This window comes from Microbispora rosea, assembly GCF_044460045.1.
Taxonomy (GTDB): domain Bacteria; phylum Actinomycetota; class Actinomycetes; order Streptosporangiales; family Streptosporangiaceae; genus Microbispora; species Microbispora rosea.
This window is the reverse complement of the sequence record NZ_JBITJO010000003.1, coordinates 575,172-662,807: the sequence shown is the minus strand read 5'-3', so window position 1 is coordinate 662,807 and position 87,636 is coordinate 575,172. Positions and strand designations below refer to the sequence as shown.

The following is an 87,636-nucleotide window of genomic DNA, read 5'->3' as shown; positions in this document are numbered from 1 at the left end:
GCGCGCACGCCTCCCGGCGTGGGGTGGTGGTGGGGCGGCGGCTGGGGGCGCCGGCCCCAGGCCGCCCGCGGGCCCCCGCCACGACCGGTCTGCGCGGGTATCGCCCTGCCCAACGCCGCTCCGGCTCTTCCGCGTATGGGGACGGCGTCTATCGTTCCCCCCATGAAGGTCTGTTCGATCGCCGCTCCGGCCACGGCGGAGGAGGCGGAGGCGATCCAGGACGCCCTGCGGCCCCGGCTGGACCTGACCGGCCCCGGTCCCCGTGACCCCGCCCTGGTCGCGGGGGTGGACGTGGCCTACGCCGACGACCTGCTGGCCGCCGCGGTCGTGGTGCTCGACGGGACGACTCTGGACGTGGTCGAGCAGGTGACGGTGCGGGGACGGCCCGCCTTCGACTACGTGCCCGGCCTGCTCGCCTTCCGCGAACTGCCCAGCCTCGTCGAGGCGCTGGAGCGGCTCACCGTCACACCCGACCTGATCGTCTGCGACGGGTACGGCCTGGCGCATCCCCGGCGGTTCGGCCTCGCCTGCCACCTCGGGGTGCTCACCGGCCTGCCCACGATCGGCGTCGGCAAGACGGCCTTCGTCGGCTCCTTCGAGCCGCCCGGCCGGGAACGCGGCTCGTGGAGCGAACTGCTTCTGGACGGCCGGGTGGCCGGCCGGGTGTTGCGTACCCGGGACGGTGTGAAGCCGGTCTTCGTCTCCGTCGGCCACCGCGTCGACCTGGAGACCGCCTGCCACGACGTGCTGGCCCTGACCCCGCGTCACCGGCTCCCCGAGACGACGCGCGCCGCCGACCGGCTGTCGCGTACGGCGCTGAAGGCCGCCCTGGCCGCCTCCACCTGACTACGGCGACGCGTCCCCGCACGTGATCAGGAGGCGCCTTCGGCCAGGTGGCGCTCGACGGTCGCGACCTTGGCGTCGAGCCTGTCCTGCCCGGCGCGGGCGTCGGCCTTGAGCACCAGGCTGACGCGGGAGCAGCGGGCCTCGACGGCGGCGACCGCGTCCTTGACGACGGCGAGCACCTCGTCCCACGTCTCCCCCTCGACGGTGGTGAACATGGCGTCGGTGCGGTTGGGCAGCCCGGACGCGCGGACCACGCGCACCGCCTCCGCCACCATCTCGCCGACGTCCTCACCGGCGCCGATCGGCGTGACGCTGAACGCGACGAGAACCGACATGAAACCTCCTCGAAGATCGCATCCCCGGGCCACGCTAACACCCGCCGCCGGGCGGCGGCGGGTGCGGGTGGTTCACGCCCGAGTGGTGCGCTCACCCGGCCTGTGGCCTGCGGCCGCGCGGGCGTGCGCGCCGGTGAGGAGAGCGCTCACCCGCGCGGCGGTGCCGTCGCCGGGGTTGAGCACGCAGATCCACGACTGGGCGGCGTACACGGGGTGCGGCAGGATCCGGTCCGGCACCCGGTAGTCCAGCGCGTCGTGGCGGTCGGCGTGCGCGGCCGGCGGATAACCGAGCAGCTCCTCGAACACGGCGCGGCCGACCCCGATGTTGACCCGGAAGACGCCGGGCCGGTTCAGGTCGGAGGCGGTGTCGAACCCCTCGTAATCCTTCACGACGATCGTGGCGAAGGGCATCTTCCGGTTGGCCGGCTCGTCGTCGGGGTCGTAGTAGAAGAAGGTGTCTCCCCATGCCGCCCGCGGCGCGCCGTTGTCCTCCGCGGCGGTGAAGGCGGCGACACCCGGCAGGCCGGTCACGAATTCGATGACGTCGTTCTCGGTCACACGAGGTCCTTTTCTCGCTGGATTTCCTCCTTCAAGTTTCTCATTCAAGTCCTTAGTGAGACTTTTCTAGAGATTTCGTCGACGATCGCTCGTCAACCCTCAACTCGCGGGTGAAGGCCTCCGCGCTCCGGTCCGGGGAGGCCGCACCACCGCCACGGGGCAGTGCGCGTGGTGCAGGACCGCCCGGCTCACCGAGCCGAGCACCGCCGCGCCGACGGCGCCGCGCCCTCGCGACCCCACGACGAGCAGGTCGGCCTTCTCTCCCGCCTCGACCAGCGCGGTGACCGGATGCGCGCAGACGGCCCGCATCTCCGCGGCGACGTCGGGATACCGGTCCCGGTGGGTCCGCAGCGCGCCCGCCGCGCAGTCCTCGTGGGCCTTGCGCACCTCGTCGACGTCGTAGGTGATCTCCGGCGCGAAGGGGTGCACCGGAAGCTGCCAGGCGTACACGGCGAGCAGGCGGCAGTCGCGCAGCCGCGCCTCCTCGAACGCGTAGGTCAGGGCGGCGCCGGCCTCCGCGGAGCCGTCGACGCCGACGACGACCAGCCCGTGGGACGCCGGCACTCCGGCACGCACCACGACGACGGGGGCGTCGACCTGACCGGCGACGTGCATGCCGACCGAGCCGAGCAGCATGCCGGTGAACCCGCCGTGCCCCCTGCTGCCGATCACGATCTCCGCCGCGTTCCCGGCCTCCTGCCGCAGCACCCGGGACGGGTCGCCCTCGATCATGGCGGTGGTCACGCGTACGACCGGGTGGATCTCCCGCACGGCCTGTTCCGCCTCCTCCAGGATGCGGCGGCCGGCCCGGTCGAGCTGGTCCTCGATCGGGACGGGATAGCGCGCGATCTCGTACGGCAGGCGGTCCACCGCGTGGACGATCCGCAGCGGCAGGCCCTTGCGCGCCGCGTCGCCGGCGGCCCATTCCACCGCGGCGGCCGCGGCACGGGATCCGTCGGTGCCCACGATGACGGGTTCGGTCATGGCTCCTCCTTCTGCTCCTGCCCCTATCCGACCGCCTTGGCCTCGTCCGGGGCAGGGCCGCTGGTCCCCGCCCGGCGGGACCTTTCTCCTCCCCCACGGCACACACCGGGGCACACCCCGGGGCAGGACACCCGGGGCGGACCCTGCGCGGACCCTGGGCGGATATGGAGCGGCCGGCTCGCGTGGCGACGAGGCGCGCGAGCCGGCCGGAGGTCGGGAACGGGTGGTGAGGGGCGGGATCAGGAGCAGGTGAACCCGCTCGCCCCCGGCGAGGAGGGACCGGACCCCTGGAAGCCGAAGCTTGCCGACGCGCCGGGCGCCAGGTTCTGCGCCCACGAGGGCGCCTTGGCCGTCCAGCGGCTGCCACTGGAGGTCACGGTCGCGCTCCAGCCGCTGACGAGGCTCACACCGGACGGCATGTCCCAGGTGACCGTCCAGTTCGGCCAGGCCGCCGCGCCGGTGTTCTTGACCGTGACGTTCGCCGTGAACCCGCCCTGCCAGGAGCTGGCCACCTGGTAGGTCACCTGGCAGTTCCCCGGGTTCGCCGACGGCGACGGGCTGGGGCTGGGACTGGGGCTGGGACTGCGGCTGGGCGAGGGCGACGCCGAGGGGGACGCGGACGGGGACACGGAAGGAGACGACGAGGGCGAGGCGGAGGGCGACACGGACGGCGACGGCGACGGCGAGCCGCTGGGCGTGGTCGTGGTGTAGCTCGCCGCGGTGTAGTCCGCGCCGCACTGCGATCCGCAGGACGCGGGCAGGGCGAAGCTGTAGACCCGGCCGCCGTTCACCAGCGCGTCGGACGCGTCGCGCACCCGGATCTGGAACTGCGTCGATCCCTGGGTGACCCCGCCGATGATGTACGACTGGCCCATGTCGGAGTTCATCTGGGCCTGCTTCCAGGCGCCGTCGGCGTAGTACTCCACCCCGTGGATGCCGTTGGGCAGGTGGGAGACGGCGATCGCGGGCCACCACGCCTGCGCGCCCTTCATGAACCCGATCCTGATGTCGCCGCTGTAGCCGGGCGCCGGGACGAACGACCAGGTCATGTGGCGGTTGTTCCAGTGGTTCGGGTACATGTCCCCGACCGGCGACCCGTTCTTGACGAACCTGTTCAGCGACGGCTTCGACAGGTCCAGGTGATACCGGTCGTCGCGGCACCAGCCGTTGGAGTCGCCGCAGCTGTCCGCGACGATCATGGTGAGCGTCGCGCCGTTGTAGGCGTCGGAGACCCACGACCCGTTGCGGCAGAACGCCTGGCCGGGCGCCCCGTCGTTGACGCCGGTGCAGTAGTCGGAGACGGTCACCTTCACATACCGGCCGCAGTTGAGGCCGTTGTTCCACAGCCCGGCCTTGGACGCGTTCGCGCCGGTGAGCGGCCGGGGGTAGAAGGAGTAGTCGCCGGGCGTGTCGTACACGTTGAGCGCGACGAAGTCCTGCGAGTCCAGCTCCGACTGCGGCAGGCCGCAGCCGCCGTACGGCGAGCCGAGGCCGTCGAAGTAGGTGGCGCTGCCGGTCACCGGCGCGGGCGGGTCGTCGACCGCGCCCGCCGGTGTCGCGGCGGGCCAGGCGGTGAGCAGCACCGCGGCGACGGCGGCCGCCCAGATGCGGCGTCGGACGGAGGTTGCGCGGCCGGTCATCGGGCTCCCTGCGCTCACGGTAGGGCTAGGAACGCCGAGATCGTGGCGCGGGGCGGCGGCCAGGTCAAGGCGCCGACGCCGGCCATCCCGGTGAGCTGGGCGATCCTCGGTGAAGGCCTGTAACTTTCATCACCATCCCAAACCAGAGACGTGCATAAGCCGACTTTCGGGGCAGAGGACACGAAATCACTCATCGGCCTGGGGGAGCGGCTACATGACAGACCTCGCACGCGGCATGGCGGTCGGCGTCGAAGAGGAGTTCCATGTCGTGGACCTGGGGACCCGGCGACTCGTCCCGCGCGCCGGCCTGCTCCTCCAGCAGTTGCCACCGGACCGGTTCACCCAGGAGTTGCACCGCTCGGTCGTGGAGGCCAACACCCGCCCGTGCACCAGTCTGGAGGACCTCTCCCGCCAGCTGACCGGGCTGCGGGCCGACGCGGTCGCCGCGGCGGACGGGCTCGGTCTGGGCATCGTCGCCGCGGGGACGGTCCCATTGGTCGATCCCGAGACGATGAAGATCTCCCCCGATCCGCGCTACGAGCAGATGCTGGCCGACTACCAGGCGCTCGCCCGCGAGCAGCTCATCTGCGGCACACAGGTGCACGCCGAGGTGCGCGACCGCGACCTCGCGGTGGCCGTCACGCACCGGCTGGCTCCCTGGCTGCCGCCGCTGCTCGCTTTGAGCTGCAGCTCGCCGTACTGGATGGGGGCCGACACCGGCTACGCGAGCTTCCGGTCGATGGTGTGGCAGCGCTGGCCCACCGCGGGACCGGCGGCGCGGTTCGAGTCGGCCGAGGAGTACGACGCGATGGTGGACGAGCTCATCCGGTCGGGGGTCATCAGCGACCCCGGCATGCTCTACTTCGACGTCCGGCCGTCGGCGCACGTGCCGACCGTCGAGCTGCGGGTGTGCGACGCCTGTCCGCGCGTGGACGACATCGTGCTCATCGCCGGGCTGTTCCGCGCGCTCGTCAGCCGCGAGCTCGACGCCCTCGCCGCAGGCGGGCCGCGCTCCGCGGCCGAGGAGTCGGTGCGTACGGAGCTGGTGCGGGCCGCCTCCTGGCGGGCGGCCCGCTCGGGGCTGGACGGCGAGCTGGTCGATCCAGTCGAGGGGGTGCCGCGGCCGGCCCGCACGGTCGTCGGCCGGATGGTGGAGGGGCTCCGGCCGCAGCTGGAGGAGTCCGGCGACTGGGCCCTCGTCTCGTCGCTGGCGTCCCGCGCGCTGGCGGACGGCGGATCGGCGGCCCGGCAACGGGAGGCGTTCCGGCGCGGCGGCCGCCTGACCGACGTGGTGGACGTGCTGCTGGCCGAGACGAGATCCCCGGCCGGGACGAGATCCCTTGCTGACACGAGATACGGGGACCGGCGGCTCGCGGCGGCGGGGAGATAGGACATGTGCGGACTGACCGGCGAGATCCGGTTCGACGGGCGACGCGCCGACATCGGCGCGGTGGGCCGGATGACCGACGCGATGCACGATCGCGGCCCGGACGGGTCGGGCCTGTGGGCGCGGGGCCCGGTCGCCCTGGGCCACCGGCGCCTGAAGATCATCGACCTGTCGGACAAGGCGGCCCAGCCGATGGCGGACGACTCCCTCGGCCTGGCCGCGGTCTTCAACGGCTGCCTCTACAACTACCGTGAGCTGCGCGAGGAGCTGCGGGCCGAGGGATACCGCTTCTTCTCCGGCTCCGACACCGAGGTCCTGGTCAAGGCGTTCCACCGCTGGGGGCCCGACTGCGTGCACCGCTTCGCGGGGATGTTCGCCTTCGCCGTCTTCGAACCGGCGACGGGACGGCTGACACTCGCCCGCGACCGGCTCGGCATCAAGCCGATGTACGTCTGGCAAGACGGGCGGCGGCTGCGCTTCGCCTCCACCCTGCCCGCGCTGCTGGCCGGTGGCGGGGTGAGCACCGACATCGACCCCGTCGCACTGCACCACTACATGACCTTCCACTCGCTGGTGCCCGGCGAGCGCACCATCCTCGCCGGTGTGCGCAAGCTGCCTCCGGCGACCGTACGCACGGTCGAGGCCGACGGGACCTCCCATGACACGGTCTACTGGGAGCCGCCCTTCACCCGCCTGCCGCGATACGAGGGGATGGACGCGCACGACTGGCGCGAGGCCGTGCTCGACCGGCTGCGCGCCGCCGTACGCAAGCGCATGGTCGCGGACGTGCCCGTGGGCGTGCTGCTGTCGGGCGGGCTGGACTCCAGCGTCATCGTGGCCCTGCTCGCCGAGGAGGGCCAGCGGGACCTGTCGACGTTCAGCATCGGGTTCCCCGCGGCCGGCGGGGACGCCGGGGACGAGTTCCGCTATTCCGACCTGGTCGCCGAGCGCTTCGGCACCGACCACCACCGCATCCTCATCGAGGACTCCCGCCTGCTTTCGGGTCTGCCGGAGGCGGTGCGGGCCATGAGCGAGCCCATGGTCAGCCACGACTGCGTCGCCTTCCATCTGCTGTCGAGTGAGGTGGCCAGGCACGTCAAGGTCGTGCAGTCGGGGCAGGGCGCCGACGAGGTGTTCGCCGGATACCGCTGGTTCCCGCCGCTGGCCGCCGTGCCGCGCGAGGAGGCCTTCGCGACGTACGCCCGGGAGTTCTTCGACCGGCCGCACGAGGACCTCGCCGGCATCGTCGCGCCCGACCATCTGATCGACCAGGACGTGAGCACCGACGTCATACGCCGCCACCTCGACCGGCCGGGAGCCGAGACTGCGCTCGACGCGGTGCTGCGCCTGGAGACCCGGCTGATGCTCGCCGACGACCCGGTCAAGCGCGTGGACAACATGACCATGGCCCACGGTCTAGAGGCCCGCACGCCGTTCCTCGACCACGAGCTGGTCGAGCTCGCGGCGGCGTGCCCGCCGGAGCTGAAGCTCGCCGGGGGCGGCAAGGGCATCCTGAAGGAGGCCTCCCGGGCGCTGCTGCCGCGCGAGGTCGTGGACCGGCCCAAGGGCTACTTCCCGGTGCCCGCGATCCGGCACATCGACGGGCCGTTCCTCGATATGGTGCGCGACGCGCTCACCGCGCCCGCCGCGCGCTCCCGCGGCCTGTTCGACAAGGCGTACGTCGAGGAGCTGCTGGAGAACCGGGAGGCCCACCGCACCACGACGGGGGTCAACGTGCTGTGGCAGCTCGGACTGCTCGAGATGTGGCTGCAAGCGCAAGGAATCTGATGGCGGAGCACCTCCTCGGCGCTGGGTCCGGCGCAGGGTTCCCCGGCGCACGGTTCCCCGGCGCCGGGTTTCTCGACGTGTGGGGCTGCTGGACGCCGGCCCCGGCGCCGGACCGGCGCGCCGTCGCGTACGTCAGCGACAGGGACGGCACGCCGCGGGTCTGGGTCCAGCCGGTGGGACCGGGCGGGCGGGCACGGGTCGTCGACACCGGGCCCGAACCCGTCGCCGACGTGAGCTGGTCGCCTGCCGGGGACCGGCTGGCCGTGCTCGTGGCACCCGGCGGCGGCGAGCACACGCAGGTCTGGACGGTCCTCACCGACGGCGGCGACCTGCGCCCGCTGGCCGCGCCCGAGGGCGGGTCGGCGTGGTTCGTCGACTGGACCGGCCGGGGCGACCTGCTCCTGGTGGCCGAGGTCTCGCCGGCCGGTTCGACCGAGGCCCTGCTGGTCGACGCGGCCACCGGGAGCCAGGAGACGGTCGCCGCCGGGCCGCTCCTGCACCCGGAGGCGGTCAGCCGCGACCACGCGAGGGTGCTGCTGCGGCACGGTCCGCGCGGCGTCCGGCGGATGTACGTCACGGACCTGTCCCCGGGCGGCGGACACCTCCCCGGGGGTGACACAGGCCCGCCCGGGAGCGTCACGGACCTGTCCCGAGGCGGTGCGGGCCCGTCCGGGGGCGTCGCCGAGCGGTCGCTGCTCGCCGGCCTGCCCGGGTCGACCGAGCAGGGCAGGCTCTCCCCCGACGGCGGAACCGCCTACCTGCTGAGCGACGCGGGCCGGGACCGCGCCGCGCTGGTCGCCGTACCGCTCGACGGGCCCATCGGCGGGCCGGTCGCGGTGGCCGAGCGGCGGGACGCCGAACTGGACCGCTTCGCGCTCAGCGTGGACGGCCGTCGCCTCGTGCTGGTGTGGAACGCGGCCGGACGCTCGGAACTGGAGGTGCTGGAGGCGGGCGGTGGACCCGGCGGTGGCCCCGATGACGCCGGACGCGCCGGCTCCGCTCCCACGCACACCGGACGCGGGGACGCGCAGGCCGCCGCGGGCCCCGGGGGCCCGAATCCGGGCGACGCCGCGAGCGCCGGAGGCGAAGTCGGGGGCGGAAGTGGCGGCGCGGCGACCGTGTTCTGCGCAGGACCGGGCGCAGGACTGGGCGCAGGACTGGACACGGGGCTGAGCGCGGGGCCGGGCGGCGGCTCCGGGTGGGCGCGACGCCCGCTCCCTGCTCCGCCCGGTGAGGTGGTCTCCTCGATCAGGCTCTCGGCGGACGGCCGGACGGCCGCCCTCGCCGTCGAGGGACCGGCCCAGCCGTCGCACGTCGTGCTGTGCGACCTCGACACGGGCCGATACCTGCCGGTCGCCGGAACCGGGCGACTCGCCGGGGCCGTGGACGCCGAACTCGTGCGCCTCCCGGCCCGCGACGGGCTGGAGCTCAGCGGATGGCTCTACCGGCCGCCCGGCGCCCTGGGCCCGGCGCCGTACGCGGTCTTCCTGCACGGCGGGCCAGAAGACCAGGAGCGACCGGCGTTCACCCCGCTGTACCAGTGCCTGGTGGCCGCCGGCATCGGCGTGTTCGCGCCGAACGTGCGCGGCTCCGCCGGGTTCGGCCGGGCCTTCCGCGACGCCGACAACCACGCGCTGCGTTTCCGCGCGGTCGACGACGTGGCCGACTGCGCCGCCTTCCTGGTGCGGGCGGGGCTGGCCGACACCGCCCGTCTCGCATGCCTGGGCTGGTCGTACGGCGGCTACCTGACGCTGGCCGCGCTCGTCACCTATCCGCGGCTCTTCCGCGCCGGGGTGGACGTGTGCGGGATGGCGGACTTCGCCACCTTCTACGAGCGTACGGAGCCGTGGATCGCGGCGGCCGCCGTGAGCGAGTACGGCCATCCGGAGACCGACCGCGACCTGCTGCACGCCCTGTCGCCCCTGCACGCCTTCGACCGCCTGGCCGCTCCCCTGCTCGTGGTGCACGGCGCGCGGGACACCAACGTCCCGGTGTACGAGGCCCAGCAGGTCGTGCGCGCGGCCCGGGCCCGGGGCGTGCCCTGCGAACTGCTGCTGTTCGAGGACGAGGGGCACGAGATCCGGCGGCGGGCCAACCGGGTCGCGTTCGTGCGGCGGGTGACCGAGTGGCTCGGACCACGCCTGACCGGCGTGTCCTCCGGGTGACTCCCGCCGCGGCTCTCAGCGCGACTCGTGCAGCCGCGCCAGGTCGCTCTCCATCTTGGCCATGACCAGCTGGTACCCCTCCCAGCCGTACATCCGGAGCAACTCGGACTTCATGCGGAGCGTCTCCTCCTGCACCGCCTCTGGACCCTGGCGGCGTAGAGCGTCGAGCGCGAGACGCGCCTGCCGCTCTCGGTCGGGGGCTCCGGCGAGATCCTCGCGTCTCATCTCAGGAGTAGGCATGGGGCTCTGCCCTCCGGGTCTGGACGAACGGTGCCTACACCTGACGCGCCTCGGCGGCTCTAGGTTGACCGCCGCGAGAAAAACTTCACAACAAGCGTGTACCGGCGGGTAGATGTGACCGGTCCCCCGGCGTCCCGTCAGGGCGCCTCGCCGCCGGGGACCTCGACCGCGATCTCTCCGCCCAGCCGGTGCCCCCCGCCGAGCACGAGGTTGTCGCCGCTCCAGAACCTCCCGGGGTCATACCAGTTGGGCCGGCGGCCGGCGGGCAGCAGGCCCATCGCCTCGTAGGTCACGGCGACGACCTCGGCGCAGTAGGCCGTCTCCAGCGCACGATCGGGCGCGGTGTCCCCGGCGCCGTCGCCCGCACCCTCCCGTGCGCCCTCCCACGTGCCGTCGCCCGTGCTGTCTCGCGTGGCGTCTCGCGCGCCGCCTCGCGTTTCGTCTCGCGCCGCGCGGCGCAGCGAGGGCAGCCGCCCGCGCACCCAGCGCCCGGCCAGGCGGGCCGTGGACGGGAACGGCGTGCCGTCCAGCCGCGCGATCGTCCGCAGGACGGCGTCCTCCATCTCCCTGGTCGTGGACGGTTCCAGCTGCCGCAGCCAGGCGCGCTGGCCATACCTGGCCGCCCAGACGCAGACCGCGTCACGCATGTCGTGCAACTGGACGCCGCGCTGATGCGTGCCCGACCACATGTCGGGCAGCGACCGGCCGAGCTCGGCGTGCCACATGAGCGGCGGCAGGTCCTCGATGACGACGGCCATGCCGACATGGTTCACCGGGCTGTTGGTGGTGACCTGGATGGCGCGGTCCGGCGCACTGCGTCCGCGGAACACCCAGACGTCGCCAGTGCGGGCCAGTTCGAGCGCCTTGTCGAGACTTATCCGCGTAGGAGCCACGGCAGTAGCCTAGGCACATGCGCTGGTGGAAGATACTCGGTCTGGCGGCCTTCGCGGGCGTCGCGGCGACCGGTGTGGTGATCGCCCGGGCCGAGCGCCGGCGGCGTGCGTACACGCCGGAGGAGATCCGGGAGCGCCTGCGGGCCCGGCACGCCGAGGCGGTCGCCTCGGCGGAGCCGCCAGGGATCGCCGCTCAGCCGCCGCGGTAGGCGTCGACGCCGAGCTTGACCGCGACCGCGAGACCGCAGAGGGCCGCGGCGAGGCGCAGCGTCTGGCCGGGCAGGCGGCGCGCGACCGCGGGGCCGAGCCAGCCGCCCACGAGGAACCCCACGGCCAGCGGGCCCACCGCCGCCCAGTCGACCGGGCCGAGGACGGCGAACCAGACGGCGGCGACGGCGTTGGCGAGCGCCGAGACGACGTTCTTGACCGCGTTGACGCCCACCGCCGGCCTGTCGAGCGCCGCCGCGAGCACGGCGAACATGATGATCCCGCCGGCGGCGCCGAAGTAGCCCGTGTAGACGGCGACGCAGAAGACGCCCGCGCGCAGCCCCAGGCCGCTGTCCCCGCCGAGGCTCACCCGCCCGGGACGCGGCGGACGCAGCAACAGCAGCAGCGAGGCGCCCGCGACCAGCACCGGGGCGACCATCTCGAACGTCCGCGGCGGCGTCACCAGCAGCAGCCCGGCGCCGGCCGCGCCGCCCAGCCCGGCGGCGAGTCCGAGGCGGCCGACGAGACGTGCCTGGCCTGCCAGCTCGGGCCTCGACCCGGCCGCCGCTCCCACGCCGGTGAACAGCAGCGCGACCGTGTTGGTGACGTTCGCGGCCAGCGGCGGCAGACCGAAGGCCAGCAGCGCGGGGTACGACACGATCGAGGCCAGGCTCACTACCGTGCTGACCACTCCGGCGACCAGGCCGATCCCGGCCAGCCCCAGCACGTCCACAAGCACAAGGGCACCCAACCATATGGGTTCAGTACGACCGCTACCGGCCTCCTCCTCCCGGCGCCCCGGCGGCGCGACTCGCCTGTCAGGACGCGGGAAAGCGCAGCACCCAGCGGCGCTGCCAGGGTGTCTCCACGGCCCGTGGGTGGTATTCGGCCCGGGCCCAGGCGACGGCCCGGTCGGCGGGCAGTCCCGACAGCACGGCCAGGCACGCGATCACGGTGCCGGTGCGCCCGACTCCCCCGCCGCAGGCGACCTCGACCCGGCGACCGGCCCGCGCGTGCGCGTGCAGCGCCCGGATGCGGCCGATCGCGTGCTCCCGGTCGCGGGGCAGGAGGAAGTCGGGCCAGTCGATCCACTCGTGCGGCCAGGTGAGGGCGTGGTCGTGCTTGTGCCTGAGCCGCCGGCTGCCCAGATAGAGGCCGTGGTCGGGCAGGGCGCCCGGCGGCATTGCGCGTCTCAGCCCGCGGCCCCGCACCCAAGGGCCGTCGGGAAGCCGGATGGCACCAGGAAGATCATCGATGGGCATGCCTCATCTTGCCCTCCGCCGCGCGGCCCCGGCAGCGGATTTTCGGGCTCATCCGGACGCGAGGCCGAACTCGTCCCGCAGGATGGAGAACAGGAGCTGGTCGTGCCAGCGCCCGCCCCGCCACTGGGCACGCCGGACCACGCCCTCCAGCCGGAACCCGATCTTCTCCAGGCACCGGATCTCGGCCGTGTTCTCCGGGTCGGTGGTCGCCTGGACGCGTTCCACCCGCGTGTGCGTGAACAAGTAGCGGACGAGCTCCCGCTGGGTCCGGGTCCCGACTCCCCTGCCCCGCCAGTCCGGCAGCAGGCCGACGGCGATCTCCCAGCACAGCGACGTGTCACGGCGGCCCCAGCGCCGTTCCAGCCACTCGACCCGCCCCGCCAGCTCGCCGTCCACCGTGACGGAGAGCATGTTGTCGGCTCCGGCCAGGAGCCCGCGGGTGCGCAGCGCCTCCCGCAGCGCGATGGTCGGCGTGAATCCGAACCACTGGTGCGGGGTCGCGCCGCTCTCGCTCTGGAAGGCCGAGTCGAAGGCGTCCAGGTCGGCTTCCGTCACGGGGCGAAGGGCCAGGTGGTCGGGCATCGCGGTCGGTCTTCCTCACGTGTCGTTCGAGTGATGGCGGCCTCGCGCCGGGCGGCAGGACGTTCCCCTCGCCCGCTCCGGCGGCGTGGACGTGGCCCGAATCATCGCATTCCGGCCCGTGACCACCGCCGCCCGGCCGCCCTCGCAGGACCGGAGAGCGCTCTCCACCTCGTGCTATAAATGCCTGCATGAGCACCGATCTCCCGCACACGTCGGGAGCCCCCACGCTGGAGGACGTGGCCCGTGTGGCGGGAGTGTCCCGGGCGACCGTCTCGCGCGTGATCAACGGTATCCGCAACGTCGCGCCGGACATCCAGGAGGCGGTGCACCGCGCCATCGAGACCACCGGCTACGTGCCGAACCGGGCCGCCCGCTCCCTCGTCACCCGCCGCACGGGAGCGGTCGCGCTGGTCGTGTCGGGCGCGGGCGACGCGGAGGGCGGCGAGCCGTTCGAGTCCCGCGTCTTCGCCGACCCGTTCTTCGGCCGGGTCGCCAGCGGCGTGGTGGGATACCTGCGGCCGCAGGGCATCCACCCGGTGCTGATGCTGGCGGACTCGGCGCAGACCCGCGACGACGTCGTGTCCTTCCTCCGGCAGGGCAGCGCCGACGGCGCCCTGGTCGTCTCGACGCACGGCGAGGACCCGCTGCCGAAACTGCTGGTGGACGCCGGGCTGCCCGCCGTGCTGTGGGCGCGGCCCGCCCGGCCGATCCCGATCAGCTACGTCGACCTCGCCCACCGGGCCGGCGCGGCGCTGGCGGCCGACCACCTGGTGGCGCGCGGCTGCCGCCGGGTGGCCACCATCAGCGGCCCCTTCGACGTGCCCGCCGCGCAGGACCGGTTGTCGGGGTTCCAGGAGGCCATGGCCGGGCACGGCCACCCGTACGTGCCGGCCGTGGAGGGGGACTTCATGCCCGCGAGCGGGGAGGCGGGCATGCACCGGCTCATCAAGGAACACCCGGACATCGACGGCGTCTTCGCCGCCAACGACCTCATGGCGCAGGGCGCGCTGCTCGCGCTGCGCGACCTCGGGCGCCGGGTGCCCGACGACGTCGCGGTGATCGGGTTCGACGACAGCGCCGCGGTCACCTGCCGCCCGCCGCTGACGACCGTGCGCCAGCCGATGGAGGACATGGCCGCCGAGATGGCCCGCCTGCTGCTCGCGCAGGTCGCGGACCCGGACTTCCGGGTCACCTCGGTCATCGTGCAGCCGACGCTGGTGGTCCGCGAGTCGGCCTGACGGACCACCGGCGCCGCGTCTTTCACGCCACGCGCAGCCCCTTGCTCGCCTTGATGATCTCGGCGTAGCGGTGTCCGCTCGACTTCACGGTCCGCGCCTGGGTCTCGTAGTCGACGTGCACCAGGCCGAACCGCTTGTCGTATCCGTACGCCCACTCGAAGTTGTCCAGCAGCGACCACGCGAAGTAGCCCGCCACCGGCGCCCCCTGTTCGATGGCCCGGCCGCAGGCCGCGATGTGGTCCTCCAGGTAGGCCAGGCGCTCCGGGTCGTCCACGGTCCCGTCGGGGCCGACCGTGTCGCGCCAGGCGGACCCGCTCTCGGTGACGTACAGACGGGGCGCGGCGTACTCCCGGGCGAGGCGCACCAGCAGGCGCTCCAGACCGCCCGCGTCGGCCTCCCAGCCCATGGCCGTGGTCGTCGCCCCCGGCACCTCCAGCTGCCGCGCGTACGGCACCGGCCCCTCGGGGTCGGCCGCGACCAACTGCCGGAAGTAGTAGTTGACGCCCAGGTAGTCGAGCGGGGCGGCGATCGTCTCCAGGTCGCCGGTCCGGATCGGCAGGTCGACGCCGTACACCGCGAGCATGTCCTCGGGGTAGCCGCGGCCGGTGACCGGGTCGAGCCACCAGCGGTTGACGTGCCCGTCGAGGCGCCGCGCGGCGGCGTGGTCCTCCTCGCTGTCGCTCGCGGGGTCGATCGGGCTGAGGTTGTTGACGATCCCGATCGACGGCGTGAGCCGCGCCGCGGCCCGTACGGCCTGCACCGCGAGGCCGTGCCCGAGGTGGAGGTGGTAGGAGGTGCGGACGGCCGCCTCCAGGTCTCGCAGGCCGGGGGCCATGGAGCCCTCCAGGTGCCCGTGCCAGGAGCAGCACAGCGGCTCGTTGATCGTCGTCCAGTCGGCGACGCGGTCACCGAGCCGTTCGGCCACGACGGCGGCGTAGTCGGCGAAGCGCTGCGCGGTGTCGCGCTCGGGCCACCCGCCGCGGTCCTGCAACGCCTGCGGCAGGTCCCAGTGGTAGAGGGTCGCGAACGGCCGGATGCCGGCGTCGAGCAGGGCATCCACGAGGCGGTCGTAGAAGGCGAGCCCGCGCGGGTTGACCGCTCCCGTGCCGTCGGGCACCACGCGGGGCCAGGCCACCGAGAAGCGGTAGGCGTCCACGCCGAGTCGTTCGAGCAGGCCGACGTCCTCGCGCCACCGGTGGTAGTGGTCGCAGGCCACGTCTCCGGTGTCGCCGCCGTCGATCGCCCCGGGCACCGCGCAGAAGGTGTCCCAGATCGAGGGCAGCCTGCCGTCCTCGAGGGCCGCGCCCTCGATCTGGTAGGCCGAGGTGGCGACGCCCCAGACGAAATCGGTGAAAGCGGTTACATCGGGGACATGGCCGCGCTGCGGCTCCATTCGCTGGTTCTCCTTGGTTCGACGGTGGTGGTGAAGGTGGTCGAGCTGAAGGTGGCCGAGGTGAGCGTTCACTTCACGGCGCCGGCGGTGAGCCCCTGCACGAGGTAGCGCTGCAGCAGCAGGAACCCGGCCACCACGGGGACACTGACGACCAGGGAGGCCGCCATGATCTGGTTCCAGTAGACGTCGTTCTCGGTGGCGTACCCCTGGAGGCCGACGGCGAGGGTGCGGCTCGACTCGTCGGTCATGACCGAGGCGAACAGCACCTCCCCCCACGCCGTCATGAACGCGTAGATCGCGACGGCCACGATACCGGGGGTGGCGGCGGGAAGGACGACCCGCAGCAGCGCCCCGATCGGGCCGCTGCCGTCCACCTGGGCGGCCTCGTCCAGTGCCGTCGGGATCGAGTCGAAATATCCGGCGAGCATCCAGATCGAGAACGGCAGCGAGAAGGTCAGATAGGTGATGATCAGCCCGGTGCGGCTGGCGTACAGCTCGACCCCGAGCGCGGTCCCGAGGTTCACGTAGATCATGAACAGGGGAAGCAGGAAGAGGATGCCGGGGAACATCTGCGTCGACAGCACGGTGACCGAGAAGATCCGGCGCCCGGGGAAGCGGAAGCGGCTGATCGCGTACGCGGCGAAGATCGCGATGAGGACCGACACCAGCGCGGCCACCGACGCCACGATCAGGCTGTTGGCGAAGTAACGCGCCAGCGGGACCGTCCGCCACATGTCGGCGAACGGCCGGAGCGTGATCGTCGTGGGGATCCAGTGGAAGTCCCCCTGCACGTCCTGCAGCGGCTTGATCGCCGAGGTCAGCATCACGTACAGCGGGGTCAGGGTGAACAGGCCGAGCAGGCCGAGGCCGGCCCACCGCGCCCACGGCAGCCAGCGGGGGTCACGCATCGCTCCTCCTCCGGGACGTCGCCACCAGATACACGGCGGTCACCACCAGCAGGAACAGCAGGAGCAGCACCGACATGGCCGAGCCCGAGCCGAAGTTCCAGGTGACGAACGAGCTCTGGTAGATGTGGATCGAGATCAGGTCCGCGTCCTGCGGCGCCGACTTGCCGAACAGCACGTACGGCGTGTTGAAGTCGTTGAACGTCCACAGGAACAGCACCAGGACGAGCACCTGGTTGACGGGGCGCAGCATGGGCAGCGTCACCGCGCGCAGCCGCCGGCCCCAGCCCGCGCCGTCGATCGCGGCCGCCTCGTACAGGTCGCCGGGGATGTTCTGCAGCCCGGCCATCAGCACGAGGAAGGCGAACGGCCACGACCGCCACACGCAGACCACGATGAGGGACCAGAAGCTGTTGGACCCGATCAGCCAGAACGGCCGCTCGCCGAACAGGTGCAACTGGTCCACCAGCACGTGGTTGACGAGCCCCGAGTCGCGCTGGAGCAGGAAGCTCCAGGTGATCACCCCGGCGTAGACCGGCAGTGCGTACGGCACGAGGAACAGCGCGCGCAGCACGGCCCGGCCCCGGAACGAGCCCTGCATGAGCACCGCGCCGCAGATGCCGAACAGCCACGACAGCCCGACGGTGAGCACGGTGAACACGACCGTGACGAGGAACGAGTGCAGCAGCGAGCGGCCGACCGCACTGTCGAAGTCGACGGCGACGGTGTAGTTGTCCAGCCCCGCGAAGGGCGCGGCCGACCAGTTGCGCAGGAAGAACTGGGTGAGCTTCAGGAAGCTCATCCCGATGCCGATCAGCATCGGCACCAGGTGGACGAGCAGTTCGAGCAGCACGGCCGGAAGGATCAGCAGGTAGGGCAGGGCGGCCCGGCGCAACCGCACCGGGACCCGGTCCGCGAGCCCCCGCCTCCGATCGCTCCGAGACACGGGGCCGATCGGAGACACAGGGCCGATCGGAGACACGGGGCCGATCGGAGACACAGGGCCGATCGGAGACACAGGGTCGCCTGGAGGCGGAGGCTCTTCCGGAGACGAGGGCATTTCAGGAGGCGTGGGCGTTTCCGGAGGCGTGGGACCGTGTCCCGCTCCGGGCCGGGACGCGGCGGGCATCGCCGTCGGATCCGGTGCGGGGCGGGGGGAACGCCTGCCGCCCGATGCCGTCCTGGTGCGCCCCGCAGGGGCATCGGTCAGGGCTTGGCCGTCGTCTGCCCCGGCCACCTCGGCCGGGGACAGCGAGAAGCCGTCCTCTTCAGGGGACGGAGGAGTCACGGACTTCCTCTCGATGTCGAGGTCTGCGTCAGGGCGCCGGGCGGAGCCTCCGCCCGGCGCGGGCTCACCGGGCCGCTCAGCCGCCCATCTGCTGGTTGGCCTCGGTCAGCTTGGCCTTGACGGCCTCCTCCGTGGCCGGCTTGCCGCTCGCGACGTCGGCGAACAGCTGGTTCATCGCGTTGCCCACGAGCGTCTCGAACTGGCTCTCCTGCGCCACCTGCGGCAGCGGCGCGGCCGTGGTGGAGAGGATCTGCTGGAACGTCTTGATCGTCTCGCTCTCGAACGCGGGGTCGTCGTAGGCGTCCGTGACGGTCGGCAGCGAGCCGTACGCCTTGTTGAGGTTCTGCTGGGCCTGCTTTGACGTCATGAACTGGACGAACTTCAGCGCCCCGTCCTTGTTGGCGGCCGTCTTGAACACGGCGAGGTTGATGCCGGCGACCATCGCGTTGACCTGCTTGCCGCCCTGCGACGGATCGGGCAGCGGGATCGGGGCCAGGCCGTAGTCGTCCTCGCTCCAGCCGGCCTGCTTGAGCTGCGTGGCGATCGACTGCCACATCAGCATCCCGGCCTTGCCGGAGACGAAGTCCTGCACCGCCTCGGTGCCGTTGGCATACTCGGCGTTGCTCGGGTTGACGATCTTGTGGACGGCCATCAGGTCGAGGTACTGCTTGATGGCCGCGACCTCCTGGTCGGAGTCGAAGCGCGGCTTGCCGGAGGCGTCGAACAGATCCGCGCCGTGCTGCTGGCCGAAGATGAAGGCGTGGTGGGCGTTCTCGCTGACGCTCGCGCCCTCCACCGCGAGCCCCCACTTGCCGTCCTTGGTCAGCTTCTTGCCGTCCGCGATCAGCTCGTCCCAGGTCGCCGGCGGCTTGTCGATGCCGGCCTCCTTGAACATCTTCTTGTTGTAGAAGAGGCCGTAGGTCATGCCGTAGATCGGTACGGCGGTGGGCGGCTGGCCGGGGGCGCCGGTCGCGGCGAGGCTGGGGCCGAGGAAGCGCTCCTTGCCTCCGAGCGTCTTGAGCAGGGCGTCGTCCCACGGCACGAACGCCCCGGTCGCCTGCAGCGAGGCCGACCAGGTGTTGCCGATGTTGACGACGTCCGGGCCCTTGCCCGACGTGGTCGCGGCGAGGATCCGGTTGAGCAGGTCGGCCCACGGGACGACCTCCAGGTTCACCTTGATCCCCGTCTCCTTGGTGAACCTGTCCAGCTCGGGCTTGAGCACCTCCTTGTCGTTCTCCAGGCTGGTGCCCTGGTTGGACGCCCAGTAGGTGATCGTCTGGGCCGCGCTTCCACCGGCCGAGCCGGCCGTGGACGACGAGTCGTCGGTGCCGCAGGCCGTCGCGGCGAGCACGAGGGCTCCGGCGACGGCGAAGAGATATGGCTTGCGTCTGCGCACGGGTGTTGTCCTCACTCTTGCGGTGCGACCGCCCGCCCGTGCGGGCGGCGGCCTGGGGGGTGAACGGTCCTTCTCGCCGGTGAAGGCGCGGTGCTGTGACGGGGCGGTGCTGTGACGACGCGTCCTGTCGCAGCGCGGCGCGGACGGCCCCCAGCCGCGGGAGTCGTCCCAGGTGACGGTGCCCGCCACGCGAGCACGGGCTCTCCGCACCGCCGCCGGTTTGGAGAGCGCTCTCCACGGAGGAGAGTGTCGCGGAAGGCGGAGAGTGTCAAGGGGCGGCCCTCCCCCACCCCCGCACGGCCGGCCGGCCCGATTCTGTTTCACCGGTATGACCTGCGGGTTTCCAGCGCGTCGAGAACTCGCCTTGACAGGGCGACTCTCCGGGTCCACGCTCTGGGAAAGCGCTCTCCTGCCCGCTTTCCACATCTCCGCCGAAGAGAGGCCGCCGTTTCTCCACCGCCCGCCGGGCACGTTCCCGGCTCTCCCCGCCGGCCGGCGGCGCATCGCCCCCGCCCGGCCGCGCAGGCCCGTACGCAGGGCTTTTGACGCTTCGGTGAGCGACTCCCCTACCGAGACGCGAACATACGCCGGGGGAAAGCGAACTGCCGCAAAGCGCACACCAGGCATCCACACAGCAGGGAAAGACCCCCACGCGGACGGGGGACCGGCGTGACCGCCTCACCGCCGTACCCCGACGGCACCGGATATCGGGCCGGTGGCGAAACGCGCGACGACGCCGGGCCCGTTCACGCGAAACCGCCGCAGACGCCGAGTGCGCGACATTTACAATACAGATCTGCACTGTATTGTAAGTGGCATGGTTGAAGCGGAACCAGAGCGGCCTCCGGGACGTCCGCGCAGCGCGGACATCGACGCGGCCGTCCTCACCGCGGCCGTGGACCTGCTGATCGAGCGCGGGGTCGACGCCGTCACGATCGAGCAGGTCGCCCGCCGCGCGGGGGTGACCCGGGCGACGGTGTACCGGCGGTTCCCGGACAAGATCCGGCTGCTCGTCGCCGCGCTCGGCGCGGGCCAGGACGCGTCGCCTCCGCCGCCGGAGCCGGTCGACATCGAGCAGATGCTCGCCATATGGGCCCGCCACCTGGCCCTGCCCCGGCTGCGAAAGCTCACCCGCCGGCTGATGACCTCGCTCCACGACCACCCCGCGCTGCGGGAGGCGTACTGGAACGCGAGCATCCGGCGGCGCGAGGAGGCGATCCGCGCCAGCCTGGAGCACGCGCGCGATCACGGGAGGTTCCCGCCCTCCGCCGACCTCGGCGTCATCCAGACGATTCTCACCGGCGCGGTCGGCACGCACCTCACCACCCAGCCCGACACCAGCAGCGAGGACGAGATCCGCGACTTCCTGCTGGCCGTGCTCCACCAGACCGGTTACCGCGGAGGCGAGCGACCGGCGTGACCACCGGGAGGACCGGATGCGGAAGATCCCCGTCGACTTCACGGGAGTGCGCGTCACCGCGCTTCTGGAGCTCTACCTGCGCTGGCTCGACAGCCGGGACCGGCACCCGATCCTCGGCGACGAGTGGGCCCGGCAGGCGATCGACCGGCTGGACTTCGACTTCGCCCAGTTCACGTCGCTCGGCATCGGACGCTTCGCGGTCGGAGTGCGCTCACGGATGATGGACGACTGGGTCAGGGACTTCCTCGGCCGCGCGTCCGGCGCGGTCGTCCTCGACATCGGCTGCGGGTTCGACAGCCGTGTCCGGCGCGTCGACCCGGCAGAAGGCCACCATTGGTACGACGTGGACTTCCCCGACATCGTCGAGATCGCGGGCCGGCTGTACCCCCCGCGTCCCGGTCACACCGCCGTCGGCGCGTCCGTCACCGAGCCCGGCTGGCTCGATTCGATCCCCCGGGACAGGCCCGCGATCGTGGTCGCCGACGGCCTGCTGAACTTCCTCCCCGAACCCGACGTACGCCGGATCCTCACCCAGATCGTCGAGCACTTCCCCAGCGGGGAGATCGTCTTCAACATCACCTCCCCCGTGGTCAGGAAGCAGCGCGAGAGACGACCCGTGCCGGTCTTCGTGAAGTTCGGGATCAGCGAACAGTGGTTTCCCGGCGACCCGCGCGACGTCGAGGGATTCCATCGCAGGCTTCACCTCGCGGAGGTCGGCAGCCCGGGCGACGGCTCCCTGCTCAGCCGCTCCCCGCTGTACTACCGGCTGCTGGTGGCCCTGATCGGCCTGGTCCCCGCGTGGCGGAACGCCGGGTGGATCCTGCGTTACCGCTTCTGACACGGCGCCGTACGTCCGGATCGGGCACAGGGTTACGATCAAGAACAAGGACGGATCAAGGGGGAGCGGCGATGGCGCGAGGGACCAGGTCGTGAGGGCCGCCCGGCTGCACAAGGTGGGCGACATCCGGCTGTCCGAGGAGCCTCGCCCCGTTCCCGGGCCCGGAGAGAGCCTTGTCCGGGTCACCGCCGTCGGTCTGTGCGGCTCCGACCTGCACTGGTACTCCGAGGGAGGCATCGGCGACGCGGTGCTGGACGATCCACTCGTCGTGGGGCACGAGATCGCCGGAGTGATCGAAGGCGGCCCGCGGCACGGCACGCGGGTCGCGGTCGACCCCGCCATCCCCTGCGGCCGGTGCGGGGTCTGCGCGACGGGATACGGCAACCTGTGCCCGGACGTCCGCTTCGCCGGGCACGGCACGCTCGACGGCGGCCTGCGCGAGTACCTCGCCTGGCCCGACGACCTGCTGCACCCGCTGCCCGACGCGCTCTCCGACAACGACGGGGCCATGCTCGAACCGCTCGGTGTGGCGATCCACGCCGTTGACCTGGGACACCTGGGGCTCGGGGCGCCCGTGGCCGTCGTCGGCTGCGGGCCGATCGGGCTGCTGGTGATCCAGCTCGCCCGGCTCGCCGGCGCCTCGGCGGTGGTCGCCGTCGATCCCCTGCCGCACCGCCGCGCCGCCGCCCTGCGGCTCGGCGCCGACCACGCCCTGTCCCCGGAGGAGGCGGGACCGGCCGCGTGGACCGGCATCGACGGGCTCGACGGCCTCGGCGTACGGGTGGCCTTCGAGGTGGCGGGCGACGACGACGCGGTGCGCATGGCCATGACCGCGGCCCGGCCCGGCGGCCGGGTCGTGCTGGCCGGCATCCCCGACGAGGACCGCACGTCGTTCCCCGCGTCGCTGGCCCGGCGCAAGGGCCTCACGCTCGCGCTGGTCCGGCGGATGAACCTCACCTATCCCCGGGCGATCCGCCTCGTCGAGAACGGGTCGGTGGACGTGTCGTCGCTGGTCACCGACCGCTTCCCGCTTGCGGCGACGGCGGACGCCTTCGCCGCCGCCGTGTCCCGGCGCGGGCTCAAGGTCGTGGTCGAACCGCAGAGCTGACGGGCCGGCCCCGGCCGGTGCGATCTCATCGGCTGACGAACTGGTCGTACCCGAGCTTGGCGACCAGGGCGGCCACCACGCACAGCAGGACGACGCGGACGAATCCCGTTCCCCGGTTGAGCGCCATCCGTGCGCCGATCTGCGCTCCGGTGATGTTGCAGACGGCCATGGCCAGGCCGAGCGCCCACACCACGTGGCCCTGCGCGGCGAAGACGACGAGCGCCCCGAGGTTGGTGCCGGTGTTGACGACCTTCGCGGTGGCGGAGGCGTGGACGAAGTCCATCCCGAGGATCGAGGTGAACGCGATGAGCAGGAACGTGCCGGTGCCCGGCCCCACGATGCCGTCGTAGTAGGCGATGCCGACGCCCGCGACCGCGACCCCCGTCATCACCCGCGCACGCGTACGCAGATGCGGGTGGGGCAGCCGGCCGAACCCCGGCCGCAGAGTCACGAACGCCCCCACGCCCAGCAGCACGACCATCACCAGCGGCTTCAGCACGTCCGCGTCGAGCAGCGCCGCCGAGGCGGCGCCGAGGCCGGCGAAGGCGACCGCGAGCGCCGCGGCCGGCACGGCCACCGCCCGGTCGAGCTTCGTCTTGCTCGCGTAGGTGACGGCGGCCGAGCCCGTCCCGAAGATCGCGGCGGACTTGTTCGTCGCCAGCGCCTGGACCGGTGTGAGACCGGCCAGCAGCAGCACCGGAAGCTGAAGCAGCCCTCCCCCGCCGACGACGGCGTCCACCCATCCGGCGGCCACGGCGGCGAGCAGCAGGAGCACCACCTGTCCGGCACCCATGTGATTGCGTCCCCCTTTGTACCCTTTTGACCCTGACCCGACGAGCGAGCCTAGCGGGCGGTGGGCAGCCCGGCGTTGGCCAGGATCGCCTCTACGGGCACCGTCGTGCTCTCGGCGGCGGTCAAGCCCGAGGCGGCGAGGTGGGCGTCGACGATCCGCAGCCCGACGGGGTAGCCAGCGTGGTCGGGCAGGCCGACGGGCGGCTGCCCCATCAGCTCCGCCGTGGCGTCCCCGTGCACGTACGCCGTGAAGTTGTGCATGCCGGTCAGGTTCACGGCCTCGGTGATCGTGGCGTACGCGCTGTCGAGCGCGGGCCCCTCCAGGGAGGTGCTCCAGGGCCCGAGCCCCTCCGGTCCGTACAGCTCGCGGACGAACGCCTCGGCGAGCCCCTCGGAGACGATCTGCTCGCCGAGGGTGACGGCGGCGGGGTCCCAGACGACGTTCGAATACCTGATGTTGTGGTTGAGCTCGTGGACGGCGCAGTGCCCGAGGCGGCCGAGGTTCTCCTCGGTGGGCCAGACGAGAAGGTAGACCAGGCCCTTGCCGCTCATGCCGAGGTAGCCGTGGTTGCGCCGCACCAGGTGCTCCGCGTCCGGGTCGCCGAGGACGACGTAGACCTGCAGCGTCTCGGGGTGCCGGATGCCGGGAATGGCCTCGCGCTGGTGCTTCCACGCGGCGGTGAGCGCGTCGCGGACCTGCTCCCACACCCCCGCGTCGCGCATCCGCCGCAGCGCGGGCAGGTAGCGCTCGTCGTCCCGGTCGACGCGGAAGCCGGAGCCCTGGTGATGCATGCCGACGACGTCGGCGACCGGCATCCAGGGCACGGCGTCCCACATCGGGCGCAGCATGCGGGTGAGCGCCGCGGGCCGTTCCGCGAGGGGGGCGGCCAGCAGATCGGCCATCGCGGTGGCCGTGTCGTGAACGATGATCTCCATGCCGCCGACGCTAGAAGCTCACGCGACGTGAGGCTCAAGCGACTTTTCCCCCGCGCGGGGGAGGCGGGTCCCGCCCGGCGGGGAGGGCCGGCGAGGACGCGGCCGCGAGCCTGGAGTCATGGAAACGACACACCTTCGCCGCGGGTCTCGGCCCGCGCGCACCGGCGCGCTCGCCACGGCCGCCACCGCGGTGGCCGGTCTCGCGCTGACGGGCGTCGGGGCGAGCGGGATCGCCTTCGACATCGTGGGCGGGATCATGGCGGCGATCGCGGCGGTCACCGGGCAGAGCGGCGTCGTCGACCTGGGCTTCGACTTGCCGATGGCCGCCGCCCGCGCCGCCGCGCTCGCCGTCGGCACGACGCTCCTCGTGACCGCCGTACGACGTCGCCGCCGCGCGCGCGGGGCCTGCGCACGCTGCGGCCGGTCCGAAGGACCCAACGGCGCTCACGCCGAGGGACCCGGCGACGCTCAGGCCGAGGGACCGGACGGCGCTCAGGCCAAGGGACGCGACGACGCGGGCCGCACCTCTCCCGCCGGCGGGGGCCGGGAGACGTGGCAGGCTCGGGGATCATGGCAGAGGCTCAGCGTCCGCGCCGGATACCTCACCGTGCTGCTCGCGGCCGGGTACGGCGCGCTGAAGGTGCAGTGGGGTCTCGGGGGCACGGTCGGCCTCGCCGATCCCCGGCCGTTCGGGGACGTGCGCCTGTGGACGCCGGGACTGGGCGACACCGGGGTGCTCGCACTGATCGGCATGGCGCTCGGGCTCGGTTTCGCCCGGACCTGGCGGCCGCCGCTGCGCATGCCGCGGTGGATGCCGCTGACCGCCGCCTTCGTGGGGAGCGTGATGCTGGTCCCGGTCGGCGTCCTCGGCACGGGACTGCGCGTCGCGGTCGCCCTCGGCCTCGCGAATCCGTCCCTGGAAGGCGTCTCTCCCTGGGTTTTCGACGTCATCTATCCCTGGTTCCTCGCCTGGGGCCTGGCGATGGGGACGGCGGCCGTCGGCTACCACCACCGCACGCGTGGCGTCTGCCGCGCCTGCGGCCGGGGGCGGCCCGCCTTCGTACGGCACGCCCGCAGGGAGGGGGCGGCGGCGCGGGAGGGGGCGGCGACGACGACACTGTGATCAGAGGGACGAACGGTGAGGAGCTGATGTGACGTCGTGGAGCGACCACGCGATCTGGTGGCATGTCTACCCCCTGGGTTTCACCGGCGCCCCGTTGACGGCGGCGCCAGAGGGAGCGCCGGTCCGGCATCGGCTGCGGCGTCTGGAGAGCTGGCTCGACTACGCCGTGAACCTCGGCTGTTCTGGTCTGCAGCTCGGCCCGATCTTCGCGTCCGAGACGCACGGCTATGACACGGTGGATCACTTCCGGATCGATCCCCGGCTCGGGGACGACGACGACTTCGACCACCTGGTGGCGCAGGCGCGGCGGCGCGGGCTGCGGGTGTTGCTCGACGGTGTGTTCAACCACGTGGGCAGGGGGTTTCCGCTCTTCGCGCGGGCGCTCGCGGAAGGGCCGGACTCCCCCGCCGCCCGCTGGTTCCGTCCCGGTGACGGCGCGGGCGGCTTCGCCGTGTTCGAGGGCCACGATCAGCTGGTCGCGCTGAACCACGCGGAGCCCGCCGTCCTCGACCACGTCGTACGGGTGATGGGCCACTGGCTCGACCGTGGCGCGTCCGGCTGGCGGCTCGACGCGGCCTACACGGTGCCGCGCGCCTTCTGGCGGGAGGCCGTCACCCGGGTGCGGCGGCGGCATCCGGACGCCTGGTTCGCCGGCGAGGTGATCCACGGCGACTACACGGCGTACGTGACCGAGGGCGGGCTCGACTCGGTGACGCAGTACGAGCTCTGGAAGGCCATCTGGAGCTCGCTCAACGACGGCAACTTCTTCGAACTCGCCTGGGCGCTCGACCGGCACAACGGGCTGCTGGAGGTGTTCGCGCCGATGACGTTCGTCGGCAACCACGACGTGACGCGCCTGGCCAGCAGGCTGACCGATCCGCGGCACCTGGGGCACGCGCTGGCCGTCCTGTTCACGGTGGGCGGGGTGCCGAGCCTCTACTACGGCGACGAGCAGGCGCTCCCCGGGGTCAAGGAGGAACGCGCCGGGGGCGACGACGCTATCCGGCCCGCCTTCCCCAACGGCCCGGACGGCCTGGCCTCGCACGGCATGCCCGTGTACCGGCTCCACCAGCGGCTGATCGGGCTGCGCCGCCGGCACCCCTGGCTGGTCCGGGCTCGTACGAAGGCCGAGCACGTCGCCAACAGGGCCCTCGCGCTGCGCAGTGAGGGAGCGGCGGAAGAAGTCGTCACACTGCTCAACATCGGCGACGACGCCTATCGCTTCCCGGTGGACGTCTCCCGGCTGACCGTCGCGGACAGCTCTGCCGGGGCGGGCGGCCCGGACGAGGACCCCGCTCTCGTGCCCGCGCACGGCTGGCGGGTGCTTGTCCACAGGCCGTGACCGGACGGCACGGCCCGCGCCGCGACCGCGGGATCATCGAACCGTGAACCGCGTCCTCGCTCCGCTGCTCGACAGGGTCACCTACCGCAGGTGGGCCTGTCTGATCGTCGGCGGGGCGCTGCTCATGCCCTACATGATGGCCGGAGAGGCCGCGACGGCGCTGTGGCGTCCGACATCGGACGCCGGCGATCCGCTGCTGTCGGTGCAACTGCTGATCTTCATCGGGGTGCTCCCCGTGGTGGCCGTGTCAGGGCTGTTCCTGCCCATCCGGGCCTTCGAGGCCGCCGCCGCCCGCACCTTGCTGGGCGTGGCGGTGGAGGCCCCGCTGTCCCCCGTACAGCGGACATGGTCCGAACGCCGCCGGACCGCGGCGTGGTTCACCGTGCATCTCGGGATCGGCGGTCTGGTGAGCGGGATGACCCTGGCCATGGTGCCGTTCGCGGTCTGGCTCGCGGTCCTGCCGCTGGCCGGGGATCACCTCGGGCTGGTGCACCCCGGGCTCCGCGGCGGCTGGGCGACGATGTGGGGGCCGCCCGCAGGGGTGGCGGTCCTCGTCTGCCTGCTCTTCCTCGCTGTCGGCGTCGGCGCGCTGCTCGCCCGCCTGGCCCCCGCGCTCCTCGGGCCGTCCGCCGCCGACCGGCTCGCCCTGGCGCACCGGGCGGCCCACCGGCTGGCCGTCCGCAATCGCCTCGCGAGGGAGCTGCACGACTCGGTGGGCCACGCCCTCAGCGTGGTGACCGTACAGGCCGCCGCCGCGAACCGGGTGCTCGACCGGAACCCCGCCGCCGCCCGGGCCGCGCTGGAGGCGATCGAGACCTCCGCCCGCAACGCGCTGGACGAACTCGACCACGTCATCGGCGTGCTGCGGGAGGGCGCGGGGCGAGCCTCGCCGGAGCCGTCCCTCGGCGGCCTTCCCGCGTTGCTCGACGCCGCCGTCACCGGAGACAGACCGATCGTCCGGCGGCTTGGCGACCTGTCTGGCGTGCCTCCCGTGATCTCCCGGGAGGCCTACCGCGTCGCGCAGGAGGCGTTGACCAACGCGATCCGGCACGGCACGGGCCCGGTCGAGGTGGACGCCGAGGTGCGCGACCGCGTCCTGGAGCTGCGCGTGCGCAACGAGGTCCGTGCGCATCGCCGGCGGAGCATCACCGGATCACGCCGGCGCGACAGGAACGGCGGCGGCGCGGGGCACGGGCTGGACGGCATCCGGGAGCGGGTGACGCTGCTCGGCGGCCGGGTGGACGCGGGCGCCGACGGCGAGACGTGGCTGGTCGAAGTCCGCGTGCCGCTTCCGGGCGCGGACGCCGCCCGTCTCCCGGAAGCACGGGCATGAGCGAGGACTCAGGTGAGAGGCGGACGGGAACATGAGCACGAGCATCAGGGTGCTGCTGGCCGACGACGAGGACCTGATCCGCACCGGCCTGCGGATCATCGTCGAGTCCGAGCCCGGCCTGAGCGTCGTGGGCGAGGCGGCCGACGGCGCCGCGGCGGTGTCACTGGCCCGCTCGCTCAGGCCCGACGTCGTCCTGATGGACGTACGCATGCCCGCGGTGGACGGCATCCAGGCGACGCGGGCCCTCACAGCCGCGCAGGGCGCGCCCAAGGTGGTGGTGGTGACGACGTTCGAGAACGACGACTACGTCTACGAGGCGCTGCTGGCCGGCGCGAGCGGCTTCCTGCTCAAGCGGGCGAGGGCGGACGAGCTCGTCCAGGCGATCCGGGTGGTGGCGGCGGGCGAGTCGCTGCTGTTCCCTGCCGCCATCCGATCGCTGGTCGCGGCCCGCGGCGCCGCCCGCGCCGTCCCCGGCATCGGCCGGCTGACCGCGCGGGAGGGGGATGTGCTGCGGCTGATGGCACGCGGCCTGTCGAACGCGGAGATCGCCGCCGAGCTCGTCGTCGGCACGGAGACCGTCAAGACCCACGTGGGAAACGTCCTGACCAAGCTGGGCGCCCGCGACCGCACGCAGGCGGTGGTCGCCGCCTACGAGTCCGGCTTCGTCTCCCCCCGCTGAGCAAGGCGAACCCGCGTCACCCGCCGGCCAGACGCCACAGCGAGGTGCTTCGCGGCCCGGAGGCGCGCCGGGGTGGGGCAGCTCGATCCAGGCCGAGCCGGGCTTGCCCATAGCGGGGTGGGCACGTCTGCCACTCGGGTTGGGGCGCGATCGTTTTGCCGGCGGAGCGCTCCGCAGCGTCGCATGAGCCGAGCTCCGCTGACCCATACACGTGGAAGCGGCTACCGAGCTTGGAGTACACCGGCGTCGAGAGACGTCGCGAAGGTCTGCACGTAGTCGATGGCTGCCTGCAACGCGTCTTTCAGCGGAGCGATGTCCCGCGCGACCTGGGCGAGGAGCATGCCGCCCTGGAAGGCGGCAAGGAGCAGATTGGCCAGCTGCGTGGGATCCGCCTCAGCGCTGATGCGGCCGAGTCGCTGCATGCGCTCGATTCCATCGCGGAAGATGCCCCTCCACTGGTCGAACGCACTCGCGAGCTCGTCGTGCACGTCGAGGTCCGTCTTGATGATCTCGCTCGCCAGGGAGCCGAGGCTGCAGCCTTCCTGGTAGGCACGCTCGTAGCGGACGTAGAAATCCGCCCACTCCCGAAACGCGTCGAGGTTGTCGAAGCAGGTGAACCGCTCGCCGCGGTGGAACGTGAGAACGCGCTCGGCCTGCCAGGCGATCACGGCCAGGACGAGACTCTCCTTGGTCGGGAAGTAGTGGTTGAGCTGCGATCCGCTGACGCCGGCGGCGCGGCGGAGCTGTTCGTTTTTCGTCGCGTGGACGCCCTTGGCGTAGATGAGCTCCGCGGCGTGCTCCAGGATGCGGGCCCGCGTTGCCTGTCCCTTGTCGGTGAGCTTGTGGGGCTCCCGTGCTCCTGCGGTGGGTTTCATGCTTCAGAGGATACCTAAATTGGGCTTGACAGCCCAGTCTCTGGCAGTGTTCACTCAAGAAGTGGGCTGACAAGCCCAAAAAATCTCAAGCGCATCCCAAGCTGAAGACGACCACTCACCGGAGGCTGATTCGCCATGTCACGACTGAACGTCCCCTCTTCTGACGACGTCCCCGACGGAGTGAAGGGCATCCTCGACAACGTCGGCGCACAGTTCGGCTTCGTCCCGAACATGTTCGCGACTCTCGCGTCGAACCCGACCGTCCTCGACGTCGTCATGACACTGCAGGGCACCTTGAGCCGGGTTCTGGACGCCAAGACGCGGCACACCATCGCGCTCGCCGTGTCGCAGGCGAACGGTTGCGATTACTGCCTGGCGGTGCACACGTACGTATCGTCCGAACTCGGTGGCATGTCGAGCGATGACATCCACTTGGCCCGCGCCGGGAGCTCGATCGATCCCAAGCGCGCCGCGGTCGCCCGTTTCGCTCAGCGGCTGGTGGACAGCCGCGGTCAGGTGAGCGACGCCGACCTGGCGGCCGTGCGAGGTGCGGGATACACCGACCCGCAGATCCTGGCGATCGTCACGGTGGCGGTGCAGGTCCTGCTGACCAACTTCATCAACAACGTCAACCAGACCGACATCGACATCCCCGCCGTCAGCCCGGTCGGTACGCCGTGATGAGCGTTCGGGTCCTCGTCGAGGCGGCGTACTGAGCCGCTCGATCCGTCACTGTCTCCCACGGCACGAACTAGCTCGAATCACGCCGACCACCGCTCCTAACGCACTCATATAAGAAGCAGGCAGATTGACATGAATCTTGACAAGCTCATGAACAAGCACCTCACCAGGTATTTCGACCCCAGCAAGACCATTCCGGAGGAAACCCTTCAGCAGCTGCTGAGGTTCCTGCGCTCCACGCCGTCATCGGTGAACGTACAGCCCAACCACTTCTACGTCCTCGCCACGCCCGAAGGCAAAGAACGGCTCGCGGCCAACCTGGGCGAACGATTCCAGGACAACGCCGAGAAGATCCTGAACGCGTCGCACACCATCATCCTCACCACCCGGGCAGATGTGCCTGACAGCCACCTCGATGCGGTGTTCACGAAGGAGAGGGCCGACGGCCGGTTCCCTGACCCGTCGAAGCAGGAGCTGTGGGAATCGATGACCCGAGACTTCCTCGACCTGCGCAACTACGGCTACAAGGACCTGAACCACTGGATGGAGAAGCAGACCTACATGGCGGTGGGCCTGACCATGATGGCGGCCGCCGAGCTCGGCGTCGAGGCCACGCCGCTGGAAGGGTTCGACCCGGCCAGTGTCGACAAGGCGTTCAAGATCCGCGAGACCGGACACAGCACGACGGTGCTGCTGGCCCTCGGCTACCCCGACCCCGGGAAGGTGTACACCAACCCGATCTCGCGATTCGACGCCGACCGGCTGTTCACCTTCATCTGAAAACCCACGACGCATACGAGGAAGGGGGCAATCTCAATGAAAGCCATTGTGGTAACCGACCAGGCCGCGGGAACGGCAGGGATGACGCTGACGGAGCGGCCCGAGCCGTCCGCAGCGATCAACGATGTCATCGTTCAGATTCACGCATCGGGCTTCGTCCCGACTGAGATGGAGTGGCCATCGACCTGGACCGATCGCGCCGGCCGTGACAGGACACCCTCGATCCCCGGCCACGAGCTGGCCGGAGTGGTCGCCGCCCTCGGCTACGGCACGACGGGGCTGTCGGTCGGGCAGCGGGTGTTCGGCCTCGCCGACTGGCACCGCGACGGCACCCTTGCGGAGTATGTGGCGATCGAAGCACGCAACCTCGCACCGCTGCCCGGCGACGTCGACTTCACAGTCGGCGCGTCCCTGCCGATCTCGGGTCTGACCGCGTGGCAGGGGCTGTTCCAGCACGGCCGTCTTCAGGCCGGCCAGACCGTCCTCGCCCATGGCGCAGCCGGGGCGGTCGGGACGATGGTGACCCAGCTCGCCCGGGAGGCGGGCGCATACGTCATCGGCACCGGACGCGCCGCCGACCGTGAGAAGGCACTCGACTTCGGCGCGCACGAGTTCCTCGCCCTCGAGAACGACGCGCTGGAAGACGTCGGAGGCGTCGATCTGGTCTTCGATGTCATCGGCGGCGACATTCAGAAGCGGTCCGCCGCCCTGATCAAGGCCGGAGGAATGCTGGTGTCCGTCGTCGGTCCGGTCGAGGCGCGGCCCGCTGACGGCCTGGCGGTGGACTTCGTTGTCGAGGCCGATCGTGCCGAACTGGGCGAGATCGTGCAGCGGGTGCGGGACCGGCGGCTGCGGACGAACATCGGTGACGTCGCGAGCTTCGACGATGCCATGGATGCCCTTAACCCGACCACCCGACGCAGTGGAAAGACAGTCATCCGCATACGCCCGTAGGGAGCCGATGGCCGCAGTCCGACTGGCGGGTCATCCGCCGCCGTTCGTGGCGGCCATGCGGAGGACGCCACATTGGCCTTGACCGGGCGGTCAGGGCACTCGGATCGATAGAGGAGTTGATCACCTTGGATGGACAGGAGCTGCAGAAGATCGCGGGCGACTGCACTGTGGGACTGCCCGGCGCCGAGCTGGAGCGTGATTCCGGCCCCGACTGGCACCGCTACAAGGTGCGCGGCAAGGTCTTCATGCTCATGACCGACATGCCAGGGCGCCCCGTCGTGATCCTGAAAGCCGATCCGGACGACGCCGCAGCCCTGCGTGAGCAGTACGCAGACATCACTCCCGGCTATCACATGAACAAGAGGCACTGGATCACGCTGGAAGGCGGGGGCACCATCGACGAGAAGCTGGTGAAGGAGCTCGTGATCGACTCCTACCGTCTCGTGGTCGGCGGGCTTCCCAAGTCCGAGCAGCCCGTGGATCCGCGTACCTACGGCCGCCGCGCCTGAGCACGAGGCCGGCAGGTGGCCGCATGGCCTGAGCCGGCACGGCGGGCAGCACGGCACCGACAAATCTTCCGCGGCTTTTTGGTCGATCGTCACGCCTGCCGGGGGTGCGGGCACTGCGGCAGCGTGGGAACCGGAAATATCCGGCGCGATTCGCCCGCCATGCGGGACGAATCGGTGCGGCCATCAGAGAAGAGGGGGTCGTCGATGGGAGACGGGATCAGGGCGCGGGTGTCGGTCACCGGGCTGGGCGCCACCACGCCGCTGGCCGGGGACGTGGCCGGCACCTGGGCGGGCCTGCTGGAGGGACGGTCCGGCATCCGCCTGATCGAGGAGGACTGGGCCGGGGATCTGCCCGTGCGGATCGCCGGCCGGCTGCCGGTGGACCCCGCCGAGGTGCTGGGCCGGGTGGCGGCGCGGCGGCTCGACCGCTGCCAGCAGGCGGCGCTGGTCGCCGCGCGGGAGGCGTGGGCGGACGCGGGGGCGCCCGGCGTCGAGCCCGAGCGCCTCGCCGTGGTGATCGGCACAGGGGTCGGCGGCGTCCTGACCACGCTGACGCAGAACGAGATCCTCGAAAGGTCCGGGCCGCGCAGGATCTCGCCCTACACGGTGCCGATGCTGATGCCCAACGGACCTGCGGCGGTGGTCAGCATCGAGCTCGGGGCGCGCGGAGGCGCGCATACGCCGGTGAGCGCGTGCGCCACCGGCGCCGAGGCGATCGCGATGGGCCTCGACCTCATCAGGCTCGGACGCGCCGACGTGGTGATCGCGGGCGGTGCGGAGGCGTGCGTGCACCCGCTGACCCTCGCCGGGTTCGCCCAGGCCAAGGCCGTTTCCCCGCGCAACGACGCGCCGCAGGAGGCGTCGCGGCCGTTCGACACGGGACGCGACGGCTTCGTGCTGGGCGAGGGGGCCGCGCTGGTGGTGCTGGAACGCGAGGAGTTCGCCGCCGCCCGCGGCGCCCGGGTCCACGCCGCTCTCGCCGGCGCCGGGGTCACCTCCGACGCCCACCACATCACCGCCGCCGACGCGGCGGGACAGGCGCGCGCGATGCGGCTCGCCCTGGCCGACGCCGGTCTGGACGCGCTCGACGTGGGCTACGTGAACGCCCACGCCACCTCGACCCCCACGGGCGACCTGACCGAGAACGCGTCGATCGCCGAGGCGATCGGCACGCACCCGGCGGTCACCGCGATCAAGTCGATGACCGGTCACCTGTGCGGCGCGGCCGGGTCGCTGGCCGCGATCGCCACCGTCCTCGGCCTTCGCGACGGGATGATCCCCGCGATCCGCAACCTCGACGACCCGGACCCGGAGGTGAAGCTCGACCTGGTGGCCGGCGCGCCGCGCACCGGACGCTGGACGGCCGGGCTGGTGAACTCCTTCGGCTTCGGCGGCCACAACGCGTCCCTGGTGTTCACCAGCGTCTGACGGCCGCGTCAGATGGGGCCGCGGCCGTCGAAGAGGTCGTCCGGCCAGGGGCTCTGGCTGCCGTCCCCGCTGCCGGACGGGCCGGGAGTGGGCTGCTGCGGCTCGGGCGAGGCGGGCTCGGGCGGCGGGGTGGGCACGAACTGCGTGTTCGGCAGCGGCCGGGGCGGCTCCGGCTCGTCCTCGCCGCGGAACAGCATCATCCAGGTGACCAGCAGCAGCGCGAGCACGAGCGTGGCCAGCAGCGTCGAGGCGAGCACGACCGCGCGCCGGGTGGCCACCGGCGGCGGGGGCGGCGCGGGCGGGGCGGGCAGCGCGGGAGTGCGGTCGCCCAGCCAGTAGTGCGCGAAGTCGGGCCCGTGCCGCTGCCCGATCAACGTGCCGGACACGGGGACCGGGTCGAGGAACCGCTCCGCCCCCGGGCCGTTCGGCATGTACGGCACGGCCACCCAGGGCGCGGGGCCGCCCTGCATCGCCAGGACGGGAGGCGTGTCGGGCGGGACCCGGCCGCGCACCCGGTCGACCAGGGAGGCGCCCCACCCGCGTACGCCCGTCCGGCCCTGCGCATCCCTGATCGCGGTGACGAACCGGTCCCTGGCGGCGGCGTCGAGGGCGGCGCCGCTGGACAGGACGGCCACCGACACCACCCGGCCGTCGGGCGCCTGGCCCAGGTAGACGAGCCCGGCCGGGGCCGTCTGCAGACGTGCCTGCAGCGCGAACGGCCCCACGTGGGGCGGGTCGCCGTACTGCAGCGGAGTCACCATCCTCCACATCAAAACACACGGGCACGGCAGGGGGTGTGGCACGCGCCGGGACGGGCAAATGGGAGAGAAATGGATTCTCCAGCCGAGTCACGATTGAATAACGAGCATGACCGTTGCCGATGAACGCAGTGACCCGGAGCCCGGCGAGGGCGTGACAGAGCAGGAGGGCGAAGCCCGGCTGGACGCCCTGCGGGAGTCGCTGGCCGAGGTCCGGCGGGTGATCGTCGGGCAGGAGCACATGGTCGAGCGGCTGCTGGTGGCGCTGCTCGCCCGGGGACACTGCCTGCTCGAAGGCGTCCCGGGGGTCGCCAAGACGCTGGCCGCCTCGACGCTGGCCACCGTCGTGGGCGGCACGTTCGCCCGCATCCAGTTCACCCCCGACCTGGTGCCCAGTGACATCGTCGGCACCCGCGTCTACCACCCCAGCTCCGAGCGGTTCGACGTCGAGCTCGGGCCGGTGTTCGTCAACTTCCTGCTCGCCGACGAGATCAACCGCGCTCCGGCGAAGGTGCAGTCGGCCCTGCTGGAGGTGATGGCCGAGCGGCAGGTGACGCTCGCGGGACGCACCCACCCGCTGCCCCGGCCGTTCATCGTGCTTGCCACACAGAACCCGATCGAGTCGGAGGGCGTCTACCCGCTGCCCGAGGTGCAGCGCGACCGGTTCCTGTTCAAGGTGCGCGTGTCCCACCCGAGCGCGCACGAGGAGCTGGAGATCCTGCAGCGGATGAGCGTGCGGCCGCCCGTGCCCAGGCCGGTGCTCGATCCGGCCACGCTGGTGCGGCTGCAGGACATGGCCGAGGAGATCTCGGTCCACCAGCTCGTGGCCGACTACGTCGTACGGCTGGTCATGGCCACCCGCACCCCGGCGGACTACGGTCTGGCCGACCTGCAGGACACGATCGAGATCGGGGTGAGCCCCCGGGCGACGCTGGGCCTGATCGCCGCCGGGCGGGCCCTGGCCCTGCTGCGCGGGCGCGACTACCTGCTGCCCGACGACGTCCGCGACGTCGCGGTCGACGTCATGTCGCACCGGCTGATGCTCACCTTCGACGCGCTGGCCGACGAGGTGGACCCCGACGACGTCGTACGCCGGGTCCTGCAGGCGGTGCCGCCGCCTCTCGTCGTGTGGAACCAGGGCATGCGATGAGCGGGGCGAACCCCGACCAGGCGCTGCGCCGGCTGGAGCTGACGGTGGTGCGGCGGCTCGACGGGCTGCTGCAGGGCCGCCACCAGGGGCTGATCCCCGGGCCCGGCAGCGAGCAGGGCGACACCCGCGTGTACGTGCCCGGCGAGGACGACGTGCGCCGCATGGACTGGGCGGTGACGGCGCGCACGACCGTGCCGCACGTGCGCGACCTGATCGCGGACCGGGAGCTGGAGACCTGGGCGGTGGCCGACCTGTCGGCCAGCATGGAGTTCGGCACGGCCGACATGTCCAAGCGCGATCTGGTCGTCAGCGCCGTCGGGGCGATCGGGATCCTCGCCGGCCGGGTGGGCGACCGGTTCGGCTCCTACATCCTGTACGGGGACGACGTACACCGCTTCCCGGCCAAGCCGGGCCGGCCCCGGCTGTACGCTCTGCTGCACTCGCTGCTCAGCGCGCCGCCCGCGCAGGGCGCGGTGGATCTCGGGGAGGCTCTGGAGATGATGGCGACGGCGCACCGCAAGCGCGGGCTGCGGGTGATCGTCTCCGACTTCCTCGACTCGCCCGACTCCTGGGAGCCGCCGCTGCGCCGCCTGGCCGCGCGGCACCAGGTGCTCGCCGTGGAGATCATCGATCCCCGCGAGCTGGAACTGCCCGACGTCGGGTTCGTCAACCTCGCCGACCCCGAGACCGGGCGCTCGCGCGGCGTCCACCTGTCCCAGACGCTGAGGGAGCGGTACGCCGAGGCCGCGGCGGAGCAACGGCAGGAGACCCGGGCGGCGCTGCGCCGGGCCGGGGCCGCCCACCTGGTGCTGCGCACCGACCGCGACTGGGTGTTCGACATCGCCGAGTTCGTGCTGCGCCAGCGGCGGGCCTCCCACCTGCTGCGCCGGGCCGCGAACAGGAAGGCGGGCGCATGACCTTCCTCGCCCCCGGGTGGCTCTGGCTGTTCGTCCTGATCGCCACGCTGGTCGCGGCGTACGTCGCGGCGCAGTTCGCGCGCCGCCGCTACACCGTGCGCTTCACGAACCTCGCGCTGCTGTCGCTGGTGGCGCCGGAGCGGCCCACCTGGCGGAGGCACGTGCCCGCCGTGCTGTTCCTCGTCATGATGAGCCTGCTGGTCCTCGGCGCGGCCCGGCCCGCGGGCGAGGTGAGGGTGCCCCGCGACCGCGCCACCATCATGGTCGCCGTGGACGTGTCGCTGTCGATGGAGTCCGCGGACGTCCCGCCCACCCGGCTCGTCGCGGCCAAGCAGGCGGCCCAGCAGTTCGTGAAAGACCTGCCCGAGCGGTTCAACGTCGGCGTGGTGGCCTTCGCCAGATCGGCCGCCGTCGTCATCTCCCCCACCACCGACCACGCGGCCGTGAACACCGCGATCTCCAGCCTGACCACGCGGCCCGGCACGGCGATCGGCGAGGCCGTGTTCAACTCGCTCGACTCGATCAGATCGTTCGACCAGCGGGCGGTCACCGATCCGCCCCCGTCCGCGATCGTGCTGCTGTCGGACGGCGACAACACCTCCGGGCGTTCGGTCAACGATGCCATCGAGGCGTCGGTCGGCGCCAAGGTGCCGGTGTCCACGATCGCGTACGGCACGCCCGACGGCACGGTGTCGATCGACAACCGGGCGGTGCAGGTGCCGGTGAACAAGGCCACACTGAAGTCGTTGTCGGACGGCACCGGGGGCCGGGCGTACACCGCGGAGTCGGGCAGCGAACTGCACGACGTGTACGCGCAGATCGGCACCTCGCTCGGCTACAAGGTCGTGCACCAGGAGATCACCCAGCGGTTCCTCGTCGCGGCGATCGTCGCGGGCCTGCTGGCCGCCGTCGCGGCGATGCTGCTGGGCGCCCGCATCCCCTGACCGCATCCCCTCACCCCATCCCCCGACCGCGCTGTGTTCAGCCCACCGGCGCCTCGCGGGGCAGCTCACCGACCTTGTCCGCCTCCTCCCGCCGAGGAGCCCGGGCGAAGGCCAGCCCGGCCGCCAGGCACGCCACGGGCACGACGGGAAGCACATAACGGTGGTCGAAGTCGAGCACGGCCACCGGCGCGACCAGCAGCGTCACGGCGACCGCCCACGGCAGCGCCGCCTGCCGCCGCGGTCGCCGCAGCGCCCCCGTCAAACCCAGCAGCAGGACGGCGGCCAGCAACGGCCCGCGCAGGTAGGCCGCGTACTGGTAGGCGATCAGCAGGTCAGCGTACGGCCGGACCGAGCGCATGCCCGTGAGATCCGGGTCGTACTCACGTCTCACCTGGTCGGCGAGCGGCTGATCGGCGGGCAGCGGCCAGGTGCCGAGTGCGAAGCCGAACGCGGGGACGGTGCGCGCCGGGTGGGCGACGGGGGTCCAGGCGAACGCGAGCGCGGTGTCCTTCACCACGTCGCGCAGGTAGTCCAGCGGCTGGGCGGCGACGGCGCGCAGCGCGAAGGCGCGTGCCCGGTCGTTGAGCGCGACGTGTCCGCCGGGAAGCCGGTTGAGGGAGGACTCCTTCGCCCACACGTACTCCCCCGCGGCGTCGAGGACGGTCCCGTTCGGACACAGTGGCGCGAGATCCCGAGGAGGGCGGATGACCGCGCAGTCCGCGAAGGTCATCGACCGGGCCCACAACGCCACGCCGTCCGTGCCGCTGACGCCGATCCGGCCGTGGACCCCGCCGTACCACGCCGCGTACGCGGCGACCGGCAGTAACCCGGTCAGGGCGAGCACGGCCGGCCGGCGCCAGGGGACGCGGCGGACGGCAAGCACCAGCAGGACGAGCAGGATCAGTGGCAGCGCGATCGTCCGGGTGAGGGCGGCGCCCGCGAGCAGCAGGCCGGCGGTCGCGGCGGCACGCGCGGACGGCACCGGCCGGCGGACCAGCAGGGCCGTGGCGGTGACGACCAACAGGATGAACAACGTGTCGGACACCACGGCGTGCTCCAGCCGGAGAAACGACGCGTCGAACAGCCCCGGCGCCGAGGCGGCCACGGCGGCCCAGCCGGGCGATCCCCTGCCGCGCAGCGCCGCGTAGACGACCACGCCGGTCGCGAGGCCCATCGCGTGCTGCACGGCGACGACCACCTCGACGCTGTGGAAGGGCAGCAGGGCGCGCAGCAGCAGGGGGTATCCGATCGGGTGGAATCCCTGCTCCGGCTGCAGGTGAACGGCATTGCGCAGGTAGGCGAACGAGTCGTACCAATAGAGCCGGGCCGGCGGGTAGCCGAGCATGGTGACCATCCTGAGCACGGCCGCGGCGACGAGCGCGACCGTGAAGGCCCGGTGGTGTCTCATCCCGGCGAGCACCGGGAGCAGGACACGAGCGTATGCGGCCATGACGAACCCATTCGTTGAGGGGGAGATCCGGCCGGGCGCACACCCGACCGGGGTCTCACGGACGCCGTGGCTTTACGGGCGTTCAGTGCAGAAGGCGTCCCTGGGGCGCGGCTGGGGGTTCGGAGTGGGGTTGACGAGCATGAGCGCCTGTCCGTCGGCGACCATGACCCCCTCGTAGACGTACCAATCGGCGGGAGCGGACGGCCTGGGTCCCTTGGTGGCGTAGGAGGTGAACTCCGCCCGCAGACCGCGTTCCCGCAGCAGGGGCAGGACCTCGGCGACGGTCTTGTTGACGTAATCCACGCAGTGGAACGGCTGGCCCTCCATGTCGATGGCCTCCAGGACGCCGTAGCGCTCCCCGGGCCGCGCGGCGCGGCCGATCAGCACGGTGGCGTGCCCGCGGAAACCGACCGGGATTCGGAAGCCGATCGGGCAGCCCGCCATTCGCACGCACTCGCCCGGCGCCTCGATCGGCCTGATCGCGCTGAAGTCCCGGGTGCCGTCGAAGTAGAGCGCACGTCCCGCAGAGGCCGCCGCCATCGGCACGAGTCGCACGTCCACGTCAAGGCCACGCTGACGCAGTTCCCGCTGGTACGACGCGGGAGCGGCGAACAGGTCCCGCACCATGACGACGTAGTGGTCGCCCTCCCGCCTGATGTCGAGCGCCGCCGCGGCGGGCGTGGGACCGAGGCCGGCCGCCCCGGGCACGAGCCAGCCCACGGCGAGCAGGACGGCGGCGAGCGAGACGATCACGGGCACCAGACGAGGGCTGCGCGCGATGCTCCGGGCGGCGCCGGCGACGGCCCTCGCCACACGCGGCCGGCGGGACGCCGGAGCCGGGCCGGAGACGATCTCCTCCAGCAGTTCCAGGGCGGCCGGCGTCATCCCCGGGCCTGGGTCCGGGGCGATTCGGGCAACGAGCCGGTGCAGGTCATCGCGGTCGCAGGTCATCACGCCTCCCCTCCCGCCAGCGCCGGCATCCGCGCCAAACGCGGGCCACGTCCACCCCCGCGGAGCTCAGCTCCCCGGCGAGACGCTTGCGGGCCCGGTGCAGCCGAAGGCGGGCGGCTCCGCGCGAACAGCCCAGCACCGTGGCGATCTCCGCCGATCCCAGCCCTTCCCAGCTCACCAGCGCCAGCACCTCACGGTCGTCGGGGCCGAGGCGCCGGAACGCCGCGCGTACGGCGTCGAGATCCTCGCGATCCGGTGTCCAATCGTGCTCGCCCCATGGCCGAGCTCCGCGCCGAGCCGCTCCACGAGCGCGCTCCTTCGGGTCGCGGCCCTGCGGCCGTTGGCCAGCACCCGCCGGGCCACGCCGTACAGCCATAATCGCGCCGACGGGCCGGGAGGGACGTCGGCGATGCGGCGCCATGCCGTGGCGAAGGTCTCGGCGAGAGCGTCCGCGGCGTCCTCGGGGGATTCGGTGCGGCGCCGCACATATGCGAGGAGATCCGCGTAATGCGCCATATAGATCTCCTCGAAACGACGCCTCAGGTCCGAGCGGGCCACCGACACTCCTCCTTCACCGCTTTCTCCGTCATCTCGTACGTGTCCGGAAGGCCGGAAGTGTTTCAGCCTGCTCCCTGGTCCTCGCGGGCGCGGAGATCACCGGTCTCCGGCGTTGGTACGTTTGGGCACGTGGCCCATTACTTCGAGGAGAGTCCCCAGGCGGCCAGCCGGCCCGGTTCGGTCGCGCTGGTCCTCCCGGATCTGCACCTGCGGCTGGAGACCGACCGCGGCGTGTTCTCCCCCGAACGCATCGACCCGGGGACGCGGGTGCTGCTGGAGACCGTGCCGCCGCCACCGGCCGAGGGCGACCTGCTCGACCTCGGCTGCGGCTACGGGCCCATCGCGCTGACGATGGCCTCGCGGGCGCCGAAGGCCACGGTGTGGGCCGTCGACGTGAACCGGCGCTCGGTGGAGCTGTGTGCGCGGAACGCCAAGAGCGCCGGCCTTGACAAAGTAAGGTCGGTTCATGCCGACGAGATACCCGAGGACGTCAGGTTCCGGGCCATCTGGTCGAACCCGGCCATCCGGATCGGCAAGACCGCGCTCCACGAGATGCTCACCCGGTGGCTCGACCGGCTCACCCCCGACGGCAGCGCCTACCTGGTCGTGCAGAAGCATCTGGGCTCCGACTCCCTGCAGCGCTGGCTGAGCGACCAGGGCCGGCCCACCTCACGGCTGGCCTCCCGGTCCGCCTACCGGGTGCTGCGGGTCGACGCCCGTCCCGCCGAGATTCAGGAGCGATGACCGCCCGATGAGCACTCCCAACCCGCGCAGGCAGCTCAAGCCGACCGACGTCAAGCGGCTCAACCGCACCTGGCGCCGCAACACCGAGGGCCGTCTCGCGCTGATCCTCGAATCGGTGACCGGGCCCTTCAACATCGGATCGATCTTCCGTACGGCCGCCGCCTTCGGCGCGGAGACGGTCTGGCTGGCCGGCAACGCCACCCCGCCCACCAACCCGAAGGCCCAGAAGACCGCGCTCGGCACCGACCGGCTGCTCGAGTGGCACGAGCCGGTCCCGGTGGCCGAGGCCGTACGCGCCGCGAGGGAAGACGGCTTCCGGGTGGTCGCGGTCGAGCTGACCGGCGATGCCGTTCCCCTGCACGAGGCCAAGCTCGGCGGCGATGTCTGCCTGGTGCTCGGCAGCGAGGACCACGGCTGCTCCCCCGCCTGCCTGGAGGCGGCCGACTCGGTGGCCTACATCCCGCAGGTCGGCAGGGTCGGATCGGTCAACGTGGCGGTCGCCGCGGCCATCGCGATGGCGGAGGCCAGGCGGCAGGAGTGGGCGTCGCCCGCCGGGTAGCCCACGTCCACCCCCGGGAGGCCAAGCAAGCGGCGAGGGCCCGCGGCCCGCGCCGGCCGCGAGCCCTCAGGGGCCGTACGACGGTCAGCCCAGCGTGGGGAGCGGACCGAACAGCCAGTTGCCGCGGCTCTCGGGGTCGGGACTGCGGAAGAACTGCTCGTTGGCCACGTGCAGCTCCTGCCTGCTCAGTGAGCCGTTGCCGTCGAGGTCGAGACGCTCGAACGCGACGGCGGCGTTCGCCTCCGACATGCGGAAGGCGCTCTCGGCCATCCGCAGGTACTCGGTCCGGGTGATCCTGCCGTCTCCGTCGGTGTCCATCAGGTCGTAGAAGGCGTCGGCGACCGGCGCGACATGGGTGTGGTAGCCCGCCTCGGGCTGGGTGACGAACCGACGGAACCCGTCCGTGAACTCCTTCAGCTCGACGCGCTCGTCCCCGTCGGCGTCCATGGGCAGGGTCACCTCGTCCCACAGCCTCGCGTACCGGTCCCGGACCCGCCGCGACTCCGTGGAGCCCGGCGCGAACCCGAACGCGTTCACCAGCCGGTCGGCCGAGGCGGTGTAGTCCATCTTGTCGACGGTCCCGTCGTCGTCCACGTCCAGGAGCGTGAACAGATGGGCCAGCTTGCGCTGCTGCAGGTCGTTGAGCATGCACCCTCCTTGAATTGGTCACCGTGAGCAATCGCGACTTTACCTTCCGCTACCTGTTGTGGGAAGGTGCCGTGGTGCGGGTTCACGTGATCGACGGCGCCAACGGCTTCGTGGCCTCTCATCTCATCGGCACACTGCTGGCCCGGGGCGAGGAGGTGATCGCCCTCGCCCGCGCCTCCGCGGAGGTGGTGCGCCGCCGTGTCGAGGACGCGCTGCGGTGCCTCGGCTTCGACGAGGCCCCGGCGGGCCGCCTCCGGGTGCGCGGGCTGGCGCTGGACGAGCCGGACCTCGGCCTTCCGGTCGCCGAGGTCTTCGCGGAACCCTGCGTCTACTGGCACGTCGCCGCGCTCGTCACCTTCTTCCCCCGCCGGGAGGAGGAGCTCCTGAACGTGAACGTGGCGGGATCGGCCAACGCGCTGTCCACCTACGAGCGGCACGCCCGTCCCGGCTCGCGCTACGTCCACGTCGGGACGGCCTATCAGTGCGGGCTCGACGACACCGAGGGCCCCGTTCCCGAGGACTGGCCGTCGCAGGCTCCGCCGGACCGGTTCCGGAACTTCTACGAATACTCCAAACGCCTAGCGGAGATCGCGCTGGCGCGGTCGCGGTCCGTCCGCGAGGGCACCGCCCTGGTGGCCCGGCTGGGCGTGATGGTCGGGCACTCCGGCACGGGGCGGGCGCTGACCGACTACGGCCTGTACGACTTCCTCCGGGTGATCGCCTTCTTCGCCCGGCGCACGCCCGGTGAACGGGTCCGCCTCCCCTGTCATCCGGAGGCCAACCTCCATCTGACCCCTATCGACACCACGGTCTCCCGGTTGCTCGCGCTCGCCGCCGCCGACCAGCCGCGTCCGGTCTCCCACGTGGTGAACGGAGCCACCGTGCCGGTGCGCGACCTGTTCGGCGTGATCAACGCCCGGTTGCCGATCGAACTGGTTCCCGCCACACCCGAAGAGATCCGCGACAGGCCTTTCGGCCGGTTCGAGGCGCTGGTCAACATGCGGGCCAAGTACACCGCGACCTACTTCCGGCACCGCTACGACTTCGCGTGGCGGAACGCGGTGGCGCCGCCCGCCGTCACTCCCGCGGTCCTCGACCGGCTCGTCTCCTGGTACGTACGGGAGGGGTTGCCCGAATGACCGACTTCGTCACACACATACGGAGCCGCATCAGCGACGACCGTGAGTTCGTCTTCGTGCGCGACGACGGCGGCACGGCCCGGCTCACCTTCGCCGAACTGGACCGGCGGGCGCGCGCCACCGCCGTGTGGCTCGCCGGACGCGGCCTGACCGACCAGCCGGTGCTGCTGCTCTACCCGGCGGGGCTCGACTTCACCGTGGCGTTCCTCGGCTGCCTCTACGCCCGGGTGCCGGCGATCCCCGCCCCCCTGCCGGACGCGGGCGCACCACACGCGAGCCGCGTACGGACACTGATGCGGGACGCGGGCGCGCGGCTGGTCCTGACCGATCCCGGACACGTGTCCGAACTGTCCGATCTTTCGGCCCGAGTGGCCGATCACGCGGTCGCCGATCCGGACGCCTGGACTCCACCGGCCCTCTCCGACGCCACCATCGCCTACCTGCAGTACACCTCCGGCTCGACCAGTGACCCGCGCGGCGTCGAGGTCTCGCACGGCAACCTGCTGCACAACCTGGAGCTGTTCCGGTTGCTGGCGCGGAACACGCCGGTGCGGCGGCTGGCCGGGTGGCTGCCCCACTACCACGACATGGGCCTGGTCGGCCTTCAGCTACAGGCGCTCCACGCGGGCACCGGCCTGGTGTTCATGTCACCCACCGCGTTCGTCGCGCGGCCGGTGCGCTGGCTGGAGCTGATCAGCCGGTACGGCGCGGACTGGACCGTGTCGCCGGACTTCGGATACGCCTGGTGCACGCGAAGGATCACCGACGAGCAACTCGCCGGCCTGGACCTGTCCACACTGACCATGGCCGTCAGCGGAGCCGAGCCGATCCGCGCCGGCACGCTCGCCGAGTTCGAGCGGCGGTTCGCTCCCGCCGGCTTCCGGCCGACCACCTGGAATCCCGGTTACGGCCTGGCCGAGTGCACCCTGATGGTCACCTGCGTGCCGCAGGGGCAGGGCGTGACCGTGCGCCGGTTCGACCCCTCCGCGCTGCAACGGAATCGGGCGGTCCCGGCGCCCGAGGGGACGCCCCTGGTCGCGTGCGGCCCGGTCTCCGGTCTCGATCTGCGTATCGTCGGCCTCGACGGCTCCGGCAACGTCGCCGACGGCGAGATCGGGGAGATCTGGGTGGCGGGCCCCAGCGTCGCCCTCGGCTACCGGGGCCGCCCGGCGGAGACCCGCGCCGTCTTCCTGGCCGACGATTCCGCACCGCACGGCCGCTGGCTGCGCACCGGTGACCTGGGGTTCCTGCTCGACGGCCAGCTCTACGTGACGGGACGGATCAAGGATGTGATCATCGTCAACGGCCGCAACCTCTACCCGCAGGATCTGGAGGAGGCCGCGGCGCGGGCCAACCCGGCCGCGGGGCGCAGCGCCGCCTTCGGCGTCCGGCGCGGCGACGGCCGGGAGCACGTCGTCCTCGTGCAGGAGGTGCGCCGGGGCCAGTCGGGGGCCCTCGGCGAGACGGCCGAGCGGATCATGGATCGGGTGACGCGGGAGTTCGGCATCCCGCTGAGCCTGATGCTGGTGCCTCGTGGCGCGGTGCGGCAGACCACCAGCGGCAAGCTTCGCCGCCGGCACATGCGAGAGCTGTTCCTCGACGGACGCCTCACCCCACTGCACGCCGAACTGGAACCCGCGGTCAACGACCTGCTGGAGACCGTCGCGTGAACGCCGCCTCCGATCCGATGTCCCCCGGTGACCTGCGCCGATGGCTCATCGAGCGGGTGGCCGCCTATCTCGGGCTGCCACCCGCGGAGATCGATCCGACGGTGAAGCTCCGCACGTACGGCCTGGACTCGATCCATTCGCTCAGCCTGTGCGTCGACGTGGAGGAGGCGGTCGGCCTGCTGGTCGAGCCGACCCTGGCCTGGGATCACCCCACGATCGAGGACATCGCCGCCCATCTGGCCGATCTCCTGTCACGAGACCCGACCACGCGGGGGCCGGCGGACACGGAGTGAACCGCGACACGGTGAAGCGGAACTTCCACCCCGAAGATGACAAGGGACTCTTGTGACGCAAATGTTCACCTTGGCGCGCTGACTGTGTGGCCGGAACCCGGCATACTCCTTTCGTGCATCGCCGTTTCGCGTTCCTCGACCACCCCGGACCGCTCGCCTTCGCGCATCGAGGCGGGGCGGCGGAGGCCCGCGAGAACACCATGGCCGCCTTCTCCCGGGCGGTGGAGCTCGGTTACACCTTTCTGGAGACCGACGCGCACGCGACCGCCGACGGCGTCCTGCTCGCGTTCCACGACCACACTCTCGACCGGGTCACCGACCGCACCGGCCGCATCTCGCGGCTGCCCTACCGCGAGGTGCGCGAGGCCAGGATCGGCGGCCGGCACGAGATCCCGCTGCTGGAGGACCTGCTCGGCGCCTGGCCGGACGTGCGGTTCAACATCGACGTCAAGGAGAGCGCCGCGATCGCCCCGCTGGCCCGGGCGATCCACCGCACCCGCGCCTACGACCGCGTGTGCCTGACCTCGTTCTCCGAGGCCCGGCTGGCCCGCGCCCGGCGGGCGATCGACCGGGAGGTCTGCTTCTCGCTCGGCCCGCGCGGCCTGACCGCCCTGCGTACGGCCGCGATGGGAGGCGGGTACGGCAGGCTGCTGTCCGGGCTGGCCCGGGCGGGCGTGCCGTGCGCGCAGGCGCCGATCGGGTTCCGCGGCCTGCGGGTGACCACCCGTGCCCTCGTGCGCACCGCGCACGCGATCGGGATGCAGGTGCACGTGTGGACGGTGAACGACCCGGTGACGATGGCCCATCTGCTCGATCTCGGCGTCGACGGGATCATGACGGACAACATCAGCGGCCTGCGCGACGTGCTCAAGTCACGCGGGCAGTGGCACCCCCGCCCGGCCGTACCGTGACCACGGACCATCCCGTCCGATCAGCCGCACCCCCTGACGCTGCCCCCTGACCTGTCCCTTGTTGCACCCGGGCCCCCGCCGAACCCCGGCCTCCGCCGATCTCCCGGCCCCCGGCGACGCTCCACCCCCATGAGGAGAGACCATGACCGCTCCCCAGGTCGTCCACGAGGAGATCCCCAGCGCACGGCGGCGCGAGCAACGCGGCTGGTACTGGTATGACTGGGCGGACTCGGCGTTCCAGACGACCGTCCTGACCGTCTTCCTCGGGCCGTACCTGACCTCGGTCGCCACTGCCGCGGCGGGCGGCGAGGACGGCTTCGTGGCGTTCCTGGGCCTGGACCTGCGGCCGAAGGCCTACTTCACCACCATGGTGACGATCTCGGTGCTGCTGCAGATCGTGATCATGCCGGTGGTCGGCGCGCTGGCCGACCACACCGGCCGCAAGAAGCAGATCCTGGGGGTCTTCGCCTACCTGGGCGTGGTGGCTACGCTCGGCTTCTACTTCGTGTCCGGTGACGCGTACCTGCTCGGCGGCGCGCTGTTCCTGGTCGCCAACGTGACCTTCGGCGCGGCCCGCGTGGTCTACGACTCCTTCCTGCCGCAGATCGCCGGGACGGAGGAACGCGACACGATCTCCAGCAGGGGCTGGGGCTTCGGCTACCTCGGCGGCGGCCTGCTGCTCGCGCTCAACCTGGTGATCTACCTGTTCGCCGACATCGAGACCGGCCTGGCGGTGCGGATCAGCCTGGCCTCGGCGGGCCTGTGGTGGGGCGCGTTCGCCCTGATCCCGATGCTGCGCCTGCGCAACCGGCGGGTGCCCGTCCATGAGTCGACCGCGGCCCGGGCCGTGGCGGGCAGCATCCGCCAACTCGGCCGTACGATCGCCGACCTGCGCCGCTACCCCCGCACGCTGCTGTTCCTCGCGGCCTACCTGGTCTACAACGACGGCGTGCAGACGGTGATCAGCTTCTCCGCCACGTACGCCGACCAGGAGCTGGGGCTGAGCCAGACGCACCAGATCGGGGCGATCCTCATGGTGCAATTCATCGCCGTCGGCGGCGCGCTCGGGCTCGCGCGGCTCGCGGTGAGATTCGGGACCAAGCGGACCGTCCTGGCCAGCCTGGTGGTGTGGACGATCGTGGTGGGCGTGGCCTACTTCCTGCAGAAAGGCTCGGCCGTCCAGTTCTACGCGATCGCCTTCGCCATCGCGATCGTCATGGGCGGCACCCAGGCGCTGTCGCGCTCGCTGTACTCCCTGGTGATCCCGCCCGGCCGGGAGGCGGAGTACTTCAGCCTCTACCAGATCAGCGACAAGGGGTCGGCGTTCCTCGGCTCGCTGGTGCTCACGCTGGCGCTCCAGCTCACCGACAGCTACCGCACCGCGATCGTCTCGCTGGTGGCGTTCTTCGTCCTCGGATTCGCACTGCTCAGCGTTGTCAACCTTCCCCGAGCCATCCGTGAGGCGGGGAACGAGGTGCCCGACCACATCTGAGACCAGTGGGACGGAAAAAGCGCGATTGGATCAGGTCTCGGCTGGGAATCCACACACGGTATCAGGCGTTGTACGCGGTGGCGAACGAACCCCTCGAAGGCGGGGACCTCAGGAGGCTTAAAGACATGGGCGAGCGTGCACTTCGCGGTACCCGGCTCGGCGCGACCAGCTACGAGAACGACCGCAACACCGATCTGGCCCCGCGTCAGGAGGTGTCCTACACGTGCCCCAAGGGCCATCTCACCACCGTCCCGCTCGCCGTCGAGGCCGAGATTCCCACGACCTGGGAGTGCCGTCACTGCGGCAGCCCGGCGCTGCGGGTGGACGCGGAGCAGCCCCAGCAGAAGAAGGCGAAGCCCCCGCGGACCCACTGGGACATGCTGCTGGAGCGCCGCTCGATCGAGGACCTCGAAGAGGTGCTGAACGAGCGACTGGCCATTCTGCGCGAGCAGCGGCGCAAGAGCGCGTAGGACGCCGACGACGCCCCCGGCGGCCCGGAGATCCATTCGTCCGGGCCGCCGGGGGCGTTCACGTGTCCGCGCTGTTCGGTGCGCGCTGTTGGGTGCGCGCTGTTTGGTGCGGATGCGGGATTCCGGTCCGGACTGCTTGCTCAGCCGGTCGGCGCCGGCGCACGGACGACGGCCATGGGGCACGTCGCATAGTGGAGCATGGCCTGGCAGACCGATCCGAGGATCAGGCCGGTGAACTCGCCGTGCCCCTGGGAGCCGATGACCAGCAGGTCCGCGCCCGCCGACGCCTGCCGCAGCACGTCCACCGGATGTCCCCGGACGACCTCCTCGACGACCTTCACGTCGGCATAGAGCTCGCGCCGCCCGGCGAGTGCCTCCCTGACCATCCGCACCTCGACGCTCTCGTCGTCGAAGTCGTCGGGGAGCGGCGCGAAACCGCCACCCGCCCCCAGCGGGCTGTAGGCGTGCACCACCCGCAGGCCCGTCCCGCGCAACGCCGCCTCGGCGAAGGCGAAGTCGAGCACCTTGCCGCAGGCGGGCGATCCGTCGATGCCCACCACGATCTCCGGGCGCGGCGCGGAGGGCACCTCCCGCACGACGACCACGTCGCACGGGGCGTGACCCGCCACGCCGTACGCGACCGAGCCGAGCAGCAGGCCGCGGAAACCGCCGAGCCCGTGGTTGCCGACCACCAGGAGATCGGCGTCCACGGCCGCCTCGACGAGCGCCGGGCGCGGGTCGCCGGCCAGGATCGCGGTGTCGACCTGCACCCGGGGCGCCTCCACGCGGACCCGCTCGGTGGCGGCGTCGAGGACGGCGGCGGCGCCGTCGCGCATCCACGCCGCGACGTTCGTGTACGGACCCTGCTGCGCGGTCGAGCACGCCCAGGCGGGGATGGCGTTGGCGATGCGCAGGGGGACGCCACGCAGCTCGGCCTCCCGGGCCGCCCAGCAGACGGCCTCCATGCCGGCGCGCGAGCCGTCGACACCCACGACGATCATGACGCCCTCCCCTCGTCCGGTCCTTCCATCACATCGTTCCCCCGCCGGGCCGTGCGAGCGCCGAAGGTCCCGCCGGAACGGGACCTCCGGCCCCCGGCGTCCTCTACGACACCCCCGCTCCTACAACAGGGCGCGCTCCGGGGAGACGGCGGCGCGGGCGGTGAGGTGGTGACGCAGCCGCTCACCCTCGACGTCGAGGTCGGGCAGCGCCCGGTCCAGAGCGCGTGGCAGCCACCAGGCGGCGCGGCCGAGCATGGACATCACGGCGGGGACGAGGGTCATGCGGACCACGAAGGCGTCGACGAGCACACCGACGGCCAGCGCGAAGCCCATCGACTTGATGATCGGGTCGTTCATGAACACGAACCCGCCGAACACCGCCGTCATGATCAGCGCCGCGGCGGTGACGACCCGCGCGTTGTGCCCCATGCCGTTGATCGTCGCCTGGCGGGGCGTGTCGCCGTGCACGTAGTCCTCGCGCATCCGCGAGACCAGGAACACCTCGTAGTCCATGGCCAGGCCGAACAGGATACCGATGAGCAGGATCGGCAGGAAGCTCACCAGCGGGCCGGGCACGTCCACGCCCAGCAGACCGGCCAGGTGGCCCTCCTGGAAGATCGCCACGGTGATGCCGAAGGTCGATCCGACGGTGAGCAGGAAACCCAGCGCCGCCTTGACCGGGACCAGGATCGAGCGGAAGACGAGCATGAGCAGCAGCACCGACAGGCCGACCACCAGCAGCAGGTACACCGGCATGGCGTCGGCGAGCTTGTCGGACACGTCGATGCCCACGGCCGTCGCGCCGGTGACGGCGATCTCGGCGCCGCCGATCCTGGCGACCTTGGCGCGGATGGCGTGGACGGCGTCCTCGGTGGCCGCGGCGGTGGGCCCGGCCTTGGGGATGATGGTCAGCAGCGCGGTGGTGCCCGCGGCGTTGGGCTGTGGCGGAGCCACCGCCAGCACGCCGGGGGTCTGCTGGATCAGCTTGGCGGCCTCACTGGCGGCGGCCGTCGTGGCCGCGCGGTCGGCGGCGGAGACCACGGCGATCAGGCGGGCGTTGAAGCCCTCGCCGAACCCCTCGCTGGTCAGGTCGTACGCCTCGCGGGCCGGGGTGCCGGGGGCGGCGGTGCCGGCGTCGGGCAGGGCCAGCCGCAGGTCCTGGGCCGGCAGTGTGAGCGCACCGAGGCCGAGGACCCCGGCCAGCAGGATCGGCACGCGCAGCCGGGTGACCACCCGTCCCCAGGTGTGGCCGAAGCCCCGGCCGCCCGCGTCGGCGTTCTCGCCGGTGCGCTGCCTGCGGGGCAGCACCCGGGTTCCGGCGTACGACAGGAAGGCGGGCAGCAGCGTGAGGGCGACCAGCACGGCGACGGCCACCGTGCCGGCGGCGGCCAGGCCCATCACGCTCAGGAACGGGATGCCGACCACCGACAGACCGGCGAGCGCGATGACCACGGTGGCCCCGGCGAACACGACCGCCGATCCGGCGGTGCCCACCGCGCGGCCCGCCGCCTCCTCCGGTGCCACGCCCTCGGCCAGGAACTGGCGGTAGCGGGAGGTGATGAACAGCGAGTAGTCGATGCCGACGGCCAGGCCCAGCATCAGCGCCAGCACCGGCGTGACGGAGGTCAGCTCGACGACGCCGCTGAGCGCGAACAGGCCGCCCATGCCGGCCCCCACGCCGATCAGCGCGTTCAGCAGGGTCATGCCGGCGGCCACCAGCGAGCCGAAGGTGACGATCAGCACCACCGCGGCGATGACGACGCCGATCCCTTCGGATCCGCCCACTTCCGGCGCGGCGTTCAGCACCTCCCCGCCGTGCTCGACCCGCAGCCCCGTCACGGAGGAACCGGCCTTCGTGTACGCCTCGCGCTGGGCCTCGGTGACGTCCTTGAGCGCGCTGGCGAACTGCACCTGGACCAGGGCGTAGCGGCCGTCGGCGGAGACGGCGCCGGACTTGAAGGGGTCGAGGGCGGCGACGACGCCGGGGATGCCGGCCGCCTCCTTGATCACGGGCGCGATCGCGGCGGGGTCCAGCTTCCCGCCCTGCGGAGCGGCGACGACGATGGTGCCGGTGGCGCCGCTGGCCTGCGGGAACTCCTTGGCCAGGGCGTCCAGCGCCCGCTGCGACTCGGTGCCGGGCATGGCGAACTTGTCGCCGGTCGGCCCGTGGAAGGCGGCCGCGGCGAGGCCCAGGACCACGAGCAGCAGCAGCCACACGGCGGCCACGAGCCCGCGTCTGCGGAAGGAGAACCGGCCCAGCCGGTACAGCAGGGTTGCCATAGCAGATCTCTTTCTTCGGGAGGTCAGTCGGTCTGCAGGCCGAGCGTCCGCAACGCGCCGCGGGTCAGCTCCGCGCGCAGCGTCTCCTCGGGGAGCGTGAGCTCGCCGGCGCTGGTCAGGATGATCCCCAGCATCGCCATCCAGGCCCAGACCCGGGCCTGAGGGGTGGCCGAGCGGCCGGACAGGGCGACCGTCAGCCGTTCGGTGAGGCCGTCCACGTCCGGCAGTTCCGGCCGGTTGAGCAGCGCGTCGACGTCCTGCAGGAGGATCTTCACCTGCAACCGGAACCGCAGGGACAGGTCGACGAGTCCGGCGACGGCGGCGCGGGCCGCCTCCTCGCCGTCGAGCCCGGCGAGCCGCCCTTCCAGCTCGGCGAACTCCGGCCCGACGGGCGCCAGCAGCTCGGTCAGGATCGCGTCCTTGTTCGTGAAGTGGTAGAGCAAGGACGCCTTGGAGCAGCCCGCGTCCGTGGCGATGTCCTGCAGGGAGGTGCCGCGGAAGCCGTGGGCGGCGAACAGCCGCACGGCCGAGTCCAGGATGTCCGCGCGCATGGTGGTTGCGGAACGTGCCATGCGGACCACCTTAGCTGACCGATCGGCCAGCTTTTGACCGATCGGCCAGTAACCAGGGTGCGCGAGACGCCGCGACCTCTTAGGCTCGGAGCGGTGATCCATCTTGCGTTGGCTAAGTTAGCTTGCTAAGTTAGCTGCATGGAACGGAATCTCAGCCTCAACCTGCACGTGCTCACCGCCCGGCTGGACCGGGCCGCCGACCGGATTCTCCGGGCGGAGCACGACATCTCCTACAGCCGATTCCTGGCCCTGACCCTGGTCGGGGAACTGGGGGCCTCGACACAGCGAACCCTCGCCGAATACCTCGGCGTCACCGAGCCGTCGGTGAGCCGCATGACCGGTGTCCTGGCCGCCGACGGCCTCCTCGATGTCCAGCCCGACCCCGCCGGGGGCAACCGCCGGCGGCTGAGCCTCACCGACGAGGGGAAGCGGCGGGTGGCCTCGATCCGGCAGGAGTTCGAAGACCGGCTGGCCATGGTCGTCGCGGCAAGCGGCGTGCCGTACGCCGAGTACGCCGAGCACACCGCGCGGCTGCTGACCACGTTCGACCGGCTGGAGCGGGAGGCGGGCAAGTGAGCCAGAACACCGATATTTCGCCCTTACACGAGCACACGGCAGTTTCGGCCGACGGCACGGCGATCGGTTACCGGACCCTGGGCGCAGGACCGGACCTGATCATGGTCGGCGGCAACCTGAGCACCTCCGACGACTACCTGCCGCTGGCCCGGCTGCTGGCCGGCTCGTTCACGGTGCACGTCGTCGACCGGCGCGGACGCGGCGCCAGCGGCCCCCAGGGACCGGAGTATTCCCTGGCCAAGGAAGTGGAGGATCTACGCGCCGTCCAGGCCGCGACCGGGGCCCGCCTGGCCTTCGGGCACAGTTATGGCGGGCTTGTCATCCTGGAGACCGCACGCTCCTTCCCGTTGTTCGACCGCATCGCGGTCTACGAGCCGGGAGTGCCCTGCGCCCCCGTCCCCACCGGATGGATGGCCCCGTTCCGGGAGCGGCTGGCCGCGGGCGACCACTACGGCGCGTTCGTCCACTTCATCCAAGGCTCCGGCGGAGCGCCGGCCTTCATGACCAAACTGCCGCACTGGTATCTGCGCACCGTGATGCGCGTGGTGTTGCGCGGGCAGAGATGGGAGCGCATGCGATCCCTGCTGAAGGCGTGCCTGGCCGAACACGAGCAGCTCGCCGCCCAGTACGGCCGGCTCCCCGAGTTCGCCGACGTCACCGCCCCTGTGCTGCTCCTCGTCGGCGGCCGCTCCAAGCCCGATCACCGAGCGGAGTTCGCCATGCTCCGCGACACCCTTCCCGACGCCACTCTCACCACCGTCGAGGGCCTTGATCATCTTTCCCCGACACAACCCAAATCGGGCCCGGTCGTGGTCGCGCGGGCACTGCCGTTCCTCCTGTGACGGTTCGGAGGGAGCGGCCCCCGTTGAGCACGGACTATTTCACCCGCCTCCATGTCTCAGCCCGGCGCCAGTCCGGGAAAACGAGAAGGCCCGGCTGGAAAGGCCGGGCCTCCGCTCGGGCGGACCGTGCCGCCAGATCACCCGCCGGAGATCACACGCGGGAGATCACAGGTCGAGCAGGTCCACCGACACCTGCCAGAGGAGGGTGGCGGCCTCCGGGTCGAGCGCGTACGCCGCGACGCCCCGGCCCTCGCCCGATTCGACGACCTCCGTCTCCTGGTTGTCCTCGAAGGGTTGCGCGGTCTCTTGCCTGGGTCAGCGGGCTTCGAGGGTGCCGTGTGCCTCGATGGAGAGGTCCTGCCAGTCGGACCAGGTCTTGAGCCGGTCGGCGTAGGCCTGCTCGATCAGTGGGTGGAAGCCCTTGCCGAACAGCACCCGCAGCGGCGGGTTCTCGGAGTCGACGAGCTTCAGCAGTGCCTGAGCCGCGGCGGCCGGGTCGCCTGCGGGCATCTTCCCGGTCATCGCCCCGAGGCGCTGACGGAGACCGTCGTAGGCCGGGTCGGGCGCGGCCATGTGGCCGTTGGCCAGCGGGTCGGGGTTCTTGCCGTCGCGGGTGGCGAAGCCGCCGGGCTCGATGATGGTCAGCTTGACGCCGAACTCGGCGACCTCACCGGCGAGCGCCTCGTTCAGGCCCTCCAGAGCCCACTTGGAGGCGTGGTACGCGCCGCCGAGCGGCATCGCGATCACCCCGGCCGCCGAGGAGAGCTGGATGATGTGCCCCGAGCGCTGCTCGCGCAGGTGGGGCAGCGCGGCCTGGACCACCCACACCGCGCCGAACAGGTTGGTTTCGAGCTGGTCGCGCAGTTCCTGTTCGGTGAGTTCCTCGATTGCGCCGACCTGGGCGTAGCCGGCGTTGTTCACGATGACGTCGAGCCGCCCGAAGTGCTCCTTGACGCGCTGCACGCTCTCGAAGACGGCGGCCCTGTCGGTCACGTCCATCTCCATGAGGAGCACCGCGTCCCCATAGGTGTCGGCCAGCGTCTTCAGGCTCGCGGTGTTGCGGGCGGTGGCGGCGACCTTGTCGCCGCGCGCCAGGGCGGCCTCGACGAAGTGGCGGCCCAGGCCGCGGGACGAGCCGGTGACGAACCAGACCTTCTGCATGGTGTGCTCCTTGTTGCTGCGTTCAGCCGTTACAACCCCCTGGACGAGACGGCCGGCGGAGATGTGAGATCGCCCGAGTGTGACCTGCGGCACAACGTCGCGTTTGTCCGGCAGGGTGATATCAATGGGCGGCGTGACCCGCGTCGAGGAGTTCCAGGAACTGAGGCTGCTGCTGTTCGCGATCGCCTATCGCATCCTGGGCAGCGTGAGCGAGGCCGAGGACGCGGTCCAGGAGGCCTGGCTGCGCTACGAAGGCTCCCCGACCCAGGCCGAGTCGCCCAAGGCCTTCCTGTCGGCGACGGTGACGCGGATCTCGATCGACGTGCTGCGCTCGGCCCGCGTCCGGCGCGAGGCGTACGTCGGGCCGTGGTTCCCCGAACCGCTGCTGACCGACCCCTACCAGGACCCGGAGCGGTCGGCGGAGCTGTCCGACTCGTTGTCGATGGCGGCGCTGATCCTGCTGGAGCGGCTCAGCCCGCTCGAACGTGCGGTCTTCGTGCTCCATGAGGTGTTCGCCTTCAGCTACCGGGAGATCGGCCACGCGGTGGAGCGGTCGGAGGCGGCCTGCCGCCAGCTCGCGCTGCAGGCGCGCCGCCACATGGACGCGGGCCGGCCCCGCTTCCAGGCGGATCGCCAGGCGCGCGACCGGCTCGCCGGGCGGTTTTTCCATGCGATGCGGGAGGGGGACGTCGCAGGACTGCAGGAACTGCTGGCCACCGACGTCCAGCTCGTCAACGACGGCGCCGGCAAGATCGGGAGCACGATCCCCCTCTTCGGCGCCGCGAAGGTCGCCCGGGTGCTGTCGGTCACCATCCCGCCGTTCGCCCAAATCGGCGCGGTGCTGGAGGCGCACGAGGTGAACGGCCAGCCGGGCATGATCATCCGCGACCGCGAGAGCCGCGTCTTCAACGTCTGGACGTTCGACATCCTGGACGGACGCATCCAGACCATCCGTTCGATCGTCAACCCCGACAAGCTCGCTCACCTCGGCCCCGTCGCCGACGCCCACGCGGTCATCCGCGAGAAGAAGGAGATCCGCCGCGACCAGCGGACGTCATGACCGGCGGCCCGGCGGCCACAGTGCCCCGGGATCTAACAGTGCCCCGGGATCTAACAGTGCCCCGGGATCTAACAGTGCCCCGGGATCTACAGGTCGAGCAGGTCCGCCGACACCTGCCAGAGGAGGGTGGCGGCCTCCGGGTCGAGCGCGTACGCCGCGACGCCCCGGCCCTCGCCCGATTCGACGACCTCCGCCTCCTGGTTGTCCTCGAAGTAGCGTCCGCTGACGCCCTCGACCAGCGGCGAGGCGGCGAGCAGCACGGAGGTGGCCGCGCCCTGCTCGGTGTTCTTCCACGTCACGCCGGTCGAGCTGCCCAGCGCGCGGCGGCGCTCGATGTAGTCGGGCTCCAGGTGCCGCTGAAGGCCGGTGGGGATGCCGCCGGGCATGAGCGCGTTGACCGTGATGCCGTCGCCGGCCCACCGCCTGCCGGCCTCGACCGCGAACAGCACGTTGGCCGTCTTCGACTGCCCGTACGCCAGCCACGGCTCGTACGGGCGCTCGTTGAAGTGGATGTCGTCGAAGACGACCGGCGAGCGCAGGTGGGCGCTGGAGCTGACCGACACGACGCGGGCGCCGCCGGCCGCCGCGAGCGCCGGGTGGAGGCCCGTGGCCAGCGCGAAGTGACCGAGGTGGTTGGTCGCGAACTGCAGTTCCCAGCCTTCGGGAGTCCGCGTCTCCGGGCAGGCCATCACTCCGGCGTTGTTGACCAGGATGTGCAGCGGCCCCTCCCATCCGGCGACGAACGCCGCGACGGAGGCCCGGTCGGCGAGGTCAAGCGGCGCGACGAGAACGGGCGCGCCCGCGTTGGTGGCGGCGATGTCCTCGGCGGTCCGCTTGCCCGCGTCGAGATCGCGGACCGCGATCGTCACCTCCGCGCCCGCCGCGGCCAGGGCCCGGGCGGTCTCGACGCCGATCCCCGACGCCCCACCGGTCACGATCGCGCGCCGCCCGCGCAGGTCGACGCCTTCCAGGACCTCGGCCGCGGTGGACTGCGCGGTGAACGGCGTGGTGATGCGGGTGGTCTGAGTCATGTTCGTCCCCGTCCCGTACGGCGGCGGCCCCCCGGGAGCCCGGCCGCTACAATCAGGAAAACCGGAGGAACCTCCGGTACGCCTGGAACTCTAATCGGAGGACCCTCCGTTTAGCAACCCACGCCTGTGGAGGAGCCGTGTCCACCCCCGCTCGACCAGCCGCAGCCAAGCCGTTGCGCGCCGACGCCCGGCGCAACCGCGAGCGGCTGCTCGACGTCGCCGTGCGGGCGTTCTCCCAGGACGGGCCGGATGTCACGCTCGACGCGATCGCGAAGGAGGCCGGCGTCGGCATCGGCACGCTATACCGCCACTTCCCCACCCGGGAGGCGCTGATCGAGGCGGCCTACCGCAACGAGCTGGCGAAGCTGTGCGACGCGGCGGCCGAGCTCGCGCACGAGATGCCGCCCGACGTGGCGATGCGCACCTGGATGGACCGTTTCGTCGACTACCTGGCCACCAAACGGGGCATGGCCGACGCGCTCCGCGCCGTGATCGCCTCCGGTGCGAACCCGTACGCGCACAGCCGCGACCGGCTGCTCGGCGCGATCGGCACGCTGCTCGACGCGGGCCGCACGGCCGGGACCCTGCGGCGGGACGTGGCGGCCGAGGACGTGCTCACCGGCGTGAACGGCATCTGCCTCGCCGCCGGCGAGCCCGCGCAGCGCGAGCAGGCCGGGCGTCTGCTCGACCTGCTCATGGACGGTCTACGCCACGCGGCGACCGGGACGACGACCTGAGGCTCCGCCCCGGCGCACCCGCTCACACAGGTCACATAGGGTCACACACGGTGCCAGCGGGCCTCCGCGAAGCAGTAGACGGCGAACAGCACCAGGCCGACGGCGACCACGGCGAGCAGCCACGGACCGGCCGGGGTGTCGGCGAGCGCCTTGAGCGCACCGTCGATGCCGGCCGCCTTGTCGGGGTCGTAGGTGAGGGCGGCCCGGCCGATCAGGACGCCGGCGGCCAGCGCGATGACGCCGCGGGCGATGTAGCCGGCCTTGCCGAGCTTGACGACGACACCGCGAGCCCGGGGCGCGGTCACGTGCATGTCCTTCATGAACTTCTCGGTCCAGCCCTCGTAGATCCAGAAGACGCCGAGGGCGATCACGCCCAGCGCCATCAGGCCGACCAGGAACTGGCCGCCGGGCAGCTCGAACAGCGTCTTGGTGACGTCCTGCGACTGGCTGTCGGACGAGGAGGCGGCCTTGTTGCGCGTGAGCAGCGCCACCATCGAGAACACCAGGGCGGCGTAGACGACGGCCCTCGCCACGGCCTCCACGCGCTCCTTGACCCCGGGCCGGCCCCAAACGGCCTCGGAGACCTGCCAGATCGTCAGTGCGGCCAAGCCGACGGCCATGACCCACAGCAGGGGGTCGCCCAGGGGCGCGTCGCGCACGATCTGGAGCGCGCTACTCTTGTCGGCCTCCCCGCCGCCGCCGAAGGCGATCTGGAGGGCGACCAGGCCGATGATCGCGTACAGGACGCCCCGGGCGGCGAACCCGACCTTGGCGAGCTTCTCCAGGACAGGGTGGTCGGCCGCCCTGCGGGCCGCACCTTCGAGACGGCGGCCGGCCTGATGCGCGGTCGTCATCGCGGCTCCTCTCCTTCGGGGATCGGTCGGCGGATCGGTCCGTCTGCCGGACTGGTCACCTACTGACCCGGACGAGGAGGATCAAACGTCCGCCGGGCTCAGCCGGCCAGGCGCAGGGCCTCCGCCGCGACGGCGTGCCGGAGGTCGCGGATGCCGGGGCGGCCCCGCAGCGGATGCACGTTGTTGGTGAGCACCACGACGGTCAGCCGGCGGGCGGGATCGACGACCAGCGACGTTCCGGTGAAGCCCGAGTGGCCGAACGCGCCCGTGAGCGGCCCCACGATGGCCGGGTCGTCGATGCGCACGCCGAGCCCCTGCCGGAAGGCGGCGCCCGGCACGCCCTGGTCGCGCAGCATCTCGGCGGTCCAGGCGGGAGACAGGACGGGGCCGCCGCCGGTGCGCAGCGCCTCGCCGAAACGCACGAGGTCGGCGGCGGTGGAGAACAGCCCGGCGTGCCCGGCCACGCCGCCCAGCGCGTGAGCCGTCTCGTCGTGCACCTCGCCCCGCACGCAGGTGCCGCGCTTGAATTCGGTGGCGACGGCCCGGCCCGCCTCGACCGGCCCGTACGTCGTGGCGCCGAGCCCGAGCGGGCCGGTGACCCGCTCGCGCACGATCACGTCCAGCGGCGCGCCGCCGGCGGCCTCCGCAACCCGGCCGGCCGTGATCATTCCGACGTCCGAGTAGAGGTGCGTCCCCGGCGGCCCCTGCTCCGGAGTGGACAGCACCAGGTCCCAGCGGGCCTCCTCCGGCTCCTTCTCCACCCGGCGGCTCGCGGGCAGGCCCGCCGAATGCGTCAGCAGGTGCCGCACGGTGATCTCGGGCCGGTGCCCGTAGAACCGGGGCAGCCGGACGGCCACCGGCTCGTCGAGGTCGAGCGCGCCCTCCTGGGCCAGCGAGACCAGCACCACGGCCGTGAACATCTTGGTCAGGGAGGCGATGTCGAAGAGCGCGCCCATCGCCACGGCGGGCCGTTCCGCCAGCAATCCCCCGGACGGGTCGGCGTACCGCATGGCCTCCCCCACGGCGGCCGCGGCCGCCGTGCGCCCGTCCACGGCGATCTCGGCGACCGCCGCCGAGGCGACCTCGGGCACGGCCGCCCGCAGGACGTCTTCGAGCGCGGACACCCCGTCAGGCACTACGTCGGGCACCGCGTTGTCAGGCACCGCGTTGTCAGGCACTGTGCAGCGCCGGGCCGAGCCGGTTGCCGTGCGCCGCGAGCAGCGCCCGCGCGTCGTCGGCGCCCACACCGCGCTCGATCATCACGACGGCCGTCTTCACGTCCCGTCCGGCGCTCTCCAGGACCTCCCGCGCCCGCAGCACCTGCGCGCCGGTGATCTCGGAGACGATGCGGGCCGCCCGGTCGACGAGCTTGGAGTTGCTGGCCACGACGTCGACCATGAAGTTCCCGTACGTGCGGCCCGTCCTGATCATCGTGATCGTGGAGATCATGTTGAGGACCAGCTTCTGGGCCGTGCCGGCCTTCAGCCGGGTCGAGCCGGTGACCACCTCAGGCCCCACGATGACCTCGACGGCGTGGTCGGCGGCCCGCGCGAGCGGGGACCCGGTGTTGCAGGCCAGGCCCACGGTCAGCGCGCCGAGCCGCCGGGCCTGCTCGACCGCCGCGACGACGTACGGCGCGCGCCCGCTGGCGGAGATGCCGACGACGGAGTCGAGCGGGCCGACGTGCTTGTCGCGGATCACGGCGGCGCCCGCCTCGGCGTCGTCCTCGGCGCCCTCGACGGAGCGCACCAGCGCGGCCTCGCCGCCCGCGATGATGCCCTGGACCAGGTCGGGGTGCGTGCCGAAGGTCGGCGGGCACTCGGAGGCGTCGAGCACCGCGAGCCGCCCGGAGGTGCCCGCGCCCACGTAGAGGAGCCTGCCCCCGTCGGTCATCCGCGCCGCGATCGCGTCGATGGCCGCGGAGATCGCCGGGACGGCCCGGCCCACCGCGGCAGGGACGGCGGCGTCGGCCGCGTTCATGAGCCGCGCGATCTCCTCCGTCGGGAGCGTGTCGATCCCGCTGTAGCGGGGATCGCTCTGTTCGGTGGCGAGAGCGGCGAGTGAGTGCGTCATGGTCGTGGTTCCTCGGCTTCGGAGTGCTTATGGATCGCGTGCGTACGGGGCTTGAGCTGCTGGTGAGCGCGCCGAAGGCCGGCTGGGAACGAGTGGGCCTCGTCACCAACCCCACCGGAGTCCTGCCCGATCTGACGGCCGCCGCACCGGCCCTGCTGGCCGCCGGGGTGCCCGTGACCACGGTGTTCAGCCCCGAGCACGGCCTGCGCGGCACGGCCCAGGCGGGCGGCGGCGAGGGCGACACCGTCGACCCGGTCACCGGCCTGCCCGTGCTGGACACCTACCGGCGGACCGGCGGTGACCTGGACGCCCTGGTCGCCTCGTCCGGGGTGGACGCGCTCGTCTTCGACGTGTGCGACGTGGGCGCGCGCTTCTACACCTACGTCTGGACGATGTACGACCTCATGGGTTCGGCGGCCCGGCTCGGGCTGCGGTTCACCGTGCTCGACCGGCCCAACCCGATCGGCGGCGCGGTGGCCGAGGGCCCGGTGCTCGACCCGGCCTACGCGAGCTTCGTCGGCCGCGCCGCCCTGCCCGTACGGCACGGCCTCACGCCGGGCGAGATCGCGCTGTCGGTCAACCGCGCGATCGGCGCCGAGCTGGAGGTCGTGCCGATGGAGGGCTGGCGCAGGCGGTGGCGTTTCGACCGCACCGGGCTGCCCTGGGTGATGCCGTCGGCCAACATGCCGACCCTCGACACCGCCCTGGTCTATCCCGGCACCGGGCTGCTGGAGGGCGTGAACGCCGCCGAGGGCCGTGGCACGACCCGGCCGTTCGAGCTGGTCGGCGCACCGTACGCGGACGGCCGGTTCGCCGCAGCGCTGAACGACCTCGGCCTGCCCGGCGTGCGCTTCCGCGACACGTGGTTCGCCCCGACGTTCGGCAGGCACGCGGGCGTCGCGGTGCGCGGGGCGCAGCTGCACGTGACCGACCAGGAGGCCTTCCTGCCGGTGCTGACGGGCGTGTCCGTCCTGCACGTGCTGCGCGCCCTCTATCCGGGCGACTTCGCCTGCGAGCCGTTCCTCGACCTGCTGTGGGGCTCGGCGTCGCTGCGCGAGCACCTGGAGGCGGGCCGCGACCCCCGGGGGCTGTGCCCCCCGCCGGGCCCGCCCCGAGGCGAACTGCTGTACGGCTGACATCAGTCCAGCGCGCGGCGGTAGAGCCAGAACACCCGCTCGGCGCGGGCGCCCACCGCCCGGGAGTAGAAGCGGAGCGGGCCCACCCAGCCGATCTGCGCGGAGGTCTGCCCCGCGGCGGCCTGCTCGGCGAGGCAGCGGCGCAGCAGCACCCGGCCCACGCCGAGACCGCGGGCGGCCTCGGCCGTGCCCATCGGCCCGAACCACAGCGGACGGGCGCCCCATGCGGCGAAACCGAGAATCTCCCCGTCCCGGAAGGCCCCGTCGCGGTAGGCCCCGTCCCGGAAGGCGTAGTGCAGGCCGGTCGCCTGCTCGGCCTCCCAGGCCCACTTGTCGTTCCACTGCTCGCGGACGAAGGCCGCGACCGCGGCACGCTCCCCCGCGGGCGCGGCCGCGACCGTCACCCCGGCGGCGGCGAGCTTCGCCAGGTCGGCCTCGTGCTCGGCCTCGTCGTAGCGGGCGGGCAGGCCGGCCGTCATGTTCCAGGCCACGCGGTAGCGCTCGTATCCCAGGCTCTCGGCCAGGCAGGCGGCCGGGGTGTAGCGCACGTCGATCCCGGGCCAGGCGTAGCAGGGCGGGTTGCCGGCGAACCTGGCCTCGGCCGCGCCGTGCGCCCGCATCCACTCCTCGGCCGCGCCCACGAGCGCCCGCCCGATCCCCCGGCCCTGGGCGGCGGGATCAACGGCGATCAGGTCGATGTGACCGGCGCCGTCCGCGCCGATCGAGGTGAACACGGCGCCGTCCCGGTCCGGGGTGGCCAGGACCGTCCACGCCCGATCCCCGGGTGGGTCGGCCAGGCGGCGTACGACCAGCGCGGCGTCCTCGGCGTCGGCCCACAGGGCGGCGGCGGCCAGGCGCTCCAGCGTCCCCTCGGCCTCGGCCGGAACGATGTCCGTCACTCGCCCACCCCCACCGGGATCACGCTGCGCCGCCTGGGGTGGAAGCAGGCGTACTCCTGCCCGGCCTCCTGCCCCGCCTCCTCTCCGGCCTCCTCTCCGAGCCCGCCGTCGCGGCCGAGCACGGGCATCTCGTTCTCGCAGCGTTCGGTGCTGAACGGGCAGCGCCGGGCGAACAGGCAGCCGCCGTCGGGCTCGCCCTCCCGCTGCATCTCCCTCGGCACGACCCGCTCGGCGCCGGGCCGTTCCAGGCCGTGCAGCACGGGGATCGCCGACAGCAGCGACTGGGTGTAGGGGTGGACCGGGTCCGCGATGATCTTCTCGGTGGCGCCCCGCTCGACGACCTGGCCGCGGTAGAGCACGTACAGCTCGCCGTCGCCGCCGATGTAGCGGGCGGTCGCGATGTCGTGGGTGATGAACAGCACGCCCACGCCGAGGCGCTCGCGCAGGTCCTTCAGCAGGGCGAGGATGCCCAGGCGCAGCGACACGTCGATCATCGAGACGGCCTCGTCGGCGACGAGCACCTCGGGGTCCATGGTGAGCGCGCGGGCGATCACCACGCGCTGGCGCATGCCGCCCGACAGCTGGTGGGGGTAGCGCGGGAGCACGTAGCCGGGGTCGATGCCGACCATCGCCAGCAGCTCCGCCGCCCGCCCGTCCACCCACGACCGCGGGCGGCCCGTCTGCCGGGCGCGCAGCCGCAGCGGCGCCTCCAGCGTCTGGTGGATGGTCCGGGTGGGGTTCAACGCCGAGTAGGGGTCCTGGTGGATGAGCTGGACGCGGCGGAAGTACGGCTGCCGCCTGCGGTGGCTGAGCGACGACATCGGCACGCCGTCGATGACGATCTCGCCACCGTCGTGGCTCTCCAGCCCGGCGACGATCCGGCCGAGGGTGGTCTTGCCGCTGCCCGACTCGCCGATGAACGAGACGGCGCCGCCATTGGCGATGGAGAAGTCCACACCGCGCAGCGCGGGCACCTCGCGGGCGCCGAGCACGCCGCCGCGCTGCTTGAAGATCTTGGTGATCCCGGTTCCCGTGATCACACGAACTCCTTCCGCTTGACCAGCGTGAGGTGGCGGTCGGCGGCGTGGCAGGCGACCGTGCGGCCGTCCCGGTTGACGGACATGGGCTCGTCGGTCTCGCACACGTCCATGCGCCGCTCGCAGCGCTCGCGGAACACGCAGCCCTGCGTGGGCAGCGTCCCGAGCGTCGGCGGGCGTCCCGGCAGCGCCCTGGCCAGCGACAGGTCGCCGGACAGGCGCGGGATCGCCCTGATCAGGCCCTGGGTGTACGGGTGCCGGGCGTCCCCGAGCACCTCGGTCACCGGGCCGTGCTCGACCACCCGGCCGCCGTACATGACGGCGAGGCTGTCGGCGACCTCGGCGACCGCGCCGACGTCGTGGGTGATCACGAGGGTGGTGAGGGCGCGTTCCTCGTGGACCTCGCGGATGATCCGCAGGATCGTGGCCTGCGTGATCATGTCGAGGGCGGTGGTCGGCTCGTCCAGAACGACGACTTTGGCGTTCAGGACGAGCGCGAGCATGATGCCGACCCGCTGGCGCATGCCGCCGGACAGCTCGTGCTGGTAGGAGTCGAGCACCCGGGCGCCGTCCATGCCCATGCGGGCCAGCAGGTCCTTGGCGTCGCGCACCAGCCCCCGCAGGTCCTCCACGTCGTGGGAGCGGCCGAGGTCGAGCAGCTGCTTGCCGATGGTCTTCAGCGGGTTCAGCGAGTTCTGCGCGGCCTGGAAGACGTAGCCGACCTGGCGGCCGCGGGCGCGGCGCAGGTCCTCGCCCCGCAGCGCCAGCACGTCGCCGAGGCCGTCGATCTCCACGCTGCCCGCCGCGATCCTGCCGGGCGGCTGGACGGCGTTGAGCAGGGAGAGCGCGAGCGTCGACTTGCCCGAGCCCGACTCGCCGACGACGCCGGTGATCGTGCCGGGGGCGAGGGCGAGGTCGACGCCGCGTACGGCGGGCAACTCGCCCGCAGGCGTCTTGTAGACGACCGTGAGGTCCCGGATCCGGACCCCCGGTGCTTCCATGTCATGTGCTGCCATGTCATGTGCGGTCGTGTCAGCGGTCATTGGGGGCTACTCCTCCCGCAGGCGGGGGTTGAAGATCTCGTCCATCGCGTCCACGATCAGCACGATTCCCAGCGTGAGCAACAGGATCGCGATCAGCGGGGCCAGCAGGTACGGCAGCGCGGCGGGGGTGGTGAGCGCCCCGCCGTTGAACACGGCGAGGTTCAGCATCACGCCCCAGTTGTTCGACTCGAACGGCAGCACGCCGAGGAAGAACAGGCCCACCTGGGCGTACACCGCGCCGGTGACGGCGATGAGCATGTTCATCGCGATGTACGGCGCCATGCTCGGCAGCAGTTCGCGGCCGATGATGTGCCGGGTGGGCAGACCGAGTCCGCGGGCCGCCTCGATGAAGCCGCGCTCGCGCAGCGACAGCGTCTGCGACCGCACGGCGCGGGCGATGCCGCCCCAGCCGAGCACCCCGAGCACCAGGCCCATCTCCAGCGGGCTCTCGAACTTCCACACCGTGGACAGCACGAGCAGCAGCGGCAGGCCGGGGATCGCGAGGTTCATGTCGGTCAGCCGCATCAGCAGCATGTCCCACCGGCCGCGGTGGAAGCCGGCGACCAGCCCGATGAGCGTGCCGAGCGCGACCGTGATGACGGCCGTGGCCAGGCCGGTGAGCAGCACGTAACGCGCGCCGGTGACGACCAGCGCGAGCACGTCGGTGCCCTCGAAGTCGGTGCCGAAGGGATGCGCCAGGCTCGGCGGCGCGTACAGCGCGTTGTCGTCGCGAGGCAGCTGGGCGGGGTAGAGCAGCGGCCCGGCCACGCCCATGAGCGCGAACAGGACCACGATGACCACGCCGGCCATGCGGCTGGGCTTGCGCCGCAGCACCCGCCACACCCCGCGCCAGAAGTTGCGCCGCAGCGTCGCCCGCGTGGTCCCGGCCGGCAGGGCCTCGGGGCTGATCGCCCCCTCCGGGTTGACGATGACGGTCATGCCGCGCCTCCGCTCCTGACCCGCGGGTCGATCGCCGTGTACAGCAGGTCGGCGGCGATGTTGGCGACGACGATGCCCACCGTGATCACCAGGAACGTGCCGCCCATCAGCGCGTAGTCGCGGCTGCTGATGCTGTTGACGAGCAGCAGGCCGAGGCCCGGGTAGTTGAAGATCTCCTCGATGAAGATCGAGCCGCCGAACAGCATGCCGATCGACAGGGCGAGGATCGTGAACAGCGGCAGGATCGCGTTGCGGGCCAGATACCGGAACACGAAGCCGCGCCGCAGGCCGCGCAGCTCGGCCGCGAGGATGAAGTCGTCGCCGAGCACGGCGACCACGTTCGACTTCATCGCGAGGATCCACCCGCCGTAACTGGCCAGCGTGTACGTGACGACGGGCAGCACGGCGTGGTGCACCAGCGAGCCGATGTAGCCGGCGTTGAAGCCGGGGACGAACTCGACGTCCACCGGCCCGCCCGACGGCATGATCGGCCACAGCGTGGCGAAGATCGCGGTGAGCAGCAGGCCGATGACGTACACGGGCACGCCGTGCAGCAGCGAGCCGGACAGCGCGAGCGCGTCGCCCAGCTTGCCCGACCGCTTGATCGCGGCGTAGACGCCCATGGTGACGCCGAGCAGGAAGCTCAGCAGCGTGCCGGCGAGGACCGGCAGCACAGTCCACCGGGCCGCGTGCCCGATGAGCGTGGTCACCTCCACGCCGGGCGTGCTGAGCGAACGCCCGAGGTCGAGGTGGAGCAGCGAGCCCATGTAGCCGACGTACTGCTGCCACAGGTTGCCGGTGGGCAGGAAGCCGTACAGGACGGCGGTGGCCCGCTCGGCCTGCTCGGGCGACATGCCCTTCTGGATCAGGCTCTCGTACTGCCCGAGCACGGGGTTGCCGGGGATCTCCCGGATGATGACGAAGCTGATCGTGGCGACGACCCAGATCATCGCCAGGCCGCGGACCAGGTGGCCGCCGATCTTCCTGGCGATGGCGCCCAGCCGGGGACGCCCCGGAACGGCGTGCGTCATGCCTGCCCCTTCTCCGCTTTCCTGATCATCCCGAGCTGCATCCACACGCCGGACGACAGCCGCAGGGACTCGTCGTCGTCGGGCGGGAACGCGGTGTACCGGGACGTGTTCACGAACTGGGTGTTCACGTAGTCCCACAGCTGGACGACCGGAAGCTGCTCGTTGGCGACCGTGGCCAGGACGCCGACGATGCGCTTCTGCTCGTCCTGGGACGCGTAGTTCAGCCTGCTGGTCAGGTCGCCCGGGTCCACCGTGCCGGCGGCGCCCGCGTCGACCTTCTCCGGGCCGCCCATCCAGTTGCCCTCGGTGCCCGGGGCCACGTGGCGCAGCCGGCCGCCGAACATCTGCCAGCCGTTCGCCTGGCCGAACAGCCGCTGGAAGATGTTGTACGGCGAGGGGCCGAGCCCGATCAGCCAGAACCCGAGGTCGTACTTGCCGTCGGCGAGCTCGCCCAGATAGAGCGTGTAGTCGGCCGCCGTGACCACGCTCGCGTCGATGCCGTGGTCCCCGAGCTGGCTGGTGATCGACTTGGCCGCGGCGACCCAGTCGGAGAACGACGCGGGCACGTGGATGCGCACCTTCCACGGGCTGCCGTCGGGCAGGGTCCAGCGGCCGCCCCGCTTGGTCATGCCGGCCGCCTTCAGCTCGGCGTCGGCCTTGCCGGGGTTCACGCGATACTGCTCCAGGCCGTCGAACGCGTCGCCCAGCCAGGCCCGGGCCGCCTTGGCGTGGATGCCCGAGGTGGTGGCGGCGGGCGTGCCGCCCTCCGGAGAGGCGATCCTCGTGACCTGGGCGCGGTCGATCAGGTAGGCCATCGCCCGCCGCACGTGCACATTGTCGTACGGCTTGTGCGACTGGTTGAACGCGAGGGAGACCGCCACGGGCGAGTAGCCCTTGACCACCTTGCTGCCCTTCGCGTCGCGGATCCGGTTCATGACGGCGGTGGGCACGGAGGTGAAGGGGGCGTTGTCCAGCCGGCCGGCGATCAGGTAGTTCCAGATCTGCTCGTTGCCGGTGTAGTTGAGGATCTTCACCTTGTCCGGCGCGATGTTCTGCCGGGCGAAGAAGTAGGGGTTGCGCCTGAGCAGCGCCGCGCCGGGGTTCACCCGCTCCAGCACGAACGGCCCGGCGGACACGTCGTGACCGGGGTCGAACGCGATGACCTTCTCCGCGAGCCCGGTGATCTGGTTCTTCGCCTTCTCGGCCGCCGCGCCCTGGCCGTGCTGGGCGACCTTGAGCGTCTGCCAGAAGTCGGCGGGCAGCAGCTTCCCGAAGACGTGCGCGGGCACGACCACGGTCGACAGCAGGTTGGCGAGGAACGTCGAACTGCGGTTGGCGCCCTGCGTCACCCTGATCGTCTTGGGGTCGACGACCTTGATGTCGGCGGCGGCGCCCGCCGCCTTCGGGTCCAGCGCGTACGCCGTGCCGCCCTGGGTGTAGGCGAGACCGATCGAGACCCGGACATCCTCGCTGGTCACCGGCTTGCCGTCGGACCACCTGGCGTCCGGCTGCAGGTGGATGACGACCTCCGACCGGTCCGGGGACATGCTCCAGCTCCTGGCGATCGCCGGGTAGAACTGGTTGGGATCGGTGGGGTCGTTCTTGGGCCACGCCAGCGCCATGCCGTTGTATCCCGAGAAGACCGATCCGACGGGGTTGAACGGGTTGATCGGCGCGCTCGCGTTGATCTGCTTGCTGCCGTCGATCGTGGTGTACACGCCGCCGCTCTGCTGGGCGGTGTCCGTCGTCCCGGTAGTGCCGCAGGCGGTCACGGTGACGATGGACGCCACCGCCATGATCGCTGCGAGTCGCTTCATGGGCTGCTCCTGGTTCCCGATTGCCTGGACAATACGGGCGCTCGCGGGATGTCGTCAATTTTTTCCACGAGTAGACAAGGCTATGGAGATAATTTTTACCCGAGCCCGCTACCTGCGACAACATCGTCTGCGGGGGGCTCAGACGGCGCCCGTGAGCCGGCGCGCCGCCGCCCGCGCGGAGGCCGTGGAGTTGCCGTGCGTGGCGAGGTACAGCCGCCCGGCGGGCGGCCCCGGGACCCCCGTCTCCACCACGACCGCGTCCGGGCGAGCCCGCAGCGCGTCGTCGAGGAGCCGCAGCATCCAGGCGTGCCGTACGGCGTCGTGGACAGCGATCACGAGGGGGCGCGCCATCTCGCTCAGGTCGGGCAGGCGCCCGTCGTCGTGCACCTCGGCCGTCACCGTTCCGGGGAGTATCTCCTCGATCGCCTGACCGAGTTTCAGCGGGGTCGCGCGGCCGACGGCCTGGCTGGGCCGCGCCGCCAGATGCACCACCAGCGGCGCCTTCGTCAGCGGCGGCGCCTGCTCCGCCGGGGTCGCGCGCAGGGCGGCCGTCGCCGCCGCCAGGCCGAGGCCCTCGTCGGCGTCGCGGGCCGCGGCGGCTCGTGCCTCGGCCTGCGCGTCGTACCACGCGGCCAGGTCCCGCACCCGGCCCGCCGCCTCGGCCAGGCGCTCCTCCGCCAGCCGTCCCTCGCGGACCGCGCGGGTGATCGCGTCGCGCAGCGCGTAGACGCTCTCTCCCCTCGCCGAGGACACCCCGACGCAGATCGCGTCGGCCCCGGCGGCCAGCGCGCGCACCGCGATCTCGCCCGGCTCGTGCAGGGCGGCGACCGCGCGCATCTCGATCGCGTCGGTCACCGCGAGGCCGTCGAACCCCAGCTCCTCGCGCAGCAGGCCGGTCAGCACCGCCCGGCTCAGGGTCGCGGGAAGCTCGTCGACGGCGGGGACGAGCAGGTGACCGCACATCACGGCGCGCACCCCTGCCGCGATGGCGGCCCGGAACGGCGGCAGGTCGCGCCGTTCTATCACCTCGCGGGAGGCCCGTACGGCGGGCAGCGCCAGGTGGGAGTCGGTCACGGTGTCCCCGTGGCCGGGGAAGTGCTTGGCGCAGGCGGCCACTCCCGCGCTTTGCAGTCCCTCGATCCATGCGACGCCGTGACGGCCGACCTCCTCGGGGTCGGAGCCGAAGGAACGCACGCCGATGACGGGGTTGCGGGGGTCGGCGTTGACGTCCACCACGGGCGCGTAGTCGAGGGTGATCCCGGCGGCGGCGACCATCCGGCCGATCTGCCGCGCCACCCGGCGGGTCAGCGACTCGTCACCGGCCACGCCCAGCGCCATGTTGCCCGGCCACGAGCTGCCGGTGGCCGCCTCAAGCCGGGTGACGGCGCCGCCCTCCTCGTCCACGGCGACGACCACGTCCGGCCGCTCTCTGCGCAACTCGGCGACCAGGGCGGCCGTCCCGCCGACCGCATCGGCGTCGCCGGCGGCGTCGCGGACGACGTTACGGGTGACGTCGCGGGCGACGTTACGGGTGATGTTGCGAGCGAACAGGATCACGCCGCCCAGTCCCTCCGCGAGCGCCCGCCGCAGCCACGCGGGCGGCTCGGTGCCCTCGAAACCGGGCTGGAGCACGGCCATCGCCATCCGGTCCAGCTCGCCGCCGATCATGCGACCTCCTGCCCGATCAGCACGCGGTGCGCTTCGGCGGCACGGGGGTCGCCGGGCAGGGCCGCCCGCACCGCGAGCGCGGCGGCCCCCGCCGCGTTGTCCCGGGCGCGCACCAGCACGGCCTGCCTGCCCAGCTCGGCCCGGACCAGATGGGCGAGCTCGGTCGGCTCGGTCAGCAGCGACCCCGCGAGCACCAGCGGCCCCGCACCCATCTGGTCCGGGCCACCCTTCTCCTGTGTCCCCCTCTCACGGGGGCCCTCCCCCGTCACGACCCGCGCCGTACGGCACAGCCTGCGGGCCGCCTCCGCGACGATGCCGCGCGCCACCTCGTCGCCCTCGCGGGCGGCGGCGTCCACCACGGGCGCGAGCGTGCCCAGCCAGGCGGGCCCCGATTCGGCGACCCGCGCGTACACGGCCGCCACCAGGGCCTGGGTGAGCGCGGGCCCGTCGTCGTCGCCGGCCGCCCCCGCTCCCAGGACGGCCTCGGCCACCCTGGCGACCAGCACCGTGGGCGCGCCCCGGCCGTCGATCGCGTTCAGCGCCGCGGCCGCGGCCCTGCGGCCCAGCCACACGCCCGAACCCTCGTCGCCGAGGAGCCAGCCGAGCCCGTCGGCCCGCCGTACGATGCGGCGGTCGCGGACGCGGGCGCCGATCGCGCCGGTGCCCGCCACCAGGACCGCACCGTCCGGCTGGTCGGTGGCGCCGGTGAAGGCGACCAGCACGTCGGCCACCACCGCCGGACGCCCGGCGAGCCCCGCCTCCCGCCAGGCCCGCTCCGCGGACTCCGCGGCGCGGGCGGCTCCGGCGAGGCCGAACACGCCGCCGGCGACGCGCGCGGGGTCGAGGCCCTCCAGCGCGCCGAGCAGCGCGGCGCGCAGGTTGGCGGCCGGGTCGGGGACCGAGATGGCGTTGGCGCCGCCGGCCCGTCCCCGCCCGGCGATCTCCCCCGACTCGGTGGCCACGACGCAGCGCGTGCTGGTGCCTCCCCCGTCCACACCGACGAACAGAGCCCCCACGACCGCTCCTTTGTAGATACCTTCCATCAAGGTATAAGGCGATGGAAATCATCTACAACGTCGCCGGCCGGACGGGGCGCCCGGTTATTTCTTGCTGTCGGTGAGATCGACGAGCGCGGTGGCCGCCCGGAAGAACTTGTTGCGGCCCAGATCTCCCACGGTCTTGATGTGGAAGGCCTTCTTCAGCAGCTCCGCGTCCTCCGCGCTCACCCCGGCCAGCGCGTCCACCGGCGCCTTGATGATCTCATCCAGCGTCTTGTCCTCGTATTCGCGGTCGAGCAGCTTCGCCAGGTCTGCCGATACAGCCATGGTTCCCCCCATCGAACACGCCCCCGATACCTCTTGAAGTGCCCAAACGGCACATTTCCTATGCCGCTGCGATCGCGGAGCTCCCGTAGTCCCACAGGCGGTCCGCCGCGTCCGGATCGAGCGCGTGGGCCGCCACGCCGCCGAGGATCTCGGGGGTGGCGAGCGGGGCCTCCTGGTTGTCCTCGAAGTAGCGGCCGGTCACGCCTTCCACCAGAGGTGAGGCCGCCAGCAGCACCGACGCCGCCGCGCCCTGGGAAAGGGTCTTGAGGTAGGGCTTCGGGATGATCTCACCGTTCTCGTCGATCGCGCCCATCTCGCGCATCGTCGCCTCGTCCATGTGGCGCTGGAGGTTCGTGATGATCCAGCCGGGGTTGAGCGCGTTCGCCGTGATTCCGTCGGCCGCCCACCGGCGGGCGCCCACCGCGAGCAGGACGTCCGCCGTCTTGGACTGCCCGTAGGCCGTCCACGGATGGTACGGCCGGCGCTCGAACTGCGGGTCGTCGAAGTCGAACGGCACGTCGCGATGGGCCCCCGAGCTGACGATGACGATCCGTGCCCGGCCCGCCGCCCGCAGGCTGTCGTACAGCTCCACGGCAAGGGCGAAATGTCCGAGGTAGTTCGTCGCGAGCTGCATCTCCCAGCCTTGCGCGTTGACCTGGCGCACCGGGAGCGCCATGATCCCGGCGTTGGCGACCAGCACGTCGAGCGGGCCGCGCCAGTTCCGTACGAACTCCGCGACCGATGACAGATCGGCCAGGTCGAGCGCGGCCGACCGCACGGATCCGGGCGCGTCGGCGAAGGTCTCGGCGATCCGCGCCCCCGCGGCCGGATCGCGGGTGGCGATGGTGACCTCCGCCCCGGCCGCGGCCAGGACGCGGACGGTTTCGGTGCCGATGCCGGAGGCGCCGCCGGTGACGACCACGCGGCGCCCGGACAGATCCACCCCCTCGATGATCTCGGAGGCGGTGGCGTGGGAGTGGAACGGAGTCGTGAGACGAGTCTGGTCGTTGGTCATGAGGCCACGCTAGGAGACCCGATTAGGACTATCTATAGTAGAAAGTCCGTAGAACTTTATCCGTCGTCCAGCCCACTCGAACCGCCGCGGGGGAACCAATGGATCCGCTCGAAGACGTGCTCGCGCTGCTGGGCACCAGAGCGCACCTGTCCACGGGAATGACGGCGGGCGGCAGCTGGGCGGTGCGCTTCGAGCCGCCGGACGGCGTGAAGTTCAACACCCTCCGGCGCGGCCGGTGCCTCCTGGACGTCGAGGGCCTCACCGCCCCGATCGCTCTGGAGGAGGGCGACTGCTTCCTGCTCACGCACCCCCTCGCCTTCACCCTCTTCAGCGACCCCCACGCCATTCCGGTCGACGCCGGGCCCTTGTGGACGGCCGCGGGGGACGGACTCCCCCATGTCGGCGACGGCGTGGACACGTTCCTCGTCGGCGGCCGCTTCTCGTTCGGCGACCGGGCGCGCGGGCTCCTGCTCGACGGGCTGCCGCCGGTCATCCACGTGCCCGCGGACACCGGCGAGGCGAGTGCGGTGCGGTGGGCCCTCGGTCAGATCGACGCCGAGCTGCGGGGGCGTCCGATCGGCTCGACGCTCGTGGCCGAGCATCTCGCCGTGGTGATGCTCATCCACGTCCTGCGCCTGCATCTCGCCCGCGAGCCCCGCGCGGTGTCGGGGTGGCTCGCCGGTCTCGCCGACCCCGTCGTCGCGGCGGCCCTGCGGTCCGTGCACGCCCGGCCCGCCCACCCGTGGACCGTCGCGGAGCTGGCGCGGGCCGGTGCGGTGTCCCGATCCACCCTCGCCGCACGGTTCAAGGAGACGGTCGGTCTCGGTCCCCTCGACTACCTCACCCGCTGGCGGATCGAGCTCGCCTCCCAGCGCCTGCGCACCGGCGACGACACGCTCGCCACGATCGCCCTCGCCGTCGGCTACGGCTCGGAGAGCGCCCTCAGCACCGCGTTCAAACGGATCACCGGCAGCTCACCGCGCGAGTATCGCCGGCGGCATGCGGGCGCTCCGGCCCTCGAGGCGTCCCCCGGCCCGGCGTCACTGGCCGCCGGTTGAACCGTCGCCGCCGGCGGAGCGATGGCCGCAGCGGCCGCCGGAGCGGTGGCCGGTGCGGTGGCCGGAGCAGCCGTCGGTGCGGTGGCTGGAGCGGTGGCCGGAGCGGCCGTCGATGGGGGCCGGGAAGCAGGACGCCCGCGACACGGTCTGCCGGAATGGGGACCGGGCACCCGGCATGCGATATTGGCTGTGCCATGCCGGTGACATCGCCTCTCCGCCTCGCCCGAGCCGCCGCCTTCACCGCGGTGTGCCTCGGCCTGGGCGTGGTGGCGCACCTGTTCAGCGGCGGCGCGGTCGCCCCCGGCGCGCTGGCGCTGGGCCTGCCGGCGGTCTTCGCCGCCGCGCTGCCCCTGTCCGGCGGGGAACGGACGCTGCGTGCGATCCTCCCCCTGCTCGCGGCCCTGCAGGTCGTGCTGCACGCGCTGTTCACGCTGTCGTCCCCCTCGTCGTCCCCGTCATCGTCCCCGTCCGCCGTGGACCTCATGGCCGGGCATGCCATGCCGGGACATGCCGTGGCGGGGCATGCCATGGCGGGGCACATGCCGAGCCTCGGAATGCTGCTCGGCCATGGCTGGGCGGTGGTGCTGACGGCGCTATGGCTGGCCAGAGGCGAGGCCGCCCTGTGGGCGCTGCTGCGGCGGCTCGCCGTACGGCTCACGCGGATCGCGGCCGATCCGGCGCCGCCGGTGTTCGCGCCGCCTGCGTCGCCGCATCCGGATGAGCCGCGCCTGCCGCGCTTCCTCGCGCCGCGTCACTGCGTCACCCGGCGCGGCCCGCCAAACCTTCTCCAGCCGTCCGCCTGAGACGGCCCTCCTCACTCCGCTCCCTGCGGCGTACGGCCCGGGGAGCGATGTCAGTGATCTTTTCCGGCGGAGCGTGCCCGCGCACGTGCCCGATCTTCGGCGCCTGCGACCGGTCACGCCGTAATGCCCCGCGTCGCAGGGGACGGCCCGCACGGCCTGCCTCGGCACGCCGCGCCTCGTACGCCTGTGCCTCGCACGCCTGCCTTCGCGTGCCTGTCTCGGCACGCCTGTCTCGGCATGCCTGGGGACGCCGCCCGCATGCCCGCGCATGCCCGCCGGACGACCGAGAGAAGGCTTTCGCATGACCATCATGACCGTTAACCGCATGCTTCCGGCGGCGCTGGCCGCCCTCCTGGCCGCAGGGGCCTGTGCCACTGGGTCCGGCACGCCCTCCGGCACGCCCGCCGCCGCTCAGGCCGCCACTCCCGCCGCGGCGCAGGCCCCCGCCTCTGCGGCCACCCCGCTGTCGATCAGCGACCCGTGGGTGAAGACGGCCCGCTCCGGTATGAGCGCCGCCTTCGCCACACTCGTCAACACGACCGGCGAGGAGGTGACCGTCGTCGCGGCGAGCACTCCCGTCTCCCCGTCTGTGGAGCTGCACGAGGTCGTCGGGGACGGTGGCGCCACGACGATGCGTCGCAAGCAGGGCGGGGTCGTGATCCCAGCGGGCGGCCGGCACGTGCTCCAGCCCGGCGGGGACCACATCATGCTCATGAACGTGCGCACGGCCATCGAGCCCGGAGCGGAGGTGCCCTTCACGCTCACCCTGAAGGACGGCAGGACGGTGTCCTTCACCGCGGTGGCCAAGGACTTCGCCGGCGCCAACGAGTCCTACGCTCCTCATGAGTGAGAGCCGATACCCGGCGGGACGGCGGCTGACCCGGCGCGGCCTGCTCGCGGGCGGGGCCGTCGCCGCCGCGGCGGCCTGCGCCCCGGCCTCCGCCGTGCCGGACGTGGCAGGGCACGCATCCGCCGGGCAGACGCCCCTCCCTGGCGGCACCGCCGTCGAACCCTTCCACGGCGTCCACCAGGCCGGCGTCGCAACGTCTCCGCAGACGTTCGCGGTGTTCGCCGGGTTTGACCTGCGGCCCGGAAGCGACCGTACGGCGCTCGCGCGCCTGATGCGGCTGCTCACCGACGACGCGCGGCGGCTCACCCGGGGCGAGCCCGCCCTCGCCGACACCGACGCCGAGCTGGCGCTGCTGCCCGCGCGGCTGACCGTCACCTTCGGGTTCGGCGCTGGGCTGTTCGAGGCGGCGGGGGCCCGACATCTCGCGCCACGGCCGCTGCCGGCGTTCAAGGTCGACGCCCTCCAGCCCCGTTGGAGCGGCGGCGACCTGCTGGTCCAGGTGTGCGCGGACGACCGGGTCACGCTGGCGCACGCGCTGCGCGTGCTCGTCAGGGACATTCGCTCGTTCGCGTCCGTACGGTGGACGCAGCACGGATTCCGCCAGAGCCCGCAGGTGCGCGCGCCGGGCACGACCCAGCGCAACCTGATGGGCCAGCTCGACGGCACGGTCAATCCCCGGCCCGGGTCGGCGGACTTCGACCGGGCCGTGTGGGTGCGCGACGGGTGGTTGCGCGGCGGCACCACACTGGTGCTCCGCCGCATCCGGATGGACCTGGAGAAATGGGACGCCGCGGACCGAGCGGCTAAGGAGTTCAGCGTCGGGCGGCGGCTCAACACCGGTGCACCACTGACCGGCCGGGCCGAGACCGACGAGCCCGACTTCGCCGCGCTCGGCCCGTCGGGCCTGCCGGTGATCTCGGAGTACGCGCACATCCGCCGGGCCCGGGTGGCCGACCCGGGCATGCGCATCCTGCGACGGGCTTACAACTACGAGGACGGCCTCAGCCCCGAGGGGCGGCCGGACGCCGGATTGCTGTTCGCGTCCTACCAGGCCGACGTGGCACGACAGTTCGTCCCGATCCAGCAGCGCCTCGCCGAGGTGGACCTGCTCAACCAGTGGATCACGCCCATCGGGTCGGCTGTCTTCGCCATACCGCCCGGGTGTGCGCCAGACGGCTGGATCGGGGAGACCCTCCTGTCCTGACCCCGGCGCATCCTGAAGGACCGGCGCGGTTCCTGTCACGGGATCGCGCCCCCCTTCAGAACGGCGGCACGTCGAGGTCGCATTTGAAGGAAGCTCCTCCGGCTTCGTCGTCCGCCTGCTCATTGGCGCCGTGTCCGGCACCACGTCCGGCACCGCGTCCGGCTCCGTGGCTGGCTCCGTGGCTGGCTCCGCCGTCCGCCGTGCCGTTGGTCGTGCCGTCACGTCCGCCGCTGTGGGGCGGAGGAGGGCTTGGTGGAGCCATGATCGTGTCTGGTGCTCTGGCGGGGTCGGCGGGCGGGCGTCCGGGCGGGGCGTCGGGACAGTTGCGGGGCTGGGGTTCGGGGGCGGGTTGGATGATCTTCGGGAGCGGGCTGGGGTAGGTGTGTCCGAGCGGGCTGGTCCATACGATCAGTCGGGGGCCGGGCGAGGTGACCCGCCAGCCGCCGATGTGCCTGGCGCGGTGGTCGTGGCGGCAGGCCAGGTGCAGGTTGTCGGCGGTGGTGGCGCCGTTGCCGGCCCAGGGGTGGATGTGGTCCTGGTCGGTCCGGGTGGCGGGCATGCGGCAGCCCGGCCAGGAGCAGACCCGGCCGCGAATCTGGACGTAGCGGCGTAAGGCCGCTCCAGCATGCCGTCGACCGGCGGACTCATCGGACTCGATGGATTCGGACTCGCCGGACTCGGCGGACTCGGCGGGCTGAGTGGGCTGGGCGGATTGGGTGGACTGGGTGCATTGGGTGGACTGGGTGGATTGGGTGGGCTGGGCTGCGTCGGGTGGATGAGTGCGGGGGCGGCCGTTTTGCGATTGTCGGGTCTCGGCCTGCTGGGCGTTGCGGGCCAGGTCGGCGATCAGCGGGGCCCAGACGCCGGTGGCGGTGGGGGTCGCGGCCAGTTCGCGGAGTCGTGTGAGGGTGACTTGGAGCTCGACGATGCCGCCGCGTCGTGTATCGCGTGCGGGCCGTTGCGCGGGCGGGCAGGGGCGCCGCCCGGTGATGCCGGTCAGCAGCAGATGCCCGTTGTCGGCACAGACGGCAAAGCGCCATTGCCCGGTGAGCATGGAGGCGACGATCCGGCGGGCCTGAGCGGCGTGGACCATGCCCCAGCCGGGCAGCTGGGCCGGGTGCTCATCGAGGCCGAGCAGGGTGGTCAGCTCCACCCGTATCTCCCGCACCGACCACGCCCGCACTGACCACGCCCGCACCGGCCACGCGTCTGCTGCGAGCGGTGACACCGGGCTGGGCTGGGCACTGTCGTCACCGTCTCCGCCACCGGCACGGCTGTCAGCGAGTGCGGTCTCGCCGTCGTCGGCGGCCATATCAGCGGGCATGTCAACGGCCTCGGCGGCAGCCCGGTCAGCGGCTTTGCCGTCAGTCTTGTCGGCGATGTCGCGGCCATGGTCATCGGCGTGACCGTTGACGCCCTCCTGCCCGGGAGGATCGTTGCCGACGTCAGCGGGGGCGCTCTCGTCGTGGTCACGGGTCTCGTCGTGGTCACAGATCTCGCCGCCGCTCGTGTTATCGGCCCTGCCTGCACGGTCGCTAACGGCGGCACCGGCGTGATCGCCGGCGTGAGCGGTGTGGTTGCCCGTGTGGCTGTCGGGGCGAGCCTGTGGGAGATCTCCATCGCGCGCCTGCCCGTGGATTCCGGTGCTGGTCGAGCCTCCGGTCCCGCTGCGGGCTTCAGGACGTGTCCGACTGCGGGTTCCAGAGCGGCTCCTCGCGCCGCAGGGCGTGGCGGCGGGCTCCGTGGCGGCGTCGGCGGCCGTGTCTGCCTCCGTGTCATCGGACGCGGCGGTGGACTCGGTGGTGGGCTCGGCGGTGGTGTTGGTATCCGTGTCCTCGGTCGCGGTGTCGGCGGCCGTGTCATCGGAGGCGGCGGCGGGCTCGGCGGTGGTGTCGGTGGCGTTGGTGGTGTCGTCTGCAGGCGGGAGGTCGGGGGTGTCGGCTGGGGCGTCGGAGGGGGTGGCGTCCAGGAAGGGGTGGGTGCGGACGTGGGTGACGATCTCGGCGTCGGACAGGCCCTCGAAGCTGCCGTCCAGGCTGCCGAGGAAGAGGTCGGCCCGGATGTGGTCGACGGGACGGTGGTCTCCCGCGCGTTTGCAGGCGCGGGCCAGCTCGTCGATGCGCTCGCAGCCGGCCACCGCCCGATCAAGCGGCAGATCCAGCCCCGAAACCGTCGCGGTGCCGTCGTCGGTGCGCATGCCGACCACGCGGCGTCTGCGCACCGCCTCCCGGTAGCGCTTTTCCGCCCAATCGGGGTCGATGGCCAGCACCAGACGCTGGATGTGCTCGATCAGCTGTCCCACCGTCCAGGCCGGAGCACGACCGATCAGGTGCTCGCAGACCCAGTCGGCCTGGGCGTCGGTCAAACCGCCCGTCCAGCGGATGAAGGCCGCCGCCCGCGGCTCGTCCAGCTCTCCGGCCAGCATGGCCTCCCCGAGAACGGGAAGGCGGCGGTGCAGGTTCCACGCCAGGTCGAACGCCGAGTCCGCCCGGCGGCGCGACCACACCAGCGCCGCCCGCGCCTCATCGGGAGCGAACTCATCGGGCACTTCCAGACGGACCACGCGGTCGCTGGTGAACTGCTCGCGCAGCCCGACCTCCAGCAGCGCGTACAGGAAACGCGCCCGCTCATGGCAGGACTGGCGATAGGCGGCCTTGAGCACCTCGACGGTGTCGAACCCCGACACCCGCCCCACATCGATACCGGCCAGCACCCGGGCGAGCTCGGCCCCCGGCGGCATCGCCGCCAGCCCTGCAGGAATCGCCACCGGCGCCCCGCCCACCCGACACGAAGACGACCCCTCGGCACCAGACGACGAACCCGGCCCCCACCCAGACGTCCACACAGACGCCGGCACAGGCGTGGATATAGACGCGGACACAGGCGCGGACGCAGACGCCGAGATGGGCGCGGACACGGTGCGGGACCCCCGGAAGCGGAGACGAAGGCGACTGAACGGCTCCCGGCCGCCCGGACCGGGACTTCCTTCACGCAGACTCGGCTCAACACACGGCGTACGGCCACTGAGGGCCCGCCCACTAGGCTCACCTGTAACGGCTGCCCCAAGACTATCTCGAACACACTATCGATCCAAGCCCCCACCAGCACAAACGTGGAGTCACAGCCACTCGCCAGGGATCGCACCGGCCGCGAATGGAGGGCGTTCTCGGAGGCAGCGTGCGGCAGGCCGACACTGGCGTCGGCGTCGGCGCGGGCGTGGGCGTGGACCTCAACGCTGACGTGACCGTGGGCGCGGGACTGGACCTCAACACTGACGTGACCGTGGGCGCGGGCGTTGCCGACCGGCCAGCTCACACAAAGGCACGCCCGGAGAAGCACGCCCAGAGAAGCATGCCGGAGAAGAGGGAGCCCGTCCCGGGTCATGTGTGACCCGGAACGGGCTCGCGGTAGGGCGACTCAGCCGCGCGAACGGCGCAGGGCGGTGATGCCCGCACCGGCCCCGATCAGTCCGGCGACGAGGCCGAGGCCGCCGAGCACCAGGGCCGGGGTGCTGTTCCCGCCCTCGCGATCGTCGTCGTCGCTCGCCGCGGCCGCCACGGTGGGGGCGGCGGCCGGCGAGGCCGGGGCCGCGCCGTGCTCGTCGTCCTCCCCCTCCTCGGCCGCGACCAGCTTGAGCGTCGGCGCGGGGTGTTCGGGCTCGGACCCGTCGGTCGTCGCCGCGTCCGCCCACTTGACGACCTCACCGTTGGAGTAGGTCTGAGCCGTGGGGAACGCCAGCGCGTCCACGTTCTTCGGCAGCGGGCCGACCGACACCTCGAACTCCTGGAACTGGCCGGACTCGACCTTCCCGCCGGACCATGTGATCTTCAGCACCGACTCGGTGATCGTGTCGCCGGCGTCCGAGACGACGGGCTTGGGCAACTTGCCGCGGGTGAGCTTGACGTCCCAGCCGGGCACCGGGCGGACCGAGACGAACGGCAGCGGGTGGTCGGTGGGGAAATCGACCTCCACCTTGGTGGTCGAGGCGTTGTCGCGCTCGTTGGGCACCCGGAAGGCGATCTTCGTCCAGGAGCCCTGCACGGCGGTGCCGGGGTTGACGGTGATGTGGGCGAGGGCGGGCACGGCCAGACCGACGGTGAGCGCGAGGGCACCGGCGGTGACGGCGGCCGCACGACGGACGTACGAGGTCATGGGGGTTCTCCAGTCGTCTGCGAGATTACGGAGGCGCGCGAGCATGGCCCTCTGGGGACAAGGGGATCCCGTGGGGAGGTACGCGCCGCTCGCGCGTGAAGCTCAGAAGACGGGGAGAAGCGGTGGCCCGCGGCGGACGACCGCGTGCCGCAGCACGCCCGCGGTGCGGGGTGCGCGCCCGGAACCCGGCGCCGTGAGCCGGCGGGGACGTCCGGTGCCCGCGAGATCGGCCCCCCACAGCGCCAGCAGCGCACGGGCCAGCACGGCCACCGTCCGCAGGCAGCGGACCGCCCCGGCGCCGATCGCGCGCAGCACGGACCACAGGGCCTCCTCGCCGCGCGACAGCCACAATCCGGTGAGCAGCGCCGCGGTGAGGTGGGCGGTGAGCATGCCGGTCTGCGCGGTCAGGCCGCCATGCCAGGTGGGGTGCGACGCCGCGCCGGGTCCCGTCATGTCGAGGAGACAGTGCAGGAACACCTGGGCGCCGACCAGCAGACCGATGATCGCCTGGGGTGACCGTTCCCGGCCCGCCGCGACGGCCGCGCCGGCCGTCACCGTGAGCACCCCCGTGAGGAGCGCGGCGGGCGCCGGCCCGCCTCCTCCGGCGAACCGGTGCGCGCCGACGGCGAGGAGCACGCAGACGGCGGAGAAGGCGGCCGACCGCGCGAGCCTGAAGGAGAGCGTGGCGCGCATGACGCCGGGATTGTCTCACACCCCGGCGATCTCGGCGGTCCGCCACCGATCGCGCCACCGACCACGGCGGCGGACCACGGCGGCCGACCACGGCGGCGCACCACCGCGGCGCACCACCGCGGCGCACCACCGCGGCGCACCACCGCGGCGCACCACCGCGGCGCACCACCGCGGCGCACCACGGCGGTGGATCATGGCGACAGGCCACCCCAGCAGGCCACCCCAGCAGGCCACGGCGTCGGGACCACGGCAGCGGACCACCCCAGCGGGCCACGGCGGCGTCGGCGGGGAAGGAGCCGCGCTGCGCCGTGGCCCGCCGCTGCCGAGCACGGCCTTCGCCGGCACGGATCGTGCCGTCCCGCGCGAGGGACATGCGCGGAGCAGGGTCAGCGGAGAGGGGTCAACGGAGCGGATTCAACGGAGCGGGTTCAGACGCGGGTCCAGCGCTGGTTGGACTGGCCGTTGCAGGACCAGATAATGATCTTCGTACCGTTGGCGGTGCCGGCGTTGTAGGCGTCCAGGCACTTGTTCGCGCCGACGGCGGTGATGCTGCCGTCGGAGTTGAGCCGCCACTTCTGGTTGTTCTGCCCGTTGCAGTCCCAGATGATCACGTTGGTGCCGTCGGCGGTGCCGGCGTTGTTCACGTCCAGGCACTTGTTGCCGTAGACCCGCAGCTCACCCGAGGCGGTCGGCGTCCACTGCTGGTTGGACTGGCCGTTGCAGTCCCACAGCTGCACCTGGGCGCCGTTGGCCTGCGAAACGCCGCTGACGTCCAGGCACCGGCCCGACCCCACGCCCTTGATCGCGCTCCCCCCGGCAGGAGTGGGCGAAGGACTGGCGGACGGGGTGGCGCCGGTCCCCGTGACGGTGAGGAGGACGGCCTCACGGGCGGGCACGGTCGTGGTGTAGCCACCGTCGAACGTGCCGGAGTCGGTCCCCGTCCACAGGTTCCGTACGGTCGCCGGCCCGGCCAGGCCGAGGTCGGCCCAGCGGGCGGTGATGGCGGCGGACGACGTGGTCCGGTTGAGCAGGAGCACCGCGCGCCGGCCGGTCCCCGACAGCACCTTGGAGTACACCTGGCGTCCGCTCTGGTCCTCGGCCACCTTCACCCCCTGCCGCCCGAGGGGGTCCTGGTCGACCGCCAGCACCTCCCGGTTGGTCAGGATCGCCCTGGTCTCGGTGCTCATCGTGGCGAGGTTGTTGCCGGCCAGCAGCGGCGCGCCCGAGATCGCCCACAGGCCCATGTGCGTGCGGTTCTGTGCGGCCGAGAAACCGTTCATGCCGACGACGAGCATGTCGGGGTCGTTGTAGTGCCCCGGGCTCTGGGCCGCGGGATGCTGGGCGGAGTCGAAGTTGGCCAGCACCCGGTCCATCGACGCGGTCTGACCCCAGTAGATGATGTCGCCGCTGGTCCGCCACATGGTGGACATGCCAGGCGCCCAGTCCCAGGGGTTCTGGACACCCCAGTTGCACACCGACAGCACCATCGGCCGCCCGGTCTGCGCCGTGGCCCGGTCTATCGCGTCGCTGATCGCCTGGTAGGCGGTGCGAGAGTTGAGACCCTCGGCGTTCCCCCCGCACCAGTCGACCTTCACGAAGTCGAAGCCCCATCGGGAGAACTGCAGGAAGTCCTGGTCGTAGTGGCCCTCGCTGCCCGTGTTGGGCGCGGCCGGACGGCCGGTCGGGTAGTAGTAGCCGCATCCGTTCCGGCCGGCGTCCGTGTAGATGCCCGCCTTCAGGCCCTTGCTGTGGATGTAGTCGGCGATCGCCTTCATCCCGCCCGGCCACTCCGCCGTGTCGACCGTGATGTTGCCGGAGGCGTCACGCGTTCCCTGCCACCAGCCCTCGTCGATGTTGACGTACTCGTAGCCGGCGTCCTTCATCCCGGACGACACCATCGCGTCCGCCTGAGCTTTGATCACGTTGTAGTTGATCTGGGCCGCGAAGGTGTTCCATGACGCCCAGCCCATCGGCGGCGTCGCCACGGCCGCCACGGCCGCGGCGGTGACCGTTCTCGTCGTGGCGGCGGAAGCACCGTCCGCGACCACCCACCCCGCCGGCACCATCGCCGCGATCGCGAGGTGCACGGCGGCGACCAGCCGCCGCAGCCGCCGGACGCGAGGGGAAGTGCCGCTCACGGTGTGCGCGGGGGGCCGTCGCCGGCCAGGCCTGCGCAGGCGCATTCGTTTCTCCTTCTGGTAGAGGGCCCTCGACAGGTGCGGGCACGGCCGATCTCCGGAGAGACGGCTGATCCCGCGTCCAGGTCCGAGCGGCATGGCGGTACGGCGGCAAGGAAGCCGGAGACACCCGCGAGATCCACTGCGTGGCTGATCGCCGGACGCGACACGACCGGCGCCACCGCAGGCCCCTGCCGCTCATCACCGACCCCGGCAGGAGGAAGCCGAACGCGGCTTCAGTGTCGAAACCACCGCGGGACGTGTCAAGACCGTTGAGCGAATCGTTTCGCGCGGTGCTCAGCATCCCGGCCCCGGCGGCTGAAAGTTTCAGCACGTTTCGCCGCCGACGAGAACGTGAGCACTTCCGATGGACGGGAATCCGGCGGGTGGCCCGGCCCGGGCTCTTGACAGTGCCCGCCGCGTCGTATTTGCTCCGCTGCACCACCGCCCTCGGGTGACTCCCGGAAGGAGGACATCTCCGCCCCCGAATTGTTAACGCTAACAACTGCGCGTGAACCACACTCGGCGAGAACCGTCGGAAGGAATGCCCAGCCGTCCCGCAAGCGCGCGGCGTCTCGCGGCCGACCCCGCGAGACAACGCGAACACACCGGTCTGTCCCCCACCCGGCTCACCCCTGAGGGAGGAAAGAGAGCTCGGACATCGGCCCCAAAAGTGGGCATTGCACCTTTCAGCCCGACATAACGGTTCAGTCGGGGCATCGGGGATGGCAGCCAATCCCGCCGCGGGGGCTCCCCTGAGAACGACATTTCGGTCATACTCGCTAGCGATCAACGGTGCCGAGCCGAGGACGTCCGACGATGACACCCCCCCAGCGCCGCCACGGCGTGGTAGTCCCCGCTGTCGCCGCGACGGCCTTCGCCGTATTGGCGCTCGCCCTGTGGTTCGGCGGCGGCAGACCGCAACCGGCGATCCAGGGCTTGCCCTCCCCCGGCGCCCTGACGACCTGGGGCCTGCCGGTCGCGCGACTCGTCCACGACGTCTGCGCCGCGGCCACCGTCGGGGCCCTGCTGGCGGCCGTCGTGCTGGCCCCCACCAGCGGCCGGGCCGTCGTGCGGGCGGCCGGAGACTGGGCGCTCGGCTGGGCGGCGAGCGCGGCGGTCACCGAGGTCCTGACGCTGTCGGACTTCATCGGACTGCCTCCGGGAGACGCGCTGCGCTCCGGCGCGCTGCCCGCCTTCCTGCTCCACATCCCGCAGGGTCAGGCGTTCCTGACGGTGACGCTCGCGGCCCTGGCGGTCGCCGCCGGGACGCGTCTGCCGGACGGTCCCCTGCTCCGGCTCACGCTGCTCGCGGTGGCGCTCCTCACGGTGCTGCCCCCGGTGTACGTGGGCCACTCCGCGTCGGCCGCCGACCACAATCTCGCCGTACTGAGCCTGATGGCGCACGTCGCGGCCGTCGCGCTGTGGACCGGCGGACTGTACGCCCTCGTGGCGCACCTGCGCGCCGCGCCCGGGCTCACCGTCGCCGTGCGCCGCTTCAGCACGCTCGCGCTGGGCTGCTTCGTCGCCGTCGGGGCGTCCGGCGCGCTCAACGCCTGGGTGCGGCTCGGCTCTGTGCCTCTGCTGTGGCAGTCGAGGTACGGCCTGCTCGTGCTGGCCAAGATCGCCGCGCTCGCGGCGCTCGGCTGGTTCGGGTGGCGGCACCGGCGCAGGACCATCGAGGCGATGGACACCGGCGGGGCCCGCGCGCCGTTCCTCCGCCTCGCCTGCGGCGAGATCGCGGTGATGGCCGGCACGCTGGGCCTGGCCGTGGCACTGGGACGCACGCCCCCGCCGCCCACGGAGACGGCCGTCCACCATCACGACGCCCTGGGATACGCCCTGCCTCCCTTCACCCCTGGCGCGCTCGTCACCGAGGTGCGGCCCGATCCGCTCGCGCTGCTCCTGCTGGCCGCCGCCCTCGCCGCGTACCTGTCCGGCGTACGGCGGCTGTCGCGCACTCCGGGGGAGGGCGACGGGTGGCCGGCCTGGCGGACCGCCTCCTGGGTGGCCGGTCTGGCCGTGATCGGTTATGCCACCTCGGGAGGCGTGGCGGCGTACGCGCCGGCGCTGTTCTCCGCGCACGCGGCGCAGTACGCGCTGCTCGGCGCCGTCGGCCCCGTGCTGCTCGTGTTCGGCGCGCCGATGACGTTGTGGCGGCGGGCCCGTCCGGATGCGGACCCCACCGGCGGTCCCGCCGGCCGCGCGCTGTCCCACCCGGTGACGGCCCTGGTCCTGTACGCGCTGCCGTATCCGGCGCTGTATCTGACTGGCCTGTTCGGGGACGCCCAGCCGAGCCTCGCCCTGCGACTGGCCGCGCAGACGGCGGTGACGGTCACCGCGGTGCTGTTCCTCGCGGTGGCCGCCGGCGTGGACCCGCTCCCCCGCGCGATCCGGCCGCAGATCCGCGCCTGGATGCTCGCCGGGGCGATCGCCGTACGCGCGTGGGCGGGCCTGGTGGTGCTGACCGGGCCGCCGCAGGCGCCGGAGTGGTATGCGGCGCTCGGACTGCCGTGGGCGCCGGACCGGGCGGCCGACCAGCGACTGGGGGCGCTGCTCGGCACCGGCGTGACCGTCGCCGTCCTCGCGGGCCTGCTCGCCCTGCTGCTCGCCCGCTGGCGGGCGGCGCGGCGCAGGACCGCCGCTGCCGCCCCCTCGGGGACGTCCGTGGGCGCCCGCTGACGGAGCGCGGCGCCGTGCGGGAAGGTCAGCGGCGGCCGCGGGGGGCGCCGTCGCGGTCCCTGCGCACGATCGGCCTCCTGCCCTTGATCGTGGTGTGGCGCAGCGCCGCGACCACCTCGTCCACGGCGCCGTCCGGGATCTCGACCAGGGTGAACCGGTCGGCGATCTCGATCGCCCCGATCTCGCGCCCGCTGACCCGGGTCTCCCCGGTGATCGCGCCGACGATGTCCTGGGGACGCACGCCCGCGCTGCGGCCCGCGCCGACGAAGACGCGGCTCATCGCGCCGCCCCCGCGCCGCCCGCGCCGGTCGTCGCGGCCCTGCCTGTCGTCACGCGCCCCGCGCTCGGCCCGCTGCGGGCGCGGCGTGACCTCGGGGATCTCCTCCTCGTCGGCGGCGGCGCCGGTCGACTCGTGGGCGAGCTTGACCGCCGCGAGCGCGATGTCGACCAGGTCGAACTCGTCGGCGAGCGTCTCGACCACCACGCGGAAGCGGTCGAGGTCGCCGTCCTCCATCAGGCTCTCCTGCAGCGCGGCCCTGGTCAGCTCCAGCCGCCGGGCGCGCAGGTCGGCGACCGTCGGCACCTTCTCGACCGCGATCTTGCTGCGGGTGACGCGCTCGATGGTCTTGAGCATGCGGTGCTCGCGCGGCTCGGCGAGCGTGATCGCGACGCCCTCGCGCCCGGCCCGGCCCACCCGGCCGATGCGGTGCACGTACGACTCGGGCGCGGACGGCACGTCGTAGTTGATGACGTGGGTGAGCTGCTCGATGTCGAGGCCGCGCGCGGCCACGTCGGTCGCGACGAGCAGGTCGGCCGTCCCACTGCGCAGCCGGCCCATGACCCGGTCGCGCTGCTCCTGGCCCATGCCGCCGTGCAGGGCCTCGGCGCGGTAGCCGCGGCCGTTCATGGTCTCGGTGAGGCTGTCGACCTCCTCACGGGTGCGGCAGAAGACGATCGCCGCGGTCGGCGCCTCCACGTCGAGCACGCGGCCCAGCGCGGCCGGCTTGTACGCCCGGCTCACGATGTAGGCGCTCTGCCGGATGAGCGGGGCCTCGCCGGCGGCGGGCGCCTCCCGCTCGATCCTGATCCGCACCGGCTCGCGCAGGTGGCGGCGGGCGATCCCGTCGATGCGCGGCGGCATGGTCGCGGAGAACAGCACGGTCTGCCGGTTCTCCGGGGTCTCCTGGAGGATCGCCTCGATGTCGTCGGCGAAGCCCATGTCGAGCATCTCGTCGGCCTCGTCCAGGACGATCATGCGCAGGCCCTTGAGCGGCAGGGTGCCCCTGCCGATGTGGTCGAGCGCCCGCCCCGGGGTGGCGACGACGACGTCCACGCCGCGCTCGAGCGCCCGCAACTGCCGC

General features: G+C 72.3%; 84 protein-coding genes and 1 pseudogene (1 of these 85 cut by a window edge). 40 read left to right on the top strand and 45 right to left on the bottom strand.

The genetic code is table 11. The features are described 5' to 3' along the window. Positions 1-162: 162 nt before the first annotated feature. On the top strand, positions 163-846 hold the full coding sequence (locus ACIBK1_RS15355) for an endonuclease V (protein ID WP_030509851.1): 684 nt from the start codon (positions 163-165) through the stop codon (positions 844-846). Between the two features lie 26 nt (positions 847-872). Here the strand turns inward: ACIBK1_RS15355 and ACIBK1_RS15350 are convergent, their stop codons facing one another. The 4 genes from ACIBK1_RS15350 to ACIBK1_RS15335 all read right to left on the bottom strand — a co-directional run bounded on the left by ACIBK1_RS15350 (position 873) and on the right by ACIBK1_RS15335 (position 4,363). After that, positions 873-1,181, bottom strand: coding sequence for an MTH1187 family thiamine-binding protein (locus tag ACIBK1_RS15350; RefSeq protein WP_030509852.1), 309 nt, complete (start codon positions 1,179-1,181; stop codon positions 873-875). A 72-nt stretch (positions 1,182-1,253) separates the two neighbouring features. Then, positions 1,254-1,739 carry a DUF6194 family protein gene (locus tag ACIBK1_RS15345; RefSeq protein ID WP_030509853.1) on the bottom strand — a complete coding sequence of 162 codons (486 nt, stop codon included), beginning with the start codon at positions 1,737-1,739 and terminating at the stop codon, positions 1,254-1,256. 99 nt (positions 1,740-1,838) lie between these two features. Next, on the bottom strand, positions 1,839-2,723 hold the full coding sequence (locus ACIBK1_RS15340; RefSeq protein ID WP_030509854.1) for a universal stress protein: 885 nt from the start codon (positions 2,721-2,723) through the stop codon (positions 1,839-1,841). A 239-nt stretch (positions 2,724-2,962) separates the two neighbouring features. Continuing rightward, positions 2,963-4,363, bottom strand: a complete 1,401-nt coding sequence (locus ACIBK1_RS15335; protein ID WP_396735313.1) for a cellulose binding domain-containing protein — start codon at positions 4,361-4,363, stop codon at positions 2,963-2,965. Between the two features lie 214 nt (positions 4,364-4,577). Between ACIBK1_RS15335 and ACIBK1_RS15330 the strand changes: the two genes are divergently transcribed. Genes ACIBK1_RS15330 through ACIBK1_RS15320 form a run of 3 tightly spaced genes read left to right on the top strand, consistent with a single transcriptional unit; the run spans position 4,578 to position 9,703 of the window. Beyond that, positions 4,578-5,753 (top strand): carboxylate-amine ligase, encoded by a 1,176-nt coding sequence (locus ACIBK1_RS15330; RefSeq protein ID WP_396735310.1) that lies wholly within the window; start codon positions 4,578-4,580, stop codon positions 5,751-5,753. A gap of 3 nt (positions 5,754-5,756) precedes the next feature. Then, positions 5,757-7,538 carry an N-acetylglutaminylglutamine amidotransferase gene (locus tag ACIBK1_RS15325; RefSeq protein ID WP_396735307.1) on the top strand — a complete coding sequence of 594 codons (1,782 nt, stop codon included), beginning with the start codon at positions 5,757-5,759 and terminating at the stop codon, positions 7,536-7,538. Continuing rightward, positions 7,538-9,703 (top strand): S9 family peptidase, encoded by a 2,166-nt coding sequence (locus ACIBK1_RS15320; protein ID WP_396735304.1) that lies wholly within the window; start codon positions 7,538-7,540, stop codon positions 9,701-9,703. Before ACIBK1_RS15325 ends, ACIBK1_RS15320 begins: the two co-directional genes overlap by 1 nt. 15 nt (positions 9,704-9,718) lie before the next feature. On the opposite strand, the gene ACIBK1_RS15315 is transcribed toward ACIBK1_RS15320, so the two are convergent. Both ACIBK1_RS15315 and ACIBK1_RS15310 read right to left on the bottom strand, forming a co-directional pair. After that, positions 9,719-9,928, bottom strand: coding sequence for a hypothetical protein (locus ACIBK1_RS15315; protein ID WP_030509859.1), 210 nt, complete (start codon positions 9,926-9,928; stop codon positions 9,719-9,721). Positions 9,929-10,080: 152 nt separating this feature from the next. Beyond that, positions 10,081-10,836, bottom strand: a complete 756-nt coding sequence (locus ACIBK1_RS15310) for a hypothetical protein (RefSeq protein WP_030509860.1) — start codon at positions 10,834-10,836, stop codon at positions 10,081-10,083. A 17-nt stretch (positions 10,837-10,853) separates the two neighbouring features. On the opposite strand from ACIBK1_RS15310, the gene ACIBK1_RS15305 reads away from it, so the two are divergent. Continuing rightward, positions 10,854-11,045 carry a hypothetical protein gene (locus tag ACIBK1_RS15305; RefSeq protein WP_036407781.1) on the top strand — a complete coding sequence of 64 codons (192 nt, stop codon included), beginning with the start codon at positions 10,854-10,856 and terminating at the stop codon, positions 11,043-11,045. Here ACIBK1_RS15305 and ACIBK1_RS15300 read toward each other — a convergent pair. The 3 genes from ACIBK1_RS15300 to ACIBK1_RS15290 form a co-directional block, all read right to left on the bottom strand. Next, positions 11,030-11,776, bottom strand: a complete 747-nt coding sequence (locus tag ACIBK1_RS15300; RefSeq protein ID WP_387076819.1) for a sulfite exporter TauE/SafE family protein — start codon at positions 11,774-11,776, stop codon at positions 11,030-11,032. The two genes, ACIBK1_RS15305 and ACIBK1_RS15300, sit on opposite strands and share 16 nt — an antisense overlap. Positions 11,777-11,861: 85 nt before the next feature. After that, the gene (locus ACIBK1_RS15295) at positions 11,862-12,227 is read right to left on the bottom strand and encodes a protein-tyrosine phosphatase family protein (protein ID WP_396735300.1); all 366 of its coding nucleotides are present in this window, start codon (positions 12,225-12,227) and stop codon (positions 11,862-11,864) included. 126 nt (positions 12,228-12,353) lie between these two features. After that, a complete protein-coding gene (locus tag ACIBK1_RS15290) occupies positions 12,354-12,887 on the bottom strand; it encodes a GNAT family N-acetyltransferase (protein WP_396735296.1) in 534 nt (177 codons plus the stop codon). A 188-nt stretch (positions 12,888-13,075) separates the two neighbouring features. On the opposite strand from ACIBK1_RS15290, the gene ACIBK1_RS15285 reads away from it, so the two are divergent. Beyond that, complete coding sequence (locus ACIBK1_RS15285) at positions 13,076-14,125, top strand: LacI family DNA-binding transcriptional regulator (RefSeq protein WP_396722994.1); 1,050 nt, start codon at positions 13,076-13,078, stop codon at positions 14,123-14,125. A gap of 22 nt (positions 14,126-14,147) precedes the next feature. Here ACIBK1_RS15285 and ACIBK1_RS15280 read toward each other — a convergent pair whose 3' ends face one another. From ACIBK1_RS15280 to ACIBK1_RS15265, 4 genes are all read right to left on the bottom strand, one after another. Next, positions 14,148-15,518, bottom strand: coding sequence for a GH1 family beta-glucosidase (locus ACIBK1_RS15280; protein ID WP_396735293.1), 1,371 nt, complete (start codon positions 15,516-15,518; stop codon positions 14,148-14,150). A gap of 68 nt (positions 15,519-15,586) precedes the next feature. Next, complete coding sequence (locus tag ACIBK1_RS15275) at positions 15,587-16,426, bottom strand: carbohydrate ABC transporter permease (protein ID WP_030509866.1); 840 nt, start codon at positions 16,424-16,426, stop codon at positions 15,587-15,589. Further along, positions 16,419-17,369, bottom strand: a complete 951-nt coding sequence (locus tag ACIBK1_RS15270) for a carbohydrate ABC transporter permease (protein WP_231514021.1) — start codon at positions 17,367-17,369, stop codon at positions 16,419-16,421. Before ACIBK1_RS15270 ends, ACIBK1_RS15275 begins: the two co-directional genes overlap by 8 nt. A 418-nt stretch (positions 17,370-17,787) precedes the next feature. Continuing rightward, positions 17,788-19,107, bottom strand: a complete 1,320-nt coding sequence (locus ACIBK1_RS15265; RefSeq protein ID WP_396735289.1) for a sugar ABC transporter substrate-binding protein — start codon at positions 19,105-19,107, stop codon at positions 17,788-17,790. An 817-nt stretch (positions 19,108-19,924) separates the two neighbouring features. Here ACIBK1_RS15265 and ACIBK1_RS15260 point away from each other — a divergent pair. The 3 genes from ACIBK1_RS15260 (at position 19,925) to ACIBK1_RS15250 (ending at position 22,473) form a co-directional block, all read left to right on the top strand. Next, positions 19,925-20,527, top strand: coding sequence for a TetR/AcrR family transcriptional regulator (locus ACIBK1_RS15260; protein WP_396735286.1), 603 nt, complete (start codon positions 19,925-19,927; stop codon positions 20,525-20,527). 16 nt (positions 20,528-20,543) lie between these two features. Beyond that, a complete protein-coding gene (locus tag ACIBK1_RS15255) occupies positions 20,544-21,365 on the top strand; it encodes a class I SAM-dependent methyltransferase (protein WP_396735283.1) in 822 nt (273 codons plus the stop codon). A gap of 91 nt (positions 21,366-21,456) precedes the next feature. Further along, complete coding sequence (locus tag ACIBK1_RS15250; protein WP_396735280.1) at positions 21,457-22,473, top strand: zinc-binding dehydrogenase; 1,017 nt, start codon at positions 21,457-21,459, stop codon at positions 22,471-22,473. Between the two features lie 25 nt (positions 22,474-22,498). Here ACIBK1_RS15250 and ACIBK1_RS15245 read toward each other — a convergent pair whose 3' ends face one another. Next, complete coding sequence (locus ACIBK1_RS15245) at positions 22,499-23,266, bottom strand: TSUP family transporter (protein WP_076439640.1); 768 nt, start codon at positions 23,264-23,266, stop codon at positions 22,499-22,501. A 50-nt stretch (positions 23,267-23,316) separates the two neighbouring features. Continuing rightward, positions 23,317-24,201 (bottom strand): DUF2268 domain-containing protein, encoded by an 885-nt coding sequence (locus tag ACIBK1_RS15240; protein WP_396735277.1) that lies wholly within the window; start codon positions 24,199-24,201, stop codon positions 23,317-23,319. Between the two features lie 118 nt (positions 24,202-24,319). Here ACIBK1_RS15240 and ACIBK1_RS15235 point away from each other — a divergent pair, with 118 nt between their 5' ends. From ACIBK1_RS15235 to ACIBK1_RS15220, 4 genes are read left to right on the top strand one after another with little or no spacing between them, the layout of a single operon-like run. Continuing rightward, positions 24,320-25,324, top strand: coding sequence for a hypothetical protein (locus ACIBK1_RS15235; protein WP_396735274.1), 1,005 nt, complete (start codon positions 24,320-24,322; stop codon positions 25,322-25,324). A 28-nt stretch (positions 25,325-25,352) separates the two neighbouring features. Continuing rightward, positions 25,353-26,666 carry an alpha-amylase family protein gene (locus ACIBK1_RS15230; RefSeq protein WP_396735271.1) on the top strand — a complete coding sequence of 438 codons (1,314 nt, stop codon included), beginning with the start codon at positions 25,353-25,355 and terminating at the stop codon, positions 26,664-26,666. Positions 26,667-26,709: 43 nt separating this feature from the next. Further along, positions 26,710-27,999, top strand: coding sequence for a sensor histidine kinase (locus ACIBK1_RS15225; protein WP_396735268.1), 1,290 nt, complete (start codon positions 26,710-26,712; stop codon positions 27,997-27,999). Positions 28,000-28,030: 31 nt separating this feature from the next. Then, positions 28,031-28,678, top strand: coding sequence for a response regulator (locus tag ACIBK1_RS15220; RefSeq protein WP_030509877.1), 648 nt, complete (start codon positions 28,031-28,033; stop codon positions 28,676-28,678). Positions 28,679-28,899: 221 nt separating this feature from the next. On the opposite strand, the gene ACIBK1_RS15215 is transcribed toward ACIBK1_RS15220, so the two are convergent. Further along, positions 28,900-29,553, bottom strand: coding sequence for a TetR/AcrR family transcriptional regulator (locus ACIBK1_RS15215; protein ID WP_030509878.1), 654 nt, complete (start codon positions 29,551-29,553; stop codon positions 28,900-28,902). Positions 29,554-29,688: 135 nt separating this feature from the next. Here ACIBK1_RS15215 and ACIBK1_RS15210 point away from each other — a divergent pair, with 135 nt between their 5' ends. The 5 genes from ACIBK1_RS15210 (at position 29,689) to ACIBK1_RS15190 (ending at position 33,905) form a co-directional block, all read left to right on the top strand. Further along, positions 29,689-30,234: a carboxymuconolactone decarboxylase family protein gene (locus ACIBK1_RS15210; protein ID WP_030509879.1), complete on the top strand. Its 546-nt coding sequence runs from the start codon at positions 29,689-29,691 to the stop codon at positions 30,232-30,234. 132 nt (positions 30,235-30,366) lie between these two features. Further along, positions 30,367-31,014: a nitroreductase family protein gene (locus ACIBK1_RS15205; protein ID WP_357315310.1), complete on the top strand. Its 648-nt coding sequence runs from the start codon at positions 30,367-30,369 to the stop codon at positions 31,012-31,014. Between the two features lie 36 nt (positions 31,015-31,050). Continuing rightward, a complete protein-coding gene (locus tag ACIBK1_RS15200) occupies positions 31,051-31,968 on the top strand; it encodes an NADP-dependent oxidoreductase (protein ID WP_396735263.1) in 918 nt (305 codons plus the stop codon). Positions 31,969-32,093: 125 nt separating this feature from the next. Then, a complete protein-coding gene (locus tag ACIBK1_RS15195; protein ID WP_396735260.1) occupies positions 32,094-32,477 on the top strand; it encodes an MmcQ/YjbR family DNA-binding protein in 384 nt (127 codons plus the stop codon). A gap of 204 nt (positions 32,478-32,681) precedes the next feature. Beyond that, positions 32,682-33,905 (top strand): beta-ketoacyl-[acyl-carrier-protein] synthase family protein, encoded by a 1,224-nt coding sequence (locus ACIBK1_RS15190; RefSeq protein WP_396735257.1) that lies wholly within the window; start codon positions 32,682-32,684, stop codon positions 33,903-33,905. A gap of 8 nt (positions 33,906-33,913) precedes the next feature. Here ACIBK1_RS15190 and ACIBK1_RS15185 read toward each other — a convergent pair whose 3' ends face one another. Continuing rightward, positions 33,914-34,666, bottom strand: a complete 753-nt coding sequence (locus tag ACIBK1_RS15185) for a hypothetical protein (protein WP_081903762.1) — start codon at positions 34,664-34,666, stop codon at positions 33,914-33,916. Between the two features lie 106 nt (positions 34,667-34,772). On the opposite strand from ACIBK1_RS15185, the gene ACIBK1_RS15180 reads away from it, so the two are divergent. From ACIBK1_RS15180 to ACIBK1_RS15170, 3 genes are read left to right on the top strand one after another with little or no spacing between them, the layout of a single operon-like run. Beyond that, entirely contained in the window at positions 34,773-35,813 is a 1,041-nt protein-coding gene (locus ACIBK1_RS15180) for an AAA family ATPase (RefSeq protein ID WP_030509885.1), read from the top strand. After that, positions 35,810-36,730, top strand: coding sequence for a DUF58 domain-containing protein (locus ACIBK1_RS15175; RefSeq protein ID WP_396735254.1), 921 nt, complete (start codon positions 35,810-35,812; stop codon positions 36,728-36,730). The genes ACIBK1_RS15180 and ACIBK1_RS15175 overlap by 4 nt, the downstream gene beginning before the upstream one ends. Next, positions 36,727-37,674, top strand: coding sequence for a VWA domain-containing protein (locus ACIBK1_RS15170; protein ID WP_396735251.1), 948 nt, complete (start codon positions 36,727-36,729; stop codon positions 37,672-37,674). Before ACIBK1_RS15175 ends, ACIBK1_RS15170 begins: the two co-directional genes overlap by 4 nt. A gap of 37 nt (positions 37,675-37,711) precedes the next feature. Here the strand turns inward: ACIBK1_RS15170 and ACIBK1_RS15165 are convergent, their stop codons facing one another. The 4 genes and pseudogenes from ACIBK1_RS15165 to ACIBK1_RS15150 all read right to left on the bottom strand — a co-directional run. Then, positions 37,712-39,124, bottom strand: coding sequence for a hypothetical protein (locus ACIBK1_RS15165; RefSeq protein ID WP_396735248.1), 1,413 nt, complete (start codon positions 39,122-39,124; stop codon positions 37,712-37,714). A 72-nt stretch (positions 39,125-39,196) separates the two neighbouring features. Next, positions 39,197-40,075: a hypothetical protein gene (locus tag ACIBK1_RS15160; RefSeq protein ID WP_396735245.1), complete on the bottom strand. Its 879-nt coding sequence runs from the start codon at positions 40,073-40,075 to the stop codon at positions 39,197-39,199. Next, positions 40,056-40,451: an RNA polymerase sigma factor gene (locus ACIBK1_RS15155; RefSeq protein ID WP_396735242.1), complete on the bottom strand. Its 396-nt coding sequence runs from the start codon at positions 40,449-40,451 to the stop codon at positions 40,056-40,058. The genes ACIBK1_RS15160 and ACIBK1_RS15155 overlap by 20 nt, the downstream gene beginning before the upstream one ends. Before the next feature lie 2 nt (positions 40,452-40,453). After that, positions 40,454-40,591 (bottom strand): annotated as a pseudogene (locus tag ACIBK1_RS15150) (sigma factor); the annotation flags it as partial. Between the two features lie 171 nt (positions 40,592-40,762). Between ACIBK1_RS15150 and ACIBK1_RS15145 the strand changes: the two are divergent. After that, the gene (locus tag ACIBK1_RS15145; protein WP_396735239.1) at positions 40,763-41,377 is read left to right on the top strand and encodes a class I SAM-dependent methyltransferase; all 615 of its coding nucleotides are present in this window, start codon (positions 40,763-40,765) and stop codon (positions 41,375-41,377) included. Positions 41,378-41,384: 7 nt separating this feature from the next. Further along, a complete protein-coding gene (locus ACIBK1_RS15140; RefSeq protein ID WP_030509891.1) occupies positions 41,385-41,936 on the top strand; it encodes a TrmH family RNA methyltransferase in 552 nt (183 codons plus the stop codon). A gap of 84 nt (positions 41,937-42,020) precedes the next feature. Here ACIBK1_RS15140 and ACIBK1_RS15135 read toward each other — a convergent pair whose 3' ends face one another. Continuing rightward, a complete protein-coding gene (locus ACIBK1_RS15135) occupies positions 42,021-42,584 on the bottom strand; it encodes an EF-hand domain-containing protein (RefSeq protein ID WP_051762054.1) in 564 nt (187 codons plus the stop codon). Positions 42,585-42,658: 74 nt separating this feature from the next. On the opposite strand from ACIBK1_RS15135, the gene ACIBK1_RS15130 reads away from it, so the two are divergent. The 6 genes from ACIBK1_RS15130 to ACIBK1_RS15105 all read left to right on the top strand — a co-directional run bounded on the left by ACIBK1_RS15130 (position 42,659) and on the right by ACIBK1_RS15105 (position 48,559). Next, positions 42,659-43,723, top strand: a complete 1,065-nt coding sequence (locus ACIBK1_RS15130) for an SDR family oxidoreductase (protein WP_197042763.1) — start codon at positions 42,659-42,661, stop codon at positions 43,721-43,723. Beyond that, positions 43,720-45,393 carry a fatty acyl-AMP ligase gene (locus tag ACIBK1_RS15125; RefSeq protein ID WP_396735234.1) on the top strand — a complete coding sequence of 558 codons (1,674 nt, stop codon included), beginning with the start codon at positions 43,720-43,722 and terminating at the stop codon, positions 45,391-45,393. Before ACIBK1_RS15130 ends, ACIBK1_RS15125 begins: the two co-directional genes overlap by 4 nt. Then, complete coding sequence (locus ACIBK1_RS15120; RefSeq protein ID WP_239105304.1) at positions 45,390-45,686, top strand: acyl carrier protein; 297 nt, start codon at positions 45,390-45,392, stop codon at positions 45,684-45,686. Before ACIBK1_RS15125 ends, ACIBK1_RS15120 begins: the two co-directional genes overlap by 4 nt. 113 nt (positions 45,687-45,799) lie before the next feature. Next, positions 45,800-46,597, top strand: a complete 798-nt coding sequence (locus ACIBK1_RS15115) for a glycerophosphodiester phosphodiesterase (RefSeq protein ID WP_030509896.1) — start codon at positions 45,800-45,802, stop codon at positions 46,595-46,597. Between the two features lie 142 nt (positions 46,598-46,739). Continuing rightward, positions 46,740-48,089: an MFS transporter gene (locus tag ACIBK1_RS15110; RefSeq protein WP_030509897.1), complete on the top strand. Its 1,350-nt coding sequence runs from the start codon at positions 46,740-46,742 to the stop codon at positions 48,087-48,089. 125 nt (positions 48,090-48,214) lie between these two features. After that, positions 48,215-48,559 carry an RNA polymerase-binding protein RbpA gene (locus ACIBK1_RS15105; protein WP_030509898.1) on the top strand — a complete coding sequence of 115 codons (345 nt, stop codon included), beginning with the start codon at positions 48,215-48,217 and terminating at the stop codon, positions 48,557-48,559. A gap of 140 nt (positions 48,560-48,699) precedes the next feature. Here the strand turns inward: ACIBK1_RS15105 and ACIBK1_RS15100 are convergent, their stop codons facing one another. The 3 genes from ACIBK1_RS15100 to ACIBK1_RS15090 all read right to left on the bottom strand — a co-directional run bounded on the left by ACIBK1_RS15100 (position 48,700) and on the right by ACIBK1_RS15090 (position 52,412). After that, positions 48,700-49,560: a universal stress protein gene (locus ACIBK1_RS15100; protein WP_030509899.1), complete on the bottom strand. Its 861-nt coding sequence runs from the start codon at positions 49,558-49,560 to the stop codon at positions 48,700-48,702. 120 nt (positions 49,561-49,680) lie between these two features. Then, positions 49,681-51,840 carry an MMPL family transporter gene (locus ACIBK1_RS15095; RefSeq protein WP_030509900.1) on the bottom strand — a complete coding sequence of 720 codons (2,160 nt, stop codon included), beginning with the start codon at positions 51,838-51,840 and terminating at the stop codon, positions 49,681-49,683. 23 nt (positions 51,841-51,863) lie between these two features. Next, positions 51,864-52,412, bottom strand: a complete 549-nt coding sequence (locus ACIBK1_RS15090; RefSeq protein ID WP_030509901.1) for a TetR/AcrR family transcriptional regulator — start codon at positions 52,410-52,412, stop codon at positions 51,864-51,866. A gap of 138 nt (positions 52,413-52,550) precedes the next feature. On the opposite strand from ACIBK1_RS15090, the gene ACIBK1_RS15085 reads away from it, so the two are divergent. Next, positions 52,551-52,988 carry a MarR family winged helix-turn-helix transcriptional regulator gene (locus ACIBK1_RS15085; protein WP_030509902.1) on the top strand — a complete coding sequence of 146 codons (438 nt, stop codon included), beginning with the start codon at positions 52,551-52,553 and terminating at the stop codon, positions 52,986-52,988. After that, on the top strand, positions 52,985-53,830 hold the full coding sequence (locus ACIBK1_RS15080; RefSeq protein WP_051762055.1) for an alpha/beta fold hydrolase: 846 nt from the start codon (positions 52,985-52,987) through the stop codon (positions 53,828-53,830). Before ACIBK1_RS15085 ends, ACIBK1_RS15080 begins: the two co-directional genes overlap by 4 nt. Positions 53,831-54,145: 315 nt before the next feature. Here the strand turns inward: ACIBK1_RS15080 and ACIBK1_RS15075 are convergent, their stop codons facing one another. Further along, positions 54,146-54,991: an SDR family NAD(P)-dependent oxidoreductase gene (locus ACIBK1_RS15075; protein ID WP_396735227.1), complete on the bottom strand. Its 846-nt coding sequence runs from the start codon at positions 54,989-54,991 to the stop codon at positions 54,146-54,148. Between the two features lie 124 nt (positions 54,992-55,115). Here ACIBK1_RS15075 and ACIBK1_RS15070 point away from each other — a divergent pair, with 124 nt between their 5' ends. Further along, positions 55,116-56,051 (top strand): RNA polymerase sigma-70 factor, encoded by a 936-nt coding sequence (locus ACIBK1_RS15070; RefSeq protein WP_396735225.1) that lies wholly within the window; start codon positions 55,116-55,118, stop codon positions 56,049-56,051. A gap of 86 nt (positions 56,052-56,137) precedes the next feature. Here ACIBK1_RS15070 and ACIBK1_RS15065 read toward each other — a convergent pair whose 3' ends face one another. Then, positions 56,138-57,082 (bottom strand): SDR family NAD(P)-dependent oxidoreductase, encoded by a 945-nt coding sequence (locus tag ACIBK1_RS15065; protein ID WP_030509906.1) that lies wholly within the window; start codon positions 57,080-57,082, stop codon positions 56,138-56,140. Positions 57,083-57,219: 137 nt separating this feature from the next. On the opposite strand from ACIBK1_RS15065, the gene ACIBK1_RS15060 reads away from it, so the two are divergent. Continuing rightward, entirely contained in the window at positions 57,220-57,819 is a 600-nt protein-coding gene (locus ACIBK1_RS15060) for a TetR/AcrR family transcriptional regulator (protein WP_030509907.1), read from the top strand. Positions 57,820-57,860: 41 nt separating this feature from the next. Here ACIBK1_RS15060 and ACIBK1_RS15055 read toward each other — a convergent pair whose 3' ends face one another. From ACIBK1_RS15055 to murQ, 3 genes are all read right to left on the bottom strand, one after another. Beyond that, entirely contained in the window at positions 57,861-58,673 is an 813-nt protein-coding gene (locus ACIBK1_RS15055; protein ID WP_030509908.1) for a DUF1206 domain-containing protein, read from the bottom strand. A gap of 98 nt (positions 58,674-58,771) precedes the next feature. Then, a complete protein-coding gene (locus tag ACIBK1_RS15050; RefSeq protein ID WP_396735220.1) occupies positions 58,772-59,809 on the bottom strand; it encodes a serine hydrolase domain-containing protein in 1,038 nt (345 codons plus the stop codon). 34 nt (positions 59,810-59,843) lie between these two features. Further along, the gene (gene murQ, locus ACIBK1_RS15045) at positions 59,844-60,746 is read right to left on the bottom strand and encodes an N-acetylmuramic acid 6-phosphate etherase (RefSeq protein ID WP_030509910.1); all 903 of its coding nucleotides are present in this window, start codon (positions 60,744-60,746) and stop codon (positions 59,844-59,846) included. Between the two features lie 29 nt (positions 60,747-60,775). On the opposite strand from murQ, the gene ACIBK1_RS15040 reads away from it, so the two are divergent. Continuing rightward, the gene (locus ACIBK1_RS15040) at positions 60,776-61,882 is read left to right on the top strand and encodes an exo-beta-N-acetylmuramidase NamZ family protein (RefSeq protein WP_396735216.1); all 1,107 of its coding nucleotides are present in this window, start codon (positions 60,776-60,778) and stop codon (positions 61,880-61,882) included. Between the two features lie 2 nt (positions 61,883-61,884). Here ACIBK1_RS15040 and ACIBK1_RS15035 read toward each other — a convergent pair whose 3' ends face one another. From ACIBK1_RS15035 to ACIBK1_RS14990, 10 genes are all read right to left on the bottom strand, one after another. Next, a complete protein-coding gene (locus tag ACIBK1_RS15035) occupies positions 61,885-62,781 on the bottom strand; it encodes a GNAT family N-acetyltransferase (RefSeq protein WP_396735213.1) in 897 nt (298 codons plus the stop codon). Beyond that, a complete protein-coding gene (locus tag ACIBK1_RS15030) occupies positions 62,778-63,821 on the bottom strand; it encodes an ABC transporter ATP-binding protein (RefSeq protein ID WP_396735209.1) in 1,044 nt (347 codons plus the stop codon). The genes ACIBK1_RS15035 and ACIBK1_RS15030 overlap by 4 nt, the downstream gene beginning before the upstream one ends. Further along, positions 63,818-64,861, bottom strand: coding sequence for an ABC transporter ATP-binding protein (locus tag ACIBK1_RS15025; protein WP_357322998.1), 1,044 nt, complete (start codon positions 64,859-64,861; stop codon positions 63,818-63,820). Before ACIBK1_RS15025 ends, ACIBK1_RS15030 begins: the two co-directional genes overlap by 4 nt. A gap of 6 nt (positions 64,862-64,867) precedes the next feature. Next, a complete protein-coding gene (locus tag ACIBK1_RS15020) occupies positions 64,868-65,800 on the bottom strand; it encodes an ABC transporter permease (protein WP_081903765.1) in 933 nt (310 codons plus the stop codon). Next, positions 65,797-66,831 (bottom strand): ABC transporter permease, encoded by a 1,035-nt coding sequence (locus ACIBK1_RS15015; RefSeq protein ID WP_051762057.1) that lies wholly within the window; start codon positions 66,829-66,831, stop codon positions 65,797-65,799. The genes ACIBK1_RS15020 and ACIBK1_RS15015 overlap by 4 nt, the downstream gene beginning before the upstream one ends. Beyond that, positions 66,828-68,648 (bottom strand): ABC transporter substrate-binding protein, encoded by a 1,821-nt coding sequence (locus tag ACIBK1_RS15010; protein ID WP_396735206.1) that lies wholly within the window; start codon positions 68,646-68,648, stop codon positions 66,828-66,830. Before ACIBK1_RS15010 ends, ACIBK1_RS15015 begins: the two co-directional genes overlap by 4 nt. A gap of 138 nt (positions 68,649-68,786) precedes the next feature. Then, complete coding sequence (locus tag ACIBK1_RS15005) at positions 68,787-70,316, bottom strand: glycoside hydrolase family 3 protein (protein WP_396735203.1); 1,530 nt, start codon at positions 70,314-70,316, stop codon at positions 68,787-68,789. After that, complete coding sequence (locus ACIBK1_RS15000) at positions 70,313-71,332, bottom strand: N-acetylglucosamine kinase (RefSeq protein WP_396735200.1); 1,020 nt, start codon at positions 71,330-71,332, stop codon at positions 70,313-70,315. The genes ACIBK1_RS15005 and ACIBK1_RS15000 overlap by 4 nt, the downstream gene beginning before the upstream one ends. 84 nt (positions 71,333-71,416) lie before the next feature. Next, positions 71,417-71,641, bottom strand: a complete 225-nt coding sequence (locus ACIBK1_RS14995) for a hypothetical protein (RefSeq protein ID WP_030509920.1) — start codon at positions 71,639-71,641, stop codon at positions 71,417-71,419. Between the two features lie 58 nt (positions 71,642-71,699). After that, on the bottom strand, positions 71,700-72,656 hold the full coding sequence (locus tag ACIBK1_RS14990) for an SDR family NAD(P)-dependent oxidoreductase (RefSeq protein ID WP_396735197.1): 957 nt from the start codon (positions 72,654-72,656) through the stop codon (positions 71,700-71,702). A 98-nt stretch (positions 72,657-72,754) separates the two neighbouring features. Here ACIBK1_RS14990 and ACIBK1_RS14985 point away from each other — a divergent pair, with 98 nt between their 5' ends. The 4 genes from ACIBK1_RS14985 (at position 72,755) to ACIBK1_RS14970 (ending at position 76,571) form a co-directional block, all read left to right on the top strand. Continuing rightward, on the top strand, positions 72,755-73,714 hold the full coding sequence (locus ACIBK1_RS14985) for an AraC family transcriptional regulator (RefSeq protein ID WP_396735194.1): 960 nt from the start codon (positions 72,755-72,757) through the stop codon (positions 73,712-73,714). A gap of 194 nt (positions 73,715-73,908) precedes the next feature. Further along, complete coding sequence (locus ACIBK1_RS14980; RefSeq protein WP_396735191.1) at positions 73,909-74,517, top strand: MFS transporter; 609 nt, start codon at positions 73,909-73,911, stop codon at positions 74,515-74,517. A gap of 310 nt (positions 74,518-74,827) precedes the next feature. Beyond that, on the top strand, positions 74,828-75,367 hold the full coding sequence (locus ACIBK1_RS14975) for a copper chaperone PCu(A)C (RefSeq protein WP_396735188.1): 540 nt from the start codon (positions 74,828-74,830) through the stop codon (positions 75,365-75,367). Continuing rightward, on the top strand, positions 75,360-76,571 hold the full coding sequence (locus ACIBK1_RS14970) for a Dyp-type peroxidase (RefSeq protein WP_396735186.1): 1,212 nt from the start codon (positions 75,360-75,362) through the stop codon (positions 76,569-76,571). Before ACIBK1_RS14975 ends, ACIBK1_RS14970 begins: the two co-directional genes overlap by 8 nt. Before the next feature lie 55 nt (positions 76,572-76,626). Here the strand turns inward: ACIBK1_RS14970 and ACIBK1_RS14965 are convergent, their stop codons facing one another. Continuing rightward, the gene (locus tag ACIBK1_RS14965) at positions 76,627-79,338 is read right to left on the bottom strand and encodes an HNH endonuclease signature motif containing protein (protein ID WP_396735183.1); all 2,712 of its coding nucleotides are present in this window, start codon (positions 79,336-79,338) and stop codon (positions 76,627-76,629) included. A 386-nt stretch (positions 79,339-79,724) separates the two neighbouring features. On the opposite strand from ACIBK1_RS14965, the gene ACIBK1_RS14960 reads away from it, so the two are divergent. Beyond that, positions 79,725-79,961, top strand: a complete 237-nt coding sequence (locus ACIBK1_RS14960; protein ID WP_030512604.1) for a hypothetical protein — start codon at positions 79,725-79,727, stop codon at positions 79,959-79,961. Positions 79,962-79,988: 27 nt separating this feature from the next. Here the strand turns inward: ACIBK1_RS14960 and ACIBK1_RS14955 are convergent, their stop codons facing one another. The 3 genes from ACIBK1_RS14955 to ACIBK1_RS14945 all read right to left on the bottom strand — a co-directional run bounded on the left by ACIBK1_RS14955 (position 79,989) and on the right by ACIBK1_RS14945 (position 83,599). Then, a complete protein-coding gene (locus tag ACIBK1_RS14955; RefSeq protein WP_030512605.1) occupies positions 79,989-80,723 on the bottom strand; it encodes a YcnI family copper-binding membrane protein in 735 nt (244 codons plus the stop codon). Positions 80,724-80,825: 102 nt separating this feature from the next. Continuing rightward, positions 80,826-81,416: a hypothetical protein gene (locus ACIBK1_RS14950; protein ID WP_030512606.1), complete on the bottom strand. Its 591-nt coding sequence runs from the start codon at positions 81,414-81,416 to the stop codon at positions 80,826-80,828. A gap of 428 nt (positions 81,417-81,844) precedes the next feature. Further along, entirely contained in the window at positions 81,845-83,599 is a 1,755-nt protein-coding gene (locus ACIBK1_RS14945; RefSeq protein ID WP_396735179.1) for a glycoside hydrolase family 27 protein, read from the bottom strand. An 813-nt stretch (positions 83,600-84,412) separates the two neighbouring features. Between ACIBK1_RS14945 and ACIBK1_RS14940 the strand changes: the two genes are divergently transcribed. Beyond that, on the top strand, positions 84,413-86,275 hold the full coding sequence (locus tag ACIBK1_RS14940) for a cytochrome c oxidase assembly protein (protein WP_396735176.1): 1,863 nt from the start codon (positions 84,413-84,415) through the stop codon (positions 86,273-86,275). 25 nt (positions 86,276-86,300) lie between these two features. Here the strand turns inward: ACIBK1_RS14940 and ACIBK1_RS14935 are convergent, their stop codons facing one another. Next, on the bottom strand, positions 86,301-87,636 hold the 3' portion of the coding sequence (locus tag ACIBK1_RS14935) for a DEAD/DEAH box helicase (protein WP_030511864.1). 380 nt of this gene lie beyond the right edge of the window; the window shows 1,336 of its 1,716 coding nt (coding positions 381-1,716); its start codon lies beyond the right edge, outside the window; its stop codon occupies positions 86,301-86,303.

What these genes read in the sequence shown, in the direction of transcription:
- ACIBK1_RS15355 (WP_030509851.1), top strand. Translation starts at nt 163, where the DNA reads ATGAAGGTCTGTTCGATCGCCGCTCCGGCCACGGCGGAGGAGGCGGAG.
- ACIBK1_RS15350 (WP_030509852.1), bottom strand. Translation starts at nt 1,181, where the DNA reads ATGTCGGTTCTCGTCGCGTTCAGCGTCACGCCGATCGGCGCCGGTGAG.
- ACIBK1_RS15340 (WP_030509854.1), bottom strand. Translation starts at nt 2,723, where the DNA reads ATGACCGAACCCGTCATCGTGGGCACCGACGGATCCCGTGCCGCGGCC.
- ACIBK1_RS15335 (WP_396735313.1), bottom strand. Translation starts at nt 4,363, where the DNA reads ATGACCGGCCGCGCAACCTCCGTCCGACGCCGCATCTGGGCGGCCGCC.
- ACIBK1_RS15330 (WP_396735310.1), top strand. Translation starts at nt 4,578, where the DNA reads ATGACAGACCTCGCACGCGGCATGGCGGTCGGCGTCGAAGAGGAGTTC.
- ACIBK1_RS15325 (WP_396735307.1), top strand. Translation starts at nt 5,757, where the DNA reads ATGTGCGGACTGACCGGCGAGATCCGGTTCGACGGGCGACGCGCCGAC.
- ACIBK1_RS15320 (WP_396735304.1), top strand. Translation starts at nt 7,538, where the DNA reads ATGGCGGAGCACCTCCTCGGCGCTGGGTCCGGCGCAGGGTTCCCCGGC.
- ACIBK1_RS15315 (WP_030509859.1), bottom strand. Translation starts at nt 9,928, where the DNA reads ATGAGACGCGAGGATCTCGCCGGAGCCCCCGACCGAGAGCGGCAGGCG.
- ACIBK1_RS15305 (WP_036407781.1), top strand. Translation starts at nt 10,854, where the DNA reads ATGCGCTGGTGGAAGATACTCGGTCTGGCGGCCTTCGCGGGCGTCGCG.
- ACIBK1_RS15295 (WP_396735300.1), bottom strand. Translation starts at nt 12,227, where the DNA reads ATGCCGCCGGGCGCCCTGCCCGACCACGGCCTCTATCTGGGCAGCCGG.
- ACIBK1_RS15290 (WP_396735296.1), bottom strand. Translation starts at nt 12,887, where the DNA reads ATGCCCGACCACCTGGCCCTTCGCCCCGTGACGGAAGCCGACCTGGAC.
- ACIBK1_RS15285 (WP_396722994.1), top strand. Translation starts at nt 13,076, where the DNA reads ATGAGCACCGATCTCCCGCACACGTCGGGAGCCCCCACGCTGGAGGAC.
- ACIBK1_RS15280 (WP_396735293.1), bottom strand. Translation starts at nt 15,518, where the DNA reads ATGGAGCCGCAGCGCGGCCATGTCCCCGATGTAACCGCTTTCACCGAT.
- ACIBK1_RS15275 (WP_030509866.1), bottom strand. Translation starts at nt 16,426, where the DNA reads ATGCGTGACCCCCGCTGGCTGCCGTGGGCGCGGTGGGCCGGCCTCGGC.
- ACIBK1_RS15260 (WP_396735286.1), top strand. Translation starts at nt 19,925, where the DNA reads ATGGTTGAAGCGGAACCAGAGCGGCCTCCGGGACGTCCGCGCAGCGCG.
- ACIBK1_RS15255 (WP_396735283.1), top strand. Translation starts at nt 20,544, where the DNA reads ATGCGGAAGATCCCCGTCGACTTCACGGGAGTGCGCGTCACCGCGCTT.
- ACIBK1_RS15245 (WP_076439640.1), bottom strand. Translation starts at nt 23,266, where the DNA reads ATGGGTGCCGGACAGGTGGTGCTCCTGCTGCTCGCCGCCGTGGCCGCC.
- ACIBK1_RS15240 (WP_396735277.1), bottom strand. Translation starts at nt 24,201, where the DNA reads ATGGAGATCATCGTTCACGACACGGCCACCGCGATGGCCGATCTGCTG.
- ACIBK1_RS15235 (WP_396735274.1), top strand. Translation starts at nt 24,320, where the DNA reads ATGGAAACGACACACCTTCGCCGCGGGTCTCGGCCCGCGCGCACCGGC.
- ACIBK1_RS15220 (WP_030509877.1), top strand. Translation starts at nt 28,031, where the DNA reads ATGAGCACGAGCATCAGGGTGCTGCTGGCCGACGACGAGGACCTGATC.
- ACIBK1_RS15215 (WP_030509878.1), bottom strand. Translation starts at nt 29,553, where the DNA reads ATGAAACCCACCGCAGGAGCACGGGAGCCCCACAAGCTCACCGACAAG.
- ACIBK1_RS15210 (WP_030509879.1), top strand. Translation starts at nt 29,689, where the DNA reads ATGTCACGACTGAACGTCCCCTCTTCTGACGACGTCCCCGACGGAGTG.
- ACIBK1_RS15205 (WP_357315310.1), top strand. Translation starts at nt 30,367, where the DNA reads ATGAATCTTGACAAGCTCATGAACAAGCACCTCACCAGGTATTTCGAC.
- ACIBK1_RS15200 (WP_396735263.1), top strand. Translation starts at nt 31,051, where the DNA reads ATGAAAGCCATTGTGGTAACCGACCAGGCCGCGGGAACGGCAGGGATG.
- ACIBK1_RS15190 (WP_396735257.1), top strand. Translation starts at nt 32,682, where the DNA reads ATGGGAGACGGGATCAGGGCGCGGGTGTCGGTCACCGGGCTGGGCGCC.
- ACIBK1_RS15185 (WP_081903762.1), bottom strand. Translation starts at nt 34,666, where the DNA reads ATGGTGACTCCGCTGCAGTACGGCGACCCGCCCCACGTGGGGCCGTTC.
- ACIBK1_RS15180 (WP_030509885.1), top strand. Translation starts at nt 34,773, where the DNA reads ATGACCGTTGCCGATGAACGCAGTGACCCGGAGCCCGGCGAGGGCGTG.
- ACIBK1_RS15175 (WP_396735254.1), top strand. Translation starts at nt 35,810, where the DNA reads ATGAGCGGGGCGAACCCCGACCAGGCGCTGCGCCGGCTGGAGCTGACG.
- ACIBK1_RS15170 (WP_396735251.1), top strand. Translation starts at nt 36,727, where the DNA reads ATGACCTTCCTCGCCCCCGGGTGGCTCTGGCTGTTCGTCCTGATCGCC.
- ACIBK1_RS15165 (WP_396735248.1), bottom strand. Translation starts at nt 39,124, where the DNA reads ATGGCCGCATACGCTCGTGTCCTGCTCCCGGTGCTCGCCGGGATGAGA.
- ACIBK1_RS15160 (WP_396735245.1), bottom strand. Translation starts at nt 40,075, where the DNA reads ATGACCTGCGACCGCGATGACCTGCACCGGCTCGTTGCCCGAATCGCC.
- ACIBK1_RS15155 (WP_396735242.1), bottom strand. Translation starts at nt 40,451, where the DNA reads ATGGCTGTACGGCGTGGCCCGGCGGGTGCTGGCCAACGGCCGCAGGGC.
- ACIBK1_RS15140 (WP_030509891.1), top strand. Translation starts at nt 41,385, where the DNA reads ATGAGCACTCCCAACCCGCGCAGGCAGCTCAAGCCGACCGACGTCAAG.
- ACIBK1_RS15135 (WP_051762054.1), bottom strand. Translation starts at nt 42,584, where the DNA reads ATGCTCAACGACCTGCAGCAGCGCAAGCTGGCCCATCTGTTCACGCTC.
- ACIBK1_RS15125 (WP_396735234.1), top strand. Translation starts at nt 43,720, where the DNA reads ATGACCGACTTCGTCACACACATACGGAGCCGCATCAGCGACGACCGT.
- ACIBK1_RS15110 (WP_030509897.1), top strand. Translation starts at nt 46,740, where the DNA reads ATGACCGCTCCCCAGGTCGTCCACGAGGAGATCCCCAGCGCACGGCGG.
- ACIBK1_RS15105 (WP_030509898.1), top strand. Translation starts at nt 48,215, where the DNA reads ATGGGCGAGCGTGCACTTCGCGGTACCCGGCTCGGCGCGACCAGCTAC.
- ACIBK1_RS15100 (WP_030509899.1), bottom strand. Translation starts at nt 49,560, where the DNA reads ATGATCGTCGTGGGTGTCGACGGCTCGCGCGCCGGCATGGAGGCCGTC.
- ACIBK1_RS15095 (WP_030509900.1), bottom strand. Translation starts at nt 51,840, where the DNA reads ATGGCAACCCTGCTGTACCGGCTGGGCCGGTTCTCCTTCCGCAGACGC.
- ACIBK1_RS15090 (WP_030509901.1), bottom strand. Translation starts at nt 52,412, where the DNA reads ATGGCACGTTCCGCAACCACCATGCGCGCGGACATCCTGGACTCGGCC.
- ACIBK1_RS15085 (WP_030509902.1), top strand. Translation starts at nt 52,551, where the DNA reads ATGGAACGGAATCTCAGCCTCAACCTGCACGTGCTCACCGCCCGGCTG.
- ACIBK1_RS15075 (WP_396735227.1), bottom strand. Translation starts at nt 54,991, where the DNA reads ATGCAGAAGGTCTGGTTCGTCACCGGCTCGTCCCGCGGCCTGGGCCGC.
- ACIBK1_RS15070 (WP_396735225.1), top strand. Translation starts at nt 55,116, where the DNA reads ATGGGCGGCGTGACCCGCGTCGAGGAGTTCCAGGAACTGAGGCTGCTG.
- ACIBK1_RS15065 (WP_030509906.1), bottom strand. Translation starts at nt 57,082, where the DNA reads ATGACTCAGACCACCCGCATCACCACGCCGTTCACCGCGCAGTCCACC.
- ACIBK1_RS15055 (WP_030509908.1), bottom strand. Translation starts at nt 58,673, where the DNA reads ATGACGACCGCGCATCAGGCCGGCCGCCGTCTCGAAGGTGCGGCCCGC.
- murQ (WP_030509910.1), bottom strand. Translation starts at nt 60,746, where the DNA reads ATGACGCACTCACTCGCCGCTCTCGCCACCGAACAGAGCGATCCCCGC.
- ACIBK1_RS15040 (WP_396735216.1), top strand. Translation starts at nt 60,776, where the DNA reads ATGGATCGCGTGCGTACGGGGCTTGAGCTGCTGGTGAGCGCGCCGAAG.
- ACIBK1_RS15025 (WP_357322998.1), bottom strand. Translation starts at nt 64,861, where the DNA reads ATGACCGCTGACACGACCGCACATGACATGGCAGCACATGACATGGAA.
- ACIBK1_RS15020 (WP_081903765.1), bottom strand. Translation starts at nt 65,800, where the DNA reads ATGACCGTCATCGTCAACCCGGAGGGGGCGATCAGCCCCGAGGCCCTG.
- ACIBK1_RS15015 (WP_051762057.1), bottom strand. Translation starts at nt 66,831, where the DNA reads ATGACGCACGCCGTTCCGGGGCGTCCCCGGCTGGGCGCCATCGCCAGG.
- ACIBK1_RS15010 (WP_396735206.1), bottom strand. Translation starts at nt 68,648, where the DNA reads ATGAAGCGACTCGCAGCGATCATGGCGGTGGCGTCCATCGTCACCGTG.
- ACIBK1_RS15005 (WP_396735203.1), bottom strand. Translation starts at nt 70,316, where the DNA reads ATGATCGGCGGCGAGCTGGACCGGATGGCGATGGCCGTGCTCCAGCCC.
- ACIBK1_RS14995 (WP_030509920.1), bottom strand. Translation starts at nt 71,641, where the DNA reads ATGGCTGTATCGGCAGACCTGGCGAAGCTGCTCGACCGCGAATACGAG.
- ACIBK1_RS14990 (WP_396735197.1), bottom strand. Translation starts at nt 72,656, where the DNA reads ATGACCAACGACCAGACTCGTCTCACGACTCCGTTCCACTCCCACGCC.
- ACIBK1_RS14985 (WP_396735194.1), top strand. Translation starts at nt 72,755, where the DNA reads ATGGATCCGCTCGAAGACGTGCTCGCGCTGCTGGGCACCAGAGCGCAC.
- ACIBK1_RS14980 (WP_396735191.1), top strand. Translation starts at nt 73,909, where the DNA reads ATGCCGGTGACATCGCCTCTCCGCCTCGCCCGAGCCGCCGCCTTCACC.
- ACIBK1_RS14975 (WP_396735188.1), top strand. Translation starts at nt 74,828, where the DNA reads ATGACCGTTAACCGCATGCTTCCGGCGGCGCTGGCCGCCCTCCTGGCC.
- ACIBK1_RS14970 (WP_396735186.1), top strand. Translation starts at nt 75,360, where the DNA reads ATGAGTGAGAGCCGATACCCGGCGGGACGGCGGCTGACCCGGCGCGGC.
- ACIBK1_RS14960 (WP_030512604.1), top strand. Translation starts at nt 79,725, where the DNA reads ATGGAGGGCGTTCTCGGAGGCAGCGTGCGGCAGGCCGACACTGGCGTC.
- ACIBK1_RS14955 (WP_030512605.1), bottom strand. Translation starts at nt 80,723, where the DNA reads ATGACCTCGTACGTCCGTCGTGCGGCCGCCGTCACCGCCGGTGCCCTC.
- ACIBK1_RS14950 (WP_030512606.1), bottom strand. Translation starts at nt 81,416, where the DNA reads ATGCGCGCCACGCTCTCCTTCAGGCTCGCGCGGTCGGCCGCCTTCTCC.
- ACIBK1_RS14945 (WP_396735179.1), bottom strand. Translation starts at nt 83,599, where the DNA reads ATGCGCCTGCGCAGGCCTGGCCGGCGACGGCCCCCCGCGCACACCGTG.
- ACIBK1_RS14940 (WP_396735176.1), top strand. Translation starts at nt 84,413, where the DNA reads ATGACACCCCCCCAGCGCCGCCACGGCGTGGTAGTCCCCGCTGTCGCC.